At 67.1% G+C, this 112,393-nt stretch carries 106 protein-coding genes and 2 riboswitches (2 of these 108 only partly in view); of the genes, 54 read left to right on the top strand and 52 right to left on the bottom strand.

The genetic code is table 11. The features are described 5' to 3' along the window. Positions 1 to 1,052 carry the 5' portion of a CAP domain-containing protein gene (locus EYS21_RS18050; protein ID WP_131134609.1) on the bottom strand. It extends 658 nt beyond the left edge of the window, so the window shows 1,052 of its 1,710 coding nt (coding positions 1-1,052); the start codon lies at positions 1,050 to 1,052; its stop codon lies off the left edge, out of view. A 112-nt stretch (positions 1,053 to 1,164) separates the two neighbouring features. Between EYS21_RS18050 and dcd the strand changes: the two genes are divergently transcribed. Both dcd and EYS21_RS18040 read left to right on the top strand, forming a co-directional pair. Beyond that, entirely contained in the window at positions 1,165 to 1,740 is a 576-nt protein-coding gene (gene dcd, locus EYS21_RS18045; protein WP_131134608.1) for a dCTP deaminase, read from the top strand. Between the two features lie 390 nt (positions 1,741 to 2,130). After that, complete coding sequence (locus tag EYS21_RS18040) at positions 2,131 to 2,829, top strand: very short patch repair endonuclease (RefSeq protein WP_242633487.1); 699 nt, start codon at positions 2,131 to 2,133, stop codon at positions 2,827 to 2,829. A gap of 96 nt (positions 2,830 to 2,925) precedes the next feature. On the opposite strand, the gene EYS21_RS18035 is transcribed toward EYS21_RS18040, so the two are convergent. The 3 genes from EYS21_RS18035 to EYS21_RS18025 all read right to left on the bottom strand — a co-directional run bounded on the left by EYS21_RS18035 (position 2,926) and on the right by EYS21_RS18025 (position 6,102). Next, a complete protein-coding gene (locus tag EYS21_RS18035; RefSeq protein WP_131134606.1) occupies positions 2,926 to 4,107 on the bottom strand; it encodes a cation:proton antiporter in 1,182 nt (393 codons plus the stop codon). 5 nt (positions 4,108 to 4,112) lie between these two features. Further along, positions 4,113 to 4,595 (bottom strand): TrkA C-terminal domain-containing protein, encoded by a 483-nt coding sequence (locus EYS21_RS18030; protein WP_131134605.1) that lies wholly within the window; start codon positions 4,593 to 4,595, stop codon positions 4,113 to 4,115. Positions 4,596 to 4,698: 103 nt separating this feature from the next. Continuing rightward, complete coding sequence (locus EYS21_RS18025) at positions 4,699 to 6,102, bottom strand: MFS transporter (RefSeq protein ID WP_131134604.1); 1,404 nt, start codon at positions 6,100 to 6,102, stop codon at positions 4,699 to 4,701. A 193-nt stretch (positions 6,103 to 6,295) separates the two neighbouring features. Between EYS21_RS18025 and EYS21_RS18020 the strand changes: the two genes are divergently transcribed. The 6 genes from EYS21_RS18020 to mnhG are packed head-to-tail and all read left to right on the top strand — an operon-like array spanning position 6,296 to position 12,727. Then, entirely contained in the window at positions 6,296 to 9,301 is a 3,006-nt protein-coding gene (locus EYS21_RS18020; RefSeq protein WP_131134603.1) for a Na+/H+ antiporter subunit A, read from the top strand. Then, positions 9,298 to 9,909, top strand: a complete 612-nt coding sequence (locus EYS21_RS18015) for a Na(+)/H(+) antiporter subunit C (protein ID WP_131134602.1) — start codon at positions 9,298 to 9,300, stop codon at positions 9,907 to 9,909. Before EYS21_RS18020 ends, EYS21_RS18015 begins: the two co-directional genes overlap by 4 nt. Beyond that, positions 9,906 to 11,510: a Na+/H+ antiporter subunit D gene (locus tag EYS21_RS18010; RefSeq protein ID WP_131134601.1), complete on the top strand. Its 1,605-nt coding sequence runs from the start codon at positions 9,906 to 9,908 to the stop codon at positions 11,508 to 11,510. Before EYS21_RS18015 ends, EYS21_RS18010 begins: the two co-directional genes overlap by 4 nt. Beyond that, positions 11,507 to 12,052, top strand: a complete 546-nt coding sequence (locus EYS21_RS18005; protein ID WP_131134600.1) for a Na+/H+ antiporter subunit E — start codon at positions 11,507 to 11,509, stop codon at positions 12,050 to 12,052. Before EYS21_RS18010 ends, EYS21_RS18005 begins: the two co-directional genes overlap by 4 nt. Beyond that, positions 12,049 to 12,327 carry a monovalent cation/H+ antiporter complex subunit F gene (locus EYS21_RS18000; protein ID WP_131134599.1) on the top strand — a complete coding sequence of 93 codons (279 nt, stop codon included), beginning with the start codon at positions 12,049 to 12,051 and terminating at the stop codon, positions 12,325 to 12,327. Before EYS21_RS18005 ends, EYS21_RS18000 begins: the two co-directional genes overlap by 4 nt. Next, positions 12,317 to 12,727, top strand: a complete 411-nt coding sequence (gene mnhG, locus EYS21_RS17995; RefSeq protein ID WP_131134598.1) for a monovalent cation/H(+) antiporter subunit G — start codon at positions 12,317 to 12,319, stop codon at positions 12,725 to 12,727. The genes EYS21_RS18000 and mnhG overlap by 11 nt, the downstream gene beginning before the upstream one ends. 25 nt (positions 12,728 to 12,752) lie before the next feature. On the opposite strand, the gene EYS21_RS17990 is transcribed toward mnhG, so the two are convergent. The 3 genes from EYS21_RS17990 to EYS21_RS17980 all read right to left on the bottom strand — a co-directional run bounded on the left by EYS21_RS17990 (position 12,753) and on the right by EYS21_RS17980 (position 15,988). Then, the gene (locus EYS21_RS17990) at positions 12,753 to 13,016 is read right to left on the bottom strand and encodes a DUF4235 domain-containing protein (RefSeq protein WP_131134597.1); all 264 of its coding nucleotides are present in this window, start codon (positions 13,014 to 13,016) and stop codon (positions 12,753 to 12,755) included. 119 nt (positions 13,017 to 13,135) lie between these two features. After that, on the bottom strand, positions 13,136 to 15,298 hold the full coding sequence (locus EYS21_RS17985; protein WP_131134596.1) for a hypothetical protein: 2,163 nt from the start codon (positions 15,296 to 15,298) through the stop codon (positions 13,136 to 13,138). Positions 15,299 to 15,445: 147 nt separating this feature from the next. After that, the gene (locus tag EYS21_RS17980; RefSeq protein ID WP_131134595.1) at positions 15,446 to 15,988 is read right to left on the bottom strand and encodes a heme-degrading domain-containing protein; all 543 of its coding nucleotides are present in this window, start codon (positions 15,986 to 15,988) and stop codon (positions 15,446 to 15,448) included. Between the two features lie 57 nt (positions 15,989 to 16,045). Next, a riboswitch (TPP riboswitch) is annotated at positions 16,046 to 16,188 on the top strand. 64 nt (positions 16,189 to 16,252) lie between these two features. Between EYS21_RS17980 and EYS21_RS17975 the strand changes: the two genes are divergently transcribed. The 4 genes from EYS21_RS17975 (at position 16,253) to EYS21_RS17960 (ending at position 20,633) form a co-directional block, all read left to right on the top strand. After that, positions 16,253 to 16,873, top strand: coding sequence for an ECF transporter S component (locus EYS21_RS17975; RefSeq protein WP_131134594.1), 621 nt, complete (start codon positions 16,253 to 16,255; stop codon positions 16,871 to 16,873). Beyond that, on the top strand, positions 16,873 to 18,417 hold the full coding sequence (locus EYS21_RS17970) for an ABC transporter ATP-binding protein (protein ID WP_131134593.1): 1,545 nt from the start codon (positions 16,873 to 16,875) through the stop codon (positions 18,415 to 18,417). Before EYS21_RS17975 ends, EYS21_RS17970 begins: the two co-directional genes overlap by 1 nt. Further along, on the top strand, positions 18,414 to 19,208 hold the full coding sequence (locus tag EYS21_RS17965) for an energy-coupling factor transporter transmembrane component T (RefSeq protein ID WP_131134592.1): 795 nt from the start codon (positions 18,414 to 18,416) through the stop codon (positions 19,206 to 19,208). Before EYS21_RS17970 ends, EYS21_RS17965 begins: the two co-directional genes overlap by 4 nt. Before the next feature lie 126 nt (positions 19,209 to 19,334). Beyond that, entirely contained in the window at positions 19,335 to 20,633 is a 1,299-nt protein-coding gene (locus tag EYS21_RS17960) for a sugar ABC transporter substrate-binding protein (protein WP_131134591.1), read from the top strand. Between the two features lie 52 nt (positions 20,634 to 20,685). Here EYS21_RS17960 and EYS21_RS17955 read toward each other — a convergent pair whose 3' ends face one another. Next, positions 20,686 to 21,510, bottom strand: coding sequence for a hypothetical protein (locus EYS21_RS17955; RefSeq protein WP_242633486.1), 825 nt, complete (start codon positions 21,508 to 21,510; stop codon positions 20,686 to 20,688). 180 nt (positions 21,511 to 21,690) lie between these two features. Between EYS21_RS17955 and EYS21_RS17950 the strand changes: the two genes are divergently transcribed. Together EYS21_RS17950 and EYS21_RS17945 are read left to right on the top strand one after the other, a co-directional pair. Then, positions 21,691 to 23,214: a UDP-N-acetylglucosamine 1-carboxyvinyltransferase gene (locus EYS21_RS17950; RefSeq protein WP_131134590.1), complete on the top strand. Its 1,524-nt coding sequence runs from the start codon at positions 21,691 to 21,693 to the stop codon at positions 23,212 to 23,214. A gap of 152 nt (positions 23,215 to 23,366) precedes the next feature. Beyond that, positions 23,367 to 24,593, top strand: a complete 1,227-nt coding sequence (locus EYS21_RS17945; RefSeq protein ID WP_131134589.1) for a glutamate--cysteine ligase — start codon at positions 23,367 to 23,369, stop codon at positions 24,591 to 24,593. An 85-nt stretch (positions 24,594 to 24,678) separates the two neighbouring features. Here the strand turns inward: EYS21_RS17945 and EYS21_RS17940 are convergent, their stop codons facing one another. Together EYS21_RS17940 and EYS21_RS17935 are read right to left on the bottom strand one after the other, a co-directional pair. Beyond that, positions 24,679 to 25,350 carry a hypothetical protein gene (locus tag EYS21_RS17940; protein ID WP_242633485.1) on the bottom strand — a complete coding sequence of 224 codons (672 nt, stop codon included), beginning with the start codon at positions 25,348 to 25,350 and terminating at the stop codon, positions 24,679 to 24,681. Positions 25,351 to 25,463: 113 nt separating this feature from the next. Next, positions 25,464 to 26,087 (bottom strand): LysE/ArgO family amino acid transporter, encoded by a 624-nt coding sequence (locus EYS21_RS17935; protein WP_131134588.1) that lies wholly within the window; start codon positions 26,085 to 26,087, stop codon positions 25,464 to 25,466. Between the two features lie 69 nt (positions 26,088 to 26,156). Here EYS21_RS17935 and EYS21_RS17930 point away from each other — a divergent pair, with 69 nt between their 5' ends. Further along, positions 26,157 to 27,059 (top strand): LysR family transcriptional regulator ArgP, encoded by a 903-nt coding sequence (locus EYS21_RS17930; RefSeq protein ID WP_131134587.1) that lies wholly within the window; start codon positions 26,157 to 26,159, stop codon positions 27,057 to 27,059. Positions 27,060 to 27,125: 66 nt separating this feature from the next. Then, on the top strand, positions 27,126 to 27,467 hold the full coding sequence (locus EYS21_RS17925) for a DUF1905 domain-containing protein (RefSeq protein ID WP_131134586.1): 342 nt from the start codon (positions 27,126 to 27,128) through the stop codon (positions 27,465 to 27,467). Here the strand turns inward: EYS21_RS17925 and EYS21_RS17920 are convergent. The 4 genes from EYS21_RS17920 to EYS21_RS17905 form a co-directional block, all read right to left on the bottom strand. Further along, positions 27,379 to 27,900, bottom strand: a complete 522-nt coding sequence (locus EYS21_RS17920) for an isoprenylcysteine carboxylmethyltransferase family protein (RefSeq protein ID WP_131134585.1) — start codon at positions 27,898 to 27,900, stop codon at positions 27,379 to 27,381. The genes EYS21_RS17925 and EYS21_RS17920 overlap by 89 nt on opposite strands. A gap of 86 nt (positions 27,901 to 27,986) precedes the next feature. Then, positions 27,987 to 29,195, bottom strand: coding sequence for an O-succinylhomoserine sulfhydrylase (locus EYS21_RS17915; RefSeq protein WP_131134584.1), 1,209 nt, complete (start codon positions 29,193 to 29,195; stop codon positions 27,987 to 27,989). Beyond that, the gene (locus EYS21_RS17910) at positions 29,196 to 29,606 is read right to left on the bottom strand and encodes a rhodanese-like domain-containing protein (RefSeq protein WP_131134583.1); all 411 of its coding nucleotides are present in this window, start codon (positions 29,604 to 29,606) and stop codon (positions 29,196 to 29,198) included. Then, positions 29,603 to 29,860 (bottom strand): DUF1737 domain-containing protein, encoded by a 258-nt coding sequence (locus EYS21_RS17905; protein ID WP_131134582.1) that lies wholly within the window; start codon positions 29,858 to 29,860, stop codon positions 29,603 to 29,605. The genes EYS21_RS17910 and EYS21_RS17905 overlap by 4 nt, the downstream gene beginning before the upstream one ends. 13 nt (positions 29,861 to 29,873) lie before the next feature. Beyond that, positions 29,874 to 29,989, bottom strand: a riboswitch (SAM riboswitch). 106 nt (positions 29,990 to 30,095) lie between these two features. On the opposite strand from EYS21_RS17905, the gene EYS21_RS17900 reads away from it, so the two are divergent. Together EYS21_RS17900 and opgC are read left to right on the top strand one after the other, a co-directional pair. Further along, on the top strand, positions 30,096 to 30,599 hold the full coding sequence (locus EYS21_RS17900) for a hypothetical protein (protein ID WP_242633484.1): 504 nt from the start codon (positions 30,096 to 30,098) through the stop codon (positions 30,597 to 30,599). Between the two features lie 126 nt (positions 30,600 to 30,725). Further along, the gene (gene opgC / locus EYS21_RS17895) at positions 30,726 to 33,197 is read left to right on the top strand and encodes an OpgC domain-containing protein (RefSeq protein WP_131134581.1); all 2,472 of its coding nucleotides are present in this window, start codon (positions 30,726 to 30,728) and stop codon (positions 33,195 to 33,197) included. A gap of 53 nt (positions 33,198 to 33,250) precedes the next feature. Here the strand turns inward: opgC and EYS21_RS17890 are convergent, their stop codons facing one another. Continuing rightward, entirely contained in the window at positions 33,251 to 34,477 is a 1,227-nt protein-coding gene (locus EYS21_RS17890; protein ID WP_131134580.1) for an acetyl-CoA C-acyltransferase, read from the bottom strand. 247 nt (positions 34,478 to 34,724) lie between these two features. On the opposite strand from EYS21_RS17890, the gene EYS21_RS17885 reads away from it, so the two are divergent. Continuing rightward, positions 34,725 to 36,329: a flavin monoamine oxidase family protein gene (locus EYS21_RS17885; RefSeq protein ID WP_131134579.1), complete on the top strand. Its 1,605-nt coding sequence runs from the start codon at positions 34,725 to 34,727 to the stop codon at positions 36,327 to 36,329. Then, on the top strand, positions 36,326 to 37,051 hold the full coding sequence (locus tag EYS21_RS17880; protein WP_242633483.1) for a Rid family hydrolase: 726 nt from the start codon (positions 36,326 to 36,328) through the stop codon (positions 37,049 to 37,051). Before EYS21_RS17885 ends, EYS21_RS17880 begins: the two co-directional genes overlap by 4 nt. 161 nt (positions 37,052 to 37,212) lie before the next feature. Here the strand turns inward: EYS21_RS17880 and EYS21_RS17875 are convergent, their stop codons facing one another. Continuing rightward, positions 37,213 to 37,461: a hypothetical protein gene (locus tag EYS21_RS17875; protein ID WP_131134578.1), complete on the bottom strand. Its 249-nt coding sequence runs from the start codon at positions 37,459 to 37,461 to the stop codon at positions 37,213 to 37,215. 5 nt (positions 37,462 to 37,466) lie between these two features. Continuing rightward, a complete protein-coding gene (locus tag EYS21_RS17870) occupies positions 37,467 to 37,721 on the bottom strand; it encodes a hypothetical protein (protein WP_131134577.1) in 255 nt (84 codons plus the stop codon). 320 nt (positions 37,722 to 38,041) lie between these two features. Between EYS21_RS17870 and EYS21_RS17865 the strand changes: the two genes are divergently transcribed. Further along, a complete protein-coding gene (locus EYS21_RS17865; RefSeq protein WP_131134576.1) occupies positions 38,042 to 38,719 on the top strand; it encodes a TetR/AcrR family transcriptional regulator C-terminal domain-containing protein in 678 nt (225 codons plus the stop codon). A 41-nt stretch (positions 38,720 to 38,760) separates the two neighbouring features. On the opposite strand, the gene EYS21_RS17860 is transcribed toward EYS21_RS17865, so the two are convergent. Then, positions 38,761 to 39,225 (bottom strand): pyridoxamine 5'-phosphate oxidase family protein, encoded by a 465-nt coding sequence (locus tag EYS21_RS17860; protein WP_131134575.1) that lies wholly within the window; start codon positions 39,223 to 39,225, stop codon positions 38,761 to 38,763. A 178-nt stretch (positions 39,226 to 39,403) separates the two neighbouring features. Here EYS21_RS17860 and EYS21_RS17855 point away from each other — a divergent pair, with 178 nt between their 5' ends. Then, positions 39,404 to 40,981, top strand: coding sequence for a glycoside hydrolase family 43 protein (locus EYS21_RS17855; RefSeq protein ID WP_131134574.1), 1,578 nt, complete (start codon positions 39,404 to 39,406; stop codon positions 40,979 to 40,981). Between the two features lie 44 nt (positions 40,982 to 41,025). On the opposite strand, the gene EYS21_RS17850 is transcribed toward EYS21_RS17855, so the two are convergent. Continuing rightward, positions 41,026 to 42,066 (bottom strand): NAD(P)-dependent alcohol dehydrogenase, encoded by a 1,041-nt coding sequence (locus EYS21_RS17850; RefSeq protein ID WP_131134573.1) that lies wholly within the window; start codon positions 42,064 to 42,066, stop codon positions 41,026 to 41,028. 197 nt (positions 42,067 to 42,263) lie between these two features. Here EYS21_RS17850 and EYS21_RS23785 point away from each other — a divergent pair, with 197 nt between their 5' ends. Beyond that, positions 42,264 to 42,485, top strand: a complete 222-nt coding sequence (locus EYS21_RS23785; protein ID WP_242633482.1) for a hypothetical protein — start codon at positions 42,264 to 42,266, stop codon at positions 42,483 to 42,485. Between the two features lie 227 nt (positions 42,486 to 42,712). On the opposite strand, the gene EYS21_RS17840 is transcribed toward EYS21_RS23785, so the two are convergent. Beyond that, positions 42,713 to 43,645 carry an aminodeoxychorismate lyase gene (locus EYS21_RS17840; RefSeq protein ID WP_131134572.1) on the bottom strand — a complete coding sequence of 311 codons (933 nt, stop codon included), beginning with the start codon at positions 43,643 to 43,645 and terminating at the stop codon, positions 42,713 to 42,715. Positions 43,646 to 43,743: 98 nt separating this feature from the next. Here EYS21_RS17840 and cls point away from each other — a divergent pair, with 98 nt between their 5' ends. After that, on the top strand, positions 43,744 to 45,216 hold the full coding sequence (gene cls, locus EYS21_RS17835) for a cardiolipin synthase (RefSeq protein ID WP_131134639.1): 1,473 nt from the start codon (positions 43,744 to 43,746) through the stop codon (positions 45,214 to 45,216). 3 nt (positions 45,217 to 45,219) lie between these two features. Here cls and EYS21_RS17830 read toward each other — a convergent pair whose 3' ends face one another. The 7 genes from EYS21_RS17830 to EYS21_RS17800 all read right to left on the bottom strand — a co-directional run bounded on the left by EYS21_RS17830 (position 45,220) and on the right by EYS21_RS17800 (position 50,892). Continuing rightward, positions 45,220 to 47,373: a chorismate-binding protein gene (locus EYS21_RS17830; protein ID WP_131134571.1), complete on the bottom strand. Its 2,154-nt coding sequence runs from the start codon at positions 47,371 to 47,373 to the stop codon at positions 45,220 to 45,222. Then, entirely contained in the window at positions 47,370 to 47,930 is a 561-nt protein-coding gene (locus EYS21_RS17825; protein ID WP_131134570.1) for a low molecular weight protein-tyrosine-phosphatase, read from the bottom strand. Before EYS21_RS17825 ends, EYS21_RS17830 begins: the two co-directional genes overlap by 4 nt. A gap of 136 nt (positions 47,931 to 48,066) precedes the next feature. Next, positions 48,067 to 48,690, bottom strand: a complete 624-nt coding sequence (locus EYS21_RS17820) for a LysE family transporter (RefSeq protein ID WP_131134569.1) — start codon at positions 48,688 to 48,690, stop codon at positions 48,067 to 48,069. Positions 48,691 to 48,710: 20 nt separating this feature from the next. Then, positions 48,711 to 49,103 (bottom strand): type II toxin-antitoxin system VapC family toxin, encoded by a 393-nt coding sequence (locus EYS21_RS17815; RefSeq protein WP_131134568.1) that lies wholly within the window; start codon positions 49,101 to 49,103, stop codon positions 48,711 to 48,713. Continuing rightward, entirely contained in the window at positions 49,100 to 49,399 is a 300-nt protein-coding gene (locus EYS21_RS17810; protein WP_347559572.1) for a type II toxin-antitoxin system prevent-host-death family antitoxin, read from the bottom strand. Before EYS21_RS17810 ends, EYS21_RS17815 begins: the two co-directional genes overlap by 4 nt. Before the next feature lie 100 nt (positions 49,400 to 49,499). After that, entirely contained in the window at positions 49,500 to 50,318 is an 819-nt protein-coding gene (locus EYS21_RS17805) for a methyltransferase domain-containing protein (protein WP_131134567.1), read from the bottom strand. A gap of 58 nt (positions 50,319 to 50,376) precedes the next feature. After that, the gene (locus tag EYS21_RS17800) at positions 50,377 to 50,892 is read right to left on the bottom strand and encodes a MarR family transcriptional regulator (protein ID WP_131134566.1); all 516 of its coding nucleotides are present in this window, start codon (positions 50,890 to 50,892) and stop codon (positions 50,377 to 50,379) included. Positions 50,893 to 51,060: 168 nt separating this feature from the next. On the opposite strand from EYS21_RS17800, the gene EYS21_RS17795 reads away from it, so the two are divergent. Further along, complete coding sequence (locus EYS21_RS17795) at positions 51,061 to 53,265, top strand: efflux RND transporter permease subunit (RefSeq protein WP_131134565.1); 2,205 nt, start codon at positions 51,061 to 51,063, stop codon at positions 53,263 to 53,265. Between the two features lie 25 nt (positions 53,266 to 53,290). On the opposite strand, the gene EYS21_RS17790 is transcribed toward EYS21_RS17795, so the two are convergent. Next, positions 53,291 to 54,220: an NAD-dependent epimerase/dehydratase family protein gene (locus EYS21_RS17790; protein WP_131134564.1), complete on the bottom strand. Its 930-nt coding sequence runs from the start codon at positions 54,218 to 54,220 to the stop codon at positions 53,291 to 53,293. Between the two features lie 126 nt (positions 54,221 to 54,346). Between EYS21_RS17790 and EYS21_RS17785 the strand changes: the two genes are divergently transcribed. From EYS21_RS17785 to EYS21_RS17755, 7 genes are all read left to right on the top strand, one after another. Next, positions 54,347 to 55,075 (top strand): TetR/AcrR family transcriptional regulator, encoded by a 729-nt coding sequence (locus EYS21_RS17785; protein WP_131134563.1) that lies wholly within the window; start codon positions 54,347 to 54,349, stop codon positions 55,073 to 55,075. 194 nt (positions 55,076 to 55,269) lie between these two features. Continuing rightward, positions 55,270 to 55,503, top strand: coding sequence for a hypothetical protein (locus EYS21_RS17780; RefSeq protein WP_131134562.1), 234 nt, complete (start codon positions 55,270 to 55,272; stop codon positions 55,501 to 55,503). A gap of 257 nt (positions 55,504 to 55,760) precedes the next feature. Further along, positions 55,761 to 57,632, top strand: coding sequence for a molecular chaperone DnaK (gene dnaK, locus EYS21_RS17775; protein WP_131134561.1), 1,872 nt, complete (start codon positions 55,761 to 55,763; stop codon positions 57,630 to 57,632). 2 nt (positions 57,633 to 57,634) lie between these two features. Then, positions 57,635 to 58,324, top strand: a complete 690-nt coding sequence (locus tag EYS21_RS17770) for a nucleotide exchange factor GrpE (protein WP_131134560.1) — start codon at positions 57,635 to 57,637, stop codon at positions 58,322 to 58,324. A gap of 328 nt (positions 58,325 to 58,652) precedes the next feature. Then, positions 58,653 to 59,627 carry a DnaJ C-terminal domain-containing protein gene (locus EYS21_RS17765; protein WP_207307806.1) on the top strand — a complete coding sequence of 325 codons (975 nt, stop codon included), beginning with the start codon at positions 58,653 to 58,655 and terminating at the stop codon, positions 59,625 to 59,627. 15 nt (positions 59,628 to 59,642) lie between these two features. Then, positions 59,643 to 60,068 carry a helix-turn-helix transcriptional regulator gene (locus EYS21_RS17760; RefSeq protein ID WP_131134559.1) on the top strand — a complete coding sequence of 142 codons (426 nt, stop codon included), beginning with the start codon at positions 59,643 to 59,645 and terminating at the stop codon, positions 60,066 to 60,068. A gap of 146 nt (positions 60,069 to 60,214) precedes the next feature. Then, positions 60,215 to 60,586 carry a hypothetical protein gene (locus EYS21_RS17755; RefSeq protein WP_131134636.1) on the top strand — a complete coding sequence of 124 codons (372 nt, stop codon included), beginning with the start codon at positions 60,215 to 60,217 and terminating at the stop codon, positions 60,584 to 60,586. On the opposite strand, the gene EYS21_RS17750 is transcribed toward EYS21_RS17755, so the two are convergent. The 7 genes from EYS21_RS17750 to EYS21_RS17720 are packed head-to-tail and all read right to left on the bottom strand — an operon-like array spanning position 60,583 to position 68,577. Then, the gene (locus tag EYS21_RS17750) at positions 60,583 to 62,085 is read right to left on the bottom strand and encodes an NAD-dependent succinate-semialdehyde dehydrogenase (protein WP_131134558.1); all 1,503 of its coding nucleotides are present in this window, start codon (positions 62,083 to 62,085) and stop codon (positions 60,583 to 60,585) included. The genes EYS21_RS17755 and EYS21_RS17750 overlap by 4 nt on opposite strands. A gap of 23 nt (positions 62,086 to 62,108) precedes the next feature. Further along, the gene (locus EYS21_RS17745) at positions 62,109 to 62,930 is read right to left on the bottom strand and encodes an HpcH/HpaI aldolase/citrate lyase family protein (RefSeq protein WP_165478349.1); all 822 of its coding nucleotides are present in this window, start codon (positions 62,928 to 62,930) and stop codon (positions 62,109 to 62,111) included. Further along, positions 62,915 to 63,700, bottom strand: a complete 786-nt coding sequence (hpaH, locus tag EYS21_RS17740) for a 2-oxo-hept-4-ene-1,7-dioate hydratase (protein WP_131134557.1) — start codon at positions 63,698 to 63,700, stop codon at positions 62,915 to 62,917. Before hpaH ends, EYS21_RS17745 begins: the two co-directional genes overlap by 16 nt. A 2-nt stretch (positions 63,701 to 63,702) precedes the next feature. Further along, complete coding sequence (gene hpaD / locus EYS21_RS17735; RefSeq protein WP_131134556.1) at positions 63,703 to 64,785, bottom strand: 3,4-dihydroxyphenylacetate 2,3-dioxygenase; 1,083 nt, start codon at positions 64,783 to 64,785, stop codon at positions 63,703 to 63,705. Positions 64,786 to 64,823: 38 nt separating this feature from the next. Beyond that, positions 64,824 to 66,338 (bottom strand): 5-carboxymethyl-2-hydroxymuconate semialdehyde dehydrogenase, encoded by a 1,515-nt coding sequence (gene hpaE / locus EYS21_RS17730; RefSeq protein ID WP_131134555.1) that lies wholly within the window; start codon positions 66,336 to 66,338, stop codon positions 64,824 to 64,826. Between the two features lie 57 nt (positions 66,339 to 66,395). Next, complete coding sequence (locus EYS21_RS17725; RefSeq protein ID WP_131134554.1) at positions 66,396 to 67,097, bottom strand: GntR family transcriptional regulator; 702 nt, start codon at positions 67,095 to 67,097, stop codon at positions 66,396 to 66,398. Beyond that, a complete protein-coding gene (locus tag EYS21_RS17720) occupies positions 67,090 to 68,577 on the bottom strand; it encodes a fumarylacetoacetate hydrolase family protein (RefSeq protein WP_131134553.1) in 1,488 nt (495 codons plus the stop codon). Before EYS21_RS17720 ends, EYS21_RS17725 begins: the two co-directional genes overlap by 8 nt. Before the next feature lie 223 nt (positions 68,578 to 68,800). On the opposite strand from EYS21_RS17720, the gene EYS21_RS17715 reads away from it, so the two are divergent. Beyond that, positions 68,801 to 70,717, top strand: coding sequence for an FAD-binding monooxygenase (locus EYS21_RS17715; RefSeq protein WP_131134552.1), 1,917 nt, complete (start codon positions 68,801 to 68,803; stop codon positions 70,715 to 70,717). Here EYS21_RS17715 and EYS21_RS17710 read toward each other — a convergent pair. The 5 genes from EYS21_RS17710 to EYS21_RS17690 form a co-directional block, all read right to left on the bottom strand. Then, positions 70,699 to 71,556, bottom strand: a complete 858-nt coding sequence (locus tag EYS21_RS17710) for a prephenate dehydratase (protein ID WP_131134551.1) — start codon at positions 71,554 to 71,556, stop codon at positions 70,699 to 70,701. The genes EYS21_RS17715 and EYS21_RS17710 overlap by 19 nt on opposite strands. Positions 71,557 to 71,646: 90 nt before the next feature. Next, positions 71,647 to 73,557, bottom strand: coding sequence for an alpha-amylase family glycosyl hydrolase (locus EYS21_RS17705; protein WP_131134550.1), 1,911 nt, complete (start codon positions 73,555 to 73,557; stop codon positions 71,647 to 71,649). A gap of 93 nt (positions 73,558 to 73,650) precedes the next feature. After that, positions 73,651 to 74,370: a GntR family transcriptional regulator gene (locus EYS21_RS17700; protein ID WP_131134549.1), complete on the bottom strand. Its 720-nt coding sequence runs from the start codon at positions 74,368 to 74,370 to the stop codon at positions 73,651 to 73,653. 5 nt (positions 74,371 to 74,375) lie between these two features. After that, a complete protein-coding gene (locus tag EYS21_RS17695; protein ID WP_242633481.1) occupies positions 74,376 to 74,918 on the bottom strand; it encodes a PTS glucose transporter subunit IIA in 543 nt (180 codons plus the stop codon). After that, positions 74,915 to 75,145 carry a PTS glucose/sucrose transporter subunit IIB gene (locus EYS21_RS17690; protein WP_131134548.1) on the bottom strand — a complete coding sequence of 77 codons (231 nt, stop codon included), beginning with the start codon at positions 75,143 to 75,145 and terminating at the stop codon, positions 74,915 to 74,917. Before EYS21_RS17690 ends, EYS21_RS17695 begins: the two co-directional genes overlap by 4 nt. 187 nt (positions 75,146 to 75,332) lie before the next feature. Between EYS21_RS17690 and EYS21_RS17685 the strand changes: the two genes are divergently transcribed. From EYS21_RS17685 to nagB, 3 genes are read left to right on the top strand one after another with little or no spacing between them, the layout of a single operon-like run. Then, a complete protein-coding gene (locus tag EYS21_RS17685) occupies positions 75,333 to 76,586 on the top strand; it encodes a PTS transporter subunit EIIC (RefSeq protein WP_207307805.1) in 1,254 nt (417 codons plus the stop codon). Then, a complete protein-coding gene (locus tag EYS21_RS17680) occupies positions 76,576 to 77,883 on the top strand; it encodes an amidohydrolase family protein (protein ID WP_207307804.1) in 1,308 nt (435 codons plus the stop codon). Before EYS21_RS17685 ends, EYS21_RS17680 begins: the two co-directional genes overlap by 11 nt. After that, entirely contained in the window at positions 77,864 to 78,682 is an 819-nt protein-coding gene (gene nagB / locus EYS21_RS17675) for a glucosamine-6-phosphate deaminase (RefSeq protein WP_131134547.1), read from the top strand. Before EYS21_RS17680 ends, nagB begins: the two co-directional genes overlap by 20 nt. Positions 78,683 to 78,763: 81 nt before the next feature. On the opposite strand, the gene EYS21_RS17670 is transcribed toward nagB, so the two are convergent. The 3 genes from EYS21_RS17670 to EYS21_RS17660 all read right to left on the bottom strand — a co-directional run bounded on the left by EYS21_RS17670 (position 78,764) and on the right by EYS21_RS17660 (position 81,921). After that, positions 78,764 to 79,687, bottom strand: a complete 924-nt coding sequence (locus EYS21_RS17670) for an AEC family transporter (protein ID WP_131134546.1) — start codon at positions 79,685 to 79,687, stop codon at positions 78,764 to 78,766. A 90-nt stretch (positions 79,688 to 79,777) separates the two neighbouring features. Beyond that, positions 79,778 to 81,187 (bottom strand): aldehyde dehydrogenase family protein, encoded by a 1,410-nt coding sequence (locus EYS21_RS17665; protein ID WP_131134545.1) that lies wholly within the window; start codon positions 81,185 to 81,187, stop codon positions 79,778 to 79,780. A 146-nt stretch (positions 81,188 to 81,333) separates the two neighbouring features. Beyond that, entirely contained in the window at positions 81,334 to 81,921 is a 588-nt protein-coding gene (locus tag EYS21_RS17660; protein ID WP_131134544.1) for a TetR/AcrR family transcriptional regulator, read from the bottom strand. 181 nt (positions 81,922 to 82,102) lie between these two features. On the opposite strand from EYS21_RS17660, the gene EYS21_RS17655 reads away from it, so the two are divergent. The 3 genes from EYS21_RS17655 (at position 82,103) to EYS21_RS17645 (ending at position 85,394) form a co-directional block, all read left to right on the top strand. Continuing rightward, positions 82,103 to 82,447: a cupin domain-containing protein gene (locus EYS21_RS17655; protein ID WP_131134543.1), complete on the top strand. Its 345-nt coding sequence runs from the start codon at positions 82,103 to 82,105 to the stop codon at positions 82,445 to 82,447. 9 nt (positions 82,448 to 82,456) lie between these two features. Then, positions 82,457 to 83,773: an NAD(P)/FAD-dependent oxidoreductase gene (locus EYS21_RS17650; protein ID WP_131134542.1), complete on the top strand. Its 1,317-nt coding sequence runs from the start codon at positions 82,457 to 82,459 to the stop codon at positions 83,771 to 83,773. Positions 83,774 to 83,918: 145 nt separating this feature from the next. Continuing rightward, on the top strand, positions 83,919 to 85,394 hold the full coding sequence (locus EYS21_RS17645) for an APC family permease (protein ID WP_131134541.1): 1,476 nt from the start codon (positions 83,919 to 83,921) through the stop codon (positions 85,392 to 85,394). Positions 85,395 to 85,459: 65 nt separating this feature from the next. Here the strand turns inward: EYS21_RS17645 and EYS21_RS17640 are convergent, their stop codons facing one another. The 3 genes from EYS21_RS17640 to EYS21_RS17630 all read right to left on the bottom strand — a co-directional run bounded on the left by EYS21_RS17640 (position 85,460) and on the right by EYS21_RS17630 (position 88,271). After that, the gene (locus EYS21_RS17640) at positions 85,460 to 86,416 is read right to left on the bottom strand and encodes a helix-turn-helix domain-containing protein (protein WP_131134540.1); all 957 of its coding nucleotides are present in this window, start codon (positions 86,414 to 86,416) and stop codon (positions 85,460 to 85,462) included. A gap of 155 nt (positions 86,417 to 86,571) precedes the next feature. Beyond that, positions 86,572 to 87,669, bottom strand: a complete 1,098-nt coding sequence (locus EYS21_RS17635) for an alanine racemase (RefSeq protein ID WP_131134539.1) — start codon at positions 87,667 to 87,669, stop codon at positions 86,572 to 86,574. Beyond that, positions 87,666 to 88,271 carry a TetR/AcrR family transcriptional regulator gene (locus EYS21_RS17630; RefSeq protein ID WP_131134538.1) on the bottom strand — a complete coding sequence of 202 codons (606 nt, stop codon included), beginning with the start codon at positions 88,269 to 88,271 and terminating at the stop codon, positions 87,666 to 87,668. The genes EYS21_RS17635 and EYS21_RS17630 overlap by 4 nt, the downstream gene beginning before the upstream one ends. A gap of 122 nt (positions 88,272 to 88,393) precedes the next feature. On the opposite strand from EYS21_RS17630, the gene EYS21_RS17625 reads away from it, so the two are divergent. The 8 genes from EYS21_RS17625 to EYS21_RS17590 all read left to right on the top strand — a co-directional run bounded on the left by EYS21_RS17625 (position 88,394) and on the right by EYS21_RS17590 (position 98,081). Then, positions 88,394 to 90,430: a primary-amine oxidase gene (locus EYS21_RS17625; RefSeq protein ID WP_131134537.1), complete on the top strand. Its 2,037-nt coding sequence runs from the start codon at positions 88,394 to 88,396 to the stop codon at positions 90,428 to 90,430. Between the two features lie 9 nt (positions 90,431 to 90,439). Beyond that, positions 90,440 to 90,889, top strand: a complete 450-nt coding sequence (locus EYS21_RS17620; RefSeq protein WP_131134536.1) for a hypothetical protein — start codon at positions 90,440 to 90,442, stop codon at positions 90,887 to 90,889. A gap of 175 nt (positions 90,890 to 91,064) precedes the next feature. Then, entirely contained in the window at positions 91,065 to 92,453 is a 1,389-nt protein-coding gene (gene glnT, locus EYS21_RS17615; protein ID WP_131134535.1) for a type III glutamate--ammonia ligase, read from the top strand. A 41-nt stretch (positions 92,454 to 92,494) separates the two neighbouring features. After that, the gene (locus EYS21_RS17610) at positions 92,495 to 93,403 is read left to right on the top strand and encodes a glutamine amidotransferase (RefSeq protein ID WP_131134534.1); all 909 of its coding nucleotides are present in this window, start codon (positions 92,495 to 92,497) and stop codon (positions 93,401 to 93,403) included. Continuing rightward, positions 93,391 to 94,140, top strand: a complete 750-nt coding sequence (locus tag EYS21_RS17605) for a protein glxC (RefSeq protein ID WP_131134533.1) — start codon at positions 93,391 to 93,393, stop codon at positions 94,138 to 94,140. The genes EYS21_RS17610 and EYS21_RS17605 overlap by 13 nt, the downstream gene beginning before the upstream one ends. A 9-nt stretch (positions 94,141 to 94,149) precedes the next feature. Then, positions 94,150 to 95,526 (top strand): FMN-binding glutamate synthase family protein, encoded by a 1,377-nt coding sequence (locus EYS21_RS17600; protein WP_207307803.1) that lies wholly within the window; start codon positions 94,150 to 94,152, stop codon positions 95,524 to 95,526. Positions 95,527 to 95,546: 20 nt separating this feature from the next. After that, positions 95,547 to 96,704 (top strand): FAD-dependent oxidoreductase, encoded by a 1,158-nt coding sequence (locus EYS21_RS17595; protein WP_131134532.1) that lies wholly within the window; start codon positions 95,547 to 95,549, stop codon positions 96,702 to 96,704. A 96-nt stretch (positions 96,705 to 96,800) separates the two neighbouring features. After that, positions 96,801 to 98,081 carry an allantoate amidohydrolase gene (locus EYS21_RS17590; RefSeq protein ID WP_131134630.1) on the top strand — a complete coding sequence of 427 codons (1,281 nt, stop codon included), beginning with the start codon at positions 96,801 to 96,803 and terminating at the stop codon, positions 98,079 to 98,081. 49 nt (positions 98,082 to 98,130) lie between these two features. Here EYS21_RS17590 and EYS21_RS17585 read toward each other — a convergent pair whose 3' ends face one another. Both EYS21_RS17585 and EYS21_RS17580 read right to left on the bottom strand, forming a co-directional pair. Further along, on the bottom strand, positions 98,131 to 98,370 hold the full coding sequence (locus EYS21_RS17585; RefSeq protein ID WP_165478348.1) for a dihydrofolate reductase family protein: 240 nt from the start codon (positions 98,368 to 98,370) through the stop codon (positions 98,131 to 98,133). A 50-nt stretch (positions 98,371 to 98,420) separates the two neighbouring features. Beyond that, positions 98,421 to 98,681 carry a dihydrofolate reductase family protein gene (locus EYS21_RS17580; RefSeq protein ID WP_131134530.1) on the bottom strand — a complete coding sequence of 87 codons (261 nt, stop codon included), beginning with the start codon at positions 98,679 to 98,681 and terminating at the stop codon, positions 98,421 to 98,423. Positions 98,682 to 98,821: 140 nt separating this feature from the next. Here EYS21_RS17580 and EYS21_RS17575 point away from each other — a divergent pair, with 140 nt between their 5' ends. After that, the gene (locus tag EYS21_RS17575) at positions 98,822 to 99,514 is read left to right on the top strand and encodes an XRE family transcriptional regulator (RefSeq protein ID WP_131134529.1); all 693 of its coding nucleotides are present in this window, start codon (positions 98,822 to 98,824) and stop codon (positions 99,512 to 99,514) included. 299 nt (positions 99,515 to 99,813) lie between these two features. Then, a complete protein-coding gene (locus EYS21_RS17570; protein WP_131134528.1) occupies positions 99,814 to 101,103 on the top strand; it encodes an ammonium transporter in 1,290 nt (429 codons plus the stop codon). Positions 101,104 to 101,368: 265 nt separating this feature from the next. Here the strand turns inward: EYS21_RS17570 and EYS21_RS17565 are convergent, their stop codons facing one another. From EYS21_RS17565 to EYS21_RS17555, 3 genes are all read right to left on the bottom strand, one after another. Beyond that, positions 101,369 to 102,403 carry a glycoside hydrolase gene (locus EYS21_RS17565; protein ID WP_242633480.1) on the bottom strand — a complete coding sequence of 345 codons (1,035 nt, stop codon included), beginning with the start codon at positions 102,401 to 102,403 and terminating at the stop codon, positions 101,369 to 101,371. Positions 102,404 to 102,552: 149 nt separating this feature from the next. After that, entirely contained in the window at positions 102,553 to 104,121 is a 1,569-nt protein-coding gene (locus EYS21_RS17560; protein WP_131134527.1) for an HNH endonuclease signature motif containing protein, read from the bottom strand. A gap of 197 nt (positions 104,122 to 104,318) precedes the next feature. Then, positions 104,319 to 107,810, bottom strand: a complete 3,492-nt coding sequence (locus EYS21_RS17555; RefSeq protein WP_131134526.1) for a DEAD/DEAH box helicase — start codon at positions 107,808 to 107,810, stop codon at positions 104,319 to 104,321. A 190-nt stretch (positions 107,811 to 108,000) separates the two neighbouring features. On the opposite strand from EYS21_RS17555, the gene EYS21_RS17550 reads away from it, so the two are divergent. The 4 genes from EYS21_RS17550 to EYS21_RS17535 all read left to right on the top strand — a co-directional run bounded on the left by EYS21_RS17550 (position 108,001) and on the right by EYS21_RS17535 (position 111,382). After that, the gene (locus EYS21_RS17550; protein ID WP_131134525.1) at positions 108,001 to 108,855 is read left to right on the top strand and encodes a hypothetical protein; all 855 of its coding nucleotides are present in this window, start codon (positions 108,001 to 108,003) and stop codon (positions 108,853 to 108,855) included. A 320-nt stretch (positions 108,856 to 109,175) separates the two neighbouring features. Beyond that, positions 109,176 to 109,820, top strand: a complete 645-nt coding sequence (locus EYS21_RS17545; protein ID WP_131134524.1) for a protein tyrosine phosphatase — start codon at positions 109,176 to 109,178, stop codon at positions 109,818 to 109,820. Between the two features lie 178 nt (positions 109,821 to 109,998). Beyond that, a complete protein-coding gene (locus EYS21_RS17540; RefSeq protein WP_131134523.1) occupies positions 109,999 to 110,580 on the top strand; it encodes a sigma-70 family RNA polymerase sigma factor in 582 nt (193 codons plus the stop codon). Beyond that, positions 110,573 to 111,382: a hypothetical protein gene (locus EYS21_RS17535; protein ID WP_131134522.1), complete on the top strand. Its 810-nt coding sequence runs from the start codon at positions 110,573 to 110,575 to the stop codon at positions 111,380 to 111,382. Before EYS21_RS17540 ends, EYS21_RS17535 begins: the two co-directional genes overlap by 8 nt. A 25-nt stretch (positions 111,383 to 111,407) precedes the next feature. Here the strand turns inward: EYS21_RS17535 and EYS21_RS17530 are convergent, their stop codons facing one another. Then, on the bottom strand, positions 111,408 to 111,926 hold the full coding sequence (locus EYS21_RS17530; RefSeq protein WP_131134521.1) for a hypothetical protein: 519 nt from the start codon (positions 111,924 to 111,926) through the stop codon (positions 111,408 to 111,410). Between the two features lie 223 nt (positions 111,927 to 112,149). Here EYS21_RS17530 and EYS21_RS17525 point away from each other — a divergent pair, with 223 nt between their 5' ends. Beyond that, positions 112,150 to 112,393, top strand: the beginning of a protein-coding gene (locus EYS21_RS17525) for a sigma-70 family RNA polymerase sigma factor (protein ID WP_131134520.1). The gene runs 257 nt beyond the window's last position; 244 of the gene's 501 nt are visible here — the first part of the coding sequence; it begins with the start codon at positions 112,150 to 112,152; the stop codon falls past the right edge of the window.

Genomic DNA, 112,393 nt, shown 5'->3' with positions numbered 1-112,393 from the left:
TTGCCGGTGGAGGGGCGGTTGATCAGTTGGCCGGACGCGTTGATGGTGACGAGATCGGCCGGGCCGGTGATGGCTGCGTTGGCCAGGTCCAGGGTGGGTGGCATGTGCTTGCCGGAGGCATCGCAGGCGCTTGGCGTCGGCGGAGGCAGTTCCGGGCTTCCGCCCGGGGCGGTGGTGGTTCCCGCCGGCAGCGTGGTGTAGCCGAAGAAGTTGACGACGCCCCAGAGGGTGTAGCGGTTGGGGGTGGTCTGCCAGTTGCCGTCGGTGTACGTGATGCCGGCACCCATCACGTTGAAGCGCGGATCGAGGAGCATGGCGTTGTGGCCCGGTGAGGTCTTCCACCACTCCACCAGTTGCGCTGCATCCCTGTCCCAGCGGACCGCGATGACCTCCCCGGCGCCGTTGTTGGGGTTCAGCGCACGCGGATCGGTCCAGAAGCTCGCGCGGTGTTCGATGACCTCCCGCGTGGCGATGTTGTTGGACCACTCCTGGGCCATGCCGGCCACGGTGGCGTGGTACTTCACCGCGGCCAGGCCTTTGGATGCCCGGTATTCATTGATCCGGTTGAAGACCGTCAGGATGGCGGCCGTGTTGCTGTCCGGCACCAGGGCCTCCGTCGCCGGAGCTGCTGTTGTCGACTCGCTGTAAGGCGTGGCCGTGGGCTGGGCCAGTTCGGCGTCCGGAGCCCATAACGGCGGAATGGAACCGGGCTCGGGTGCTACGGGCTCCGAAGGGAGCGACTCAGCCGTCGCCGGAGCGGTCAGCGTCTCTGCCGTGGTTGCGGATGAGCCCGCTTCGCGTACGGGGGAAGCGGGGCGTATGCCCGGTTCCACGGCTGGGGCGAGCCCCGCACCGGTGCCGCTGTCCGGCAAGGCCGCTCCGCCGTCGTCCGCCCATAACGCCGGCCCCAGGGTCACCGCCCGGGGGTCCGTGGCGCTCACCGCCTGGCCGGGAGGCTGTTGGGTGGAATCCGCCGGGTTTCCGGCGCCGGGGGACGCCAGCGCCACGACGCAGAACAGGGCAACAATCGCAGGCGATGCAAATTTTCTCAAGACAATCCCCAGCTCATTCGGACCAACCGGGAGACCATCCGGCGGCTGTCATTCTGAGGCAACATTAGACCCGGCGCACGGTGGTAACAATGGATGCGGTATTTTGGGAGGCGTGCTGATCTCTGACCGCGATATTCGTGCCGAAATAGACTCCCAACGGATTGTCCTTGAACCGTACGATTCCGCGATGGTCCAGCCGTCCTCGGTGGACGTACGGATCGACCGCTTCTTCCGGCTGTTCGACAACCACAAATACGCGCACATCGACCCCGCGGAAGAGCAGCCCGAGCTGACCCGCCTGGTGGAAGTGGAGACCGGGGAACCTTTCATCCTGCACCCCGGCGAGTTTGTGCTCGGCTCCACGTATGAGGCCGTCACCCTGCCTGATGACATCGCTGCGCGCCTCGAAGGAAAGTCGTCCCTGGGCCGGCTGGGCCTGCTGACGCACTCCACTGCCGGGTTCATCGACCCCGGGTTCTCCGGCCACGTGACGCTGGAGCTGTCCAACATGGCCACGCTGCCCATCAAGCTGTGGCCAGGCATGAAGATCGGCCAGCTGTGCTTCTTCCGGCTGACCTCCGCCGCCGAGCATCCCTACGGCTCCGGCGAATACGGCAACCGCTACCAGGGCCAGCGCGGCCCCACCGCCAGCCGCAGCCACCTGAACTTCCACCGCACCGAGATTTAGGTCCCCGCCGCCGAGGAGTGAGATCTCGGCGGTATCGCCCCGGCTTAGCGCCGAGAGCTCACCCCTCGGCGCCCCGGGTTGGCCGCACTCTTCCTCCCCATTGTGGAAAACCGGCCTGGCCTGTTCCGGTTGTGCCAACAATTGCCTATGCGGCGGCCATCACAACTTCCAGCGCACCTTTCCGGACGTTCCTTCACCCTGGAACAACAGCGCGACGCCGGCATGCCGGCGGAACGTGCATGGCGCCGGGACCTACGGGTCGCCAGCCGCGGCGTGCGCGTTCCCTGGGGTGAAGCGCAGCCACTCCACCACACCTGTGCGTTACTCACGTGTCTGACGCCCGGGTCCGTATGCTGCCTTGGGACGGCCGCGATGCTCTGGGGCTGCCCAATGCCCCTGGTCGTGCAGAACGACCTCCGCATCCATCTGGCAAAGATGGCCGGTGGAACCCGCCCGGTGCGCAAGGGAGTTGCCGGGCACAAACTGATGCTTAGGCCCACTGACGTCGGAAAGCTCGACGGCGTTCCGGTCACCACGCCATCGCGGACGTGGCTGGACCTGGCGTCGGTATTGGGTCTTGAAGACCTCGTGGTCGCGGCCGACCACTTCATCTGCAGCCAGTCACGCAGCTTCGGACCCAGGAAGGAAGCCCTTTGCTCCCTTGCCGAGCTCCACGATCAGGTCCTTGCCAACCCGGGAGCCCGGGGCATCCGCACGGCCCGGCGTGCGTTGGAGCTCTGCCGGGTGGGGTCGGACTCCGCGCCGGAGACCCGGCTCCGGCTCGCCCTTGGACGGCTGGGTCTGCCTGAGCCTGTCCTCTGTTACGTGGTGCTGGACCCCACGGGCGGGGAATTGGCATGGCCCGATATCGCCTTCCCGGACTTCAGAGTGGCGGTCAATTACGACGGGCGCCACCATCTCCAGGAGCGGCAGCGCGAGTCCGACATCCGCCGTGATGAGTCCCTTGCCGCCGTCGGCTGGATTTCCGTGACCATCACGGCCGGCCACGTCCGCACGTGGGGGCACGACGGCTGCGCTCACAGGGTCTTGGACGCGCTTGTCAGGGCGGGATTGCGGATCGAGGGGTGAGCTCTCGGCGGATAGCCCTTGCCATAGCGCCGAGATCTCACCCCTCGGCGCAAGTGGGGGTAGCCGGGGCGCAGGTTGGCGGGTGCGCGGCGCGGCCTAAGCCTGCGCGGGCACCCCGGCCGGGCGGCTGAAAGCCTTCAGTGCCGGTTCGACGTACCGGGCGGCGAGCGGTCCCATGATGGCCATGAGCAGCACATAGGCGGTGGCCAGCGCGGCGAGTTCGTCCGGGACCACGCCCGAGGCAACCGCCAGGCCGGCGATGACGATGGAGAATTCGCCGCGGGCAATCAGCGCCGCACCTGCACGGAAACGTCCGGGACGGGCGATGCCGGCCCGTTTGGCGGCCCAGATGCCCGTGATCATCTTGGTGGCGGCGGTGATGACGGCCAGGACCAGGGCCCAGCCCAGCACCGGGGGAATGGACGTCGGGTCAGTGTTCAGCCCGAAAGCCACAAAGAAGATGGCCGCGAACAGGTCGCGCAGCGGCTCAAGGATGCGGGTGGCGTTATGGGCCGTGGCGCCAGAAATGGCGATGCCAAGCATAAACGCCCCCACCGCCGCTGACACCTGCATCGCCGAAGCCACGCCGGCCACCAGCAACGCCGCGCCCAGCAGGTTCAGCAGGAACACTTCCGAGTTTTCGCTGTGGACGGCCTGGGACACGCGGTGGCCGTGCCGCAGCGCCACCATCAGGACCACGGTGACCACTGCCAGGGAAATGCCTACCGTGGTCAGCCCGCCCAGGAAACTCACGCCGGCGAGGGTGGCGGTGAGGATGGGCAGGTAGACGGCCATCGCCAGGTCCTCGAACACCAGGATGGACAGCACCACCGGCGTTTCGCGGTTACCGATCCGCCCCAGGTCCGTGATCACCTTCGCGGCGATGCCGGAGGACGAGATGTACGTGACGCCGCCCATCACCATCGCGCCCACCATGCCCCAGCCCAGCAGCAGCGCCAGTGCGGCGCCGGGCACGAAGTTCAGCACAAGATCAAGAACACCGGCCTGCCAGGACCTGCGCAGACCGGTGAAAAGCTCGGCAGCCGTATATTCCAATCCGAGCATAAGCAGCAGCAGGATGACACCGATCTCACCCGAGAGGTGGGCGAATTCCTGCATGCCTTCAAGCTTGACCACCCCGCCCGCGCCGAAGGCGAGACCGCCCACAAGGTACAGCGGGATGGGGGACATTCCGATCCGTCCGGCCAGCCTGGCCAGCAGGCCAAGGCAGAACACAACGGCCCCCAGTTCGATGAGGGTCAGGGCCAGCGGGTCCATGTCGGCTATCCGTTGCGGAGGATATCGGCCGCGTTGTCGAGGCCTTCTTGCGTACCGACGGCAATGAGCAGATCACCTGAGTGGAGTACGACGTCGGGACCCGGCGACGGGAGCACCTCGCCTTCCCGCATGATCGCCACGATGGAGACACCGCAACGGGTGCGGATGCACGCCTTGCCCATCGGCTGGTTCTGGAACGGGGAATCCGGAGCGATGGAGAATTGCCGGGTCACGATGCCGGGGATTTCCTTGTGCTCTTCCGTCAGCTTCATGGCCAGGTGCTGTCCGCCCAGGAGGTTGCCCAGGGTGGCGGCTTCATCCCCGGTCAGGGGAATGGATGCCTGGCACGTGTCGGGATCATCCCAGGTGGAGACGATCAGCTCCGTCTGGCCTTCCCGCAGCTCCACAACGCCGATGCGGCGTCCTGAAGCGGTCATAAAATCCTTCCGCCGGCCGAGGCCGGGGAGGTCCGTCTCATCCACGTTCATAGCTCCAGCCTAATCCGCGCGCGGCGGTTTGGGGCGTCCGCCGCACAAGACGCGGACGCGGGGCCCCAAGTGTACGTTCGCGCTGGTTGGAGGGTGCTTCGGCTTAGGTGGCGGGGACGACGGCGATGGGGGCCTTGTCCGGCGACTTCACCGGCAGGAGCACCAGCAGGCCGGCGAGCAGCACCACCATAATGCCCAGGATGCCCCAGCGCTGCGCCTCACCCTGTGCCACGAGGGGCGTGGCCAGCGCGATGCAGAGCGTGAACAGCGACGGCGCCAGGAAGCTGACGGCACGGCCGGTGGTGGCGTACAGGCCAAAGAGCTCGCCGGACTCGCCATGCGGAGCAAGCCGCGCCAGGTACGCCCGGGAGGAGGACTGCGCCGGGCCGACGAACAGGCACAGGAACAGCCCGAAGACCCAGAAAGTGGTGCTGCCGGCCCAGTGTGTGCCAAAGAAGACGTAGTCGCCGTTGCCCAGCACCAGGATGGCCGTTCCGGCGATCAGCAGGCCCACCAGCGAACCGATGATCACGGCCTTGGGCCCCACCCGGTCGTCCAGGAAGCCGCCGATCACGGCGCCCACGGCCGCCACCACGTTGCCGAAGATGGCAAAGAAGATGACCTGTGGCAGCGCAAAGCCGAAGGTGCCGGCCGCGATAATACCGCCGAAGGTAAAGACGGCAGCCAGGCCGTCACGGAAGACGGCGCTGGCCAGCAGGAAGTAGATGGTGTGCGGGCTGGTGGCGTAGATGGCCTTGATCCGGCGGATCAGCAGGCCGTAAGAGGCCAGGAAGCCCAAAGGCCTGGCCTGCCTGGGCCGCGGAAGTTCCGGGACCGCGAACAGGACCGGCAGCGCGAAGATGAAGAACCACAGGGCCGAGAACACGGCCACCAGGCGGATGTTGAGGCTGTCCTCCTTGGACGCGCCGAACCAGTCGAAGCTCGGCTGCACGAACAGCTGCAGGACAACCAGGAGTGCCACGATGCCGCCCAGGTACCCCATGGCCCAGCCGAAGCCGCTGACCTTGCCGATGTTCGCCGGCGTGGAGATCTGCGCCAGCATGGCGTTGTAGTTGACGCCGGCGAACTCGAAGAACACGTTGCCCAGCGCAATCAGGGACACACCCAGCAGCAGGAACTCCGGCCGCGGGAATACAAAGAAGCACAGTGCGGTCAGGATGGCGACGGCGGCCGTGTTGACTCCCAGCCACAGCTTGCGCCGCCCGCCCGCGTCCGACCGCTGTCCGGTCACGGGGGCCAGCAGGGCGATGGCCAAACCGGCTATGGCCAGTGCACCGCCCAGGACCGCCGAGGCCTGGTCCTCGCCGCCGAAGGCGTTGGAGGTCAGGTACACGGTGAACACGAACGTGGTCATCACCGCATTAAAGGCGGCCGATCCCCAGTCCCAGGAGGCCCAGGCCAGGACGCGGCCCTTGCTGGTGGCGTGGCTTCCGGCTTCGAGTTCCGACGACGGCTGCATGGCCTCGGGAGCGCTGGCGGTGTTCATAGGCTGAATGGTATCCGCCCGTGGCGAACAACCGGCGGACGATACCCCGGACACCCGCCGAACCTGGTCCGCCTCCCGCCCGGCGCGGCAGGAGAGCCTGTTGCACCTTGATAAACTGTGGGCACTGAAATCTTACGAATGACCGCCTGCTCTTACTTTTGACAATCGAATCCCTGACGTTGCGGAGATACCAGTGATCACAGTTCTTGCCGTGCACTTTACGGTGGCTGCTGTGGCGCCGTTTCTGTTCAGGGCCTGGGGGCGGAACGCGTTCTACGCGCTGGCTGCTGTCCCCGCGGTTTCGTTCCTCTGGCTGGTCCTGCAGTACGGAGCGGTCTATTCGGACTCCGGCTTTGTCTCCGAGGTGTTCCCCTGGATTCCCGGGCTCAAGCTGGAGTTCGCCTTCCGGCTGGATGCCCTTGCCTGGGTGATGTCGCTCCTGGTGCTGGGAGTCGGCGCGCTCGTGCTGGTCTACTGCGCCCGGTATTTCAAGAAAAAGGACCAGGACCTCGGCGGCTTCGGCGCGCAGCTCCTGGCGTTCGCCGGGGCCATGTTCGGCCTGGTGGTGGCGGACGACCTTCTCCTGCTTTTCATCTTCTGGGAACTCACCACCATCCTGTCCTACCTGCTGATCGGCTTCGCCCGCACCCGCCTCGCGGCCCGCCGCTCCGCGCTGCAGGCGCTGATGGTCACCACCGCCGGCGGACTGGCCATGCTGGTGGGCCTCATCATGCTCGGCTACAGCGCCGGGACGTACCGGATCTCGGCGATCCTGGCACAGGCTCCCGAGCTGGTAGCCGGGCCCGCCGGCGCAACGGTGGCCGCCGCCGTCGTCCTCATCCTGGTGGGTGCGATCACCAAATCCGCGCTGGTCCCCTTCCACTTCTGGCTCCCCGGGGCCATGGCGGCACCCACCCCGGTCAGCGCCTACCTGCACGCCGCAGCGATGGTGAAGGCCGGCATCTACCTGGTGGCACGGCTGGCGCCGGGCTTCGCTGAGACCACGTACTGGCAGCCCGTTGTGCTGGGGCTCGGGCTGGCCACCATGCTGGTGGGCGGGTACCGGGCGCTCCGCCAGACCGACATCAAGCTGATCCTCGCCTACGGCACCGTCAGCCAGTTGGGCTTCCTCACCATGGTGGTGGGCCTGGGCACCCCGGACGCCGCGCTCGCCGGACTCGCGATGCTCCTGGCGCACGGCCTGTTCAAGGCAACGCTGTTCCTGGTGGTGGGCATCATCGACCACCAGTCCGGGACCCGCGACGTCCGGAAGCTGTCCGGCGTGTTCACGTCGTCCCGCGCCCTGGGAATCGTCGCCGGCATCGGCGCCGCGTCCATGGCCGGCGTCCCGCTGCTGGCAGGTTTCGTGGCCAAGGAATCGGTGCTCGAAGCCTTCGTCCACCACGCGCAGAGCGGTCCGTGGGGCATGCTGGTGCTCGCAGGCATAGTCCTGGGCTCCATCCTGACGTTCGCATACAGCGCCCGCTTTATGTGGGGCGCCTTCGCCTCCAAACCGGGAGTCGACCGGACCCCGTTCAAGGCGGTCAGGCCGTCCTTCCTCGCCGCCCCCGCCCTCCTCAGCCTCCTCACCATCGTGTACGGGCTGTGGCCGGCACCCGTGGATGAATGGATCCAGCCGTACGCCGCGCTGTTCGCCTCCACCGCGCCCGACGCCGGAACACCGGCCGAGCAGGCCGGGCACCTCGCGCTGTGGCACGGTTTCACCCCGGCCCTGGGCCTGACGGCGCTGACGTTTGCCCTGGGCCTGGCGATGTACTTCGGCCGCACCCTCGTGGCGCGGGCGCAGGACCGGGTGCCGGCCTGGATCGACGCGGACCGGGCCTACCAGCACACCATCGGGGCGCTGGATGACACCGCCGTCTGGATCACCGGCCGCACCCAGCGTGGTTCGTTGTACTTCTATCTGGCAGTCATCCTGTCCGTTGCCTGCGTCCTTCCGCTCTCCACCATGCTGGTGTTCAACAAGCCGCTCCCGGACAACCTGTATTTCATCGACCCCAATTCGCCGCTGCAGCTGGTGGCGGCCGCGGGCATCGTGATCGGCGCCCTCGCCGCCGTCAAGGCCAACAAGCGGTTCCTCGCCGTGCTGATGGTGTCCGTCACGGGTTACGGCATCGCCCTGATGTTCGCCCTGCAGGGCGCCCCGGACCTGGCCCTGACCCAGATGCTGGTGGAAACCATCATCCTGGTGGCCTTTGTCCTGGCCATGCGCAGCCTGCCCGCCGAACTCCGGGACCGCACCGGCGGCAAGTACCGGGTGGTGCGCGTCATCATCGGGCTGGGCTTCGGCGTCACCATGATCTTCGCCGCCATCTATGCCATGGGTTCCCGGATTGCCACGCCCGTCTCCCTCGAGTTCCCGCGCCTCGCCTACGAGGGCGGCGGCGGCCTGAACATCGTCAACGTGACCCTCGTGGACATCCGCGTCTGGGACACGTTTGGTGAAATCTCGGTGCTGGCGCTGGCCGCCACCGGTGTTGCCAGCCTGATCTTCGTCCGCAGCCGCGGCGACCGCATCCAGATGTCCTCCGACGTTGCCGAGGGCACCGTGGGCCGGCACACCGGCGTCGACCCGGGGTCCCGCGACGCCGCCGCCCTGGCCATCAGCCGGAAGTTCGCCGCGTCCACCCGCGACGCCTGGATTGTGGCCGGCCGGACCCTGGCCCCCGAGCGGCGCTCCATCATTTTCGAAGTGGTCACCCGTCTGATCTTCCACTCCATGATCATTTTCTCCCTGTACCTGCTGCTGGCGGGGCACAACCTGCCCGGCGGCGGTTTCGCCGGCGGACTCACGGCCGGCCTGGCGCTGACCATCCGCTACCTCGCCGGCGGCCGCTTTGAACTGCGGGAGGCCACCCCCATCAGCGCCGGAACCCTCCTGGGCATCGGACTCGCGACGGCGGCGGCGTCCGGGGTTGTGCCGCTCCTGCTGGGCGGCCAGGTCTTCCAGACGGCCATCATCGAACTGTGGCTGCCGGTCTTCGGCGACATCAAGTTCGTCACGTCCACCATCTTCGACATCGGCGTCTACATCGTGGTGGTGGGCCTGGTGCTGGACGTCCTGCGCAGCCTGGGCGCCGAGATCGACGAGAACTTCGAAGCGCAGGCCACGGCTCCTGCCGAGGAACAGGAACCCCAGGGTGTCCCTGCCGAAACCACAGCAAAGGGCCAAGCATGAGCGTCAACCTGACCCTCCTGGCCGTGATGGGGGCCCTCTACGCGTGCGGAATCTACCTGATCCTGGAACGCAGCCTCACCCGGGTGCTGCTGGGCCTGATGCTCCTCGCCAACGCCACCAACCTGCTGATCCTCGCCACGGGCGGGTACGCCGGGCTGGCGCCGTTCTACGCCAAGGACACACCCGCCCAGGACTACAACGATCCCCTTCCGCAGGCGCTGATCCTCACCTCGATCGTCATCTCCTTCGCGGTGACGGCCTTTATGCTCGGCATCATCTACCGGACCTGGGTCCTGGCCAAACAGGATGAGATCCAGGACGACCTCGAAGACCTCCGCGTCGCCGAGACGCCCAGCTTCGACGCCGAGGACGACGCCGAAATCCCCATGGAGACCTCCGAGTTTCCGCTGACCATGCTCGGCAGCGACGGGCGCTCCGTGTCCGACCACGGCACGGCGTCAGACCACACCCCGGCCGGAGGCGGCGAGGAAACCGCCGGAGGAACCGTCCAGGCCGGCGACACGAAGATCGCCGCCGAGGACGCCGCCGCCGAAGAGCAGCCCGGCTCACAAAACGTCACCCCAGGCCCAGAAGGAGGTGTGAAGTGAACATCGCAAGCTTTGCCCCGCTCGCCGTCGTACTTCCCATCCTGGGCGCCGCCCTGACCTTTGTGCTGATCCGGCACTCGAGGGCGCAGCGCACGGTCAGCATCGCGCTGCTCTCCCTCACCCTGGCGCTCGAATGCCTGCTCCTGGCGTCCGTCTGGGAGGGCGGGACCGCCGCGGTGAACATCGGCGGCTGGCTGCCGCCCTGGGGAATCGTAATGGTGGTGGACCAGTTCTCCTCCCTGATGCTGGTGGTGTCCTCCGCGGTCAGCCTCGCGGTGCTGGTGTACGCCACCGGGCAGGGCATGGCCGACGGCGACCAGGACGCCCCGGTGTCGATCTTCCACCCGACGTACCTGATCCTGGTGGCGGGTGTGTCCAACGCCTTCCTCTCCGGGGACCTCTTCAACCTGTATGTGGGCTTCGAGATCCTGCTGACGGCAAGCTACGTCCTGATGACCCTGGGCGGCACGGGCCCCCGGATCCGCGCCGGCGTCACCTACGTGGTGGTCTCCGTCGTCTCCTCGGTGCTGTTCCTCATCTCCATCGCCATGGTCTACGGCGCCACCGGAACGGTGAACATGGCAGACCTCGCTCTCAAGCTCGCGGACCTGGACCCGGGCACCAAGACCCTCCTGCACGTCATGCTGCTGGTGGCGTTCGGCATCAAGGCCGCCGTGTTCCCGCTGTCCTTCTGGCTCCCTGACTCCTACCCCACGGCGCCCGCGCCGGTCACAGCGGTGTTCGCCGGCCTGCTTACCAAAGTGGGCGTCTACGCGATGGTCCGCACCGAGACGCTCCTGTTCCCCGGGGACTCCCTCAACACGCCCCTCATGGTGGCGGCACTGCTCACCATGCTGGTGGGAATCCTTGGCGCCCTTGCCCAGAACGACATCAAACGTCTCCTCTCCTTCACCCTCGTCAGCCACATCGGCTACATGGTGTTCGGCCTGGCCATGTCCTCGGTGGCCGGACTGGGCGCGGCCGTGTTCTACGTGGCCCACCACATCACCATCCAGACCAGCCTCTTCCTGGTCACCGGGCTCATCGAACGCCGCGGCGGCAGCTCGTCCGTGGACCGGCTGGCCGGCCTGGCGAAACTCTCGCCCCTGCTGGCGCTGCTGTTCTTCATCCCGGCCATGAACCTGGCGGGAATCCCGCCGTTCTCCGGGTTCCTCGGGAAGGTGGGCCTCATGCAGGCAGGCATCGAGCTCGGCACGCCACTGGCCTACGGGCTGGTGATCGGCGGCGTGCTCACCAGCCTGCTCACCCTGCTGGCCGTCGCCAGGGTCTGGAACCGCGCGTTCTGGCGCAAACCCTCCGACGCCGAACATCCCGACCCCGTGCTCCTTGCCCCGCGCGAGACCTCCGACACCGGCCGCCGCGGCGGACGCAACAACGTCACGCTGCTGCCGCGGACCATGGTGGGCTCCACCCTCGGCCTGGTCCTGCTGGGCGTATCACTCACGGTCTTCGCCGGCCCGCTGTTCAAGGTTTCTGACCAGGCCGCCCGGGACATGCTGGACCGGTCCTCCTACATCCAGGCGGTCCTGGGCGAAGAAACGGCCGTGCCCCTGATCCTGACGTCCGGAGGAGGCAAATGAGCCGCCGGCGCATCTCCCTTCGCCAGGAGCTGCCCCTCCTGGTCTGGCTGGTCATCGTCTGGGCTGCGCTGTGGCAGGACTTCAGCCCGGGCAACCTCCTGTTCGGCGCCATCCTGGCCGTAGCGGTGGCCCGGATGTTCTACCTTCCGCCCGTGGACCTGAGCGGCCGCTTCAACATCCTCCACGCCGTGCCCTTCGCGCTTTCCTTCATGGGCAAGGTGGTGGCCGCGAGTTTCCAGGTCATGTACCTGGCGGCCGTCCGCGGACCCACGGTGACCAACGCCGTCGTCGCCGTTCCGTTGCGGAGCCACGAGGACCTGATGGTGACCGCCACCGGGCACGTCATCTCCCTGATCCCCGGATCCCTGGTGGTGGAGGTGGACCGCTCAACGTCCACCCTCTACCTCCATGGGCTCAACCTCAGCACCCCCGAGGATGTGGAGAAGCTCCGCCGGGAAGTCAGGGACATCGAGGCCGGGCTGATCCGCATCATGGGCACCCGGCAGGAACTGGACGCAATCAGGCAGGAGGCCGCGGCATGATGCAGATTGTCCTGGCTGTCACGGCAGTCATTCTTTCGCTCGCCGCGGCGGGAGCCATCATCAGGATCGCGCGGGGTCCCTCGCTGCTGGACCGGGTGCTGGCCTCGGACGTGCTGCTGGCCATCCTCGGCGCGGCCCTGTGCATCGACATGGCCGTGAACAGGCACCTGAACAACCTCATGCTGCTGGTGGCGCTGTCCATCATCGGCTTTATCGGATCGGTGACCGTGGCCCGCTTTGTGGCCGACCGGCGGGAGCAGCCCCATGAATCCTGAGCCCACCGCCGTGGACACCGTCATCGACGCCGTATCCGCCGTCTTTATGGTCGTGGGGGCCCTGATGTCGCTGGCCGCCGCCGTGGGCCTGCTGCGGTTCCCGGACCTCCTGAGCAGGATGCACGCCGCCACCAAGCCGCAGGTCCTGGGACTGTTCCTGCTGCTGGCCTCCATCGGCCTGCAGATGCGGACGTGGTGGGTGTGGCCGGTGCTGCTGGTCGCCTGGATCTTCCAGCTGCTCACCGTGCCCGTGTCCGCGCATATGGTGGGCCGGGCCGGCTACCGCACCAAGCACCTGCACCGTGAGCTGCTCAGCTCCGATGAGCTGGAGGCCGTGGTGCAGAAAGCCGCCGCCAAAGCTTCCCGGGAGGATGCTTCCGACGGCGGCCGGCCGGACTGACTGCAGCCCGGCAATTCCTTGCGGTCTAGACGATGTCCTGGCTCTTCGCGAACCGGGTGATGGCACGCTGGGTGCCCCGGTTGGCGAGGACCTGGATGATTGCACTCACCGAAGCGGAGATCAGCGCGAACGTCAGCGCGGAACGCAGCGTTGTGGGAACGTCGTCGTGCCCGCCCTTCGGCGGTTTGTTGCCGGTGGTCTTTTCCCAGATCGCGTCTACGGCCTTGGTGCCGGCGAATCCGGCCAGCAGGCTGATGCCCGTGCCCAGCAGCTTGATGAATAAGTTCATTCCCGTGCCTCCTTGCGTCTCAAATTCAGGACTTCCCCTAGCCTAGCGCCATCAGCCGGGCCGGCCGACAGCACCAGGGCTGCCCTGCGGACAAGCCACGCCCACCCCGCGGCGGCAGCCTATGGCGCCTGTACCAGGCCCTCCCACGCAACCGTCCAGCCGGCCGGGAAGCCGGGGGCGTGCCGGTCCGGCCCGCCGTCCCAGCCCGCCGCCATCAGGGCGACGACGGCCAGCAGCCCACCGTTTCCCGGCAGGTAGAGGGGGAGGGAATCCGTCTGCCGGTTGTGTCCGTTGGGCAGGGCGGCGTTCTTCCCGGCACGTTGCAGGAGGGCGTCGACGGCGGTCTCCGGGTCTTCGAGCCGGGCGGCGGTCATGGCCATCACCGGGTAGTCCCAGCCCCAGGTGCTGTCCCAGTCCCAGTCGGCGAGGACATCGGCGAGCGTGGCGCGCATGGTCTCCGGGTCGATGAGATCTGTCTGCGGCAGCACCCCCAGCGCACACAGCATGGAGGGGTGGTCCGTGCGGATGGTGAAGGGCTCGACGTCGATCGCCGCGTAGACGCCGTTGACGGTCCGCGGGCGGACCATGCCGTCCGCAACGGCCTTCCAGTCCGCCCGCAGCTCCAGGCCCAGGCGTTCGCGCCAGCTGTTGGCGGTGCGGAGGGCCCACTGCCAGTACGCGAGTTCGAAGGTGGGGTTGGTGACCGTGCCGCGGACGGACTCATAACTTTCCTGCGCGGGGATCAGGGGCGGCCCGAGCTCGAATCCGCGGGCGGTGGGGTGCGCGAAGCTGGCCATGAACGTGGCAGTCTCGAAGACGATCTCCGCGAATTCCTCCAGCAGTTCCCGGGACGGTTCGGCCCGGTAGGCAACCTCGGCCAAGTGGATCGGGTGCGGCTGCTGCCAGATCAGGAAGGTGCCGATCGGGCTGGGGCTCTCGCGCCCGTCCGGGCCTACCTGCTTTGGCCAGCGGACGCCGTCGAACCCCTGCGCCTTGGCCGTCTGCCGCGCCGCTTCCAGGATGGTCCCGTACCAGCGGAGGCTGGGAAGCAGCAGTTCCGTGCGGTTCCAGTGCGCAAAGTGCGCGGCGTGCCACCAGTGCATCTCCAGGTGGAAACGGCCGCGCCAGGAATTGCAGACCAGCCCTGTTTCCTGCGGTGGCAGCGAGCCGGCGCAGTTGATCGCCGTGAGGTACTGGGAGAGGACAATCCTGCGCTCGAGTTCCGCCGCGCGGGGGTCCGGTGTGCCGTGGAGTTCGACGGCGCCGCCGGACTGCCAGAATTCCGGCCAGTGGGCGCGGGAGGCCTCGATGACGGCGGTTCCGGTGGCCGGCTCGGGGAGCCCGCCGGCGCCGCGCAGGACGCAGTCGCCCTGGCCGGTGCTGGTGAACTGGACCGCCAGGTCCAGGAGGTCCTGTCCGCCTGCTGGTTGAAGCACCAGTTCGTGCGGGCCGGACTGGTGCAGGCGGAGGTCCTGCCCGGACACCGTGACCTGGTACCCGGATCCGTCCAGGCCGCGGTCCACGGTCCACTGCTGTTGGCCATCCCCGGTCCTGGCGGGTCCCGCCAGGCTGGTGGTGTGGGCCTCGGGCCGGTTCCAGTCTGCGGCGTCGTGCCACGCCTCGGAACCGTAAGGAAAAGCGAAGGTGACCACCAGGCCGTCCTGAAGGGCCGGGGATTCCACGATGAGGCCCACCTGGTCACGGTCCGGATGGCAGGCGGTGGTGACCCTGACCGGATGGCTCCGGAGGCTGAACGTGCTGGTGACTGTCCCGGTCCAGAGGTCGAGGGTCTGGACGGGGTCGACGACGTCTGCCGGCGCGAGCGGCCGCGCCCCGCCCGCCGTCTGGTCCGCATCCGCGTCCGCCCACGCGAACCCGATCCGGCCCAGGTCCAGGCGGTGCGGGTTGGCCCGGAGCCAGGTTTCAGCGCGGGAGGACTCGGTTTCACGCCCGTCCACGATGTCGCCCACCATGTCGACGTAGGGGACCGGGCCGCGGGGAGAGTCGTAGAGGACCGTGGACCCGGCCAGGCTGTACTGCTCCGCCGCGGGAATGGAGTGCCAGCCCCATTGGGACTGCGTGCCGAGCAGCGTCCCGGGCGGAAGTTCGCTGCGCGCTCCCACGGGGTACTCGGCCGGGAGGGTCTGCAGCCCCGTGAGGTCCACCGTGAAGCTGAACTCGCCGTTTCCCACGGACACGGGGCTGCGCGGATCAAGGCTTCGCTGCTCCACGTTGTGGCGGCGGACGAGTGCTTCGCGGTCGATGGTGTGCTGGCTGTGCATGGGCACGCCCTCCTGAGGCTGTCGGCTCTGACTGCTGCTTCCACAAGTGTGTTCCTCAGGCGAGAAAACGCTTTCCGAAGCGGTTCAATCCTTGTGGCATCCGGAGCAGGTGTCAACCTCCGTGGTCAGGAAGTTAGGCCTGGCGGCTCACTCCGCGCGCATGGAACCCAGGATTTCATGCAGCGCCTCCACCACGAGGTCGTGGTCCTGCTGCTGCGGCAGTCCCGAGACGGTGACGGTGGCCACAGCGCCCACGCCGGCCACATAAACCGGGAACGAGCCGCCGTGCGGGGCGTAGGTGGTTTCGTCGAACCAGCCGTGGTCCTCGATCCGGCCGCCATGCAGCCGGCCGCGGAGGCCCACCAGCAGCGACGGCACCTCATACCTGGCCGCGGTCCGCTGCTTGGCCCGGATCCAGCGCTCGTTATCCGGGGTCGCGCCGTCCAGGGCGACATGGAAAAGCACCTGGTCGCCCTTGGTGATGTCGATCGCGATGGGAAGCCGGCGCGTCTTTCCCAGCTCCACCAGCAGCAGCCCCAGATTGAGGGAATCGTCCTTCGTGAAATGCGGGAACTGCAGCTCGGTGATCTCCGCTTCGATCCGGGCGATCAGGGCCTCGAGCAGGCCTGCCGGCTGGGGCACGGTCGAATCGGGATTGAAGGCAGTCACAGTCGGGATATTGGCAGTCATGGCCCACAATCTACCGCCCCTGCGGTGTAAACTGGACCACGCCCAACAGGGCAGATTATTCAACGACAGGGGAGCGCCGCCGTCGGGCATCACTGGCATTGCCAGGGAACCGCAGGTGGGCGCTGAGAGTGCGGGACAGCCGCAGACCCTCGAACCTGATCCGGCTAGTACCGGCGCAAGGGAGTCGAGTTCTCGAAGTGTGCGGCAGCCGGCGTCCAGCCGATCGCCGGGGCACTTTCCCCTCCTGTTCCTCAGGAGGATCACATGAGCACTGCAGCAATCAAAAAGACCGGCAACACCTGGCGCATCGTGGACATCGTGGTGGCCGCCCTCATCGCCATCGCCGGCGGCGTGATCTTCTGGGCCTGGTCCCAGGGCGCCGCCGCCGTTTCGCCGCCCATGAACGCCGTCTACCCGCCGCTGACCGGCCTCATCGCCGGCGGCTGGATGATCCCGGCCGTGCTGGGCATGCTTGTCATCCGCAAGCCGGGCGCCGCCCTCTTCTGCGAAACGGTGGCCGCCATGGGTGAACTGATCATGGGCTCGCCGTACGGCGCGTCCGTGCTGTTCTCCGGCTTCGTCCAGGGCCTCGGAGCCGAAATCATCTTCGCGGTCTTCGTCTACAAGAAGTTCAACCTGCCCGTGTCGCTGCTGGCCGGCGCCGCTGCCGGACTCTTCTGCGGCCTGAACGACTCCTTCGCCCCCTGGGGCTGGAACATCGCCTACGCCGGCGGTGACAAGCTCGCGTACATCGTGTTCACCGCCATCTCCGGTGCGGTCATCGCCGGAGCCCTGTCCTGGGTCGCCACCCGCGGCCTGGCCAGGACCGGCGTGCTGAGTTCCTTCGCGTCCCGCAAGGCAGCGACGGAGCCCGTCTTCTCCTGATGCCCGCAGCTCACGACCGCCCCGCCTCCGCTGCGGTGCGGCCCGCCGCCGTCACGGCCCGCGGCTGGGGCTGGCGGCATGCCGGCCGGTCCCGGCCCGCGGTCCGCGCCCTCGACCTGGACATCCGGCCCGGGGAGCGCGTGCTCCTGCTTGGCCCGTCAGGCGCCGGCAAGTCCACGCTGCTGCACGCCCTCGCCGGGGTGCTGGGGGACGTGAACGACGACGGCGAGGCCGGCGATTCGGACGAGTCCGGTTCGCTGCTGATCGACGGCGCGTCCCCGCGTGAACGGCGCGGCCGCGCCGGCCTGATGCAGCAGGACCCCGAAACACAGGTGGTCCTCTCCCGGGTGGGCGACGACGTCGCCTTCGGTGCCGAGAACCTCGCCGTGCCCCGCGACGAAATCTGGACGCGCGTGCACGAGGCGCTTGACGACGTCGGACTCGCCCACCTGCCGCTGGACCACCCGACGTCGGCCCTTTCCGGCGGGCAGAAGCAGCGCCTGGCGCTGGCGGGGATCCTGGCGATGCGGCCGGGCCTGATCCTGCTGGACGAGCCCACCGCCAACCTGGACCCCATCGGCGTCCTCGAAGTCCGGGACGCGGTGGGCCGCTGCCTGGACAAGACCGGGGCCACGCTTGTGGTGGTGGAGCACCGGGTGTCCGTCTGGAAGGACCTGGTGGACAGGATCGTGGTGCTGCAGCCCGGCTCCGCGGCCGATCCCGCGGTGCTGCTCGACGGGCCGCCGGACCAGGTCCTGGCCGAGGCCCGCGCCATGCTGATCGCCGCCGGCGTGTGGGTGCCGGGCTTTGTCCCCGCCACCCGCAACCGGACGTCCAGCGGCACCGGCGACCTCCTCCTGGCCGCCGAGGACCTGGCCGTTTCGCGCGAACGGCCTCGCCGCCGGCGCTTCAAAACCGTCCCGCCGGTGCCCGTCCAGCAGGACATTTCGGCGCAGGTCCGGGCCGGGCAGGCCCTCACCGTCACCGGCCCCAACGGCGCCGGCAAGTCCACGTTTGCGCTGACCCTCGCCGGCCTGCTGGCGCCGGTCGAGGGAAATGTTTCGGCCACCGTGGATCTGAGCCGGGGGGCCGGCATCGACCCCTGCAAGTGGAAGGCCGAGCAGCTGATCGCCCGGATTGGAACCGTCTTCCAGGAACCGGAGCACCAGTTTGTCACGGGCAACGTCCTTGACGAGCTGATGTTCGGGCCGCGCCATGTGGGCCACGGTGAGGAACGCGTGGACGAACTCCTCGAGCGGCTCCGGCTGACCGAGCTCGTGGACGCCAACCCGTACACACTCTCCGGCGGTGAGAAGCGGCGGCTGTCCGTGGCCACCGTTCTCGCCGCGCATCCGCAGGTGCTGGTCCTGGACGAGCCGACCTTCGGCCAGGACGCCAACACCTGGGCCGAGCTGGCCTCCTTCCTTTCCGAACTGCTCGACGCCGGCACCGCCGTGGTGTCCGTGACGCACGACGCCGAATTCAGCGCGGTCCTGGGTGGCGCCGAGCTCCGGCTCGGCACCACCGAGGCGGTGGCCCCATGAGGCAGGAACTCACCCTCGCGGGAAACAGGGCCCTGCTCACCCGGGCCAATCCGCTGAGCAAGTTCGCCGCCGTCGTTTTTATGACCGTAGTGCTGGCGCTCTCCATCGACTGGGTGTCCGCTTCTGTAGCGCTAGTCTGCGAACTGCTGCTGTTCCCGCTGGCCGGACTGACCCTGACACTGCTGTGGCAGCGCGGCTGGCCGCTGATCCTCGCCGCCGCAGTGGGCGGCTGGAGCACCTCCATCCTGGCGCCGGACAGCGGAAAGACCCTGCTCGACGTCGGGATCTGGTCCATGAGCGAAGGCTCGCTGGAGCTGGGGCTGGGCTTTATGCTGCGCGGCCTGGCGATCGCGCTGCCGGCCGTCCTGCTCATGAGCTGCACGGATCCCACGGACCTCGCAGACGCGCTGGCGCAGAAGGCGCGGCTGTCGCACCGGTTTGTGCTGGGCACGCTCGCGGCCATGCGGCTCGTTGGCCTGATGGCCGAGGAATGGCAGACCATCGGAATGGCACGCCGCGCCCGCGGCGTGGGTTCGCGCGGCAATCCGCTGCAGCGGCTCAAGGCCACGCTGGGCCAGAGCTTCGGGCTCCTGGTCCAGGCCATCCGCCGGGCGTCGCGGCTGGCGGTCACCATGGAGGCGCGAGGTTTCGGCGGCGGGGACCGGACCTGGGCGCGTGAATCCACCTACAGCCGGCTCGACGTGTGGGTCCTGGCCGGCGGGGCGCTGATGGCCGCCGCCGCGGTGGCCGCGGCGATGTGGGCCGGGACCTGGAGTTTCGTCGGCGGCTAGTCCTGCGGTCAGGCGTCCGTGCGCCGGAACCTCTGCTGCGGAACCTCTGCACAGCAACCATTGATCTTCCTGAAACATCTTGATAGTTTCGGGAAATCGGTTTCTAAGCAGAAGGTCGTGTACCCAATGGCGCGTAGCAACATCCGCAGAGCCCGCAAATCCTTAGCTGTTCTGACGGCGGTGGCCCTCTTTGGCCTCACGGCCTGCTCCAACGCCGCCCCGAACCAGGCAGAGTCCGGCCCCGTCGAAATCCGGTTCTCGTGGTGGGGCAACGCCACCCGGGCAGAGTTGACCAACAAAGCCATCAAGGCCTTCGAAGCTGAAAATCCCACCATCAAGGTCAAGCCGGAGTACGGGGATATCGGCGGCTACTTCGACAAGCTCGCCACCCAGGTGGCGGCCAATGACGCGCCGGATGTCATCACCATGGGCGGCGCCTACCCGGCCGAATACGCCAACCGTGGGGCGCTGTTGGACCTCGCCAAGGTTGACGGCCCGCTGGATCTGTCCGGCTTCGATGAAGGTGCCCTGCAGAACGGACAGGTGGACGGCAGGCAATACGGCGTCTCCACCGGCGCCAACGCGCTCTCCATCGTGGCGAACCCGGCCGTGTTCCGGGCCGCCGGGGTGCCGGTGCCGGATGACAGCACCTGGACGTGGGAAGACTTTACCCGGGTCGCCGCGGACGTGACCGCCAAGAGCCCCCAGGGCACCTACGGCACCGCGACCGTCCTGACCCACGACTCCCTGGACGCCTTCGCACGCCAGCGCGGCGAATCCCTCTACACCAAGGACGGCCAGCTGGGGCTGGAGCAGGACACAGTGCGTGACTACTTTGACTACTCCCTGGACCTGAGTGCTACGCGTGCGGCGCCGAGCGCCTCGGAAACCGTGGAAAAGCTCAATGTCAGCACCGAACAGACCCTCATGGGCATGGGACAGGCCGCCATGATGCTGACCTGGAGCAACTCGCTGACGGCACTCAGCAAGGCATCCGGCGCCGAACTCCAGCTCCTCAGGCTGCCGGGCGAGTCTCCCACGCCCGGAATCTGGCTGCAGTCCTCGCAGTTCTACACGATTTCCGCCCGCAGCAAGCACACCGAAGCCGCCGCCAAACTGGTCAGCTTCCTGGTCAACAATGAAGAAGCCGCCAAGGTGGTCCAGAGCGACCGCGGCGTGCCCAGCAACCCGGAGATGCGGGCGGCCATCCAGGATCTCCTGACGCCGCAGGGCAAGGCGGAAGCCGCCTACGTTGACGAGATCGGGAAGCTGAAATTTGCGCCCACCTTCATTGGCCCCACCGGCTCGACGGCGGTCGCGGAGATCACCGCCCGGATCAACACCGAGGTGCTCTTTAAGCGGCTGACGCCGGAGAAGGCCGCCGAACAGTGGATCAGCGAGAGCAAGGCTGCCATCGGCAAGTAAGGCGCCCGTGTGTTTCCGGGTGGCTCAGCGTGGTTCCGGGCGATTCAGGCGTTTAGATGCAGGAGTAGTCGTAGTCGAATCCCCTGGACACGACCTGCGTCAGCGTGACCTTGCCGCCGGCGGTGAGCGGGGCATTGGAACACATGGCCTTCGCCCCTGTTGCGGTGCGGGCGCCTGCAAGCCAGCTGGGCAGCGTGTACAGGTTGCTCGTGCTGCTGACAGTGCCCACGATCTGTCCCCACTGGTATCCGGTGGAATAGATGCCGACGCCGGCCTCGATGCTGTGGAAGAACTCGGTCATGCCTTCAAGGACCGCACGGTTGGCGGTCTTGTCAGTGACGGACCAGGAGTTGCCGGTTTCCACGTCCAGCCACCAGAGATAGCCGGCGGGGTCGCGGACTCCGCGGATGTTGGCGTCATCGTAGGCCTTGGCGTAGCCGTACATGTACGAGCACGCGGCGCCCACATCGCCCGCTGTGCACGGCCCGTAGGGATTGTGGACAGCAGTCCCGGCCGGATATTTGTCGTTGGTGGGCCACCACGAGCCGGCCGTCCCCGGATTGGCGGTATTGACGTACAACGCGACCTGTGGCTGGCCGGTGAGCCCTGCCGTGGTCGCGGCCCATGCCAGCTGTTCCTTCAGGCACGGGTTGGTGGTGTTGGCCAGGCCGTTGTTGACGCCCACAATGCCGAACGCCGCGCCTTTGGGAAGTGCCCTGTTGCACTGCGGCCAGGACACGTCGTTTCCCAACAGCAACGGGGCACCGTCTCCTGGCGAGGGTGCTGCGGCGGCCGGCGGTGCGAACACCAGGGCGAGGACCGTCAGCCACAGCGCGCAGGCGGCCGCGAGCCCCGTTCGCGTCGCGGCCTTGTGCATGGGTGACCTCTCTGGCAGCCCGGCGGGCCGCTCTTTCAGTGTCCTCCGCGTCCTTGGCGCGGGTCAAGGAAACCGGCCAAGGGCGTGGGCATATCGCATGAAGTGGGTAATGTGTGAGATTCGGCGCGTTGCGCGTCCTGAAATGCCCACAAAATAACTCATGCGTGATATTTTTTTGGTATGACTCAGGAAACCGCCGAACATGTTGCCGCCACACTCCGGGATGCCCGCAGCCAGAAGGGCTGGACCCAGGGGCAGCTGGCCGCCGAGCTCGGAACCAGCCAGAGCGCCGTCGCACGGATGGAACAGGGGAAGCAGAACCTGAGCCTGAAAATGATCCAGCGGCTGGAAACGATTTTCGGACACAGCATCGTCAAGGTGGGCACATCCCAGATGACCCATCTGCGGGTCGAGGGCGGGCGCACGCTGTCCGGGGCGGTGGATGTGAACAGCAGTAAGAACGCCGGCGTCGCGCTGCTCTGCGCCAGCCTGATCAACCGCGGCACCACAGTCCTGCGCCGGCTGGCACGGATCGAGGAAGTCAACCGGATCGTGGAGGTGCTGACCAGCATCGGCGTCGAATGCACCTGGCTCAATGACACCGACCTCCAGCTCCGCCGGCCGGCAGTCCTGGACCTGGATGCCATGGATGTGGAGGCCGCCCGCCGCACGCGCAGCGTCATCATGCTCCTTGGCCCGCTCCTGGACGAGTCCGCCGAATACCGGCTCCCGTATGCGGGCGGCTGCGACCTGGGCACCCGCACGGTGGAGCCGCACATGCAGGCACTGCGCCAGTTCGGACTCTCGGTGGAGGCGACCGCCGGTTTCTACGCCGTGCAGGCGCCACTGGCGGACGACCTCGACCGCTCCTTCGTCCTGACCGAACGCGGCGACACCGTCACCGAGAACGCCATCATGGCAGCCGCCCACCGCCGCGGCACAACGATCATCCGCAACGCGAGCCCCAACTACATGGTCCAGGACCTCTGCTTCTACCTGGAGATGCTCGGGGTGAAGATCGACGGCGTGGGCACCACCACGCTGAAGATCACCGGGCAGCCGCTCATCGACGTCGACATTGAGTATTTCCCGTCCGAGGACCCCATCGAGGCGATGAGCCTGATTACGGCCGGCATCGTCACGAACTCTGAGGTGACCATCCGCCGGGTCCCCATCGAGTTCATGGAAATTGAGCTGGCGACGCTGGAGCAGATGGGCCAGCAGCTGGAGGTTTCCGGGGAGTACATGGCGCGCAACGGCCGCACCCGGCTGGTGGATGTGACCACCAAGCCGTCCGAGTTGCGGGCGCCGGAGGACAAGATCCACCCGATGCCGTTCCCGGGCCTGAACATCGACAACCTGCCGTTCTTCGCGGTGATCGCGGCCAACGCCGACGGCCAGACCATGATCCACGACTGGGTCTACGAGAACCGGGCCATCTACCTGACGGAGCTGAACAGGCTGGGCGCGCAGGTGCAGCTGCTGGACCCGCACCGGATCTACGTCAAGGGCCCCACCAAGTGGCGTGCGGCCGAGGTGGGCTGCCCGCCGGCCCTCCGCCCGGCCGCCTGCCTGCTGCTGGCCATGCTCGCGGCCCGCGGTGTCTCGGAGCTGCGGAACATCTACGTGATCGAGCGCGGCTACGAGGACCTGGCCGAGCGGCTGAACACCATCGGCGCGAAGATCGAGTACTTCCAGGACTAGCGCGAACGTACATTTGCGGCCCCGCCGCCCGGCGCGAACTGGCAGATGATGACCCTTCCACACGGATTTAAGGGTGATATCTGCCGGTTCGCGCTTCGTCATGATCGGCAGTAACCCGGCCAACCCGGCGGGCGTTGAAGCACAATATAAGCATGCGAACATTCGGCGTCGAGGAAGAGCTCCTGATCGTTGATCCGGAAACCGGGGCTCCCCTTGCCCTGGCGGACGCCCTGCTGTCCGGCCGGCGGCTCGCCGCCGATGACGCCCCGGAGGATCCGCATGCGCCGGACACCAAAAACAAGACCGCGTACGACGACGAGATGGGCTTGAGTGCCGAGCTGAAGCTTGAGCAGATCGAGACGCAGACCCGTCCCTGCCTTGAATACTCAGAGCTGCTGCCGCAGATCCGTGCCGGGCGGCTGCTCGCCGACCAGGCAGCGCTTAAGAACGGCGCCAGGGTAGCCGCCCTGGCAACCTCACCGCTCGGTTCCACGACGCACACCACCCCGGATCCCCGCTACGCGCGGATGCTGGAGCGGTTCGGCCTGACGGCGCAGGAGCAGCTGACGTGCGGTTTCCACGTCCACACCTACATCGAGTCGAAGGATGAGGGCGTGGCCGTGCTGGACCGGATCCGCGACAAGCTCGCCGTCCTCACCGCCCTGAGCGCCAACTCGCCGTTCTGGAACGGCATGCCCACGGGATTCGAGAGTTACCGCACGCAGGCCTGGAACCGCTGGCCCACGTCCGGCCCGTCCGGCATTTACGGCACCTATTCTGCCTACCGGCGCGTGGTGACGCGCCTGCTGGACAGCGGCGTGATGCTCGACGAGGGCATGCTCTACTTCGATGCCAGGCTGTCACGGAACCACCCCACCGTTGAGGTCCGGGTGGCCGATGTCTGCCTGCGCGCGGAGGACGCCGCCCTGATCGCGGTCCTGGTGCGGGCGATGGTCGAATCGGCCAGCCGGGAATGGCGCGACGGCGTGGACCCCGCCCCGGTGCCGACAGTCCTGCTCCGGATGGCCGCGTGGCAGGCGAGCAGCAGCGGCCTGAGCGGTGAACTGCTGGATTTCGGCACCTTCCGGCCCGCGCCGGCGGTGGATGTGGCGCGTTCCCTGGTGGATTACCTGGCTCCGGTCCTCGCCGAACAGGACGAACTGGCACTGGCCCGGCAGGGCGTTGAGGACATCATTGCCCGCGGCACCGGCTCGGTGGAGCAGCGCCGGGTCCGGGACTCGACCATGGAAAAATCAGCGCCCGACGACGGCGGGCTGGGGGCCGTTGTGTCCCACGCGGTGGGCGTCACGATGCGCGGAACCTCCGGGCTGCCTGAGGTTGATGAGGCCCCCGAACTGCTGCGGGTGCGCCAGTCCTAAGTCCGCTTGCCGGCCTAAGTTCCTCCCGCCGCAAAACCCTGCGCGAACTGGCAGATAATGCCCTGTTTTTCGCGTTTTGGGGGCATTATCTGCCTGTTCGCGCCAAGGGGAGGGCAACCAGGAGGGCGTCGGTGTCCAGCCCGGCGTCGGTGGGAACGACCGGTTCTTCGTAGCGCATCAGCTGGGCACCCACTGCGCCCTCCACAAGGTAGAAGACGAACGGCGGGATGTCCTTCGCCCCTGCCAGGATGGCGCCGAAAGCGGTGGCGCCCGTAACTGCCGTGATGCCGGTCCACGGCTTCAGCGGCAGCAGCAGGAGGCCGGCCCCAAGAGCCGCAAGGGCGCCGACGTGCAGTCCCGAATACGTCAGGAACGGCCAGTTGGCGCCCCGCCGGCAGGCGAACCTCTCCAGGTCCGAGGCGCGGTTCGCGAGGGAAACGACGAACAGCGGTGCGCCTGCAACCAGGGCTGCTGCCGCGCCACTGGCCATGGTTTTCGCGGGGCCGGGCCTGAGGGCCTGCGCGAACCGGACGAATCCGACCGGAACGGCCGCGGTGCCGGCCGCCGCCAGGAACTGGCCTGCGATCCAGGGCCCGCGGCTGCGCTGGAGCATCGCCAGCCTGGTGGCCGGGTCCTTGGTGGCATGCACCATCCCCACAAAGGAAATCCCCACACCCCAGCAGGTACTCGCCGCAACGATGACCGCTCCGGCGTTCCGATACGGCCTCTTCCGTTGCATCGCCTGTTGTCCCTGCATGGCTGGCTCCCTGTCCGGCGGATGCGGTGGCCCAGCACCATCGCGGTGGTGACCATGAAGTTACGCCGCAGTGCCGCCACGGTCAACGGGCAGTAGACCGCCACGTTCCGGCCTCAGGCACCCACCGCCAGCCGCAGTCCCAGCGCCAGCATCACGACGGCGATCAGGCCGTCGAGGAGACGCCAGGACGAGGGCCGCGCGAAGAACGGACGCAGGATCCGTGCGCCGAACCCGAGCGCACTGAACCATACGATGCTGGAGGCCATGGCCCCGCCCCCGAACCACCACCGCAGGTCCTGCGCCTGCTGGTTGGCCAACGAACCGAGCAGCAGGACGGTGTCCAGATAGACGTGCGGGTTGAGCCAGGTCAGGGCAAGCATCGTGGAAACCGCTGCCCCCGCACGGAGGGCTTTCTGGTGTCCCGAGGCCGTTAGCGCCCCCGGGTGGATGGCCCGCCGGGCCGCCATAACGCCATAACCCACCAGGAACGCCGCGCCGGCGTAGCGGGCCACCTCCACCACCACCGGGTTCGCCTCAATCAGTGCCCCGATTCCGGCGATGCCGGCGGCGATCAGAAGCCCATCGGAGACGCTGCAGACCAGCACGACGGCGGCCACATGCTCGCCGCGGATGCCCTGCCGGAGCACAAAGGCGTTCTGGCTGCCGATGGCCACGATGAGCGCCAGCCCCGTGCCGAAGCCGAGCAGGGTGGGGGCGAGGAAGTGCGTCAGATCCATATCCTCCAACGTAGGGCGGACCGTAGGATTACTCCAGCTAATTATTCTTACGACTATTAAGGAAAGCTAATGAAGACCTTCCAGTTTGAGCAGCTGCGGACGTTCGCTGCGGTCGTGGATGAAGGCACGTTCGAGGCGGCGGCCCGGAGCCTCATCGTCACGCCGTCGGCCGTGTCCCAGCGGTTGAAGGCAATGGAGGATGCCGCCGGACTGATCCTGCTGCAGCGCACCAACCCCGTCCGTCCTACCCCTGCCGGGGAAGCGGTCCTGCGGTTCGCGCGGCAGGTCCGGCAGCTGGAGTGGGATGCTCTGCGGGAGCTCGGCGACGGCGGGGACGGGCCAACTGCTCCGATTCCCCTGGTGGTGAACGCAGACTCACTGTCCACGTGGTTCCTGCCGGCGCTGGAAAGCCTTCCCCCGGACGCGGGCGCCTGGTTTGAACTGCGCATTGAGGATGAACAGCATTCCGCGCAGCTCCTGCGCAGCGGAACCGTGATGGCCGCCGTGACCGCAAACCCTGAGCCGGTCCAGGGCTGCAGCGTGGAATCACTGGGTGCCCTGAGGTACTACGCCGTGGCCAGCCCCGGCTACGTCCGCCACTGGTGGCCGGACGGGCCGGACCTCACTGCCGGCAGCCGTGCCCCCGTCATGAATTTTGACCGCAAGGATGAGCTGCAGGGCGGATTTTTCCGCAAGCTGACCGGGGCGGAACTGACCGCTCCGCGGAACTACGTCCCGTCGTCGGCCGAGTTCGCCCAGGCCATCCGTCTGGGACTCGGGTGGGGACTGTTGCCGGAGCAGCAGTGCCTGGCCGACATCCGGAACGGGGCGCTCGTTGGGCTGGCACCGGCCGATCCTGTGGACGTGTCGCTGTTCTGGCAACGGTGGAAGATTGATTCCCCGGTGCTCAACCAGCTCTCCGCCGCGGTCCGGCAGACGGCGTCCCGTCAGCTTCGCCAGCCTGGATCCTGACGTGCCGCGCCTGACCCGGCCACGGCGGGGGATGCGCCGGGAAAGGCGCCATGCCATACTCAGGCCGTGACGTCGTCGTACTCGTTCCGCGCCGAATTGTGGCTCTATCCCGAAGAAGCGGGCTGGCACTTCCTGACCCTCCCGGCGGATGTGGCCGACGATCTCCGCGAGGAAACAGCAGCGTTCCGGAAGGGCTTCGGCTCGATCAAAGTCACCGCCGAAATCGCCGGCCACATGTGGCAGACGTCGGTCTTCCCGGACAGCAAGAGCGGTTCCTACCTGCTGCCCGTCAAGAAGGCCGTCAGGACCGCGGCCCGCATCAGCGCCGGGGACGAAGTGGCAGTGCGGCTGGAAATCCAGCACGAAGATGCGGCACATACCGGGGCACGGACTGACGGTACCGGCTGAACGCCGCCGGGAAGGTAGCCTCCAGCAGAGCCTCCTCCCGGAGTACTTCACGGTGCACCTCCGCGGACACGACCGGAAGGGCCGCCGTCGTCCAGGCATCATTCCGCAGCAGCCCCACGCCAAGGTGAACCAGTGCCCAGCCCACGTACATGGGGTTCCGGGAGAGGCCATAGGGGCCCGAGGTCACCAGGGCATCGGGAGTGGCCAGGCGCGTGTCCCGGGCGGCGAGCCATGCCCACGTGATGAGGGTCCCCCCGGCAGCCAGCGATGCTCCTCCGGCCAGGCGCAGAAGAACCGACGGCGGCCCGGACGCTTTTACGAGCCGGCGTGGGACAACCCGCTGCAGGACCAAGCCCGCGGCGATTCCCGCCAGGTTCTGCTCCGGCAACGGGATGTTGGAAAGCAGCCTGCCCCAGTCCCGGCGTGATGTCATAGAGTCACCGCCCAGCCCACGCGCGAACGTGCAGATAATCCCCTCAAAACGCGAGTTATAGGTCATTATCTGCCAGTTCGCGCCAATCAGATCTGCTTGAGTGCCTGCTCCAGGTCGCCGATGAGGTCGTCCGCGTCCTCCAGGCCCACGGACAGCCGCACCACGCCGTCGCTGAGCCCGATGGCGGCGCGGCCTTCGGGACCCATGGCGCGGTGCGTGGTGGTGGCCGGGTGGGTGATGAGGGACTTGGCGTCGCCCAGGTTGTTGGAGATGTCGATGATCCGCAGCGCGTCCAGCAGCGCAAAGGCGGCGTCCTTGCCGGAGCGCCCGGCCGTCGTCGCAAGCTCCAGCGTGAGGACGGTGCCGCCGGCCTTCATCTGCTTGGCGGCGAGCTCGTACTGCGGGTGCGATTTCAGCAGCGGGTACTTGACCCAGCTGACGGCAGGCTGCTGTTCGAGCCATTCGGCCAGCCGCAGCGCGGTGGCGGAAGAGTGGTTGACGCGCAGCGCCATGGTTTCCAGGCCCTTGGTGAGCACCCAGGCGTTGAAGGCGGACAGCGAAGGGCCTGTGTGGCGCATCAGCTGCTTGACCGGGCCGTCGATGAATTCCTTGGTGCCCAGGATGGCCCCGCCCATGACCCGGCCCTGGCCGTCGATGTGCTTGGTGCCGGAGTAGACAATGACGTCCGCGCCGAGCTGCCCGCAGCGCTGCAGCAGGGGAGTGGCAAAGACATTGTCGACGACGACGGTGGCCCCGGCGGCGTGCGCCAGTTCGCTGACCGCGGCGATGTCCACGATTTCCTGCATCGGGTTGGACGGCGACTCGAAGAACACCGCGGTGGTGGGCTCCGACAGGGCGGCGCGCCACTGCTCCAGGTCAGTTCCGTCGACGAAAACCGTCTCCACGCCCCAGCGCGGCAGGATCTCGTTCAGGATCACAAAGCAGGAACCGAACAGCGAACGGGCGGCAACCACACGGTCGCCGGCGGCGAGCAGGGCGCCGAGGGCGGTGAACACGGCGGACATGCCGGACGCCGTCGCGAAGCATGCCTCGGTTCCCTCGAGCAGGCGGAGGCGTTCCTGGAACGTGGCCACGGACGGGTTGCCGTACCGGGAGTAGACGAAGCGTTCGTCCTCGCCGGTGAAGGCGCGCTCGGCGGCGGCAGCGGATTCGTAGACGAACCCGGAGTTCAGGAACACCGGCTCGGTGGTCTCCTGGAAGTTGGTGCGGTCCAGCCCGCCGCGGACTGCCTGGGTGTCAGGGCTCCAGCCGGCGGCATCTTCGTTAAAAGTCACTTAGTTCTTTCCCAGGTTGGTTGGCAGGCCGCGGTTCTTCCAGCCGTTGACGGTGCGCTCGCCGTAGCGGTCCGGCTCGCCTTCGAAGCCCTCCAGGACGTTGTAGGAGGTGAAGCCGGCCTGCGTGGCAGCATTGGCGGCGGCGATGGAACGCTGGCCGGATCGGCAGATGAACAGCAGTTCGGCGCCATTGTCCTCCGGTGCCTGCTGCGTGAGGTCCGTGATGAAATCCGGGTTGGGAATGCCGCCGGGGAACGTCCACTGGATGAACAGGGGATCGTTCTCAGTGGCCTTGGTGTCCGGGATGCCGATGTGCGCCCACTCACCCTCGGTGCGGACATCCACCAGGATGGCGCCCTGCTCCAGCTTGGCCCAGGCTTCCTGCGGGGTCAGGTCTCCGGCGTAGCTCACGCGTGGCCCTCGCCGTCGAACTCAAGGTCTTCCACTGCTGTGGCGACGGCGGCGTCCGCCGTGGCGATGGCCGCAGGGAGGATCAGTGCCTGCGCCACAATCACGCCCGTGCCGTTGAACGTGGCGGCGGGGCTGCCGTGCAGCACGTAGCCCTCGGCAAGGGCGGTGGAAATCCGCTCACAGAAATTGCGGTCGTCCGGGCCTGTAATAAGCCGGTACGACAGTCTTTCCTCAGGGGCAGGTGCGTCAGACACGACGGATCTCCTTCTCTCACGCTTGCAGCTCGAATCGGTCGATATGCCGAGTATTCACCTGAGGCACCCCGCCGCGAAAGGGAGGGTTGCCGACCGGCCAGTCAGGGCTTGGCGCCGGTTCTCATTACTCCCCAAAAACGTAACACTTGGCCCGCCTGGCCGCACCGCCGCCGTCGTCATGTTCCGTAACCAACACGTGCTTCCACCGCCGGCAACCGGACGGGACAATCAATCCATGGGGAACTCAGGGCGGGAACCGGCCGCATTTGCGGGTCTGAGGGCAGCCGTGGCAATCCTCGCGGTGGCCGCCGTGGCCCTGGGTCTGGGCGGTTGCCGGGACGTCTTCGCGCCGTCGCCGTGCATGCCGCCCGCGTACACCGCGACCCCCTCGGAAGTGGAACCCGGCGACCAGGTCACGGTCAGCGCCCCGGACGCCACCTGCGGTGCCCGGTACGGCCGGGACGCGCAGGTGCAGGTGACAGTCCGGGATGCGGCACGGGCGGTGCTGCTGGAGGAGCTCGCTCCCATGACTGACGACGGCGGCTTCACTTTTGTGTTCACCGTCCCGCCTGCGACGGCTCCGGGAGAGGCCGCCGTGATGGCGTATCCGTACAACCTGGACTGGTGTGACGACACCGGAGTCAACAACCGGGCCGGCGCCGGCCCCCAGACCCTTGTCCTGGTCTCGTGTGCCGAGCGGTCGGTGCCGCTGGTGATCGTGGCCGGTGCGGGGACCTGATAGCGGGCTGAACAGGGGGAATGTCAGGACGGGGTATCCCGGATGGGAGGCGGAGACCGTAGAGTTTGGCACGGGTGCCGGGCACCACCACTAAAGCGCAGCCGTCCTGGGGGGGTCAACACCAGCATGCCAATAGCCGCCGAATCCCAGCCTTCGACGAAACGAGCGGCTGCGGCCCGTCTTCGTCCGTTGGCGGCAGCGCTCCTGGCGGCCCTGCTCGTGCTGCTCATCCTGATCCCGGCAGGCTCCGCAGTTGCCGCCGAGCCTGTTCCCGACAAGGGCAAGCCCTTGCTGGGTGCCGTCCTGGAATGGGGCGAGGACTCCGGGCAGGGCTTCGCTGAACGGCTGGGAGCCTCACCCGCGCTGCTGGGACACGACATTTCGCTCCCCAGCAGGTCCGGCGAGGACCAGGACATCAGGGAGTTCCTGGGGCAGGCGGCAGGGCTGGGTTCCCATGCCATGCTCACGGTGCGCCCCACCGTGCCGCTGGAACAGGTGGACGCTGACGGCGCCGCAGCGTTCGCAGCCCGGGTCCAGGATTTGGCGGCAGGGTTCCAGGGTGCGCTGCTGATCCGGTTCGCCCCGGACATGAACTCAAGCTGGCTGGACTGGGGGCAGCAGCCAGCCCCCTATCAAGCCGCGTTCCGGAACGTCGCCGCAGCGTTCAAAGCAGCTGACGACGCCGGCACGGTGATGGTGTGGCAGCCGTACCTCGGGCGGGACTACCCTTTTGAACGCCACCGGAGTGCCCCGGCTCCGGGATCCGAGGGCTTCGCCGCCCTGGACACGAACGGTGACGGAACCTGGAACGGCTCAGATGCCGCCTACGCGCCCTATTACCCCGGCGACGACGCCGTGGAATGGGTGGGGCTCACCGCCTACCACGATGACACCGGCGGCAAATCGGCGGTCAACACGCTTCCCGTGGCCGGTGAGCTGGCCACCATGCTCACGCAGTCCGGCAGCGAGGATTTCTACGCCTCCTATGTCGTTGGCCGGAACAAGCCCATGGTCCTGCAGACCTCGGCCTTCTACAGCCCGGCCTCCGGTGGCGCTGCGAACCGGGACATCAAGACTTCCTGGTGGGAGCAGGTCCTCCAAGCAAGCACATCCATGCGTTTTGACCGGATCGCCGCCGTCGTGTGGGACGAACGGACCAGCACGCGGGACACCGGTGTGGCCAGCATCGACTGGCGGCTGACCGGCGACGCCGGGACAGCTGAGGCCGCGCGCGCGGCGCTGGCGCAATCCGGCCTGGCCACCGGGCCGGTGACGGCCGTCAGCGGGGGCCAGTTGGCCACCCGGGCCAACTCCCTGGCCGGAGCCGCTGCGTGGACTGTGGCCGCCGCCATGGCCATCCTCCTGGTGGCGCTGTGGCAACTCCCGCGGCGGGTGGGCGCGGTGGCCTCCTGGGGATACGGCGAACCGACCAAGCGCGACTCACGCATCGACTTCCTGCGGGGCCTCGCCATCGTGTTTGTGGTGGTCAACCATCTCGGCATGACCTCCCTGTTCCAGCTGCTCACCCAGGAGGCCGTCGGGTTTGTCTCCGGGGCGGAGCTGTTTGTCCTGTTCTCCGGCCTGGTGGTCGGCATGGTCTACGGCCCCCGGGTCAAGGACGATTTCGGCAAGGTGGTGGACCTGACAACCCGGCGGGCGGGCAAACTCTATCTGACGGCCCTGGTGGTGCTGGTAGGTGTTTTCCTCCTGTCACTGCTGCCGTTTTTCCAGACCGACGCCCTGACCACCTACGTGGACCAGGGGACGGGCGGCGCCGGGCACAACGCCGTGGGCCGGACCTATGACCTGTACGCCGGAATGGAGACGCTGCTGCAGTTCCCGGTTCCCGCCCAGGTCCTTCCCGCCATCGTGCTGCTGCAGTTTGGCCCGTGGCAGTTCAACGTCATGGGCCTCTACGTGGTCCTGCTGCTGGCCAGCCCGCTGATCCTCGCAGCTCTCAACCGGGGCAAGGCCGTATGGGTGCTGGCGGCCACGCTCGGCGTCTACGCCGTGGGCGCGGCCACCCGGTTCCGGCTGCTGCCGTCCCAGTTCGAGGACTCCTTCCCGCTGCTGGTGTGGCAGGTTCTTTTTGTCATCGGCCTGGTGGCAGGCTTCCACCGCCACCGGATCGCCGCGTGGCTGTCCGCGCACGCCTGGGTGGTGGCAGCCTGCACGGTGCTGGCTGTGGCGTTGACCTTCCTGTCCTGGTGCAACCCCTACCTGGCCAACGGGTTTGACCTGCGCCTGGCCGTCATCCCGGACACCGCGTACCGGGCCATGTACGACACCTTCTTTGGCCGGACCTACCTGGACCCGGGCCGCCTGCTCAATGTGCTGGTGCTGGTGGTCACCGCGTACGCCTTCCTCAGTGCCTACTGGAAGCCGGTGGAGCGGGCCCTGGGCTGGTTCCTCATCCCCCTGGGGCAGGCCACGCTGTACGTCTTTATCCTGCACGTGGTGCTGATCGCCGTCATCGCGAACATTCCGCTGCTGCGGCAGGGCGACATCCTCATCAACACGGCAGCCTACGCTGGGGTCCTGGGGGTCCTGTGGCTGATGGTGAAAAAGCGCATCCTGTTCGGGATCATCCCCACCTGAGCCGCGCGATTTAAGCCCGGGCATGCCACCCGGGCAGTAGCCGTAAGGCGGCCTCATGCCCTGAGGATCAGCGCTTCGCCCTGGCCGCCGCCACCGCACAGCGCGACGACGCCGGTGCCGCCGCCGCGCCGTTTCAGGGCCAAGGCCTGGTGCAGCACCAGCCGCGCGCCGGAGGCCCCCACCGGGTGGCCCAGTGCGATGGCCCCGCCCTCGGCATTGATCTTCTCGGCCGAAATGCCGAGGTCCCGGGCAGACTGGACGATCACCGAGGCGAAGGCCTCATTGATTTCCACGAGGTCCAGGTCCGCCACGGAAATCCCTTCCGCACGGAGGGCTTTTTCGATGGCGCGGGACGGCTGGGAATGCAGCGAACCGTCCGGCCCGGCCGTCTGGCCGTGGCTGCAGATCTCGGCAATCCAGCTCAGCCCTGCCCGCTCGGCGGCTGCCTTGCTGGCCACCACGACGGCGGCTGCGCCGTCGGAGAGGGGGGAAGCGGAACCCGCGGTGATGGTGGCTGAGTCCGCCGTGGAGAAGGCGGGCTTGAGCGCCGCCAGTGCCTCCGCCGTCGTACCCGGCCTGATCCCCTCATCAGCATCCACAGTCAGTGCCGGGCCGCGGCGCTGGGGAACCTCAAGGGGCGCGATCTCCTCAGCCAGCAGCCCAGCGTCCCGGGCTGCTTCGGCGCGCTGGTGCGACCGGGCAGCCACCTGGTCCTGTTCCGCCCGGCTGATGCCGCGCTCCGCGTTGCCCGCATCCGTGGCGGCGCCCATCAGGACCCCGGACACGGGATCCTGCAGCCCGTCATGGTTCAGCGAATCCAGCAGGGGTGCATCGCCGATGGCCACGCCGGAACGCAGCCGCGGCAGCAAGTGCGGGGCGTTGGTCATGGATTCCTGGCCGGCGGCCACGATGAAGTCCGCTTCACCGGCACGGATCATCCGGGCCGCGTCGATCACGGCGGTCAGCCCGGAGAGGCAGAGCTTGTTGATGGTGACGGTGGGGACATCCCAGCCGATGCCCGCTGCGAGGCTGGCCTGCCGCGCCGGTCCCTGGCCGGCTCCTGCCTGGATGACCTGCCCCACGATCACGGCCTGCACCTGCGCCGGTGCCACACCGCTGCGTTCCAGCGCTTGGCGGATTGCGTGGGCACCCAGTTCACTGCTGGTCAGGGAGGCGAGGCTGCCGCGGAACCGGCCGAACGGCGTGCGGGCCCCGCCGAGGATGACGGCGGTGCGGTCCCCGCTGGCCGGGGAAGTGTTGACCGTGGCGTCGTTGCCCATGATGCTGCCTTTCGGTGGTGGCGGCGGTGCCCGGACCCCTTGGGGGCACGTCCGGTTGCCGTTTCTTCCAGCATGCCATGGGCGCCGGCGGCGTGGAACGGGACGCGGGGTTCGCGTTTACCCAGCGTAAAGGCTGTTTACTTTACCGAAATATGAGCGCTACGGCCACGAAATTGTCACGCCATTTGACGAAACATTCACTCAATACGCTCCCTTTCGTAACGTCCGACAGAAAAGGGAAAACAACATGGCAAGTGCGACTCGCAGGAATTTCCTCCGCTACGTGGGCATGGTGGGTGGCGCCGGTGTGATGTACCAGACCATGGAGGCCATGGGCCTTGCGCCGGATTCGGCGACGCCGGCGTTCGCCGCTCCGCGGGCAGGCGACCTGAACGGGGCGGGGAAGTCGGTGGTGGTACTGGGTGGAGGCATCGCCGGGCTCACCACCGCCTATGAATTGGGCAAGGCGGGCTACAAAGTGACCATCCTGGAAGCCCGGATGAGGCCGGGCGGGCGCAACTGGACGGTCCGCGGCGGTACGGAGGAGACGGACCTCAACGGAATCACGCAGCGGGCGACGTTCACGAAGGACCAGTACATGAATGCCGGGCCGGGCCGGATTCCGCAGCACCACATCACCCTGGACTACTGCAAGGAGCTCGGCGTCGCCATCGAGCCCTTCACGAACCAGAACGCCGACGGCTACCTGTTCCGCGAAGGCAGCACCAAGCTGTCCAACACTCCGATCCGGCACCGTGCGGCCAAGGCGGACGTCTACGGGTATGTCTCCGAACTGCTGGCGAAGGCCACCGACCAGGGTTCCCTGGACAGCTACCTGAGCCCCGCGGACAAGGAAAACCTCATCTCCTTCCTGGGCAATTTCGGCGCCATCGGTGCCAAGGTCCCGGGTGACGCCGCTGCCAGTTTCAAATACTCGGGCAGCGGCAGGAAAGGCTACTCCGTCGCGCCGGGCGCCGGCCTGGAGGCGGGCACACCGTTGGCGCCTGACGCCCTGTCCGACGTGTTCGCCAGCGGCGTGGGCAACTACTTCTCGTTCGAATTCGGCTGGGACCAGGCCATGATGATGTTCCAGCCAGTGGGCGGGATGGACCGGATCCCTTATGCCTTCGAAGCCGCCATCGGGAAGGACAAGATTGTCTACGGCGCCAAGGTTCAGTCGCTGAACAACACCGCCGCGGGCGTTTCGGTGGATTACACCAACCCGGGCGGCCAGACCAAGACCCTGCAGGCCGATTTCGCGGTCTGCACGCTGCCGCCGCACCTTGCCGCCAAGATCCCGGGCAACCTGCCCGCCGATGTTATCGACGCCCTGAAGTTCGCCACCCCCAGCGACGCAGGCAAGATCGGCATCGAGTACTCGCGCCGGTGGTGGGAAGAGGACCACCGCATCTATGGCGGCATCACCAACACCAACATCGACCTGGGCAACATGTGGTACCCGTCCACCGGTTTCCACGGCCAGCGCGGCACCATGGTTGGCTACTACAACACCGGCGCCAGTGCCCGCATCTACCAGGCACTGCCGCCCGAAAAACGGCTCAGCCGCGCCCTCGACCAGGGCGCACGGATCCATGGTGACGTATACCGGAAGGACGTTGCGGCGTCGTTCTCCGTTGACTGGAAAAGCACGGCGTTCTCGGAAGGCGCGTGGGTTGGCTGGCCATCCCAGACCGACGCCAAATACGCCAAGCTGCTGGAACCCACCGGCAACATCTACTTCGCCGGTGACCACCTGAGCCACGCCATCGCCTGGCAGCACGGGGCCATGACCTCCGCCCGCGCGGCCGTCACCGCCCTGCACACCCGGGTGGCAGCGGCGGTGGCCGGTTGAGCCAGCTGCAGGAACACCACACCAGCAATTCCCCGAGTCCCGGAAAGAAGCCGATGATCCGCCGCACTTCCCTGATCGCCGCCGGCGTAGCCGGCCTTTGCCTCACTGCCACCGCCGCTTTTGCCGGGCCGGCAGTCTTCCAGGACCTCACCTCGCCCAAACCGGGAACCACCGTCTCCAACCTCCCGGCCGGCCAGGACAACCCGATGATCGCTTCAGGGGTGGCCATTGGGGCCAACACGGCCATCTACAAGACCAGCGGCCTCGGTCCCTCGGCCTTGAACACCGCAGCGCCCGCGGGCAGCGAGCAGCGGTACATCGACACGGCCGTTTTTCCGGGCGGGGTGCTGCCCGCGGGCGTGACCGTGACGGAGGCGCAGGGCATCAATGCCCTGCGCCGCATTGGTGAGAACCTCGCCCAGGCGGGGCTGGATTACGACGACGTCATCACCATGCGCGTCTTCCTCCAGAATGCTGCGGGTGCTGAGAAGGCCGACTTTGACGGCTGGAACCGCGCGTACCGGCAGTACTTCGCTAATACCAGCCTTGCCGACGGCGCGCCGGTCCAGGTCTCGCTGGGCACGGCCCCGGCTGCCGATCCGTTTGTGGTGAACCCGGCCAGGCCGTCGCGGTTCGCGCTGGAGATCGAGAACCTGCCGGTGAACGGCTGGCTGGTTGAAGTGGAGGTTGACGCGGCGTATCCCGCCGCCTCAGGGAAATAGCCCGCGTCAATAATTTCGGGGATGGAACGCAGAAGGGCCGGGGTGACCCCGGCCCTTCTTGTGCGTCAGCCAGCCGGTTGCCTGCGCCCGCTTACTCGGGACCGCGGGATGCCGGCGGGATGGATGCTGTTAAGCCGCGGCGGCGACTGTGGTGCGCGTGTTCATGAAGCAGCCAGGTGTGGCGCCCTTGCCAGCACGGCGGCTATGAGTTCCGAGGTGGTTGCCAGGACGCGGGAGCCCCGGCACTGCGAACAGCTGACGGCCGCAGCCAGGGTATTCCTGCGCGCATCCAGGACCACCACTGAGTCCACCGCCAGGTACGAATCGGTGTCACAGGCGGCGCACCACGGACGTCCTCCCCGCGGCTGAAGCGAGTCGCGGGGCAGGTAGGTGCAGGATGGTTTCTCCATCCGGCTCAGACCAGGCCGGGGTAGCTGGTCAGGATGTAGTCGGTAGCTGCCGGGCCCTTCATGCGCAGTCCATTGTGGTCGGGGTCGAGCCGGCGTGCCATGGCAGCCCAAAAGGTGGTTTCGGCGCGGGGCGCCCGCTGGTTGATGAAGCACCAGCTTGTGTAAAGGCCGTACAGGGGATCGCGGGCGAGCGCGAAATCAGAATCGCGGTCGCAGGTAGTGGCTTCGTGGAGGAATGTGTCGAACTGCGAATGTGCCATGGTTGGCTTCTCTTTCGCTGGGTGCATTCGGTGCCGCCGTTCGGCTACAGCAGCGCAGGCCTCAACGCCGTGCACTCGGGCGTTCAGGGGTTTTTCGTGCCTGGATGAGGGGCCGGGCAGGCTGAGAGGGTGGCTTGGCTGGCTTGTCTGGCCGGCAACACGGTCCCTTGTCTGAAACCCGTGGCAAACACTTGCTCTACGATGTAGACTTTACGCGTAGACTACGGATTAGGCAAGCGTCTTGATTTTCCGTCACCAGGCGGGGGCCCGACCACATAGGACGGAATGCCACGTCCGCCCGAAGAACTCGGAGATATGAAATGGCCAGCCAAAAACCACGGCTCACCAGGGAGCTGGTGCTGTCAGCAGCGCTGGAACTCGTGGATGACGAAGGCCTCGACGCGCTCACCATGCGCAGGCTGGGGCAGGTGCTTGAACGTGATCCGATGAGCCTCTACCGCTACGCCGAGAACCGTGCCGCACTGCTGGACGGGGTATCGGAACTGGTGCTCAATGAGCTGGCCATCTTCCCGAGCGATCCCGACTGGAAGGCCCAGCTCCGCCGCATCGCCCACGACCTGCGGCTACTGGCGCTCCGCCACCCCAACGTCATTCCCTTGCTGGTGACAAGGCCGCTGTCCACGCCACTGGGCATGCGGCCGCTGGGTACCGTGCGGCCCCTGGAACAGATCCTGGCGCTGCTCATTGACGCCGGCTTCGCCCCCACGGATGCCTTGCACGTGTACCGGGCTTACTACGGCTTCCTTTACGGCCACATCCTCAACGAGCTCCAGGAATACATTGTGGACCCGGAGGAAAACGAAGCCCTGCTGCGGCTTGGGCTGCACCGGCTGCCGGCCAAGGACTTCCCCCGGCTCCGGGCACTGGCGCCGGTACTGGCTGATTACGACGGCGAGGCGGAACTCGACCAGGGAATCACCATCCTGCTGTCCGGGCTTGAGGCACACCTGTACCGGGGGGTCCCCGCAACACCCTGACGGATGGCACGGCCGGCCACGCTTGCTGGCCCGCCCTGGGGCTACTCGAAAGAAGCGCGACGGCGGTCGGACAACCTCGTGTTCCAGACGTCCGGTTTGTTGACCTTGAAACGGCGCCCGGTCAGGGCCTGCGGGGTGAGCCGGACGTAGTGGTTTTTGGCGCCTGGGTGCCACGGCTCCAGGTTGAGGGCGTCCACAGTGGCCTTTTCCTGCGGGTCCTCGATCACGTCGATGTCGCCGCGGACCACCACGCTCCAGGCGGTTTCGGTATGCGGGTCATAGCCGTCAACTTCCAGGGCCGCCGGCTTCTCCGTCAGCGCGGCCCAGAGCTTGGTGACTCCGGCGGTGCGGAACACGAGGCTGCGGCGGTCAAGCACAAAATTCACGGGGAAGATCTCCGGATGGTCATCCACGATGACGGCGATCCGCCCCAGCGTTTCGTCAGCCAGCAACTCCCAGCACTCATCGAACGTCAGTTTGTCGTCAGGCACTTCAGTGGAGGTCATGAACCACACCTTACGGCTCTGCCCGCCGCACCAACAGAGTGATGGCGAGTGGGTTCCGCGCTCAAGCCACCTCTTCCAGTCAATGAAAAGACCGGTTCCCCGGAGGTGCGGTGGTCCCTAGGTTGGAATCTCCCGGCCTGGTGGCTCACCATAGGCCCCGATCCAGGGTGGACAGCGCATGACCGACGACGTTTTTGAGGACGCACTTTTGGCTTCTCCTCCCGCATCCGGCAAATCCGCTTCATTCCCTGCTTCGACCGCACCCGTCATCCCCGGTTTCTTTCCGGATCCGACCATCTGCCGCGCCGGTGACGACTACTACCTGGCGACCTCCAGCTTTGAGTACTTCCCCGGGGCTCCGGTGTTCCACAGCCGCGACCTTGTCACGTGGGAGCAGGTGGGAAACATCCTGACCCGGCGCTCCCAGTTCGCAGCCGGCGACAGGCGGCCCTCCGGCGGGATCTTCGGCTCCACGCTCCGGTACCACAACGGCACCTTCTGGTTCGTGACCACCAACATGAGCGAGTTCGGCGGCGGCCACCTGCTGCTGACGGCAGAGAACCCGGCCGGTCCGTGGAGCGATCCGGTACAGATTCCCGGAACGCTCGGCATCGACCCTGACCTTGCCTGGGACGCCGATGGAAACTGCTACCTGACCTGGGTGGGTTTCGGCCCGGCCGACAACGCATCCGGCATTGTCCAGGCCCGGCTGGATCCGCAGGCCGGCAAGCTGCTCGAACCGCCCCGGAAGGTGTGGCAGGGGACCGGGCTGGCGTTCCCCGAGGGGCCCCACCTGTACCGCGTCGGGGACTGGTGGTACCTGCTGCTGGCCGAGGGCGGCACCGAGCGTGGCCACGCGGTGTCGGTGAGCCGGAGCACCACTCCGGAGGGGCCGTTCGAGCCACACCCGCAGAATCCCATCTTCAGCCACCGGAGCACTGCTGCCGTGGCCCAGAACACCGGCCACGCTGATTTGGTGCAGGCAGCGTCGGGAGAATGGGCTGCGGTCTACCTGGGCGTGCGCCCCCGCGGCTCAGTCCCCGGCTACCACGTGCTGGGCAGGGAGACTTTCCTGGCGGGCATCCGGTGGGACCAGGGCTGGCCGGCGTTCGAGGAGGACCACTACCAGGTGCCCCGCGTGGATACGGCGTTCACCGACGATTTCCGCTCAGGGGAGCTGCACCTGCGCTGGATCGCGCCCGGGGAGGACCCGGCGTCGTTCACTTCACTGGAAGCCGAAGGCCTGCTGATCAGCGGAAGCGGCAATGGGGACCTTGCGCCACTGTTGGCCACGCGCGTCCGGGACGAGGCATGGACCGCGAGCGCCACGGTCCGTCCCCGGGGCGGCGCCACAGCCAGGTTCGAGCTGCGGGTCGATGCCTCGCACCGGTACGGCGTGGAAACGGACGGGCGCACTGTCCGCGCCGTTGCCCGGATCGGGCCGCTCCAGCAGGAGCTGGGTTCGGCCGCCTGCGGGCATGTCGACGGCGGGGCGTCGGCTGAGTGCCAGGTGCAGCTTGTGATCGTCAGCGGTGCAGCGCCCAATGCCGGGCTGCCCGGTAAGAATTACGGCCCGGACGAGGTCTCGCTGGGCTTCCAGCAGGACGGCCAGCTGACCGTCCTGGCCACGCTGGACGGCCGCTATCTGTCCACCGAAGTGGCCGGAGGGTTCACCGGCCGGGTCATGGGACTGTCCGTCCGGAATGGCAGCGCCGTCCTGGAGCGCTTCGACTACCGGGCCGGGGAACCCGCGTAACGCCCGCAGGTTCCCCGGCCACGCCCGAACTTTGCGCCTGATATTTACAGCGTGGAGGCGTCGATCACGAACCGGTAGCGAACGTCAGAGGCCAGGACACGCTCGTAGGCGTCGTTGATCTTGCTCGCCGGGATGACCTCGATTTCGGCGCCCAGGTTGTGCTCGGCGCAGAAATCGAGCATTTCCTGGGTCTCGCGGATGCCGCCGATCGCGGAGCCCGCGAAGGACCGGCGCCCCATGATCAGCGAGAAGACGTTGACCGGGAGCGGCTCGGCCGGGGCACCAACGTTCACCAGCGCGCCGTCGAGGGTCAGCAGCTGCAGGTAGGCGCTGATATCGATCGCTGCGCTGACCGTGTTGATGATCAGGTCGAAGGAGCCGGCCAGGTCCGGGAACGTGGTCTCGTCGCTGGTGGCGTAGAAGTGGTCCGCGCCCAGCTTCAGCCCGTCTTCCTGCTTTTTCAGGGACTGTGAGAGCACGGTGACCTCGGCGCCCATGGCGTGCGCGAGCTTGACGGCCATGTGGCCCAGGCCGCCAAGTCCGACGACGGCAACCTTCTTCCCGGGACCCGCACCCCAGTGCCGCAGCGGGGAGTACGTGGTGATTCCCGCGCACAGCAGGGGAGCGGCGACGTCGAGTTCGATGCCCTCGGGAATGGTGACGACGAAGTCTTCGGTCACCACGACGTGGGTGGAGTATCCGCCCTGCGTGATGGTGCCGTCGCGGTCCACGGCGCCGTATGTGCCGGTCATACCGTTGAGGCAGTACTGCTCCTCACCCTTTTTGCAGTTGACGCATTCGCGGCAGGAATTGACCATGCAGCCGACGCCCACGCGGTCGCCGACGGCGTGCCTGGTGACGGCGGAACCGATCTCGGTGACGATGCCGGCGATTTCGTGGCCGGGGGCGAGCGGGTACTGCTGGGGCCCCCAGTCGCCGCGGACGGTGTGGATGTCCGAGTGGCAGATGCCGGCGAACCTGATCTCGATCAGGACGTCATGCGCGCCGACGTCGCGGCGTTCGACGGTGGTGGGGATGAGGTCGCCCGTTGCGGACGGGGCGGCGTAGGCATTGGCGGTAAGCATGGTTCTCCGTAAGTTGGGTAGGGGATCGGTTGGTTGGGTGGAAGATGTGGGAGCGGTATTGCTACTTATCCAGCAAACCCCCTACTGTATCCGCGCGGAAGGCCCTGCTGGTACAGGTACTGACAGACCCTCCCACGGGAACGCAGGGCGCCCTAGCGTTGAAGGGCCACGGTCCACAGCCACGATCAAGGAGAATTTTGGAAATCCAGCCAAAAACCCCCAGCAACAAGAGGCCCGCCGAAATGTTCACCGGTGATGTCTGGTTCGACGTCATCGCCCGGGGCGAAGAGCCCTCGCAGCTGCGCGTGAACATGGTCCGGTTCGGCCCCGGCGCCCACACCGCCTGGCACACCCACGCCAACGGACAGACCCTGCACGTGACCGAGGGCCTGGGCCTGGTCCAGTCCCGCGGCGGCTAGGTCATCGAAGTCCGGCCCGGCGACACGATCTACACACCCCCGGGGGAGTGGCACTGGCACGGCGCGGCACCGGAGCACTTTATGAGCCACCTCGCCATGTGGGAGGCGCTGGGCGAGGGGCAGGATGGCCCGGAAACCCAGTGGGGCAGCCACGTCACCGGGCAGGAGTACCCCGGAACGCCCTAACCCGGAACGTACTGGCGCCGGGTATAGCCTGGAAAGCAGCCCTACTTAATCCCGGCGAAAAGCTCGTTCAGTTCGGCGGTCAGCTGCTTCTGGATGGCAGGCGTGCCGATTTCCTTGCCGTCGATGTGGTTCACGGGCGCGAGCAGCCGGATGCTGGAAATGAGCCAGACGGCGTCTGCGTCCAGGAGGTCCTGCGGTTCCAGCGGGCCGTAGCCGAGTTCCCAGCCTGCTGCCTTCGCGGCAGTGAAAAGCGCCCCCTGGGACGTCCCGGGAAGGATGCCGCTGTCCAGTTGCGGCGTGATGAGCCGCTTGACCTGGCGCGCGCCGTCGTCGGACGTTTCCAGGTGCGCCAGCAGCACAGTGGACGTTGGACCCTCCAGGACCCGGCCGTCCGAGGACGTGAAGATGACGTCGTCAGCACCCTGTTTGTGCGCGTGCCGCAGCGCGGCCATGTTGACCGCATAGGACAGGGTCTTCGCGCCCATCAGCAGCCACGGGGCGCGCTCGGCCACGTCACTGTCGTAGCCGCGGTCCAGGAGGATAACGTCGATGCCGGTTTCGCGCTGGCGGCGGGCAACCGCGCCGACGGGAGAGACCTGGACCCAGCAGGTGGGGGATGAGGCGCCCTCCACCCCGCGGGTGACCACGAGCTTGACCACCAGCTCGTCCTCCGAGGGGGCGGGCGCGGGATGCTGCGCCCGGTGGTCCGCCACACCTGTTTCGATGGCTGCACGCCACTGGTCCTGGTTCGGAATCACCAGGTCCAGCGCCTCCGCGGAACCCTCCAGCCGGTCCAGGTGCGCCTGGAGCTTCCGTACTTTTCCGCCCACTGCCAGCATGGTCTCGAACACGCCGTCACCACGGGTGGCCCCCTGATCGGTGACCATCAGCTGGGGCTGCGAGGCATCAGCGAGGCGGCCGGCCGGGAACGCGGGGTCCAGGAAAACGAGCACCACGGAAGCAGGAGAAGTCATGGCTCCAGCTTAGTCCGGCCGCCCGCGGCTAAGCTGTGGTCAACGCCTTGGCCGGAAACCGTCCGGAGGGCGCACACAGTCCGGGGGTTTTCGAAGTGTTGTGGCCGTTTTCGCTAGCCGGTACGGTGCCGGGCTGGGTGACCCTGCTGCTGGCCGCCGCCGACCTCGTGATCCGGGTGGCAGCCCTGGGCATCATCCCCGGCAACCGGCGCCCCACCACCGCCATGGCCTGGCTGCTGGTCATCTTCTTTGTCCCGTTCGTGGGCCTGGTTTTGTTCCTGCTGTTCGGCAACTTCAAGCTTTCCAGCCGCCGCCGCCAGCAGCAGGAGACCGTCAATGCCCGGGTGCGGTCCGGCATCTCGGCGCTCGCCGACGTCGAAAGCGAATACAAGGGACCGGAATGGGTCACCTCCGCCGGTGAACTTAACCGCAGGCTGGGCTCCCTCCCCATGGTGGACGGCAACTCTGTGGACCTGATTCCCGGCTATCCGGACTCGATGCTCGCCATGACCGAGGCTGTGCGCAAGGCGAAAACGTTCGTCAACGCCGAGTTCTACATCATGAGCACGGATCACATCACCAACGACCTGCTCACCGCGCTGGAAGAGGCTGCAGAGCGGGGCGTGGAAGTCCGGGTGCTGTTCGACCACATCGGCACCCTGCGGGTCAAGGGCTACCGCAACCTGCTCAAGCGGCTGAGATCGGGCAAGATCCAGTGGAAGCGCATGCTGCCGCTGCTTCCCATCCACGGCCAGTGGCGCCGCCCGGACCTGCGCAACCACCGCAAGATCATGGTGATCGACGGCGAACTCGCCTTCACCGGATCACAGAACCTGATCGAGCCCTCCTACAACAACCCCAAGCACCGCAAGGCCGGCCGCGAATGGGTGGAGCTCATGGCCTGCCTGCGCGGTCCCATCGTCACCACGCTCAACGTCGTTTTCGCCACTGACTGGCTCAGCGAGACCGACGAGTCCCTGGAACACCAGCTGCAGCTGCCGGCCAATCCCTCCCCTGGTAGGGTCACCGCCCAGGTGGTTCCCAGCGGCCCGGGGTTCATCACCGAAAACAACCTGCGGCTCTTCACCACCCTGATCTACTCCGCCCAGCACCGGATCTCCATCTGCAGCCCCTACTTTGTGCCGGACGATTCGCTGCTTTATGCCATCACCACGGCCGCGCAGCGCGGCGTGGACGTGGAACTGTTCGTCTCCGAGAAGGGCGACCAGTTCCTGGTGCACCACGCACAGCAGTCCTACTACGAGGCGCTGCTGGAGGCCGGGGTGAAGATCTACCTCTACAGGGCCCCGTTTGTGCTCCATGCCAAGCACTTCACCATTGACGACGAAGTGGCCGTCCTGGGCTCAAGCAACATGGACATGCGCTCCTTCTCGCTGAACATGGAGGTGTCCGTGATGCTCCTGGGCGCGGATATTGTCAATGACATGCGTGCGGTGGAGAACACGTACCGGGACATTTCCCACGAGCTCAAGCTGGAGGACTGGCTGAACCGGCCGCTCGCAGCCCGCTACATCGACAACGTCGCCAGGCTGACCGCGACGGTCCAGTAGGCCCTAGCCTTCGGGGAACTCCGAACCCAGGGTGGACAGTACGCCGAAGGCCTTGACCCGGATTTCCTCGTATTCCTCGTCCGGAAAAGAGTCCGAGGTGATGGCGCCGCCGATGCCGAGCGTCAGTTCCGCCGTGGGCCCGCTGCCGTCCCCGTCCGCGGTGCCGCTCCCGTCACCGGTGCCGGAACCGGTGTTGATCACCAGGGTGCGGATAGCCACGGCCAGGTCAGTTGCGCCATTGAGCGAGAAGTAGCCGATCGCCCCGGAGTAGAGGCCGCGGGGCCCCTGCTCCAGCCGGTCCAGGATGGCCATGGTGCTGATCTTGGGGGCGCCGGTCATGGAGCCCGCCGGGAAGCACGCCGCCACGGCCTCGGCCCGCGGCGAGCCGGGAAGGAGTTTCGCGTCGATGGTGCTGACCATCTGGTGCACCGTGGCGTAGCTTTCGATTGCGCACAGCCTGCTGACCGTGACGGATCCGGGTTCCGCGAAGTGGCTGAGGTCGTTGCGCAGCAGGTCCACGATCATGATGTTCTCGGCCCGGTCCTTCAGCGAGCTTTCCAGGTCGCGGCGCAGCTGGGCGTCCAGTGCCGGATCTGAGGCCCGGCGGCGGGTGCCCTTGATCGGCTCGGCGCGCATGCCGCCGTCGGAGGCTATTTTGAGGAACCGTTCCGGCGACGTACTGGCCACTGTCAACCCGCCGAACCGCAGGTAGCTGGCGAACGGCGCCGGATTCCTCCGGCGCAAGGCCAGATACGTGCTCCACGGCGCCGCCTCCGCCGCGGGCACGCGCGCCGAAAGCATGGTGGTGAGGCAGACCTCGTAAGAGTTTCCGTCGCCGATTTCGTGCTGGGCGGCCAGGATCTTGTGCTTGTACTCCGGCTCGTTATCGCGGCTGCTGAACACCGGCGGACGTACGACGGCGGTGCTGCCGCCGGCCGGGTCCGCCGTCCCGCCAAAGTGCTGGGCCGCTGCCGGTGCTGGTGCGTCGGGGGCTGTTGCTTCCGCAGTTGCGGCCGCGGCCAGTACGGTGCTCCGTGCCGCTTCCAGCCAGCCGTCCGTGTCCGGTGCCTCCAGGGCGAGCAGCCAGGCGGCGCCCTCGGCGTGGTCCAGGACCACGGCCCGGCCAGCGAAGATCAGGGCAGCATCCGGGGTTGTTGCGGCGACATCCGTGCCGCCGGTTTCGCGCTTGAGCTCATAACCCAGGCACCCCAGCCAGCCAAGGGCGAAGTCGCAGGGATAACCCTCCGGAGTGCGGACCGCCCGGCGCCCCCAGACCGTGTCCAGCCAGCGGAAGAAAGGACCCGGCACCCGGGCGGTGGCGCAGCCGGCGGCGATTTGGCTCTCGCCTGACCGGTGCGTGACTGTCTGGCCGAACACGCCGCCGTCGTCCGCCAGGATGCTGAAGCGGCTGCGCTCGGCGGCGGGGGACTTTTCAATCGGCTGCGTGGTGGGGGCGTTGGAGGAGTCCAGCCAGACGGCATTGGCCGAGCCGCCGTACAGCCCGGCGAAGAGTTCGGCCGCGTCCGGGCGGCACTCCATCCGTTCCGCACGGAGCCGGAGGCCACGGCGGGCGGACAGCTCAGGGACCAGGGCAGGTGCCAGCGAGGGCAGGTAGGTCAGGAGCTGCAGGACATCGGCGGGGGCCGCGCCGTCCGCCTGGTTCAGCACGCGGATGTCCGCGTGGCCCGGGACGTCGTCGCCGGCGAGCCAGGCGTCCTCCTGGGCCGCCCACTGGTCCCAGAACGGCTCGTAGGTTCCGCCGTCACGGTCCAGCGCCCGCGTCCGGCGGACGTCGTCCGGCGAGTCGGCCCAGATCACTGCGCTGAGCAGGGGCCGGGCTCCGGCTGCTGCGGCGCCCACTCCCTCGATGATCACGATCTCGGCGGGCAGCGTGACCCGGGTGTCGCCGTCGTAATGTTTTTCCCAGTCCCAGCTGGTCCAGGTGGCGCGTTCGCCATGGCTCAGGGGCGTCAGGACGGTGGAGACATATCGCTCGATGCCGGCGGCGAGGCCGTTCCAGCCGGGGTAGATGTCCTCGAGGTGGAAGAGCGCCACCTTGTGGTGGTTCCGCAGCCGGGCGGCAAGTTCGATGGCAAGAGTGGTTTTCCCTGCGCCGGATCGCCCGTCGATGGCGATGATCACAGGTGCGGGGGTCATGAAATAGAGCGTACCTGCTGATGCTCGTGCGGCCGGTGCCAACCGTCATTGCCGACGACGGACCGGACGTGCTCAATGATCCCCGGCAGGGCCGCGTGGATCTGGTGCCACACGGCATCGAAGTCAGCCTGGCCGCCGTACCAGGGGTCCTCGATGCCCTGGTCCAGCAGGTCCTTGCGTGCCAATGCCGGGTCGAAGCTGCGCAGCATGCGGACTTTGTCCATGGCTTCCTGGTCCGGAGCGTATTCGCGCAGCCACGCGTAGTGGTCGACATCCAGGGCGAGGATCAGGTCCCGCTCACGGAACCAGCCGGCCTGCCATTCGCGGGCGATGTGCCGGTCCGAAGTGAGTTGCGTGGCCGCGAGCCGGCGGGCCGCCCTCGGGTCGATGGGACGTCCGGCCTCGTAGCCCGTGGTCCCGGCGGAGTCGACCGCTACGGTGGCGCCGAGCCCCTCCGCTTCCAGTGCCGCGGCCAGCATTAGCTCGGCCATGGGTGACCGGCAGATGTTTCCGGTGCAGACGGCAATGATCCGGTATGGGCTCGACGATGAGTTCATGGTGCTAAGCATGCTTGATACCGCCGCTCTTGGCTAGCGGGTTTGCGGGATGTTTCACCGATTCGTAAAGAGAATTGCATAACCCGTCACATTACGGTTGCAGCTGTTCATTTTGGGCCGTTGGAGCGGTCCTGGGTCAGTGGATCATGGCGAGGAGAATGCCGACCGCCACGAACAGGACACCGAAGATCCGGTTGAGGATCTGCTGCCCGCGGGCGGTGTGCGTGAACCGCTGGAACGACTTGGCGGCAGTGGCGAAAAAGAACCACATGACCAGGATGTCGATGGCGACCACCGTGGCCGTCAGTACCAGATACTGCGGGAACAGCGGCTGCTCGGGCCGGATGAACTGCGGCATGAATGCGAGGAAAAAGACGATGGCCTTGGGGTTCAGCAGGTTGACCCACAGGCCGCGCCGGAACATGGACCAAGCGGGCTCGTTCCGAAGTGACTCGGTTGTTTCCTGGTCGGGTTGCGGCTTGGCCAGGAACTGGCGGATGCCCAGGTACACCAGGTAGGCGGCTCCGGCGTAACGGATCACGTTGAAGGCGACCGGGGAACTGGCCACCAGCACGCCCACCCCGAGGGCAACAACCATCACGTGGATGACCAGGGCTGCCTGCTGGCCCAGGATCCCCCAGATTGACCGGCGGAATCCGGACGTCAGGGAGTTGCTCATGGTGTTGATCGCACCGGCCCCCGGAGTGAAGCTGACCAAGACGCCGGCGCCAGCGAGGGCGAGCCAAAGGGAGAATTGCACCTGCCAAGTTTAGTGCCTGTTCACCACAGGGTGGGCACGGGTTCAAAGGCCTGGAGATCCTCATCAGCCGTCACCAGGGTGAGTCCCTCCACCATGGCCTGGGCCGCGAGGATCCGGTCGAAAGGGTCCCTGTGATCCCAGTCGAGCTGTCCTGCAGCCAGCGTATGCGGGGCGGAGACGGGGAGTTCGGATGCAAGCAGATGGGCCACTTGCCGCGCGAAGCTGGTCACTATTGCTGCGCCTGACGGCAACTTGCCTTGGCGGTGCTTGTACGAGAGCTCGTAGGCCGTTACGGGTGACACGTAGACCTGGTTTTCCAGCTTGACGATCGCATTCCTGGCCTTGGTGGAGAGCCGCTTTGGTTCGGAGATTGCCCAGATGAAGACATGAGTGTCCAGCAGCAGGCGTGTCACTCTTCGGTCCCCATCTCCTCGTCAGTCCAAGGCTCGTAGAACTCGTCGGGGATGTGGAGCGGGCCAAGGAAACCCAGCTCGCGTTTGTGTGGGGGCTCAATTTTCACCAGCCGGGCCACTGGCCGGCCGGCCTTGGCGATGACCACGTCCTCGCCTCGTTCAACGAGGTTCAGGAGTTCGGAGAGCCGGGTTTTTGCTTCCTGGACGTTGTACTGCCCCATGTTGACCAAGTCTAGTTGGTCAACCTCTGCGGTGTAAGGCTCCGCCCAATATTCGTTCTCGCCGTAATTGTTCATGGCTCGACGCTATTCGGGCTCCGCGGCGGGCACACCGGCTGAACCTCCCCATGTGGAAAAGCCCGGACAGGTCAAGCAGCGGGCACAGGAGGTGGGCAGCTCAGGCCCGGGCGATAACCTCACCGTTCGGGATCAGGAACCAGCCATCGTCGGTGGATCCCCAGCGATGCCAGCCCGCGGAGATCCGCGCGAGGTCCGCCGCATTGGCGAAGCCGTACTCCAACGCCTGCTCCGCGAAGGCGGAATGCAGCACCCGCTCTCCCCAGACACGGGCCTGCCAGCGGCGCTGCTGCCCGGTGGCGTAGAGCCAGTTGCTGCTGGTGGGGGCGACGTCGGTGAAACCGGCAGACTGTGCCCACGACACCAGCCGGCGGCCGGCGTCGGGCTCTGCCCCGTTGCGGCGGGCGATCCGCTGGTAGAGCTCCATCCACTCGTCCAGTTCCGGGAAGGCGGGATACCAGCTCATGCCGTGGAAGTCGGCGTCGCGCACGGCCACAATGCCGCCCGGTTTTGCCACCCGCCGCATCTCCCGGAGCGCCTCCACCGGGTCGGTGAGATGCTGCAGCACCTGGTGGGCGTGGACGACGTCGAACGTTTCGTCCTCGAAATCAAGGTCATAGATGTTCCCGGCCAGGAACTCCGCATTGTCCACACCGCGTTCGGCAGCGAGCGCCGAGGCCTGGGCGATGATGTCCGGCGACCGGTCCAGGCCGGTGACCTTACCCGGCGCCACGAGCCCCGCGAAATCGCAGGTGATGCTCCCGGGCCCGCAGCCGACGTCGAGCACTGAGGTTCCGGGCGTGAGGTGCGGGAGTACGAAGGCCGCCGAATTCTCAGCGGTCCTGGAGGCATGGGCGCGGACCACCGACTCGTGGTGGCCGTGGGTGTACACATCGTCTCCGGGCTGCTCCGCACTCATAACCAAACGCTACCGCCGAGGTGCCTCGAATGGGAGGAACCGCCGTCGCGCGTTCAGCCTAGGTTGCCGGCGCCGGGGAGGCGGGGCCGCCGTCGGACGCTTCCTGGCGCGCCGCGATGGTGGCCTCCACCATGGCGGTCATAAAGCGGGTCACCAGCTCCAGTTCCTCGGGGGCGAACCCGGCCATCGCCGTGCCCATGTGGCGCGAGAGCGGCATGAACATGGCCCCGCCGTCCTGGAACGCCTTGGGCGTCATGCGGAGCTGGACCTGCCGGCGGTCCGAGCCAAGCCGCTCGCGGACCACATGCCCGGACTGGTCCAGCCGGTCGATCAGGGCGGTGGTGGCGGGCGAGCTGAGGTGGAGCTCCTTGCGCAGGATGCCGGGCGTGACCACGGTGCCCTTGGCGGTGTGGCGCATGATGACGGCGAGTGCGTTGAGGTCCGTCCGGTGCATGTCGTTCCGGCCGCCCGCGGTATCGACGTAGCGGTTGGCTTCAAGCGTGAAGTCCTGGAGCAGGCGGACCAGGGATTGCGGCGCGGAGTTGGCGGGACGCTGGAACGCTTCCTCTGTCATGTTCCGCCTCCTCCCTTCGCTTGCCTGGTGCCCTGACGGATATTACTCCAGCAATGCCGGCCGGGCGGACTCTCCGCAACTGCCATCGCCTAACTACTTATCTCCATGATGGAGATACTCTATGATGGAATCAATTGTACCGCTGCCGTCCCGAACCCAGAAGGAATCATGAAATCCAGTCCCCAACACAGCGCAAGGGTCCCGTTCTGGCTGCGCTGGCTCATTCCCGTACTGCTGGTGCTCACGTGGCTGGCCATCGCCGGAGTGGGCGGGCCAACCTTCGGCCGGCTCGATGAGGTCTCCTCGAATGACCAGGCTTCCTTCCTCCCGGCCGGCGCCGAGGCCACCGCCGCGCAGGACTGGCAGGCGAAGTTCCGCGACTCGGACGAGATCCCGGCCGTCATCGTTATTGAGAGCGGGGCGGCCATCAGCCCGGCGGATCTCGGCGAGCTGGCTTCCCTGAAAACCGGCTTGGAGGGGCTGGAACTGGGCAGCGCCGTGATCGGCCCCATCCCGTCCGAAGACGGCAAGGCCGTGCAGTTCATCGCCCCGATCGGGTCTTCCGGGGAAACCAAGGAATCGGTCCAGGAGCTTCGTGACTTCCTGGCTGAGGCCGCGCCTGAAGGCATGCAGACCTTCGTGACGGGGCCCGCCGGGCTGACGGCCGACCTGGTCAGCGCCTTCGCGGGCATAGACGGCATCCTGCTGCTCGTGGCCCTCGGAGCTGTCTTTGTCATCCTCCTGGTCGTCTACCGTTCACTCCTCCTGCCCATCGCCGTCCTGCTGACCTCGGTCTTCGCCCTGTGTGCGGCCATCCTGCTGGTGTTCGGCATGGCCAAGCTCGGCTGGATCCAGCTCAACGGCCAAAGCCAGGGCATCCTGTCCATCCTGGTGATCGGCGCAGCCACGGATTACGCACTGCTCTACGTGGCGCGGTTCCGTGAGGCCCTGGCCCACACCACCAACCGGACAGCCGCCGTATTGACCGCCTGGAAGGCCTCGTTCGAACCGATCCTGGCCTCCGGCGCCACCGTCATCATCGCCCTGTTGTGCCTGCTCTTCTCCGACCTGAATTCGAACAAGGCTCTGGGTCCGGTAGCCGCCGCCGGCATCCTCTGCTCGCTCTTCGCTGCCCTGACACTGCTGCCTGCCCTGATGGCGCTCCTGGGCCGGGCCGCGTTCTGGCCGTTCCGCCCCAAACTCGTTCCGGCAGGGGAGCGGGAGCCTGAACTGGTCACCGGCCTCGAAGGGCAGAAGGGCATCTGGCGGGCCACGGGTTCGCTGGTGTCGCGCCGCCCGCGCACGGTCTGGGTCGCGTCGGTCCTCCTGCTGCTGGCGGCTTCGGCCGGGGTGCTGCAGCTGAAGGCCAACGGTGTGCCGCAGACCGACGTCATCCTCGCCGCGTCCAACGCCGTGGACGGCCAGGACGCGCTGGCGCGCCACTTCGACGCCGGCAGCGGCAGCCCCGCCGTCGTGGTTGCGGACGAAACCAAGGCCGACGAGGTGCTGGCCAAGGTGAAGGCGGCCGACGGCGTAGGGGACGCCTACCTCCTGGCTGCAGGCAGTGTGCCCATCACCGGGGCGCCCGGGACTCCCAGCGCGCCGGACGTCCGTGACGGGAAAGTGCTGATCAACGCCACGCTCAACTTTGCCGCCGATTCCATTGAGGCGGAGGACGCCGTGAAGGTCCTGCGTGAGGACGTAATAACCGTCGACGCCGGAGCGCTCGTGGGCGGCGTGACGGCCACGGCCCTGGACACCAACACCACAGCCCAGCGCGACCTGGTGATTATCATCCCCATCGTGCTGGTGGTCATCCTGTTCATCCTGATGCTGCTGCTTCGCTCCGTGGTGGCGCCGGTCCTGCTGGTGCTCTCGGTGGTCCTGTCCTACGGAGCGGCCATGGGCATCTCCGCCCTGGTGTTCAACAACCTCTTCGGATTCCCCGGCGCTGACGCCACCGTTCCGCTGTTCGGCTTTGTGTTCCTGGTGGCCCTGGGCGTGGACTACAACATCTTCCTGATGAGCCGGGTGCGCGAGGAATCCCTCAAGCACGGGACCAGGCCGGGCATCCTGCGAGGCCTCGGCGTGACCGGCGGAGTGATCACCTCGGCCGGTGTGGTGCTCGCCGCCACGTTCGCGGCCCTGGGGGTCATTCCCATCATGTTCCTGGTGCAGCTGGCGTTCATTGTGGCCTTCGGCGTGCTGCTGGACACCGTGCTGGTGCGCTCGCTGCTGGTCCCCGCGCTGGCATACGACATCGGCCCGCGCATCTGGTGGCCGTCGAAGCTGGGGCGCCCGGAGCTGGACGCGGCCGTCGTGCAGGACACCGGCGCCTTGGAGGCCGAGCCGGAGGGCGCCGGCCGCCGCTAGGTTCGGTGTGTTGGCGTCACGCGCCTCAGTCCTGCGCGCGCCACCAGGCCACCGTGGCTGCAGCCGCCTCCGGCAGGGGTGTGGGGCGCAGGCCGAGGGCTTCCTGGCTGGCGGTCGAGTCCATCACAAAAGGCTCCGCGAACTGGTAGAGCATTTCAGCCAGTTCGCGGATGTCTTTCGAGAACACCCCGAGCGCGCTGAGTGCCCAGCCCGGTATGCCAGCCAGCTTCGGCGCGGCCACCCCGCCGGCGTCGGTGAAGGCTGTGCCCAGCTGCCGCTGCGTGACTGCCGGGCCGGTGGGGGCGTGCCACACCTTGTTCCACAGCGAGGGCGTCTGTGCGGCATGGATCATGGCCGTGGCCAGGTCCGGTACATAGGTGAACGAATGCGGCTGGCCGGCACTCCCGATGACCCACACTTTCTTGCCGGCCAGCACGGCGGGGACCATGCGCTCGCCGGCGTGGGAGATCCTGACCCGCGGCCCAAAAAAGTCGCCGGCCACCACGCTGACGGTGTCCGTCGCTGAGGCGTTCCTCGCCTCCAGCAGTGTGGTCCGCACGCCCCGCTTGCCTCCCGTGGCATTCCGCGGTCCAGCCTCGGTCATGGGGCGCCCCGGCTCGCTGTAAGAGTAGAGGCTTTCGGGAAAAACGACGACGGCGCCCGCCCCGCCGGCCGCGGCCAGCACCTTTTGATCGGCGGCGGGCAGTTCGGCCTGCCACGCGTCCGCAGTGTAGGAAGAGCCGTGGATGCAGTGGAAGACGGCGGTGGCACCCGAGAAGGCGTCCCGCAGCTGGGCAGCATCCTGCACGTCCGCCTTCACGCGCTCCACCAGGGGATGATCGGGGCCGCTGCCGGACCGGGTGAGGATCCGGACATTCTTTCCCTGCTCGGCGAGCTGCTCCGCAACCGTCCAGCCCACGGGGCCGGCTCCGGTAACAACGTGGATATCGTTCATGATTTCTCCTCAAGGATCTCTATCTGAGAGCGCTGCTCTCCCCTAAGCGTGCGCCGGGCTGCAGGTCATGTCAAGAGCAGTGCTCTCAATTGTTGACAGTGCTCTGCTTTATGCGATGCTGGAGCCATGAGTGACGCAGCCACGGAAGTGGAAACCGCCCGTCGGACGCCCCGGGAACGGGCCCGGGCCCAGACCATCGCCGACATCGTCCGGCTGGGCAGGGACCACCTGGCCACGCACGGCGCGGCGGCCTTGTCCCTCCGGGCTGTCGCCAGGGACCTGGGTGTGGTCTCCTCGGCCGTATACCGCTACGTGGCCAACCGCGACGAACTCCTCACCCTCCTGCTCGTCGATGCCTACGACGAACTCGGCGACGCCGTCGACACGGCGGTAAACGGGGTGCCAGCGGGGGACCACGCCGGCCGGTTCAAGGCGCTCGGGAGGGCCGTTCGGGAATGGGCTATGCGCGAGCCGGCACGCTACGGGCTGCTGTTCGGCAGCCCGGTGCCCGGCTACCAGGCGCCCGTGGGGCGGACCACCATGCCGGGCACGCGCGTGGTGTTCCGCCTAATCGGTATTTTTGATGCCGCCCACCGCGACGGTGCGCTGCTGCCGGCGGCGGGTGCCGCCGTCGTGCCTTCCTTGTCCGCAGACTTTGAAGCAATCCGTACCGAACTTGGGCTTGCCGTGCCCCACGAGATCCTGGCGAACGGCGCGCTCGTGTGGACGTCGATATTCGGTGCCGTCAGCTTCGAAGTCTTCGGCCAGTACGGCCCGGATACCTTCAGCGCACGCGACGAACTCTTTGAGCACCACCTCACCGCGTTTGCGGGGCTGATGGGGCTCAAAGGCTGACGGGCGTCACGCTGAGCACACATTGGGAGGTGCCGAGGCGGGTGTCCCCGGATTTCCGGGCCTCAGTCGCCGCGCGGGCGCCAAAAGCATGCCCGCCGTGACGCCGCCGGACGCCCCTGTATTGCCTGCTCTCCGCTGAGTAGACTCCACATGCGCCCGAACGGACGCGGGAGCCTCAAAGGAGAGATGCCGCCATGACCGAAAACCGTGAATCCGCAGCCGAGGGGCAGCCGCGCAAGGGCAGCTCAGCCCCTGGTCTGGAAGGCGAAGGCGGGCAGTACGCCGAAGGGGACTATGGCGACGTCGGCAGCGTGGAAACCGCCGCTGATCAGCCCGCGGACGGGGAGTACCCCGACGGCGATTACGGCGACGCGGGCACCTCCGGAAGTGCACGCGAGGTTGAGGTGGACGAGGACCGGAACTCGTAGCCGGGGCTCCCGAGCGGCTCTCAACCGGTCCCCACGCCCCGTTCACGCACAGCGAAACGCGCTGGCGCGCCCCATCTGAACAACCGAAAACCCCGGAAATCCGCGGGATCCGCCGACTTCGCCGCGGTCAAAAATCCAGAGTTGAGCGCACTTGACTCAACTTTGGATTGACATCTTTCATGCCCCGGGTAAAGTTGAGTGCAGAACGCTCAATGAGTGGGCGCCAGCAAGTTTCCAAGGAAAGAAGGAAGCAACACATGTCACGTGCAGTAGGTATCGACCTCGGAACCACCAACTCCGTCGTCTCCGTTCTCGAAGGTGGCGAGCCCACCGTTATTGCCAACGCCGAGGGTGGCCGCACCACGCCGTCGGTCGTTGCATTCTCCAAGTCCGGCGAAGTCCTGGTCGGCGAGATCGCCAAGCGCCAGGCCGTCAACAACATTGACCGCACCATCGCCTCCGTCAAGCGCCACATGGGCACTGACTGGAACGTCGCCATTGACGATAAGAAGTACACCCCGCAGGAAATCTCCGCGCGTATCCTCATGAAGCTGAAGAACGACGCCGAGGCCTACCTGGGTGAAAAGGTCACCGACGCCGTGGTCACCGTTCCCGCGTACTTCAACGACGCCGAACGCCAGGCCACCAAGGAGGCCGGCGAAATCGCGGGCCTGAACGTCCTGCGCATCGTCAACGAGCCCACCGCCGCAGCACTCGCCTACGGCCTGGACAAGGGCAAGGAAGACGAACTCATCCTCGTCTTCGACCTCGGCGGCGGCACGTTCGACGTCTCCCTGCTCGAAGTTGGCAAGGACGAAGACAACTTCTCCACCATCCAGGTCCGCTCCACCGCCGGTGACAACCGCCTCGGCGGCGACGACTGGGACCAGCGCGTTGTGGACTACCTGCTGAACCAGCTCAAGGTCAAGGGCATCGACCTCTCCAAGGACAAGATCGCCCTGCAGCGCCTCCGCGAAGCTGCCGAGCAGGCCAAGAAGGAACTCTCCTCCTCCACCAGCACCAACGTCTCCCTCCAGTACCTGTCCGTCACCCCCGACGGCCCGGTGCACCTGGACGAGCAGCTGACCCGCGCCAAGTTCCAGGACCTCACCAAGGACCTGCTGGAGCGGACCAAGAAGCCGTTCCACGATGTCATCAAGGAAGCGGGCATCAAGCTCTCCGACATCAACCACATCGTCCTCGTTGGCGGCTCCACCCGCATGCCCGCCGTCTACGACCTGGTCAAGGAACTCGCCGGCGGCAAGGAGCCGAACAAGGGCGTTAACCCGGATGAGGTTGTGGCCGTTGGCGCAGCACTCCAGGCAGGCGTGCTGAAGGGCGAGCGCAAGGACGTCCTCCTGATCGACGTCACCCCGCTGTCCCTCGGCATCGAAACCAAGGGTGGCGTCATGACGCACCTGATCGAGCGCAACACCGCCATCCCCACCAAGCGGTCCGAGACCTTCACCACTGCGGACGACAACCAGCCGTCCGTGGCCATCCAGGTCTTCCAGGGCGAGCGCGAGTTCACCCGCGACAACAAGCCGCTGGGCACGTTTGAGCTGACCGGCATCGCTCCGGCCCCGCGCGGCGTCCCGCAGGTTGAGGTCACGTTCGACATCGACGCCAACGGCATCGTCCACGTCTCCGCGAAGGACAAGGGCACCGGCAAGGAACAGTCCATGACCATCACGGGCGGCTCCAGCCTCTCCAAGGAAGACATCGACCGCATGGTCAAGGACGCCGAGGAGCACGCAGCCGAGGACAAGGCACGCCGCGAGGCAACCGATACCCGCAACACGGCCGAGCAGCTCGCCTACTCCGTGGACAAGCTGATCGCCGACAACGCCGACAAGCTGCCTGAAGAGGTCAAGACCGAGGTCCAGGCCGACGTCGACGCCCTCAAGAAGGCCCTCGAAGGCACGGACGACGCCGCCGTGAAGACCGCGTACGAGAAGCTGCAGGCTTCCCAGTCGAAGCTCGGCGAGGCCATCTACGCCCAGGCCGGTTCACCGGACGGCGCAACCGGTGCTGCAGGTGCCGAAGGCGCAGCTCCCGCAGGTGACAAGGCTGCCGACGAGGACATCGTCGACGCCGAAATCATCGACGAAGACGAAGCGAAGAAGTAGCCATGCCGCACCACGGTAACGAGGAAGAGCACAACTCTTCATCCGGCCACGGGGACCAAAACGGCAGCGGCCACCAGGAGCCGGTCATCCGGGACAACCGCAAGGTTGACCCGGTGACCGGGCAGGCACGGCACCCGGAAGGCGAGTCGGCTGCCAAGGCTGATGCGCCGGCCGCCAAGCCCGCCGACACCGACGGTGACGCGCTGGCCCAGGCCGAGGAAATCCTCAACGGCATCGAGGTGCCGGCCGAGGAATCCGTGGCCCAGGGCGCAGGACATGCCGAGGCGGCCGAGCTGAAGAACGACCTGCTCCGCCTCCAGGCCGAATACGTCAACTACCGCAAACGCGTTGAACGCGACCGTGCCGTGGCAGGGGAGATGGCCGTCATCGGCGTCCTGAATTCGCTGCTTCCGGTACTGGACGACGTCGACGCTGCCCGCCAGCACGGTGACCTGACCGACGGCCCCTTCGCCGCGATCGCCACCAAGCTGGAAAACGCGCTGAAGACGTACGGCCTGGTCCGCATCGATGAGACCGGCGTGGAGTTCGATCCCACGATCCACGAGGCCCTCATCCAGCAGCCCGGCGAGGACATCGAAGTTGACACCGTCAGCCAGGTGCTCCGCTCCGGCTACAAGTCAGGCGAACGCGTCCTCCGCGCAGCGCAAGTGATTGTGGCCGTCCCGGCCTGACGTCTCACCTCGGCCTCACCTCGGCGCCGGACGGATAAGGGGGCCCCGCCCCTTCGCGTGGAGGCAAAGTCCTCACGGACTTTGCCTCCACGCTCCGGCAGGCCCGATGCCACTCCCGGGCCCCCTCATCCGTCCGGCGCCTAAGCGGCAATCTCGCCTAAGGTGAGGTGAACGCAAGCTCGGAGCGGTACATGGGCCCCGGGAGTGGCATCGGGCCTACCGAAGCTGGGTGGCTAAGGATCGCAGATCTTAGCCACCCAGCGTAGGGGCGGGGGCCCATGTACCGCGGAGAGCAGTTTGAATAACAGAACTTTGAAAGGAAACGCCATTGGCTAGCCAGGATTGGGTGGACAAGGACTTTTACGCGATCCTTGGTATCGCCAAGGACGCTTCCGACGCCGACATCAAGAAGGCTTACCGGAAACTTGCCCGCCTGCACCACCCGGACACCAACTCGGGGGACGCTGCGTCGGAGAAGAAGTTCAAGGACATCTCCGAGGCCTATTCCGTGCTGTCGGACCCGGACGAACGCCAGCAGTACGACGCCATCCGGGCCATGGGCGGCGGGGCGCGCTTTGCCCCCGGCGGTGCCGGAGGCGGCAATGGCGGCTTCGAGGACATGTTCGGCGGCCTGTTCACCGGCGGCGCGGGGCGTCAGCCCGGCGGGTTCAACACGTCCGGTGGCATTCCGCCCGAGTTCGCTGACCTGTTCGGCGGCGGAGGGTTCGGCGGCCCGACGGGCTTCCAGCGCCCGCCGACGAAGGGCGCGGACCGCACGGCGACCACCAGTATTTCCTTCGCCGGGTCCATCCGCGGCACCACCATCGGCCTGCGCGAACCCAGCGGCGACGTCATCGACGTCCGCGTTCCCGCCGGCATCAAGGACGGCCAGAAAGTGCGCGTCCGCGGGAAGGGCCAGCCCGGACCGGCAGGCAACGGCGACCTCATGGTGGCCGTCACGGTCAAGGCCCACGACTTTTACACGCGCGACGGCGACAACCTCCGCATCCATGTACCGGTCACCTTCCCGGAAGCTGCCTTGGGCGCCGACATCCAGGTGCCCACCATCGACGGCGAGACGGTTAAGGTCCGCGTACCTGCCGGCACGCCGTCCGGCCGCACGCTCCGGGTTAAGGGCCACGGTGTGAAGACCTCCAAGGTCACCGGCGATCTCCTGGTGACCATCGACGTCGCGGTTCCGAAGAACCTGAACAAGGAAGCCGAAGCTGCCGTTAAGGCCTTTGCCGAAGCCACGGCCGACGCCGATGTCCGTGAAGGCCTGGCCGCCAAGGCCCGGCTCTAAGCAACGGAGCAGACCGTGGACATCAGCGCTGACCAGCCGATCTTTGTGATCTCGGTGGCGGCCGAACTGGCGGACATGCACCCCCAGACGCTCCGGCAGTACGACCGGCTGGGCATCGTTTCGCCGAGCCGGGCCCCCGGCAAGTCCCGCCGCTACTCGCAGCGGGACATCAACATGCTGCGCGAAGTCCAGCGGCTGTCGCACGAAGGCGTCTCGCTCGAAGGCATCAAGCGGATCCTCGAACTCGAAAACCAGGTGGCCGCGCTGCAGCGCAGGGTGACAGAACTGACCGAGGAGCTGGGTCGCCGTCGTGATCCCCTCGACTCGCGGATCTTTGCAGCCGGTGCCGCCGGCGACGTGGTGAGCCTGGCCCGCGGCCAGCGCCCCCGTGCGCGGTCCCAGGCCGTGGTGGTCTGGCGGCCCCGCGCTCTGGGCGAGTAGTTTGTCGAACCCCCGGCAGCAATTCGAGTACCCACTACTCGTGACGGGCCGGGCGCCGCTGGCTTGAATGGAACATGCAGCTGAGTCTCACAGCGCAGGTTTCAAGCCTTTGGGGGTGCATTCGAGTGTTTGGTTCATCATTCATCATGTTCGCCGGTTCAGTACCGGGGCAGATCCTGCTTGCCATCGGTCAGGTGGTGGTGGTGGTCTGCGTCTGTTTCGACATGGTCCGCGTTCTGTCCGTACCGAGGTCGCACCGCCGGTATGTGGCTTCCACTGTCTTCCGGACACTGGCCATCCCGTCGATTGTGTCCACGGGGTTGAGCGTCCTGATCGGCGCTGTCACCTGGTCCTGGATGGATGTGGTGATGTCCATGTTCGTAATGGTGGCGATCATTTTCCGGCTCCACCACGACACCGACGAGGACAACTGGTGGAAGGGCAAGGGCAAGAAGCTCGCCCGCTGGGCCCGCCGCCAGTTCAGCTCCCGGACGGCGGCGGCGCCGGCGATGGGCTAGCTGTTGTAGGGGTCGTTGATGCCGATGTATTGGGTGGTGGTGTATTCGGCGATGCCTTCGGAGCCGCCTTCGCGGCCGAGACCGGATTGTTTGACGCCGCCGAAGGGTGCTGCGGCGTTGGAGATGACGCCGGCGTTGAAGCCCACCATGCCGAACTCGATCTGTTCGGCCACCCGCAGCAGCCGGTTGAAGTCGCGGCTGTAGACGTAGGAGGCCAGGCCGTATTCGCTGGAGTTGGCGAGCCGGATGGCGTCCTCCTCGGTGCTGAAGGTGGTGACCGGTGCGACGGGGCCGAAGATTTCCTGGCCAAGGATGGCGGCGTTGTTGGGGACGTTGGCGAGGACGGTGGGCGGGTAGAAGTAGCCGGGTCCGTCGGCTGGTTGGCCGCCGGTGAGGGCTACTGCTCCGGCGTCGACGGCGGCACTCACCAGGGCGTGCACGTCATCCCGCGCGCCGGCGTCGATGAGCGGGCCCACCTGGGTGCCCGACTCGGTGCCGCGGCCGGTGGTGAGGGCGCCCATGGCGGCGGCGAACTTTTCGGTGAACTCTGCGGCGACGGATTCCTGGACGAGGAAGCGGTTGGCGGCGGTGCAGGCCTCGCCCATGTTCCGCATCTTCGCAGCCATGGCCCCTTCGACGGCTTTGTCCAGGTCGGCGTCCTCGAACACGATGAACGGGGCGTTCCCGCCGAGTTCCATGGACGTGCGGAGCACGTTCTGCGCGGCGTCGGCCATGAGCCGTTTGCCCACCGGGGTGGAGCCGGTGAAGGAGACCTTCCGCAGCCGGGGGTCGGCGAGCAGTGGCCCGGAGATGCCGGACGCGCTGGAGGAGGAGACCACGTTCAGCACTCCGGCGGGCAGGCCAGCGTCGAGCATGGTCTGCGCGAAGTACTGGGCCGTCAACGGGGTGAGCTTCGCGGGCTTGAGGACCATGGTGCAGCCGGCAGCGATGGCCGGTGCTACCTTGCGGGTGGCCATCGCCAGCGGGAAGTTCCAGGGTGTGATCAGCAGGCACGGGCCGACGGGTTTGTGCTGGACGAGGATCTTGTTTTTGCCCTCCGGGGTGGTGAGGTAGCGGCCGTAGTCCCGGACCGTTTCTTCGGAGAACCAGCGCAGGAACTCCGCTCCGTAGGTGACTTCGCCGCGGGCTTCGGCCAGGGGCTTGCCCATTTCCAGGGTCATGAGCAGGGCGAAGTCCTCGGCCCGTTCGGTGACCAGATCAAAGGCGCGGCGCAGGATCTCGGCGCGTTCCCGCGGGGCCGTCCTTGCCCAGGACGCCTGGACCTTGTCCGCCGCGTCCAGCGCGGCAAGCGCGTCGTCGCTGGTGGCAGAGGCGAGCTTAGCGAGTACCTCGCCGGTGGCGGGGTCATGGACGTCGAAAGTGCCGCCGTCGGACGCGTCCACCCACTGTCCGTTGATGAGCAGGCCGGTGGGCACGGAAGCCAGGAGGGCAGCTTCCTGCTCCGGCGAAATGGCAGGGGAGATCGCAGAAAGTGTCATCAAAGAAGTCCTTAGGAAATGGGTCAGTAGCTGGCGGGGGTTTCGGCAGGCTCAGCCACCGGGCCGCGGGGTATGAACTCGGCGGCGAGGGCTTCGGAGCCGCGGGCCAGGATGGCGACGTCGGCGCCCACCAGGACAAACGAGGCGCCGGAGGCCATGTAGCCGCGGGCGGTGGCCGGGTTGAAGGCGTTGACGCCGGCCGGTTTCCCGGCTGCCTTGGCCGCGGCGAGGCAGTGTTCGACGGCGGCACGGACGTCAGGGTGTTCCTGCTGTCCCAGCACGCCCATGGAGGCGGCGAGGTCGGACGGGCCGAGGAAGATGGCGTCCACGCCCTCCACGGCCAGGATCGCTTCCACGGCTTCGACAGCCGCGGCGGATTCGATCTGCACGGTGACGCTGACGGTTTCGGACGCCCTGGCCAGGTAGTCCGGGATCCGGTTCCAGCGGGCGGCCCGGGCCAGGGCGGAGCCCACGCCCCTGACGCCCTGGGGCGGGTAGCGTGTTGCAGCAACCGCGGCTTCGGCATCGGCCACGGAGTTGACCATGGGGATGAGCAGGTTCTGCACGCCAAGGTCCAGGTACTGCTTGATCAGGACGGTGTCGTTGACCGGCGGCCGGACCATCACCTGCACCGGATAACCGTGGATGGCCTGTAGCTGGGCGAGGATGGATTCGAGGCCGTTGGGGCTGTGCTCGGCATCGACCAGGAGCCAGTCCAGCCCGGCCCCGGCGCACAGTTCGGCGATCAGCGGGCTTCCGGAGCACACCCACATCCCTGCGAGGGGCCGGGTTGAACCCGCCAGTGCGTCGCGGAAGGTGGCGTCAGGTTCTACTCGAAGCGGCATGTGATGCTCCCCAATGGTCCGTAGTCAGCGTGGACGGTATCGCCTTTGTACACCCACAGCGGGCGGGTGAACGAGCCGGCGAGGATGATGTCGCCGGCTTTCATGCCGTCCCCGTGAGCGGCGATCTTGTTGGCCAGCCAGTGCACGCCGTTGGCGGGGTGGTCCAGAACGCCGGCCGCCACGCCGGTTTCCTCCACTGTCTGGTTTTTGTACAGGATGGCGGAGACCCAGCGGAGGTCCACGGCGTCGGGTTTTACCGGGTTGCCGCCAATCACCATCGCGCCCATCGCGGCGTTGTCCGCGATAGTATCCACGATGGTCCGGCCCTCCATCTCGATCCTGGAATCCAGGATCTCGAGGGCCGGAACCACATAGTCAGTGGCGTTCAGGACGTCGAAGATGGTGCAGCCCGGGCCTTTGAGCGCGTCCTTCAGGACAAACGCGAGCTCCACCTCCACCCGCGGATGGGTGTACTTGTCCCAGGCCACCGAGCAGCCGGTTTCGAGGACCATGTCATCGAAGATGGCGCCGTAGTCCGGCTCAGTGATGCCGGTGGCGGCCTGCATGGCCCTGGACGTGAGGCCGATCTTGCGCCCGACGAGCGTCCGCCCGGCCTCCTCGTTCCGGGCCCGCCACAGCCTTTGCACGGCGTAGGAGTCCTCCACCGTCATCTCCGGGTAGCGTGTGGTGAGCCGCGGCACCGGAGTCCGGGAACGCCCGGCCTCCAGCAGTTCGTCGGCGATGGCCTCGATCGTCTTCACGTCCAGCATGGCTAGACCTGCGCCCCGAGCTTGAAGCCTTCGACCGCGCCGTCAGTACCTTCCTTGCGGGTGTAGGAGAACCCGTCCGCGCCCACGGTGACGGCCATTTCGCTCTTCTCCTCGCGTTCGATGACGGGCTGGGGGTTGCCGTCGAGGTCCAGGACCAGGGAGGCTTCGGTGTACCAGGACGGGACCACGGGGTTGCCCCACCAGTCGCGGCGCTGGTTGTCGTGGACGTCCCAGGTGATGACGGGGTTGTCGGGGTCGCCGGTGTAGTAGTCCTGGGTGTAGATCTCGATGCGGTGGCCGTCCGGGTCCAGGATGTAGAGGTAGAAGGCGTTGGAGACGCCGTGCCGGCCGGGGCCGCGTTCGATCCGGTCGCTGATGCGCAGGGCGCCCATCTTGTCGCAGATCTGGATGATGTTGTGCTTCTCGTGCGTGGCGAACGCGACGTGGTGCATGCGCGGGCCGTTGCCGCCGGTCAGGGCGGTGTCGTGGACGGTCTGCTTGCGGTGCATCCACGCGGCGTACGTGACGCCGTCGGAATCCTGGATGTCCTCGGAGACGCGGAAGCCGAGGTCCTCGAGGTATTTGCGGCCGCGGGGCACGTCCGGGGTGACCTGGTTGAAGTGGTCCAGGCGGACCAGTTCACCGGCGGAGTAGAGGTCGTAGCGCTGGGTGAGGCGCTCCACGTGTTCCACGTCGTAGAAGAACTCGTACGGGAAGCCCAGCGGGTCCTCGACGCGGACGGAGTCGCCGATGCCCTTGGTGAAGCCTTCCTTGCGGCGTTCAACCCGGCAGCCCAGTTCCTTGTAGTAGGCCTCGGCGGCGTCCACTTCGGCGGGGGATTTCACCCGGTATGCGAAGGCGGCGACGGCGGCAATCGGCCCCTTGCGGAGCACCAGGTTGTGGTGGATGAACTCCTCGAGGGAGCGGAGGTAGATGTTGTTCTCGTCTTCCTCGGTGACGTGCAGGCCCAGGAGGTCCACGTAGAACGCGCGGGACTTGGCGAGGTCGGTGACCACGATCTCCATGTAGGCGCAGCGGACAATGTCCGGTGCCGGGACGGTGGGGGTGGGGACGAAGTTTGTCATCGGATTCTCTCTTCTTTGAAAGGGGTCTTGAAGCGCTGTCAGGCGCCGAATTTGGGGGTGTGGACGGCACCGAGGCTGATGTGGACGGCCTGCTGGTCGGTGTAGAAATCGATGGAGCGGTAGCCGCCCTCGTGGCCCAGGCCCGACGCTTTGACGCCGCCGAACGGGGTGCGGAGGTCGCGGACGTTGTGGCTGTTGAGCCACACCATGCCGGCTTCCACGTTCTGCGAGAAGTTGTGGGCACGGGTCAGGTTCTGGGTCCAGATGTAGGCCGCCAGCCCGTACTTGGTGTTGTTCGCGAGGGCGAGGGCCTCGTCGTCGTTCTCGAAAGGCGTGATCGCGACGACCGGACCGAAGATTTCCTCCTGGAAGATCCGGGCATCAGGCGCGACGTCGGCGAACACCGTGGGTGCGATGTAGTTGCCTTCCGGGAGGTGCTCGGGGCGGCCGCCGCCGGCGAGGAGCCTGCCTTCGGATTTGCCGATTTCCACGTAGGAAGCCACCTTGTCGTAGTGCTCCGGGTGGACCAGGGCGCCCACCTGGGTCTTGGGGTCGTGCGGGTCCCCGACCACGATGTTCTTGGCCCGGGCGGCGTACTTTTCGCAGAATTCGTCGTAGATCGCGCGTTCGACAAGGATGCGGGAGCCGGCGGTGCAGCGTTCGCCGTTGAGGGAGAAGACCCCGAACAGGGCGGAGTCGATCGCGGCGTCCAGGTCGGCGTCGGCGAACACGACGCAGGGTGACTTGCCGCCGAGCTCCATGGACAGGCCCTTGAGGTTGGCCGCGGCGTTGCGGAAGATCGTCTGGCCGGTGGTGGTCTCGCCGGTGAAGGAGATCAGCGGCACGTCGGGGTGCTTGACCAAGGCGTCGCCTGCTTCCTCGCCGAGGCCGTTGACCAGGTTGAACACGCCGTCGGGGAGGCCGGCGTCCTTGAAGATCTGCGCCCAGAGTGATGCGGAGAGCGGGGTGAACTCGGCGGGTTTGAGGACCACGGTGTTGCCGGTGGCCAGGGCCGGGGCGAGCTTCCAGGACTCCAGCATGAACGGGGTGTTCCACGGCGTGATCAGGCCCGCGACGCCGATCGGCTTGCGGTTCACGTAGTTGATCTGGGCGCCGGGGACCTTCATGGCGTCGTCGAACTGGGCGACGATCAGGTCCGCGAAGAAGCGGAAGTTCTCGGCGGCGCGCAGGGCCTGGCCCTTGGCCTGGGTAATGGGCAGGCCGGTGTCGAAGGTTTCCAGTTCGGCGAGCCGGGCTTCCTGGGCCTCGACGGCGTCGGCGATCCTGTTCAGGATCCGGGCGCGTTCGCGCGGCTTCATCTTCGGCCACGGGCCGTTGGTGAACGCCTCGCGGGCGGCGGCGACGGCGAGGTCGATGTCCTCTTTCTGGCCGGCCGCGGCGGTGGCGTAGTTGGTGTTGGAGACCGGGTCCAGGACATCGAAGGTTTTCCCGCCCACGGAGTCAACGAACTGGCCGTTGATGTAGTGCTGGATGTGGGTGGGCAGGTCCTGCGGCACATAATGTGTGGCGGTGTCTGCTGCAGTGAACGTCATTGTTGTTTCCTAACTGGTGATGCAACGCGGGGTCACTTTCGGCCCAATAGGGGCCCTTTATTGGGCGTTTAGTGACCCCGCGTTGCCTGGTGAAGGGGTGGCGGGGGCGAGGGCGAGGTAGGCGTCCAGGGTGGCGGAGCGGTGGAGCCGGGCTGCTTTTTCGATGGTGTCGGCATCGGCGCCGGTTTCGATGAGCTTCAGGAGGGCTTCGTGTTCGTCCACGGAGTCGTGTGCACGGCCGGGAACAAAGCGGAACGTCGAGGACCGCAGCGAGGCGAGCCGGTTCCAGCCGCGGTGGACCAGGTCAAGGATGTGCGGGTTGGGGCAGTGCTCGAACAGGACGCTGTGGAAGTCCTGGTTGAGCCGGGTGAAGCGGATGGGGTCAAAGTGCTGGAGGCAGTCGCGCATTTCCTCGTTCACGGCACGCGCCCTGGCAATGTCCGCTTCCCCGATCAGCGGAGCGGACAGGGCAGTAGCGGCGCCCTCCACGATGCTCAGGGTCTGCATGGTGTAGAGGTACTCGGTGGGGTCGATCCCGGACACCGTGGCACCGACGTTCCGCTCGAACTTCACCAGCCCCTCAGCCTCGAGCCGGCGGATGGCTTCGCGGACCGGGACCACGCTGAAGCCGAGGTCCTTGGCCAGGCCGGCCAGGACCAGCCGGTATCCCGGCGAAAAAGTCCCGTCCACGATCTTGGCCTTCACGGCGGCATAGGCCTGCTCGGACTTACTGCCGGCAGCAATCGCAGTTTCAGTCATGTGCCGTCCCTGCTTCCCATTCGTCGTACTTCTTGCGCCAGGCGGCATTCAGCGGGTAGAGCCCGTCCACGCTGTGGCCCTGCTCCACCATTTCGGCGATGAACGTTTCCTCGCGTTCCTGCGCGATGGAGTCGTCAGCGACCTCCTCGGCGAGGGCCGGCGGGATCACCAGGATGCCGTCGGAGTCCGCCACGATGATGTCGCCGGGCTGGACGGTGGTGCCGCCGCAGGCGATGGTGATGTCGGTGTCCCACGGGATGTGCCGGCGTCCCAGGACGGCAGGGTGCGGATTGGCGTAGTACGTGGGCATGTCCATTGCGGCCACGGCGGAGAAGTCGCGGACGCCGCCGTCGGTGATGATGGCCGCAGCTCCGCGGACCTGGGCGCGCAGGGCCAGGATGTCGCCGATGGTGCCGGTGCCCTTCTCACCGCGGGCCTCCATGACCAGGATCTCGCCCGGGTTTACGGAGTCGATGGCCTTCTTCTGGGCGTTGAAGCCGCCGCCGTGGGTCTTGAACAGGTCCTCGCGGTTGGGCACGTAACGCAGGGTGCGGGCCAGGCCCACGATCCGCTTCTCCGGCCGGGTGGAGGTGAGTCCGTCGATGCTGACGTTGTTCAGGCCGCGCTTGCGCAGCTGGGAGGAGAGGGTGGCGGTGCAGACGCTCTCCAGCTTCGCCTTCAGCTCGGGAGTCAGGACAGGCCCGACGGCGGCGCTTTCGTCGGGTGCCAAACCCGCCGCTTCCCGCGAACCGTACGCCTCCTCCCGCTGCACGTCATCGGTCCTGGGCAGGGCACCAAAGTCCGCGAACGCCGTCGTGCCTTCCTCCACTCTGGTGGCGAGCCGGCCGGTGGTGACCTCACCCGCACTGACTTCAACTTCGACGACGTCGCCCGGCTTGGCAACGGAGGCGCCGGCGGGGGTGCCGGTCAGGATGATGTCGCCTTCTTCGAGGGTGAGCAGCTGGGACAGGTCGGCGACGAGCCGGGCAAACGGGAAGAGCAGGTCTTCGGTGGTGTCGTCCTGGACCAGTTCGCCGTTGTGCCAGGTGCGGACGCGGAGTCCGGCGGGGTCCACGGCGTCTGCCGCGATCAGTCCCGGGCCGACGGGGGTGAAGCCGTCGCCGCCCTTTGACCGGAGGTTGGAGCCTTTGTCTGCGTAGCGGAGGTCGTAGACACCGAGGTCGTTGCTGGCGGTGACCCATTCGACGTGGCTCCAGGCGTCCTCAAGTCCGACACGGCGGGCGGGCTTGCCGATGACCAGGGCGATTTCGCCTTCGTAGCCGAGGAGTTCGCAGCCGGCCGGGCGCTCCACTACGGACGGCGCCCCCACCGAACCGGTAGCCAGCGAGGATGCCGGCTTCAGGAAGTAGGAGGGCTGTTCCGGTGTGCGGCCGCGCTGGGCGGCCCTGCTGGGGTAGTTGATATGCACCGCGATGACCTTGCGGGCCGCGGCCAGGATGTGGTCGGTGACCTGTTCCAAGAGTTACTCCTCATCGAGTACGAAATCGTATACGAATCACTATGGACCCGGACTGCCGGATCCGTCAACACCTTTCCGGCTGAACAATTAGCACTTGTCGTGCGCCTCAAACCTGGCGTAGAGTTCTGGATCACAGAACAAGTTTTCTATTATCGAACGTAAAATTCTATTATCGAACACCGATTTGGCGATACCCAGCCACACAACGAAGTGAGGACATCCCGTGCAGTTCCACCACCACGGCTACGTATCCGGTGACCCCCGGGTCCAGCCGGCCGCCGGCGTCGGCATCGACCGGCCCGCTGGGCTTCCCGACGAAATCGACGTGCTCATTGTCGGCTCCGGGCCTGCAGGCATGCTCGCCGCCGCGCAGCTTTCCCAGTTCCCCGGCGTCACCACCCGCATCGTTGAGCGCCGCGGCGGCAGGCTCGCCATCGGCCAGGCCGACGGCATCCAGGCCCGCAGCGTCGAGACCTTCCAGGCCTTCGGCTTCGCCGAGCGCATCATCGCCGAGGCGTACCGGATCACCGAAATGGCGTTCTGGAAGCCGGACCCGGCGGACCACTCCCGCATCGTCCGTGCCGCCCGCGCGGTCGACGACGAAACGGGCATCAGCGAATTCCCGCACCTGATCGTCAACCAGGCCCGCGTGCTGGACTACTTCGCCGAGTTCATGGCGAATTCCCCAACCCGCATGGCCCCCGACTACGGCTACGAGTTCAGCGGCCTCAAGGTCACCGGCGAGGGCGACTACCCCGTCACCGTGACGCTCCTCCACACCGCCGGCCCGAACGAGGGCCAGGAGCGCGTCGTCCGCGCCAAGTATGTCGTTGGCGCAGACGGAGCACGCAGCAAGGTCCGCGAGTCGATCGGCTGCCACCTGGCCGGCGACCAGGCCAACCACGCCTGGGGTGTGATGGACGTCCTCGCCGTCACCGATTTCCCGGACATCCGCACCAAGTGCGCCATCCAGTCCGGCGCCGGCGGCAGCATCCTGCTGATCCCTCGCGAAGGCGGCCACCTCTTTCGCATGTACGTGGACCTCGGCGAGGTTGACCCGAACAGCCATGGCGCCGTCCGCAACACCACCATCGAGCAGATCATCGCCAAGGCGAACGCGATCCTGCACCCGTACACACTGGACGTCCGCAACGTCGCATGGCACAGCGTTTACGAGGTAGGCCACCGCCTGACTGACAGGTTCGACGACGTCCTTCCGGAGGAGCGCGGCACGCGCACGCCGCGCGTGTTCATCACGGGCGACGCCTGCCACACGCACAGTGCCAAGGCCGGCCAGGGCATGAATGTATCCATGCAGGACGGCTTTAATATCGGCTGGAAACTCGGGCACGTCCTCGAGGGCCGCAGCCCGAAAAGCCTGCTGGCCACGTACTCGGCCGAGCGCCAGGTGGTGGCAAAGAACCTCATCGACTTCGACAAAGAGTGGTCCACCCTGATGGCCAAGAAGCCTGAAGAATTCGAAGACCCCACGGAGCTGGAGAACTTCTACGTCAGCACGGCAGAGTTCCCTGCCGGGTTCATGACCCAGTACGCGCCCTCCATGGTGGTCGCCGAGCCGAAGCACCAGGAACTCGCCACCGGCTTCCCCGTCGGCAAGCGCTTCAAGTCCGCACCCGTCACCAGGGTCTGCGACACCAACCCGATGCACCTGGGCCACCACGCCACAGCGGACGGCCGGTGGCGCATCTACGTCTTCGCCGACGCGGCAGCGCCCGGCACGAAAGAGGCGGGCGCCGCATCGGCGACCGCGGACTTCGCCGAGTGGATCGCGAACGCGCCGGACTCACCGCTGGCCGCAACGCCGTCGGGCGCCGACCGTGACGCGTGGTTCGACGTGAAAGTGATCTACCAGCAGGCCCATACGGACATCGACATCAACGCTGTCCCGGCCGTGTTCAAGCCGACGGTGGGCCCGTTCCGGCTCACCTACCTTGAGAAGGTCTTCGGCACCGACCCCAAAGCCGACATTTTCGAACAGCGCGGCCTGGACCGCGGCGGCGTTGTGGTGGTGGTCCGGCCGGACCAGTACGTGGCCAACGTCCTGCCGCTGACGGCGACGGCGGAACTTGCGGAGTTCTTCGCGCCGCTGCTGAAGCGGCGTCAGACGGCTGCGGCCTGAACCGCCCGGTACTCCGCGGCCGCGTACACGCCAAGGATCCGTACCTCGGTGGTGAAGAAGCCCAGCTCCTCGAGGGCCAGTTTCAGCGGCAGGTCCTCGGGGTGGCCTTCGACGTCGGCCATGAACATGGTGGCGGCGAATTCGTTGCCCACCATGTAGCTTTCCAGCCTGGTCATGTTCACGGCGTTGGTGGCGAAGCCGCCCAGCGCCTTGTAGAGCGCTGACGGGACGTTCCGGACGCGGAACACAAAGCTGGTAACTGCCGGTCCGGGGAGGGTTTCCCGGGCCGGCAGTTCCTTTTCGCGGGCCAGGATCACAAACCGGGTGGTGTTGGAGGGGTCGTCCTCCACCCGGGAGGCGAGCACCTCCAACCCGTACAGCTCCGCCGCAAGCGGGGGAGCGAGGGAGAGCTTCGTGGGGTCGTTCCACTCGTGCACTTCCCGGGCTGAACCGGCGGTGTCGCCGGCAATGACCGGACGCAGGCCGGCCTCGCGGATGAGGCGGCGGCACTGGCCCAGGGCGTGGATGTGGCTGTGGACCTCCGTGGCCGCCTCGATGGTGCTGCCGGGGATCCCCATCAGGTCGAAGTGGATCGGCAGGAAGTATTCGCCCACGATCTGCAGTCCGGAGTGCGGCAGCAGGGTGTGGATGTCCGCCACGCGGCCGGCAATCGAGTTTTCGATCGGGATCATGGCAAGGTCCGCATCGCCGCTGGACACCACTTCAAAGACGTCCTCGAAGCTGGCGCACGGAACGCTTTCCAGCTCGGGGAACATCTGCTTGCACGCGATATTGGAGTTGGCGCCGGGCTCACCCTGGTACGCAATCTTCTGGGCCATGATCCGTATGGTGTCACGCCCCGCGCCCAGCCTCCCAACTGGGTCGCGCCAACTGTCGTTTTGAGGCCTCAAAACGACAGTTAGCGCTACTTACTTGGGGGTGACGCGGAGCCAGACATATTCGTGCGGGGCCAGGGTGATGCCGTCCGCGAGGCTGTGCGCTGTATCCGTGAGAAGTTCGACGGCGGCAGCGGAGAACCCGGAGAACGTCACCGCCGGAAGCTGCTGCGGGCCGTCGCTGAAGTTGGCGAGGACGAGGACTGTGCGCCCGTAGCCGGGGCGCTGGTAGCCCAGGACTCCCGGGGCGTTGGTGTGGAAATCGATGAGGCGCGTGCCCGCCAGTTCCGGCGCTTCGGCGCGCACGGAAATCATCCGCCGGAGGCCGGCAAAGATGGCCCCTTCAGGAGTGGCGGGGTCGTTGCGGCGGGCGTACTGCTCCGCCGGATAGTGCGGTCGGTGCACCCAGCGGCTGTCCGACTCGTGGCCGTCCTCCATGGCGTACTGGTAGTCGTTCAGCTGCCCCACCTCGTCACCGAGGTACAGGAGCGGGACGCCCCCGGTGCTGAACGCGACCGAGTGGGCCAGCAGGATCCTGCCCACGGCCTGGTCCGGATCGTCCTCCAGCCCGCAGAGGGATGCCGTGGTCCCGGAGATGCGGCAGTCGCCGGTGCGCGGGTTGTCCTGGAACGGGACGCCCTGGGCAAAGCTGCCGGGGTGCCGGTTGACGTAGAAGGCGTTGAGGAACCGGCGGTGTTCAAAGCCGTTGATCCCCAGCTCTGCCGCGTCCTCGTCGGCGAACGTCCAGCCGATGTCGTCATGGCTGCGGACATAGTTCACCCAGGACGTGCCGTCGGCGATGTTGTGCCGCCGCTCCAGCGCCTGTGACAGCAGGGAAACGTTGCGGGTGGCCAGCGATTCCCAGATCAGCGCCATCTGCAGCGGGTTGTAGGAGAGCTGGCACTCGGCCGGATCGATGTAGAGCGCCACCTCGTCCGGGTGCACGATCGCCTCGGACTTGAACAGCAACGATGGCGCCGCGAGCCGGCACACGGAATTGAAGGCACGCAGCAGGAAGTGGGCTTCGGGGAGGTTTTCGCACGGTGTGCCCAGCTGTTTCCAGATGAAGGCCACCGCGTCCATGCGGAGGATGTCCACGCCCTGGTTGGCCAGGAACAGCATTTCGCCGGCCATGGCACGGAACACCGCCGGATTGGCGTAGTTGAGGTCCCATTGGTAGGTGTGGAACGTGGCCCATACCCACCGCCCGTCCGGTAGGGGGACAAAGGAGCCGGGGTGGTCGTCGGGAAAGATCTCGCGGACTGTCTGCTCGAAGGCGTCGGGCATGGTCCGGTCCGGATAGATCCAGAAGTAGTCGCTGTACTCGGGGTCTCCTTCTGCTGCCCTGCGGGCCCAGTGGTGCTCGTTGGAGGTGTGGTTGAAGATGAAGTCCACCACCAGGGAGATGCCGTTTTCGCGGAGCTCGGACGACAGGGCCCGCAGCTGTTCCATGGTTCCCAGCTTCGGGTTGACTTCCCGGTAGCTGGAGACGGCGTACCCGCCGTCGGAGAACGGTTCGGGGGCCAGGAACAGCGGCATCAGGTGCAGATAGGTGAGTCCCAGCTCCTTGAAGTACGGAATCCGGTCGCGGACGCCGTCGAGGCTGGCGGCGTACCTGTCCACGTAGCAGACACCGCCGAGCATCCGGTTGGACTGGAACCAGCTGCTGTCGCCCTCACGCTCGGCGTCCAGCGCCTTGAGGCCCGCCGGACGTTCCTGCCAGGAGCGGGCACACTGCAGGACCAGGGCGCCCAGCTGGTCCTGCCAGTCCGCGCGGGACCCGTACAGGGAACGGAACAGTCCGCACAGGTCGGGGAAGTGAACGTCCAGCCTTCGAACAAATTCCGGCCAGTCCGGATCCGCGCGCTGGATGCCGTCGTCGGCCTCCAGCACGCTCAGAACATGCTGCCTGGCAGCCTCATCCACATCGACGGTTTCACGCATGGAGCCAACCTATCAGCGGCAGCTGCCGCGGTCCCGGAACCAGCCCAAACCGGCCAAAACCGCCCCAATCGGCCGGGTCGCGTGACCCGCGCGTCAGCCCAGCGCCAGCCGCATGGACACCTGGTACCGGTCCGAACGGTACGTCGAGACCGCGTACTCGATGGGGGTTCCCGGTTCCTCGGTCCCGGTGAAGGACCGGCGCTTGAAGAGCAGGACGGGGGCGCCTGGTTCGATGTCCAGCAGCGCGGCCGTATCCTCCGACGCTGCGGCGGCCTCCACCGTCTGCTCCGCCTGCTGGACCGGGAACCCGGAAGCTCCCAACGCCCGGTAGAGGGAGCCTGTCAGGTCCGAGGAGAGCAGGTCAGGCAGCAGGCGCGGCGGCAGCCAGGACTCGTCCACGCTGACCGGCGCGCCGTTGGCCAGGCGGAGCCGCCGGACCAGGTAGGCAGGCTCGTCCGGAGCCAGCCCCAGGTGCTCGGCGGCAGCCGCCGGTGGCACGGCAGTGGATACGTTGATGACCCGGGTGCTGGGCTCAAAACCGGCCTGCCGCATGTCCTCGTTGAACGAGGCCAGATGCAGGGTGGACCGGACCAGCCCGTGCGACACGAAGGTGCCTTTGCCCTTGATGCGGACCAGTGCGCCGTCCTGGACCAGGTCCGAGATGGCGCGGCGGACCGTGATCCGCGAGACCCCGAACTGTTCCTCCAGTTGGCGCTCACCCAGCAGGGCATCGCCGGGCCGCAACGTGCTGGACACCAGGTCCTGGAGTTGCCTTCTGACCCAGACGTGTTTCAGTTCCCCTGCCGTATCCATGTGTCCTATTTTCCGGGAAGATCGAACAGGTGCGCGCCTGCTTCCACGCGCCCGCCGGCGAGCGGAGCTTCAATGGCGTCCGCCGCGGTGTCCAGGACCACCACGGGGCTGCACATGCTGAGGTTCCTCGAGCGGACCAGGGTGACGTCCACGGTGATCATGGGATCGCCGGCGCGGACCTGGTCGCCCTTCTGCGCGATCACGGTGAAGCCCTCACCCTTCAGGCCCACGGTGTCGATTCCGACGTGGACCAGGACGGCAGGCCCGGACGCATGCTGGACGATGTAGGCGTGCGGCATCACCTTAACCACCTTGCCGTCCAGCGGCGCGACGGCGGTGACCACACCGGCGTCGTCGTCCGGGATCACGGCGGCGCCGCCGCCTACCAGCCCCTTGGCGAACACCGGATCCGGCACCTCGCCCAGCGGAATGAGCCGGCCGGGCAGCGGCGAGGCGACGCCGATGGCCAGGGCCGGCGCTTCGGAGCCCAACTCGGAGGCCGTCTCGGGGGTGCTCACGTCAGGACTGCGTACTTCAGCCGTGCTCACATCAGGTCCTGGATGTCTTCGGCGAGGCTCTCGGCTTCCGGGCCAACAACAACCTGGACCACCGTGCCGGACATCATGACGCCGTGGGCGCCGGCAGCCTTCAGGGCGGCCTCGTCCACACGGGATGCGTCCACCACTTCAGTGCGCAGGCGCGTGATGCAGCCTTCGATCTCTTCGACGTTCCCGGCGCCGCCAAGGGCGGCGAGGATGATTTCTGCTTTGGACATGTCCACTCCCGGTGTTGGTATGCGGTGAAAGGCGGCGGTTCCTGAAGTCCAATTTGGAGCTTGAGGTTGACAACTGAGGCCGGTGCCCTTCACAGTGATGGTTGTCACTGGTTATAACCAGTTAGCTAGACTCTACTGAAACAAGCATCCCCGCACAAGCACCACCTCCTTCGAGACGAGGAACATCATGACCACGGAAAATCCCACAGCGGCCGCCCCCGCACCGGGCAAGGCCAAGGGCAACGGCAAGGCACTGCAGAACATGCAGCGCTTCGGCCGCAGCCTCATGCTCCCCATCGCGGCCCTCCCCGCTGCCGCACTTCTGCTCCGCCTGGGCCAGGACGACCTGCTGGGCAGGTTCGAATCCCTGACCACTGTTGCCCAGGTCATCGGCGCCGCCGGCGGTGCCCTGTTCGAGAACCTGCCGCTGCTCTTCGCCGTCGGCATTTCCTTCGGCTTCGCCAAGAAGGGCGACGGCTCCACGGCCCTCGCCGCCGTCGTCGGATACCTGGTCCTGACCAACGTCTTCAAGGTGATGGCGCCGCTGGTACTGGGCGCCGCTCCGGAGGGTGGCAAGGATCCGGTCATCAACTACGGCGTGCTGGCCGGTATCGTGATGGGCCTGACGACGGCGTTGCTCTGGCAGCGCTTCCACCGCACCACCCTGCCGGACTGGCTCGGGTTCTTCGCCGGCCGCCGGCTGGTGCCCATCCTGACGTCCTTCGCCGCGATTGTGATCGGCGTGCTCCTGGCCCTGATCTACCCGTACTTCAACACGGGCCTGACGGCCGTGGGCAACGCCGTGGCGGACAACACCGTGGTGGGCAGCGGCGTGTACGGCACCCTGAACCGGCTGCTGATTCCGCTGGGGCTGCACCACATCCTGAACTCCGTGGTGTGGTTCATTCTCGGTGACTACAACGGCGCCCACGGCGACCTGAACCGGTTCTTCGCCGGCGACCCCACCGCCGGCGTCTTTATGACCGGCTTCTTCCCCATCATGATGTTCGCCCTGCCCGCCGCCGCCCTGGCCATCTGGCAGGAAGCCAAGCCGTCGCAGCGGAAGATCGTGGGCGGCGTGATGCTCTCCACCGGCCTCACCGCGTTCCTCACCGGCATCACCGAACCGCTCGAATTCTCCTTTATGTTCGTGGCCTGGCCGCTGTACGTTGTGCACGCCTTCCTGACCGGAACGTCCATGATGCTGGTCAACTTCCTGGGCATCCATCACGGGTTCGGGTTCTCCGCCGGGGCCATCGACTACGTCCTGAACTTCGGCATCGCACAGAACCCGCTCTGGCTGATCCCCATCGGGCTGGTCTACGCCGCCATCTACTACGTGGTGTTCCGCTTTGTGATCCGCCGCTGGAACCTGCGCACCATGGGCCGCGAGGATGAAACCGACGAGAACGGCTCCATGGCCAAAGCCGATGCAAGCTGACCGGCCGGTGGACGTCGTAAACGAAGGCGCCGGCGGCGTGGTGGGGCTGCGGGGCCGCCTCGTCACCGGCGTCCCCGGCGATCCGGTGATCGACGACGGCACCGTGATGATGGCCGGCGGAACCATCCAGTGGTGCGGACCGACGTCGGACCTGCCGGAAACTTTCGACGCCGGGGTCCGGCAGGTGCCGCTCATCCTGCCCGGGCTGGTGGACGTGCACTGCCACGGCGCCGGAGGGGACACCTTCTCCGCGGACGCCGAGGGGGCCCGCCTGGCCGCCGCCCACCATGCCGCGGAAGGCTCGACGTCGGTCCTCGCCTCGCTCGTGTCGGCGCCGTCGCACGTGCTGCTGGAGCAGATCGCGGTGCTGCGGGAGCTGGTGGCGGACGGCACCCTGGCGGGCCTGCACCTGGAGGGGCCGTTCATCACCAAAAGCATGTGCGGTGCGCAGGACCCTGCCGCGATTATCGACGGCGATCCGGCGCTCCTTAAGCAGTGGTTGGAGACAGGACGCGGGACGGTGCGGTCACTGACCCTGGCGCCTGAGACCCCTCATTTTGCGGAGTTGGTGGCACTCTGCCGGGACTACGGCGTGGTGCCTTCGCTGGGCCACACCAATGCCACGGCGGCGCAGACCCGGGAAGTCCTGGCTGGCCTGCCTGGCGGGGCGGGCGCCGGTGCGGGTGACGCGGGCCCGTGGTCGGCCACGCACCTGTTCAACCGGATGCCTGCGTTGGGCCACCGGGCTGCGGGGCCGGTCGCGGTGATGCTGCAGGCCGCCGAGGAGTCACCCGGGCACATGGTGCTTGAGCTGATTGCCGACGGCGTGCACCTGGACCCGGAAATCGTCCGGATGGTCTTCAACCTCGTGGGGCCCCGCTCCATTGCGCTCATCACGGATGCGATGGCGGCGGCGGGTATGTCCGACGGGCACTACACGCTCGGCAGCCTGGACGTGCTGGTGCACGACCGGGTGGCGCGGCTGGCCCCGGCAACCGGAGCGGCCCACGCAGCGGAGGAGCCCGGCGCGATCGCTGGAGCCACGAGCTTCCTGCTGGAAAACGTGCGCCGCTGCGTCGAATGGGGGATCCCTCTCGCCGACGCTGTTACGGCGGCCTCGTCCACCCCGGCCCGGCTGATGGGGCTCGATAGCGGCCCTGCCAGGGTCGGCGCCATCGCCGCGGGTTACCGCGCGGACGTGCTGGTGGCCACCGAAGAACTTGAACTCGTGCAGGCCTACCGTGCCGGCACACCACAAACGCAGGAAAGGAATGACCGTGCAGATAGTTCTGTGTGAGTCCGTCGACCATGTAGGAGCCCGGGCGGCGGACATCATCGAGGCCAGGGTCCGGCAGGGGCCGGCGGTCCTGGGCCTGGCCACCGGCGGGTCGCCGAGTTCCACCTACCAGGAGCTCATCCGGCGGCACCGCGAGGAGCAGCTCAGCTTCGGCCAGGTCACCGGCTTTACGTTGGACGAATACGCGGGGCTGCCGAAGGAACACGAACAGTCGTACTACTCCACCATCCGGCGCGAGTTCGTCGACCATGTGGACCTGCCCCTGGAGCGGCTCTTCACCCCGCAGGGGGACGCCGCCGACCTGGTTGCCGAAGCAGAGCGCTACGACGCAGCGATCGCGACAGCCGGTGGAGTGGACATCCAGATCCTGGGCATCGGGGCCAACGGGCACATCGGGTTCAACGAGCCGACGTCGTCCCTTGCTTCGCGGACCAGGGTGAAGACCCTCGCGGGGGCGACGCGCACGGACAACGCCCGGTTCTTCCCTGACGGCGATGTCCCTAGGCTCTGCCTGACCCAGGGGCTGGGGACCATCCGCGAGGCGAAACTGGCAGTGCTGGTGGCCATGGGCGAGAACAAGGCGGCCGCCGTCCAGGCAATGGTGGAGGGTCCGGTCAGCGCCAACTGCCCGGCGTCCGTCCTGCAGCTTCACCGCCGGGCCGTGATCCTGCTGGATCCCGCGGCAGCGTCCAGGCTGTCCATGCTGGAGTACTACCGGGAGGCCCAGGAGTTCAACGACCAGCTCGGCCAGACCCCCACGAGGCCGTGGCTGCAGGAGCCGGCGCTCCAGCAGGGCTGAGCCCCTGTCCGGGCGTTCGGACGCAGGCGACCACCGCGGCGGGCCGGGGCATGACGTGCCCCGGCCCGCCGTCGTCGGGATTCAGCCCAGAAGCCAGGCCGCTCCCAGGAGCAGTGGGACGGCCAGTGCCGACGTGATGACGGCCGTTGACTGCGCGAGGTTTTGGCCCACGCCGTAACGGACCGCGTAGAGGACCACGTTCTGGCCGGTGGGAAGGATTGCGCACGCCGTGACAACGAACGTGCTGAAGTCGTCGAGGTGGAAGACAAATACGGCGAGGATCCAGGCCAGGGCGGGCTGGACGCCCGATTTCAGGATGACTGCCAGGAGTGTAGGGGCGCGGTCGCCTATTCCCTGGCGCGGTGAGAGGCCGTGGAGTGACATGCCAAAAATGATCAGCATCAGCGGGACGGTCAGCTGGGCCACGAGGGTCAGGGGATCCAAAGCCAGTGCGGGCAGTTTGATTTCGGCGGCGCTGACGATGATCCCGAGAATCGCCGCCACCGTTACGGGATTGCGGAAGGGTGTGGCGAGGATGCGCCACACGGACGCCTTTTTCCCTGCCGGGTCCGTGAGATCCAGGATGGTGAGCGCCACCGGGGTCAGGATGGCCAGCTGGAACAACATGATCGGCGTGACGAAAGTGGCGCTGCCGAGAACGTAGAGCGCCAGCGGAACGCCGAGGTTGGTGGAATTAACGATTCCCGTGGCCAGCGCTCCGATGGTGGTCCGCCGGACGCCCCACCGGCAGATTGACCCGGTGATGGCGAACAGGGCCATAACGGACACGGCGGTGATCAGTGCTATCAGCCCTGTCTGGCTGAGGACTTCGGAGATGTGGCGGGTCGCGATGATGGAGAACATCAGGCTCGGCAGCCCGACCATGAAGGTGAGCGTGGAGAGCACTTTGGTCCCGTGTGGTCCCAGTGCGTTGGTCCTCGCCAGGAGATAGCCGATGAGCAGGACCACGCCCACCACAAAGAATCCCTTTAAGACTCCGTCCAAAGCCGCTGTCCTCTCGTGGCGCTGCGTTCCCCGCGCAAGTCTTCCATGCGCGGGGAACCGTCGAGGATTGTTGCTTGGACGGGTGGTGAGCTAGCCGTTGATGGCTTGCGGGACGCCGAGGGCCTTCAGGCCTTCGACGCCGAACTCCAGGCCGTAGCCGGACTGCTTGGCTCCGCCGAAGGGGACTCGGGGGTCCACGGCGCCGTGCTTGTTGATCCAGACAGTGCCGGCTTCGAGGCGGGCGGCGACTTTGCGGGCTTCGGCGACGTTCGGGGACCAGACGGAGGCGCCGAGTCCGACGTCGAGCGCGTTCGCCATGCTGATGGCCTCGTCCACGGTGCTGTAGCGGATGATCGGCAGGGCGGGGCCGAACTGCTCCTCGGTGACCAGCGGGTTGTTGTTGTCGATGTCGGCCACGAGGGTCGCGGGGTAGAAGTGGCCGGGCTGGCCGGTGTCCGGGTCGCCGCCGAGGAGGATCCGGGCGCCGGAATCTCGGGCAGCGTCCACGAGGGAAGCGACGATGTCGTACTGTGCCCGGTTTTGCAGCGGACCGAGGACGTTGTTTTCGTCCAGGCCCACGCCCATCGGCATCGCCGCGGCGACCTTGGTGAGTTCCTCGCAGACGGCGTCGTAGATGTCGTCGTGGACGTAGAGGCGCTTGAGCGCGGCGCAGGTCTGGCCGGTGTTGATGAAGGCGCCCCAGAACAGGCCTTCGGCGATCGCGACAGGGTCGGCGTCGGGCAGGACGATGCCGGCGTCGTTGCCCCCGAGCTCCAGGGTGAGCCGCTTGATGGTGTCCGCCGAGGATTTGATGATGGCTTTGCCCGTGGCGGTGGAGCCGGTGAACATGACCTTGCCGATGGCGGGGTGTTCGGCGAGGCGTGCACCTACGTCGCGGCGGCCGGAAACGACGGTCAGGAGGCCTTCGGGGAGTTCCTCGTTGAGGACCTTGACAAGGGCAAGGACGGACAGCGGAGTGTATTCGGAGGGTTTGACGACGACGGCGTTGCCCATCCGGAGGGCCGGGGCGATCTGCCAGACGGTGATCATCATGGGCCAGTTCCACGGGCCAATGGCACCGACGACGCCGATGGGCCGGTAGTGCAGTTCGGCGTAGGTTTCGCCGTCGTCCACCACCGTTTCAGGTTCCAGCGGGGTGGCGGCGGTGGCCCGCAGCCAGGCAGCGCAGGCGCCCACCTCGAAGCGGGCGTTCGGGCCGTTGAGGGGTTTGCCCTGCTCGCGGGAGAGCAGCCGGGCGAGTTCCTCGGCGGAGCGTTCGACGGCGTCGGCTGCCTTGAGGAGCGCGGCGGACCGGGCGTCGTGGCCGAGGGCTGCCCAGGCCGGCTGCGCTGCCACGGCCGCCTTGACCGCCTGTTCGAGGTCTTCGATGGTGTGGACCGGGGCGTGGCCGACGACGGTGCCGGTGGCGGGGTCAAGGATGGTCCGGGTGTCGCCCGAGTCCGGGGTGATCGAGGCCAGCAGGGCGTCGTACGTTTCCATGGGTTACTCCACTTCGAGTAGGCAGTGCGCACCGGCCGGCGCGGCCTGGGGCTATGCCTCGAGTCTGCCCCGCCGCGTCCGGGGCGTCTTGTGTATCCGCGAACGGCGGTTGACCTGAGGCGAACAGTTGCGCCGGCAGGACCCTGTCAGGGGTGCGGACCGGTCCGCAGGAGCAGCACTTCGTGGACTTCCTCAAGGGACGCCGCAATGACGGCACGGTCCACTCCCGCCAGGTACTGGAGCACTAGGCCGTCAAGCGCCGCAAACAGCGTGCGGGCCACCACCTGCACGTTTTCGGTCACCCCGGAGGCCCGGAGTCCGTCGGCCAGGGCGTTCACATAGTTCTCATAGAGGCCCGTGACCGCTTCCGTCAGCTCGGGCCGCCGACGGGACTCGAGGATCATCTCGTATTGGAAGACCTGCAGTTCCGGCTCGGCCAGCAGCAGCTCCAGGAGTGACGCTGTGAAGGAATGACCCACGGCTGCCGCTTCCCGCAGATGGGAAGCGCTGATGGACTGGGCGGCCGCCCAGTCCAGGGCCGCAGCGATCAGTGCATCGCGGGAGCCGAAGTGGTGGGCCACCAGCGTGTTGTTTACGCCCGCGGCTTCCGCCACCGAGCGGTACGTCAGCCCTCGCAGCCCTTTGGCCGCCACCACGCCAATTGCGGCACGGAGCAGGGCTTCCTTGCCGGTCCCGTACTTGGACGGTGCGGCGGGAGCGGCTGACGTTTTCATATGCCGAGTCTAGCCAGTGCTTCCAGTTTCCTGGCAGCGCCTATTGACTTAAACTAAGCAATTGCTTAGATTCGTTTCCGGTAGTGATGCAGGTCACTGATTGCCGGTCCCGTGCCACTGCCTCATCTCAAAACTCCCACCGCCCGGCTCAGCCGCCGGCGCCCTCACCCCTGGAGCCAACGTGTCAGAAACCGCTGCTTTCACCACTTCCTCTGCCCTGGACCCGAACAAGAATGAACCTTTCGAACTCGGCCAGGTCCAATGGATCCGCCGCTTTGGCGAGGGCGGCCGTCCCGCCCTCGCCTGCGGATACTGGCACGTCACACCGGTGGAGGCGCCCGAGCCGTTCGACCTGCTGATTGACGCCGACGAGACGATTTCCATCGTCGAAGGGCATCTCCGCATCGAGGTGGAGGGCGGGGATACCTACGACCTCACTGCCGGGGGCGCAGCATCCTTCAACAAGGGCGCCCGCACCAGGTGGGAAGTCCTGGCGCCCACCGTCGAATTCTTTGTGTACTCCTAGGGGACAGCGATGGACGACGAACTGTACGACGTTGTGGTGGTCGGGGCCGGCTTTGCGGGACTCACCGCCGCCCGCGAGCTCAGCAGGCAGGGCCTGTCCGTCCGTATCGTGGAAGCCAGGGACCGCATCGGCGGACGCACGTGGCTGGACCACCGGCTTGGGCGCGACCTGGAAATCGGCGGCACCTGGGTGCACTGGACCCAGCCCTATGTCTGGGCCGAGCTGAAGCGCTACGGCCTGGACACCACACCGAGCCCCGAGCCGGAGCGCGCGTTCTGGTGGGCGGACGGCCGCCGCCACGAGGGCGGGCCGGATGAGTTGCTCGGGCTTATTGGCGGGGCCAACGGGCAGTTTGTCCAGGACGCCCGGAAGTATTTCCCGGCGCCTTTCAGCCCCCTGTCCCGCGAAGACTTCAAGGCAATCGACGACGTGTCCGTCCAGGACCGGATCCGCGAGCAGTTCCCTGCCGGCGCGCAGCGCGAGATCCTGGAATCCTTTTGGGCGCTGAACTTCAACGGTCCACTGGAGAATGCGGCGCTGACCCAGGCCCTCCGCTGGGTTGCCCTGACCAATGGCGACTGGGCCGTGAACTTCGAGGCCTGCGCCACCTACAAAATCGTGGGCGGCACGGCAGCCCTGGCGGCGGCGATCCTCACTGACTCAGGGGTCGGCGTCGAACATGGTTTCACGGTGCACCGCGTCCACGACGACGGCGCCTCGGTGAGCGTCCACAGCACCGGCGGGCGGAGCATCCGGGCGCGGACAGCCATTGTCACCGTGCCCCTGCATGCGATGCACGCGGTGAGCTTCGAGCCGCCCCTGTCCGCCGCCAAGAACGAAGGACTCAGCGGCGGCCAGGTGTCCAGGGGAGCCAAAGTCTGGATCAGGCTCAAGGGAGACGTCCCACCGTTCGTTGCCCTTGGCGGCGCCGACTGGCCGCTGAATTTCTTCCAGGCGGAATACGGGATCGACGGCGACACCATCGTCGTGGGATTCGGTCCGGACGCCGCAAACATCGACCTGGGGGACGCGGCTGCCGTCCAGGAGCAACTTGTGCGCCTTGTCCCGGACGCAGAAGTGGTGGGCGTCGCCGGCCACAACTGGGTGGACGATCCGCTGTCGGGTGAAACCTGGCCCATGCACGCCACCGGATTTCTGTCCCGGCATCTGCACGCCATGCAGGAGGCTCACGGCGCCGTGCTCTTCGCCGGATCAGACATCGCCAACGGCTGGGGCGGCTTCATTGACGGCGCCATCGAGAGCGGCATGGAGGCAGCCCTCAGTGCCGCCGCAATCCTGCGGGAACGTGACCCCCGGGCGGCGTAGCCCTTGCGTCACTGCACTCACGCACAACAACTGATCGCTCCAGGACAAGGCGAAGGCCGTGTCCGCTGCCATGCTGGATTCATCGGCGCCTGCCCTCCCGCGCAGCGCCCCCTCCCCAACGCTCATGACCGTTAAGAAGGATCCAATGAGTATTTCGAATTCCGAGTCCCGGACCACTGAAGCTGCTCCGCGCACGGAGCACTCCACCGCCCTCCGCGCCGGCAGCATCGGCGTGATGGGCATCCTGTTCTTTGTCCTGTCCGCCCAGGCGCCCCTCACCGGGATCGTCGGCGCTTCGCCCCTCGCGGCCGCACTCGGCAACGGCGCCGGTGCCCCGGGCGCGTACCTGATTGTCGGCATTGTCATTGTGATCTTCGCGGTGGGATTTGTTGCGATGAGCCGGAAGATCCAGGCCAATGGCGCTTTCTACGCCTATGTCACCGCCGCCTTCGGCCGCAGGGTCGGGGCCGGCGCGGCCTGGCTGGCGCTGCTGGCGTACAGCACCGTGCAGGCCGCCATGTACGGGCTGTACGGTGCAGCCTTCTCAGGCCTGCTGGCCTCGATCGGTGTCAGTATTCCCTGGTGGCTGCTTGCCCTCGTGACGATGGCCGGCGTCCAGGTGCTTGGTTCCCTGAACATCGAACTGGGCGCCCGGGTCCTGGCCCTGCTGGTGGGGCTGGAAGTCGCCGTCCTGCTGATGTTCGGCTTCACCGTCCTGTTCCGCGGCGGCGGTCCCGAAGGACTCAGCCTGGCCACGTCCTTCTCGCCCGAAGCCATCGCTTCCGGCGCCCCGGGTGTGGCCATCATGTTCGCGGTGGCCTCCATGTTCGGGTTCGAGTCCACGGCCATCTATTCCGCCGAGGCGAAGGACGCCCACAAGACGGTGGCCCGGGCAACGTATTTGTCCGTCGGCGTTATTGCCGTCTTTTTCTCCTTCATCTCCTGGATGCTGGTCAGCTACTACGGTCCGTCGCAGGTGATCGACGCCGCCGGCGCGGCACTGGAATCCGGTGACTCCACCGCCTTTGTGCTCACGCCGATGGTGGAACTGTTCGGGCCGTGGGCAGGAATCACCACCGGCATCCTGTTGGTCACGTCCCTGCTCGCCGGGATCATCGCCTTCCACAACGGCATCAACCGCTACCTCCATTCGCTGGCACTCCGCGGTTCCCTGCCTGCCGTCGTTGCCCGGACCAACCGGCACCGCGCACCCGCTGCGGCCGCCTGGATCCAGACCGCCACCGCCGTCGTACTGGTAGTCCCCTTCGCAGTGCTGGCGCTGGACCCGGTCCTGACCCTCTTCTCGTGGTTCAGCGGGCTCGCCGTCGCGGCACTCCTGGTGCTGTACATGCTCTGCTCCATCGCCGTCGTCGGCTTCTTCCGCCGGGAACGGGTCACCGGGCAGCTCTGGCAGACCCTCCTCGCGCCGGCGCTCGCCTCCGTCCTGCTGGCCTGGGTCCTGTACCTGGTGGTCAGCAACTTCACGTCGCTGATCGGAGGCAGCGCTGAGACCGCAGTTGCCCTGCTCGTGGCGGTGCCATTGGTGTTCGCTGCCGGTGTGCTGGTGGAGGGCCAGGTGGAGCGCCGACAGAAGACCGCAGCCCTCGGGCACATCAGCTAGCCCGCACAACACTGTGGCCCGGCACGGAATTCCGTGCCGGGCCATAGTTGTATGCCTGCCTGTCGTCAGGCGCCGCGGCGCCAGTCGCTGGGGGAGACGCCGAACGCGTCGCGGAAGGTGCGGCTGAAGTGCGCTGCGTCGAGGAACCCCCAGCGGGCGGCGACAGCGCCTACGGGCTTGCCGGCATGCAGCGGATCCCGCAGTTCGCGGCGTGCGCCTTCCAGCCGCTGGGACCGGATCCACGTGGCCACCGTGGTGCCCGACTCGTGGAAGACGTTGTGCAGGTGACGCGTTGAGATGAAGTGCGCCGCGGCAATGCTCGCCGGTGACAGGAGGGGATCCGACAGGTTGGCCTCGATGTATTCGCGCACCGACACGGCCAGGAGGGCCTGCGGTTTCATCCGGTCCGGGGCGATGTCCATTTCCGCGTGCAGCAGGGTGGACACCAGGTCCAGGGCGTTCGCTGCCAGCCGTGAGCCGCTGGGGCCGCTCAGGACCTCCAGGTTTTCGGACAGCTGCCGGATGAACTGCCCCACGATCCCGCTCAGGCCCGTGCTGCCGGCCATCCGCACTGCCGCCAGCTGGCCCACGTAATCGGTGGGCAGCGAGAGGGCGTCGCAGGGGAACATCACCACCATGATCCGCGCCGTTTCCTCGAACGCGAGCGTGTAGGGGCGGTTGGTGTCGTAGATGGCCAGGTCGCCGGGCCGCAGCAGGGCCTCGCGGTTGTCCTGGATCAGGAGCCCGGTGCCCTCCAGCTGGAGGTTGAGTTTGAAGTAGCGTTCGCTGGCCTGGGCAATTAGGGCAGGGGTGCGGTGGACCTCGTGGGAGGTGGCGGTGACTTCGACGACGGACATCCGGTCCAGCACCCGCGACCGCAGTTGCCCCCGGAAGCCGTCAACGTCGGCTGTCCGGGCGGCGAGCGGCACGAAGGACTCCGCCACAAGGTGTTTCCAGTGGTCAAACGTCAGCGCAACGCTGGATTTGAGGTTCTGGCTGGCGGGCTGGACTGCAGCTGGCATGGATGGTCCTGACGACGGATGGCCGCATAGCGTGGGTTCCCCGGGGCTGTGTCCTGGAACACAGTCCACTCAGGGTAGCGCCGGATGCCATCTTTTTTCAACAGCTGGCGAAAAAAAGACCTTTGGTTGCGGGGTTGCCGACCGTCTTGGGGCGGTTACTTGTTTTTGCCCCGGGCTGCCACGGCCCAGCGGTCCACGAGCGCGCCGTCGCTGGTCACGGCGACGTCGTCCACCAGGTTGATGGCCAGGCAGACGTGGTTGGGGACCACGCGCAGCCGGTCTCCGATGGACGGCAGGGTTCCGGTGTCTGGCCACTCGACGGTGGCGTGGTGCTCCGAGAGTGCGGTGATCCGTGCGTCCGGGTGGTCGATCAGCCGGCCGAAGCCGCTCGCCCAGGCGGGCCGGTCGCTGCCCAGGATCTTGCTGCCGGCGTCGATGATGAAGCGTGCCGGGGCGTCCGGGGGAGTCTGATGGTGGCTCACCACGGTGGCCGCAACCGTCAGCGCGATGTCCTCCACCGCGCAGCGGCCCAGCTCCAGCTGCTGGGCGTCGCCGAAGACGTACACGCCGGGACGCACTTCGGTGGCCTCGGATCCTTCGGTCAGAAGTGCCGTCGGGGTAGAGCCCCCGCTGCGGCGCGTCGAGTCGAATCCTGCCGCGGCAAGGGATTCGGCGGCCTTCCGCAGCGCCTGCTGCTCCTGCGCGGCGGCCTCTGCCGGCATCCCGGGGGCGTAGCTGTGGCCCGGGAAGGTGAAGACCCCGGCCACTTTCAGCCCGGCGTGTGCAGCCGCTTCGGCAACGGCCGCAGCCGCCTCCGGGCGGACGCCGCTGCGGTGGTGTCCGCTGTCGATTTCGACCAGCACGCTGATGCTCCCGGCCACCTGCCCGAGGCTGGATCCCAGCATGCTGGCCCCGGCCGCGGAGTCCACGCCGACAGCGATTCTTGCCGTTGACGCCAGGCGCTTGAGCCGTTCGGCTTTTTGCGGTGAAATCCAGAGCGGGTAGGCGATGAAGATGTCGCCGATGCCTGACTCGGCGAACACCTCGGCTTCGCCGATGGTTGCCACCGTCAGTCCGGCTGCTCCGGCGGCCATTTGCCGGGCGGCGATCTCGGTGATCTTGTGGGTCTTGGCATGGGGACGGAGGGCGAGGCCCTTCTCCCGGACGGCTGCTGCCATCCGCGAAATGTTCCGTTCGAGGACGTCGACGTCGATCATGATGTCCGGGGTGTCGATCTCGGCGGGGATGGTCATGGCTGCGGTTTTCCGCCGGCCAGCAGGGCGAGGTAGCCCTCAAGCTGGTCAGCCAGGCCGGGGTCGGCGTCGGGGCCGGCGGCCAGCGCTGCCCCGATCTGCGCGCCCAGCAGCATGTTCAGGAGCTGGCTGGCAAGGGTGGCATCGTCGACGGCGGCGCTGACGTCGCCGGCCTCCCGGGCCTCGGCGAGGAATTGCCGGATGGCAGCAAGCCATTCGTCCATGGACTGCCGGTGGATCTCGGCCTTCTGCGGGTCGTTGACCGCCTTCTGCCAGAACGGGATGACGATCCGCGCTTCGTTGATCCGCTCTTCGTCCAGGGGAAGCACCTCCAGGCAGAAGGCGCGCAGTGCCGGCAGCCCGGATTTGCCCTCGGTGACCTTGGCAACGCGCTGGTTCGTCCGGTTGAAGACGTGCCCGAACGCGAACTCCAGCAGGGTGTCCTTGGTGGGGAAGTAGGGCTTGAGGGCCCCGTTGGCGAACCCTGCTTCCAGCGCGATCTCGCGCATCGTGGCGCCCTCGATGCCAAGCCGGGCGATGATCCGCCATGTGGCATCCACCAGTTCCAGGCGCCGCTCGTTATGGTCAACTATCTTTGGCACCGCGGCGACTCCCCGGAAATATTTTCGCTCAAACTCTTGTGAGCCATCTTACGGACGCTTATTCTCTACAACTATAGAAAATAAAAATTCCGACCACCAACGATCCCGGACAAAGGCCATCCATGACGCTTGCAGCAGCTGACACAGTTACCCCGTTCCGCCTGGCATCAGGCGACGAAATCATCGAAGTCCAGGCCATCCTGCGCGCCGCCGGCCTTCTCGGGCCGGAGAAGCGGATCGCCTACCTGGGCCTGCTGGACCCCGCCCGCGGAAGTGCCGGCGTCGAATGTTCCGACGCCGGACGTCGCGCCGTCGGGAACGCCGACGGCGGTGCTGCCGCCGCCGTGGGGGACGCCGCCGTCGTGATTCCCGCCGAGGACCGCAGGTTCCGTATTTTCCTCCACGACATTGCGGGCGGTGCGCCCACGGACGTGGTGGTTTCCGTGACGCGGGGCGAGGTGGTGTCCGCCGTCGAACTGGATACTGCCGTCACGGGTGAGCTTCCCGTCCTCGAGGAGGAATTCGAGGTGGTGGAGTCGCTCCTGGCAACGGATGACCGCTGGCTTAAGGCGCTGGCAGACCGCGGGCTCGACGTCACCACGGTCCGCGTCGCCCCGCTCTCGGCCGGTGTCTTCGAATACCCGGAGGAAAAGGGCCGCCGGATCCTGCGCGGCCTGGCGTTCGTCCAGGACTTCCCGGAGGACAGCGCCTGGGCGCACCCCGTGGACGGCCTTGTGGCCTACGTGGACGTGGTCAGCAAGGAAGTCACCCGGGTCCTGGACCTCGGCGCCATGCCGGTACCCGCCGAACACGGCAACTACACGGACCCCGAACTGACCGGCCCGCTCCGCACCACGCAGAAGCCCATCAGCATCACCCAGCCGGAGGGCCCGAGCTTCACCGTCACCGGCGGCAATCACGTGGAGTGGGAGAAATGGAGCCTCGACGTCGGCTTCGACGTCCGCGAAGGGGTGGTCCTGCACAACATCGCGTTCCGGGACGGTGACCGGCTCAGGCCCATCATCAACCGGGCCTCCATTGCCGAAATGGTGGTGCCGTACGGCGACCCCTCGCCCATCCGGTCCTGGCAGAACTACTTCGACACCGGCGAATACCTCGTGGGCCAGTACGCCAACTCCCTGGAGCTCGGCTGCGACTGCCTCGGCGACATCACCTACCTCAGCCCCGTCATTTCCGACGCCTTCGGCAACCCGCGCGAGATCCGCAACGGCATCTGCATGCACGAGGAGGACTGGGGCATCCTGTCCAAGCACAGCGACCTCTGGACCGGCATCAACTACACCCGCCGCAACCGCCGCCTGGTGATCTCCTTCTTCACCACCATCGGCAACTACGACTACGGCTTCTACTGGTACCTCTACCTGGACGGCACCATCGAATTCGAAGCCAAGGCCACCGGTGTTGTGTTCACCAGCGCCTTCCCGGAGGGCGGCTCGGGCAACATCTCCCAGCTGGCTCCCGGCCTTGGCGCCCCGTTCCACCAGCACCTCTTCAGCGCCCGCCTGGACATGGCCGTCGACGGCTTCACCAACCGTGTCGAAGAGGAGGACGTTGTCCGTCAGCCCATGGGCGAGGGGAATGAACGCGGCAACGCCTTCTCCCGGAAGCGCACGGTGCTCACCCGGGAATCCGAAGCCGTCCGCGAGGCCGACGCCCGGGCCGGCCGGACCTGGATCATCTCCAACCCGGAGTCACGCAACCGCCTGGGTGAGCCGGTCGGCTACAAGCTCCACTCGCAGAACCAGCCCACGCTGCTGGCGGATCCGGATTCCTCCATCGCACGCCGCGCCGCGTTTGCCACCAAGGACGTCTGGGTCACCCGCTACGCCGATGACGAGCGCTACCCCACGGGCGACTTCGTGAACCAGCACCCCGGCGGGGCGGGACTGCCGGCGTACATTGCGCAGGACCGCGAGATCGACGGCCAGGACATCGTGCTCTGGCACACCTTTGGCCTGACGCACTTCCCGCGGGTGGAGGACTGGCCGATCATGCCCGTGGACACGGTGGGCTTCAAACTGCGCCCGGAGGGCTTCTTCGACCGCAGCCCGGTCCTGGACGTGCCCGCCAGCGCCGGCGGATCTAGCGCAGCGGGGGGTTGCCACGGCGACGCCGGCTCCGGCAGCTGCCACGGCTAGGACAATCCCATGACCTTGACGCGACGGGCCCGCCTTGGCGGGCCCGTCCTGCATCCGCGGTTATGCGCCGCGGTGGTGGCAAGTTCCAGTGCCGTGCATGTGTGGCTTGCAGTCCAAAACCACCACGGTGCGTTGCTGGGTGTCCTGATGCTGGCGCTCGCAGCTGTCTGTATGCCGTGCGCCCTGCACATCTGGCGGCACAGCCGGGTGGCTGCCCTGCGCAGGGTCATGGCTTGCGCCGTTTTCATGGCCGCCCTTCACGGCGTGCTGCTGCTCGGCGCAGGTTCCGGCGGCCACGCACATGCCGGTGCGCCGCCGTCGAACGTTGCACTCCAGAACATTGCGGGCACAACTTCCGCCGGCGGACTCCTGCTGGTCATCGCGCTGGAAATCACGACGGCGCTGCTCGCCGCGACGCTCGTGGCCCGCCTCCGTTCCGCCCGCCCCCACCCCAACTAGGTAGCGCTATCTGTCGTTTTGAGCGTCCAAAACGACAGATAGCGCTACCTAGTTGGGCAACCTCCCCGCGAAACATGCATTTAACATTCCTGCACGACGCCGGAAACGGTGATTTGGCTACTCTGGTTCAACAAGGTTTACTAGTAGCTAACACCGACCGGACAGGAACGTTTCGATGACGAGTGTCGCAACCCCTGCTGTATCCGTTTCACCCCTTACCGACAGAATTTCCCTGGCGGACATCGCCCGGGCCCACGACGTCCGCTTTATCCTTGCCACTTTCGTGGACATGACCGGCAAGCCCTGCGCCAAGCTCGTCCCCGTCGAGGCCGCCGACGAGCTCGAAGCCGGGGCCATGGGCTTCGCCGGCTACGCCGCGGGCCTCATCGGCCAGAAGCCGCAGGATGCGGACCTCATCGCCGTCCCCGATCTGGCCTCCTTCACCCCGGTCCCCTTCATCAGGGACGGCCTGGCCATCATCCACTGCGACCCGCACGTCAACGGCCAGCCCTGGCCCTACGCGCCGCGCGTCATCCTGAAAAACACTCTGGCCCGGCTCGCGGACCAGGGCATGCAGGCGAAAATCGGCGCCGAGGTTGAGTACTTCCTGGTCAACAAAAACGACGACGGGACGCTGAGTACAGCCGACGCTCGCGACGATTCACCCCGCCCCTGCTACGACGCCCGCGGCGTCACACGGATGTACGACCACCTCACCTCCATCTCCGAGGCGATGAACGGCCTGGGCTGGGGCAACTACGCCAACGACCACGAGGACGCCGCCGGCCAGTTCGAGCAGAACTTCAACTACGCAGACGCGCTGACCACCGCCGACCGGGTGGTCACGCTCCGCTACATCCTGAACATCCTGGCCGAGCAGCGCGGCATGACCGCCACGTTTATGCCCAAGCCGTTCACCGACCGGACCGGCACCGGCCTGCACTTCCACCTCTCCCTGTGGTCCGGCGCCGAGGCGCTGTTCCCGGGGGATGACAGTGGGGATGACGGCGGAGCGGACGACGGCGGCCGCGGACTTGGGCTGTCAGGGCTCGCTTATTCTTTCATCGCCGGCATCCTGGAGCACGCGCCTGCGTTGCAGGCCTTCCTGGCTCCGACGGTGAATTCGTACAAACGCTCGGGTGCCACCACGAGTTCATCCGGCGCCACCTGGTCGCCGCGGAAGGCGTCCTTCGGCGGGAACGACCGCACCCACATGATCCGCGTCCCGGACAACAAACGGATCGAACTGCGCTCAGGCGACGGCTCGGCCAACCCCTACCTGGCCATCGCCACGGCCATCTCGGCCGGGCTGGACGGCGTGGAAAAGGCCGCCGATCCCGGGCAGCCGTCCGGCCCAGGCGAATCCAGGCCCGATGCCCACCTGCTGCCGGCCACGCTGCTGCACGCCGTGGAAGCCCTGCGCCGCGACCCGGTGATCCTGGCCAGCCTCAGCGGCGACGCGGAAATCGGCAAGTACTACGCGGACGCCAAGGAAGAGGAATTCCTGAGCTGGCACAACCAGGTCAGCGACTGGGAAATCCGCACCTACCTGACATCAATCTGAGAACGCCGATCTGAGAACCCCTAGCAAGTAAAGGACACACCATGTGTGGAATTGCCGCGCTGCAGCTGCGCAACCCCCTGCTGCACCCCCAAATGGGCAGCCTCCTGTCCTCCATGATGTGCCAGATCGTGGACCGCGGCCCGGACTCCGCCGGCCTGGCCGTCTACAACACCCCCGGCCTGGTCTCGGAAGGAACCTCTACGCTGAGCCTGCTTGGCAAGGACCAGGGCCTGCCCGTGGCTGAGATTCAGCTCGCCATCGCCGGGATGCTCCCGTCCGACGCCGCCGCGGTGGTGCGGGTGGTGGGGGACACCACCCTGGTGAGCGCCGCCGTCGGCACCGATCTCCTGGTGAAAGTGGTCAGCGAAACCCTCCCCGCAGCCACCATCATCGGCCGCGGTGAGCACGTGGCAGTGATGAAGAGCGTTGGCCACCCGATGGAGATCGCCGCCGAGCACGGGCTGGAGGCCATGGCCGGAAGCCAGGGCCTGTCCCACACCCGGATGGCCACCGAGTCCGCGGTGACCGCGGGCGGTTCGCACCCGTTCTCCGTGGCCGATGACCTGTGCCTGGTGCACAACGGTTCGTTTTCCAACCACGCCACCATCCGGCGGAGCCTCTTGCGCGAAGGCGTGGTGTTCGACTCCGACAACGACACCGAGGTGGGCGCCCGCTACGTCGCCTCCCGCCTGCAGCAGGGCGACACCCTCGAAGAAGCCCTGGTGAACCTGGGCAAGGTTTTCGACGGTTTCTACACCTTGGTGGTCACCACCGCCGACAGCATGGCCGTGGTCCGGGACCCGATCGCGTGCAAGCCCGCCATCATCGCCGAAACGGACGACTACGTGGCCATGGCCTCCGAATACCGCGCCCTGGCAGCCCTGCCCGGCATCGAAAAAGCCCGCATCTTTGAACCGGAACCCGGAAAGGTCTACACATGGTCACTCTGACAGCCCCCGAAACCAGCACCGCATCAGCAGAGGAAGCCGCCGGCACGGAACAGAGTCTTGATTCTTTCAGCGTTGACCTGGCCGGCAGCCCCGTCCGCGACCTCAACCAGGCCCTCCACAACGCGGTTGACGGCCAGTCCTGGACCGTCACCAGCCCGGGCGGCAAGCACAGCCTCGCCGTCGGCATCAACGCTGACGTGACGGTGACCGTCGAAGGCCACGCCGGTTACTACGCCGCCGGGATGCACCAAAAAGGCGACGTGACCATCAACGGCAATGCCGGCGTCGGACTCGCCGAAAACATCATGTCCGGCCGGGTGCACGTAACGGGTGACGCGTCCCAGTCCGCGGCCGCCACCGGCCACGGCGGCCTGGTGGTCATCGACGGGAACGCCGGAGCACGCTGCGGCATCTCGATGAAGGGCGTGGACATCGTAGTGGGCGGCAACATCGGCCACATGTCGGCGTTTATGGCGCAGGCCGGCCGCCTGGTGGTCTGCGGCGACGCCGGCGAGGCCCTGGGCGACTCCATCTACGAGACCCGGCTCTACGTCAAAGGAACCGTGGCGTCGCTCGGCGCTGACTGCATCGAGAAGCCCCTGAAGGCCGAACACCTGGCCGAACTCGGGGACCTGCTGGCCGCCGCCGGCCGCATCGACGACCCCGCCGACTTCAAGCGCTACGGCTCAGCCCGGAACCTTTACCACTTCCACGTCGACAACTCGACGTCGTACTAGGAGCCTCCCATGACCATCACCTCCGAACCTCTCACCACCCAGGGCGCCGCTCCCCGGAACATCGCTGAGCCTGACATCGCCGCGCTCGGCCTGCGCGAGTCCGCCACGTTCGACCGGGCCACCATCGCGGACATCCAGCGTGCCGCCGCCACCGGCGTCTACGACATCCGCGGCTGGGGCGCCAAGCGCCAGCTCCCGCACTTCGACGACCTGCTCTTCCTCGGCGCCTCGATGTCCCGCTACCCGCTGGAGGGCTACCGCGAAAAGTGCGATACCGACGTCGTCCTTGGCGACCGGCACGCCTCGCGGCCGCTGCACCTGCAGACCCCGGTGACCATCGCCGGGATGAGCTTCGGCGCTCTGTCCGCCAACGCGAAAGAGGCGCTGGGCCGCGGCGCCTCCGAGGTGGGGACCTCCACCACCACGGGCGACGGCGGCATGACGCCTGAGGAGCGTGGCCAGTCCAAGCACCTCGTCTACCAGTACCTCCCGTCCCGGTACGGCATGAACCCGGACGACCTGCGTAAGGCCGACGCCATCGAGATCGTGCTCGGCCAGGGCGCCAAGCCCGGCGGCGGCGGCATGCTGCTGGGGCAGAAAATCACCGAACGGGTGGCCGGAATGCGCACCCTGCCGGTCGGGATTGACCAGCGCTCCGCCAGCCGGCACCCGGACTGGACCGGCCCGGACGACCTCGAAATCAAGATCGGCGAACTGCGTGAAATCACCGACTGGAAGACCCCCATCTACGTCAAGATCGGCGCCTCCCGGCCGTACTACGACACCGCCCTCGCCGTGAAGTCGGGCGCGGACGTGGTGGTGGTGGATGGCATGCAGGGCGGCACCGCCGCGACGCAGCAGGTGTTCATCGAAAACGTCGGCATCCCCACCCTCGCCGCCATCCCGCAGGCCGTCCAGGCACTCCAGGAGCTCGGCGTCCACCGCAAGGTCCAGCTCATCGTCTCCGGCGGCATCCGCACCGGCGCCGACGTCGCCAAGGCCATGGCACTCGGAGCGGACGCCGTCGCCATCGGCACCGCGGCGCTGATCGCCCTGGGGGACAACGACCCCCGCTACGCCGCCGAATACGCCGCATTGGGTTCCGCCGCCGGCTTCTACGACGACTTCCAGGACGGCCGCGACCCCGCCGGCATCACCACCCAGGACCCGGAGCTCGCCTCCCGGCTGGACCCCGTAGCCGCCGGCAAGCGCCTCGCCAACTACCTGCGGGTGCTGACCATGGAAGCGCAGACCATCGCCCGGGCCTGCGGAAAATCGCACCTGCACAACCTCGAACCCGAGGACCTCGTGGCGCTGACCATCGAGGCGTCGGCGATGGCCCGCGTCCCGCTGGCGGGCACCAGCTGGATCCCCGGCGTCAAGTAGCGCCGGAACAGGAAGCTGCCATGACTGACTTCTCCGACTACGTGGTGGTAGGCGCCGGCCTGGCCGGCGCCGCCACGGCGTGGCAGCTCGCCGCCCGCGGCCACCAGGTCACCATCCTGGAACGCAACGTCCCGGCCAGCCACGACGCCAGCTCGCACGGGTCCGCGCGGATCTTCCGCTACGCGTACCCGGACCCCTTTTATACGCACGCGGTCCAGGAGTCCAAAGGATTGTGGGATGTCCTGGCGCTGAACAGCGGCTCCGAGCTGATCACTCCTGCGGGGGCAGCTGACTTCGGCTCCGAACGAAATCCGCGGCTGCTCGCCGGAGTGCTGGCAGGGGCGGGGATCGGACACGAGCTGCTGAGCGCGTCCGAGGCCACGGCGCGCTGGCCGCAGATCGCCTTCGACACGGAGGTGCTCTGGCATCCGGACGCGGGAGTGATCGATGCCGAAACAGCCGTCAAGGCCATGGTGGAGCAGGCGGTCAGGCACGGCGCGCGGCTGGTGACGGGATGGCCGCTGCAACGGGTGGACAAGACCTCTGCCGGCTACCGGCTTCGCTCGGCTGCCGGGGAAACGGTCGACGCCGGCAACGTGGTCATCAGCGCGGGCGGCTGGCTGCCCGGGCTGCTGGGGGAGCTGTCCCTTCCGTCGGGCTTCCTTGCCGGGCTCCCGGAAATCACGGTGCGGCAGGAGCAGGCGTTCCACTTCCGCTATAAGGATCCCGACGGCGCCGCTGTTCCAGGCGGTTTCTGGCCGACGTTCATCCATAAACGTGAAGACATCCAGGTCTACGGCCTGCCGGGTGGCCGCGACGCCGGTTTTGCCGGGCAGAAGGTGGCCGAGTACAACGGCGGCCGCTTCCTCCCCAGCGCCGCAGCGCAGACCGGTGAAGTGGACCCCGCCAACCGGAGCCGGGTGGTGGATTACGTCCGCCGCTTCTTGCCGGGCCTGGACCCCGAGCCGTACGCCGAGACCACGTGCTTGTTCACCAATACGCCCAACGAAGACTTCATCATTGACCGCGTGCACAACCTCACCATCCTCTCACCGTGTTCCGGCCACGGCGCGAAGTTCGCACCGCTGATCGGCCGGTGGGCGGCGGACCTGGCCACCGGAGCGGCCAACGTGCCGCTGCGTTACCGGACCGCGACGCATGCGGTCAGCGGCCGCTGACCATATGCCCTTTACTGCATTCATCTCGAGAAACGGACTCCCGTGACTGCCCACACTTCTTCCGCCGTCCTGCCAACCCAGCCGGAGGCACCGCAGCTGGCCGCTGCGCATCCGTCAGTACCGCAGCCGATCCCGGCTGAGCCGCCCGCCGCCACGGTGAGCGGCCTGCTCAGGGACATTGCCGACGTCGGCCGCGACAGGACCCGGGGAGGCTACTCGCGGCCGGTGTTCTCCAGTGCCGAGACGGAGCTGCGGAGCTGGTTCATTGCCGAGGCGAGGCGCCGCGGGCTGGACGTTTACACCGACCAGAACGGCATCATCTGGGCGTGGTGGGATACCGCGACAGGTACGCGGCGGAACGCCGTGGTCACCGGCAGCCATCTCGACTCTGTCCCCGGCGGCGGTGAGTACGACGGGCCGCTGGGAGTCGCCTCGGCGCTGGTCGCCGTCGACCTCCTCAAAGCGCGTGGCCTCCGTCCGCGCCGCCCGCTGGCCATCGCCGTGTTCCCCGAGGAAGAAGGGTCGCGGTTTGGCGTGCCCTGCCTGGGATCCCGCCTGCTGACCGGCGAACTCGACCCGGACAAGGCCCGCCGGCTCAAGGATCCCGACGGGAACACCTACGCGGACGTGGCCGCCGCCAACGGACAGGACCCTCGGCTGATCGGCGCCGACTACAAGGCGCTCCAGCAGCTGGGCGTATTTGTGGAGCTGCACGTGGAGCAGGGGAGGGGCCTGATCGACCTGAACCAACCGGTCGCCATCGGGTCATCGATCCTGGGCCACGGCCGGTGGAAACTGACGCTCACCGGTGAGGGCAACCACGCGGGCACCACGCTCATGAAGGACCGGAAGGACCCCATGATCGCCGCCGCCAAGGTCATGGTGGGCATCCGCGACACAGCGCGGAAGTACCGTGATGCACGGGCCACCGTGGGGCGGATCCATCCCGTCCCCGGCGGAACCAACGTGATCGCCTCCCGCGTGGACCTGTGGATCGACGTGCGGCACCCGGACGATTCCGTCACCGCGGCGCTGGTGGAAGCCATCGGGCTCAACGCCCAGGTCATGGCGGCCGAGGAAGGCTGCACCTCCAGCCTCAGCATGGAGTCCCGCAGCCCGACGGTGCGCTTTGATGCCGGGCTGCGGGACCGGCTGCAGGAGCTGCTGCCGGCCGCGCCTGTGCTGGACACCGGGGCAGGGCACGACGCCGGTGTGCTGGGTTCGCAGATCCCCACGGCAATGCTGTTCATCCGCAACCCCACGGGCGTTTCGCATTCGCCGGACGAGCTGGTGGAGGACTGGGACGCCGAGGCCGGCGCCGTTGCGCTCGCGGACTCACTGGCAGGGCTGCTGGGCGAGGCGCGCGGCATCGGATAGGCGCGGCTTTCTTTCCGCTGGCCTCAGCGGCCGCCTGCCCCCCGCCAGCTCAGTTCCGGACGCGATACGTCATCAGCACGCAGCCGCCGTCGATGGCGCGTGATTCCGTCAGTTCGAGGGCTAACCGGCGTGTCTGGGGCCTGAAGAACGGAACGCCGGAGCCCAGCAAAACCGGGTGAACGTTGAGGCTGACCACATCGATGGCGCCGGCTTCGAAGAGCGACGCCGCGAGCTCACCGCCGCCCATCAGGAAGATTCCCTTTCCGGGCTGCTGCTTCAGCCGGTTCACGAACCCGCCGGCGTCAGAGGAGACAAGCTCGACTCCTTCCGGCGCCTCGGTCAGCGTGCGGGAGAAAGGTAGGTGGCAACAGCCGGAATGCCGCTGCCCTCGTTGCCTGCGGAACCCGGCTCATCGCCAATGTCCTGCCCCGCCGCGAACTCCCAGGTTTTCCGGCCCATCAGGACGGTATCCACGGTGGACCAGTATTGGCCCATGAGTTCTTCCACGTCGGGGCTGAAATAGAGCCAGTCGAAGGAGCCGTCGGTGCCGGCGATGTACCCGTCGACGCTGCACGCGGCGCTGTAGGTCAAGGTACGCATCGAAAGTTCCTTTCACCCCCATGCCCGATAAAAACACTAGGCATTGTGCTGCCCTTTGGCTATGGTTGCGCCGACCCTGCGGCGCGCGGCCGCAGGCAACGCACCGCCGCACCCGGGGAGCTCAACCTAAGATGGCTCCTATGACCAATCACGTCCCGGAGGAAACCGGCGCCGCGACAACCGCCGCCGGAAGCGCCGCCGTCGTCTATCCCGGCACCGATCCGGGCACAGCGGATCCGGGCGCAGGCGCCGCTGCGGACCACGGCGCCGTCTCAGGAAAACTGGAGCAGGTCATCGCCACGCAAGTCCGGCACTACCGCACCGCCAATGGCCTGTCCTCGGCGGAGCTCGCTGCCCGGACGGGCCTGTCCAAGGCCATGATCTCGCGGATCGAAACGGCAACCACCTCCTGCTCGCTGACCACGCTCCAGCGGCTGGCCGACGGCCTCAAGATTCCCGTGACCGCACTCTTCCGCGGCGCCGACACGGACCGGGACGCCACGTTCACCAAAAGCGGCCAGGGCAGCCTGACGGTCCGCAGCGGCACGCAGCACGGCCACGAGTACCGCGTCCTGGGCACGCTCAAGGGCCGGACCGACGCGCTGGAGCCCACGCTTGTCACGCTCACCGACGCCTCAGATGTTTTTCCGCTGTTCCAGCATCCGGGCACGGAGTTCATCTACATGCTGGCGGGGAAGATGGTTTACGGGCACGGCGCCTACGAGTACTCCATGGAAGCTGGCGACTCCCTCCTGCTGGATGGCGAGGGTCCGCACGGGCCGCTGGAGCTGCTGGACCTGCCCATCAAGTTTTTGGCCATCTCCGCCAAGTAACTGGGCTCGCTATCCTGCCCAGGCTGACCCTTCCCGCAAATCCGGCATCAGATCGAGCGTCAGATCCGGCGATTCCCTATCGCCAAAGTGCGCTGGAGAGACGTGTGAAACTGGCGTGCCCGTGACCGAAACGTCGATTTAACCAGCCGGAAACCCACCGCGGAACTGCCGCCATACAGTTGGAACCAGACGGCAATAGCTGCCCTCCGATGAACGTGGTACTGATTCCGCGTCCCTCCTCCGGAGCGGCTCTGACCGGCAATTTCCGTTCTCTCTTCGCATCACGAAAGGGGTTTCCCATGGATTCGGGAAATGTCGCTTGGATTCTGGCCAGCTCTGCGCTGGTCTGTATGATGATCCCCGCCCTGGCCCTGTTTTACGGGGGCATGGTGGGGTCTCGTCGCATTCTCAACATGATGATGATGTGCTTTGGCGGCGCGAGCCTGGTGGCAGTGCTCTGGGCGCTGTTTGGCTACTCGATGGCTTTCGGAAATTCCGTGGGCGGCCTGGGACTCATTGGGGACATTACGGAGTTCCCTGGTATGGGGCAGTTGCTCGCCGCAGATGAGGCAGCGTCCATTCCGGTGATTCTCTTTGCAGCATTCCAACTGTTCTTCGCCTGTGTCACCACGGCCCTGGTTGCGGGAGCGGCAGCCGGACGTATGAAGTTCGGCGCCTGGATGCTGTTTGCCGGAATCTGGGCAACCATCGTCTACTTCCCCATCGCGCACTGGGTGTTCGCCTTCTCTTCGGCCGACGGCAGCGTTACCGGCGGCTGGATCGCGAGCGGCATCAAGGCAATCGACTTCGCCGGTGGAACCGCAGTGCACATGAACGCCGGCGCCGCGGCTCTCGCCCTGGCCCTGGTCCTGGGCAAGAGTTCCGGCTGGCCCAAGATGGAGCACACCAAGCCGCACAGCCGTCCGCTGGTGCTCGTTGGTGCTGGACTGCTCTGGGTGGGCTGGTTCGGCTTCAATGCAGGCTCGGCACTCTCCGCCGGGCAGTCCGCCTCCGTTGTTTTCCTGAACACAGCAGTGGCAGCTTCTGCCGGGCTCCTCGCCTGGGCCCTGGTTGAGCGTCTCCGCCATGGGGCGGCCACCAGCATGGGCGCAGCGTCCGGCCTGATCTCAGCCCTCGTTGCCATCACACCGGCCTGTGGTGCGGTCAGCCCGCTCGGCGCACTGGCCATCGGTGCCATCGCCGGAGCCGTCTGCTCCCTCGCCATCGAACTGAAGTTCCGCCTTGGCTACGACGATTCACTCGACGTCGTCGGCGTCCACCTCGTGGGTGGCATCCTCGGAACCCTGCTGATCGGCCTGTTCGCCACCGATGCAGCTCCGAACGGAGTGAGCGGCCTCTTCTATGGCGGCGGCGTTGACCTGCTCGGGGTCCAGGCTCTGGCCACTGTCACGGTCCTGGTGTACTCGTTCGGGGTCACCTGGATCCTGGCTAAGATTCTCGACCGGATCATTGGCCTGCGCATCAAGCCTGAAGACGAACTCCGCGGCATCGACATCGCAGCCCACTCGGAGCTTGCCTACCTCACCGACGAAGACCCGGTGGAGCTCGGTTCGCCGCAGCGGGCCTGATCTTCAAGGATGGCTCCAGCGGGACCTGATATCCAGCAGGCCCCCAATCCAACAGCCGTGAAATTCCCTGAATGAAGCCCGGGTGGTGCCTTCTGGCACCGTCCGGTGCACGAGTCCGGCGCAGGGCCGAACAGCGGACCGGTGTCAGCATCAGCTGGCTTATAGTTCCGCAGTTCGGCCCTTTGTCGTGCCAGGCGTCGGGCTGGGGCGAGGGCGACGTGCGTGCCAGGGTGACCTACGTGCGCTGGGGCGTGCTGTTTCCGTGTCAGACGTTGGTGCAGACCAGGTTTCCGTCGCGGACTTCCAGTACGGCGGCCCGGACATGGCTGAGATGGGTTTTGGGGTCTGCCGCCATGCCGTCGATGTCAGCGCCGTTCCAGTGCGGATGCGTGAAGTAGACGATCAGGGCGCGCTCTTTGCCATCGACCGATACTTCCAGCGGCACGACGTCCGCGTGCCGGCCAACTACCGGACCGCCGTCGGCCGTTTCAGGAGCTGTCAGGATGAGGCCGTCAAGGTATTCCTGCCGCGTCCAGCCGCCGGCGGCGTCCTCCGACCGGTAGATGGCCTGGCCCCGCCACTCGTCCACGATCATCCAGAACTGGCCTCCAAGTTTGAAGACTTTGGGCCCTTCGTGGGGCCGTCCGGGAATGGTGAGACCTTCAAGAACCCACGACTTTGGATCGGCCGGAGCGTCGCTGACTGCGCCGTAAGTGTTGGATCCGCGGGCCTCGTCCTTGTACCAGAGCCGGTATCGGCCGTCGCGGCACCGGGCCACCGCCGCGTCGATGACGCGCGGGGAGTCCAGGTCGATGGCACCGAGGTACTCCCAGGTGACGAGGTCCCGGCTGGCGAGCTGGACGATGGAGGCGTTGCCGGTCCAGTCGGTCCGGACCCCGCCCAGAACTGTCAGGTACATGATCCACTGGTCGCCGATCCTGACGACGTCGGGCGCCCAGAGCGTGGCGGGCAGTTCAGTTTCCGGCGGGACCAGTCCGTCCAGGGTGCCCTGGTAGGCCCAGGTGAGTCCGCCGTCGGAAGAGCGGGCCACCCCGATGGCCGTGCCGTGTACCCACTCGACCCCGGTCAGACCGGGTTTCGTGGCGCGGCGCTGGGTGTAGAAGAGAACCCACTCGCCGGTCAGGTGGTCCGAAACCAGGATGGGGTCGGTGGGGCCGTCCCAGGCAGGATCCCGGTAGGGGGTTTTGAAGGCGTTTGGGCTGAGCTGGACGACGCCGGATGCTGCCCTTTCACGGGCTGAACCAGGGGCGGAACCCGTGGCAGGGGATTGCGGGTGCATGGGAAATCTCCAGGAGAATGGGGCGTCAGATTTCCGTACAGCATATGCGGGAAAGTGCTTTCCCGCAGCTGGGGTCTTCTGCCACCAACGCGTCTTCTATCTGGGCGTCATCGGCTGGCGGGGCGTCGGGCATGGCCGCACCCAGGATCCTAGCGCTTGAGCTCTTCCAGGATCTTGAGCCCGTCCAGGACTTGCGCCGGCCAGTGGGGTGGTTCCCAGTCGTGGTGTTCGCTTTGGTACCGGCGGCCGGTGGGTGAGGTCCAGCCGGGTGGTTTGTCTGTGCTGGCATCGCTGGGTGTCCAGGCTGTGGTGTGCTTCAAACGGTGGTGTTTGCGGCACGCTGACCCGAGATTGGATATACCGGTGGTGCCGCCGTCGGCCCAGGCGAGGATGTGGTCGGTTTCGTTGTCCAGGGACTGGTTGTTGCAGCCGGGGAACGAACATTTCCCGTCCCGGAGTCTGAGCCATTGCCGCATCGCCGATGGGATCCGGTAGCTGGCCCGTCCGATTTCCAGCGGTGCTCCATCCCGCGGATCAATCAGGACCCGGCGGAATGAGGATGCCCCGTCGGCCACGAGTTTGCGGGCCATGGAGGCGGGGATGGGGCCGTAGCCGTCGAGGTCGGCGGGTTCGTCGGTGAGGCCCATCAGGGCGAAGACCGGTACGGTCACGAGGACCTGCGCCGCCGGGGTGGGCACCGGGCCCGAATCGACCCCGCCAGGGGTCGGAACCAGGCCGGCTACGGCATCATCGATCCCGTCAGTGACCGGAACGCCGCCAGGCACGCCATCATTGCTGGTGCTGGTGCTGGTGCTGGTGCTGGTGCTGCCGGCCGTTGTGTCTGTTTTGCCGGCGGCTGGGTCTGTGCTGCCGTCCACCGGGTTGTTGGTGGTGAAGCTGGCGCTGAGGAGTAGTTTGGCGGCGACGTCTGCCCGGAGCTGGGTGAGTGTCCTGCCCTCGGTGCGGCTTTGGAGGGCCCGGGCGGTGGCGGTGATGCCGTTCCAGATTCCGGCGGCCTGGTCCGCGGGGAGGTAGGCGGAGAGCCAGGCCATGCCGTCGCGGTCCGGGGCGTACTCCAGCCGCCGGTCCAGGAAACTTTTGGCGTGGCGTTTTTCGATGCTGACCGGGTGGTGCCGTTCCCGCCACGTCCGCGCCTTGTGCCGGAACCGCGACGGGACCATGTCTCCGGCCGGGCAGCTTCGGGCGGGGTTGGGTGCTTCCGGGTCCAGGAAATGGGCTTCCAACGCTGCGGCCCCGGCTGGGTCCAGGCTGGCCGCCTCATCGACCATGACCCTCGCATGCTGCCACGACACCAACCCCTGCTCCAAAGCGGCCTGGGTCAGCGGCAGGGTGGTGGTCAGTTCGTGGGATTGGGCCAGCAGGGCGGAAGCCGAGCGTTCGCTGACCGTCAGGGCACACGCGACCTCGGCGACAACGCCCATTTCCCGGGCCATGCGCTGATGCGGCTGCTCATCCGGTGGGGACATGGCCCGGGTTGCCTCGGCGAACCCGGCGGTGAAGCGTACTTTCCTGGCGGCCAGCATGGCCTCCATCCGGGCAGTCTCTTCAAGACCCTCCAGGCACGCATCCGCCCGGTCACGCAGCGGGTCCGGGCCGGTGGACCCGGAGCGGCCCTCGCTGCGTTCCGCCAACACCGCAAGCGCAGCGACGGAAGCCATCATGGCCTCCATTGAATCCACTGCTGCGGCGTTTCCCATACCCCCATCATCCTGCGAGGCACCGACAAAAACACCGAAGCAAATGCCCTATGTGGATAACCTCCAGCCCCTCCCCAATGCCACTTCCTGGAGGGTTTTCGGCTGCCAAGCGGGAGGGCCCCAAGTGTACGTTCGCGCAGCCTTTGTCGCGGCCGGAGGGCCCCAAGTGTACGTTCGCGCTCAGGCGGTGGGCGCGCTTAGTCCTTGAACAGGCCCGCCAGGTCCTCCGCTGTGATCGAACCGCTGGACAGCGCATCGCCTTCCATCACGTCCGCGAACAGCTGCGACTTCCGCGCCTTCAAAGCCATGACCTTTTCCTCGATCGTGTCCTTGGCCACCAGCCGGTACACCATCACGTTCCGGGCCTGCCCGATCCGGTGGGTACGGTCCACGGCCTGCGCTTCCGAAGCGGGGTTCCACCAGGGATCCAGCAGGAACACGTAGTCGGCCTCGGTCAGGTTGAGCCCAAATCCGCCGGCCTTCAGCGAAATCAGGAACACGGGCGCCGTGCCGTTCTTGAATTCATTAACGACGTCGGTACGGTTCCGGGTGCCGCCGTCGAGATAGCAGAACTCGATCTTCTCCTCCACCAGCCGCTCCCGGACCTTGCCCAGGAACCCGGTGAACTGGCTGAAAATCAGCGCCCGGTGGCCCTCGGCAACGAGGTCCTCCAGCTGCTCGAACAGCACATCCAACTTCGAAGACCGGACCCCGGACAGTGACGGATCCACCAGCGAGGCGTCCAGGCTGAGCTGCCGCAGCAGGGTCAGCGACTGGAAGATAGTGAACCGGTTCTTGTTCACGTCCTCGATCAGGCCCAGGATCTTCTGCCGCTCGCGCTGCAGGTGGGTCTGGTAGACCTTCTGGTGCCGCGGGTTCAGCACCACTTCCAGGATCTGTTCCTGCTTGGGCGGCAGGTCCTGGATGACCTGGTCCTTGGTGCGGCGCATCATCAGCGGCCGGACGCGACGGCGGAGCTTGTCCAGCTGCCCCTTGTCGCCGTTCTTTTCCACAGGCTTCTGGTAGTACTCGACGAAACGTTTGGGGCTGGAGAACAGGCCCGGCGCAACGATGGACGTCAGCGCCCAGAATTCCATGAGGTTGTTCTCCAGCGGGGTGCCGGTGATGGCCAGCTTGAAAATCGCGGGCAGTTTCCGGGCGCACTGGTAGGCCTTGGACTGGTGGTTCTTCACGAACTGGGCCTCATCGAGCACCAGCCCCGCCCAGGTCTTGGAAGCGTAGGAGTCGTAATCGATCCGGAACAGGGCGTAGGAGGTGATCACGATGTCCGCGCCACCCAGTTCAACGGCCGCATCCTGGCCGTTCTTCGCGAAGGTTTCACTGACGGTCCGGACCGTCAGACCGGGGGCGAAGCGCGCTGCCTCCGCCGCCCAGTTGCCCACGACACTGGTGGGGGCCACCACCAAAAAGGGAGTGCCGCCGTCGGGCGCGGGGGTTCCGGAGGGCGCCGGAACTCCGGTGCCAACAGAAGAACCGTCAGCGGGCGAGCCGTCCGCAGAGATAGGCCCGAGTTCCTTGGCGGCACACATGAGCGCGAGAGCCTGCACGGTTTTGCCCAGGCCCATGTCGTCCGCGAGGACCCCGCCCAGGCTGTGTTTGTACAGGAAGCTGAGCCAGTTGAAGCCCTCCAGCTGGTACGGCCGCAGCTCGGCATTGAGGGTGGAAGGCAGCGGCAGCCCATCGATCCCGCCTTCGAGCAAGCCGCCCACCGCGGAGCGCCAGGCCGCGGCCTGCTGGTCCACGATGCCCAGGTGCGCGAGTTCGTCCCAGAGCCCGGCCTGGAAGCGGCTGATCTGCAGCGGCGCGTCCTTGTTGTCCTGCAGCGACCGGGCTTCCTCGATCAGGGCGCGCAGCTGGTGCAGCTCCGGAAGGTCCAGCGAGAAGTAGGCGCCGCTGGGCAGCAGCATCTTGGTCTGGCCCGCAGCCAGCGCGGAAAACACGGCCGCGAACGAGACAGGCTGGCCCTCAAGCGAAATCTGGATGCCAAGGTCGAACCAGTCGCGCTGCTCCGTGGCCTTGGTGGAGATGGAAACCACCGGCGCTTCCTCAGCCTCGCGGTAGTCCGCGATGTCGCCGGCGGTGTCCACAGCAACGTCCGGCGCCTGGCGAAGAACCGGCAGCACGTCTTCGGTGAAAGCCAGGGTGTCCAGGCCGCTCAGCTCCACGGACGCGGCAAGGCGGGGTGTGCCCCAGCCCGCGGTGGCGGACTCGCCCAGGGCAGGGACGACGTTCCAGGGCTGGCCGATGCCCTCCAGGATGCGGGCTTCGGCGGTGTCGTCGCGGTAGCCGTGGTCTCCCGGATGACGCCACAGGGGCTGCGCCGTGACCAGGTTCCCGGTCCGGTAATGCCATTCCCAGTGCAGCCGCACCCGGTGGTCCGCGCCGTAATTTGCCAGCAGCGAGAGGGTGGGGACGGCCAGGGCAGGCAGCTCCACGGACTCGTCTTTCGCGGTGACGCGGGCGGCCTGTTTGAGCTTCGGATAGAAACCGGTGAGGAATCGGGTCTCATCCTTGGCCGGGATGTGCAGGGTGCTGCCAGCCGTCACGAACGTCAGCAGTTCCTCGCTGAGCCCGCTTTCCAGCGGCGCAAGCGTGATCACGGAGTCCGTGGCAACCCCGGGCAGCGCTTCCCCGCCCGTGGTCAGGAAGATGCCGTGCGCGGGGCGGCCGATGGTCCCCACCGACGCCGGATCAACCTCTTCGCCCTCAACGGTGATGGTGGGCGCGAGCTCCAGCCCGCCGTCGTCGTCCGTTCTGTCCGGCGCTGAAGAGGCAGCAGAGTCCCCACTCACGGGGGAGCCATAGCGGCTCAGGTTAAGCCCGACGGCGGCGGGAGACTCCGCGAGCCGGACCGGCTCAGTGCCGCGGCTGTGGACCAGGGCGAGGCCGATCTTTTTGGCGTCGGTGAGCAGGCCCCACATGTTTTTCCCGGCAAACGTGTTCAGGCCCAGCCACAGCGCCGAGGAGTTGTGCACCCGGTTGGCGGCGGCGGTGTGCGCGGCCAGGAAGGTCTGCATCCACTCGATGTGCGACTCGTTGCATTCGCGCCGGAAGTTCAGGTAGCTGAGGGTGTTCCAGGAGACGTCGCCGCGGATCCACTTGCCCTTGGTCCCCATGATCACGGGCCGGGCCTTGAGCTGGCGCACGCTGCGCAGCGGGTCGCGGCGGCCTGTGTAGGAGAAGTGCGGGGCGGGCTCCTCAATCTCGAACTGGAGGGCCAGCGGGATGCCGTTGCTGGACTGGGTGATGCCGGGCTGGGAGATGAGCGGGCTCAATGCCTGCTCCCAGTCGGCCAGGTCCAGGCTGGCGGGCTGGCGGGAAAGCCGCGAGACCTCGGCCGGCGCCAGGAGCTGGACACGGATGGCGGGGTTGTCCTCCGCGGCGAAAAGCAGCGCGGCCACATGCTTGCAGTCCTTGCGCACGGGGCAGCTGCACACGCCCACGGTGCAGCTCCAGCCGCCCGTTTTCCGGACCAGCTTGGCCGTGGTGGAGTAGGGAACGTCGGCGCCGCCGCGGACTTTGCCCAGCATCAGCCCGGTGGCGGCGTCGAAGGAAATCCCGGAAACCCGGCTGCCCATGGCATACGCCAGCCCGGCCGCGAGGGAGCGGTCGTTGATGGCGGGTGTCTGTATTGCCAGTGCCGCACTCTCGTCCGGTTGGGATGGCATGGTGCGCGCTACTTTCAGCTGGCCACGGTGGACCCGTGTCCGATCGATGGTTATCTGATCCATCTTAGTTCGCAGAAACGGGCGCCCAAACTTCGCTTGACGTTCACCTGGGCCTCAACCGGACGCGTCCGCGTCCACGTAGCGTGAAAAGTGTTCAGAGCACCACCCGCTTTCAACCGTGAGGATAACCATGACCGCGAGCCAGCAGCCCGTCGTTCTGACCACCGGCAGCATCGAAGCAACCGATGAGGAGGTCGTGGACGCGAACGTCCTGGTGGTTGATGCCATGCACCGGGAACTCCTCCAGACTGACGAAATGTCCCCTGTGGCCATCCGCAGCTACTACGTGGACTTCTACCTCACCCAGTCCCTTGAGGGCGGCTTCGCGCAGTACGTCTTCACGTCTCTTGACCGGGACGAAACGGACACCCTGGTCCGCGAAGGCATGGCCAGCATGGGTGCCACCGCGCACCTGGATCTCTTCAACCGGACCGTCAAGGCGTTCGAAGACCTGTCCGAGGAGGACGCCGAGCGCTACCTCGACGGCGCCCTGGACGACGACGAGGAACCCACCGAAGGCGTGCGTGCCCTTGACGAGCTCGACGGCGAATTCGAGGAGCTGCTGGAGTCGGAGAACATCACCGCCCTGAACGCGGCCTGGCTCCGCGGCCAGGACGGGGTCCTGGTGCTGGACGACGGGGAGCTTTCCGCCCACATCGAGCGGCTCGTTGCCCTCATCCCCAACCTTGCCGAGCGCCAGGCCAAGGCCGACGCCGACGCGCTGGAGGAGGCCCCGGACTTCGAGGTCATCATCCGCGAGCTGTGCAACATTGCCGGCTACGCCCTGCAGAAGATCACCATGGGCGACCCCAACTACCTGCACCAGGGCGAGAAGACCCTGGCCTGGCACTTCACCACCGACCACGGCGACTTCATCATGGTCGAGGACGACGACGAAGCCTTCATGATCGACCCCGCGACCCAGGAAATCGTCGCCGCCGTCGAGTTTGAAGAGGCCGACGACGACGAGATGGTCGACGCCTAGGATTCCCGCCGCGGTCCCGGGCCCGGTCCGCCCGGGCTGCGTTGGTTGGGCCAAGTGTGGGTCCGGGTCCGCCCGGTTCCCCCCGATCGCCGGAAGGGTGCGGTGACGCTGGAAATTTCCCGCGTCACCGCACCTTTCCCGCGAGTTCGACGGCGGGTGCCCGCGCGGAGCGGGCCGGGAACCCGCCGTCGCGGGCCGCGGAGCTTTTTGAAGGAATTTGGGGGCGGCCGTAACTTTTCCGATCCGGCCAGCGATGTAGGGGGTGATGGGTTCCCCACGGAACCGGATCTGATTTGTTCCCTAGGTTTTGGAGTGTCTTTATGTCGCTGTTCACTGTTCTTGCCACCAGCAAAGTCGCCGCCGGAGTCCTGGCCGCAGGCACCCTGGCCGTCGGTGGAACCGGCGTGGCCGCCGCAACCGGCGCCCTGCCCGTAGAAGCACAGCAGACCGCACACGAACTGCTCGGCGCCCCGGCACCGCAGCTGGCCGCCGACGCCGTTGAGTCCGCTGAGGCCAACATTTCCGGCGATGCAGCTGTGACCGGCGAAGCAGCCGTTTCCGGCGACGAGGTTTCCGCTGAGGCGAAGGTCTCCGCCGCAGCCGGCACCGCCGTGGACGCCGCAGGTGCCGCAGCATTCGGCCTCTGCACCGCCTTCACCAACGGTGGACTCAACGAATCCTCCGAAGGCTTCTCCTCGCTGGTCATCGCTGCAGAGGGCGAAACCAACGTTGACGCTTTCTGCGCCGACGTCGTCGCGAAGGGTGCAGCTTCCGCTGACGCCGCCGCTGCCGCTGAAGGCAACGCCGCCGTCAAGGCTGAGCGTCCCGAGCTGCCCGCCGTGCCTGCTGTTCCCGCGGTTCCTGCCGTTCCGGGTGTCGACGGCGAGCCTGCCGTTCCCGCCGTGCCGGCTGTTCCGGCCGTCCCCGGCGACGTTGTGAACGCCCCCGCCGTTTCGGCCCGCTAGGACCCTGTCGGCTAGTCTGGACTGCGGGAACCGCCCTTTCGGGCCGGATTTCCCGCAGTCCGGGACGCCGTATGGGAGGCAGTCCACGGGGCAGCCCAAGCGGGCAAGTCCACACGGCAGTCCACACAGGCAGCGGAACCGTCCGCTCCGGAAACCGGGACGCGGTCCACCGCCCGGGATGGAGGAGCCACTGGTGCTAGACACTTTGGCCGAAGAAGATATCGAGATATTCGCAGACACAGCCGGCGCTGACCCGGCCGTGCTCTTCGGCGCTGTCTACCGCACTTTTTCCGGCGCAGTGCTGGGATACCTCAAGGCCCGTGGGGTGGACGATCCCGAAGCTGTCACCCAGGACGTGTTCCTGGCGTTCTACCCCAAGGTCGGCGAACTGACCGGCGGGCTGCAGGGCGCCAAATCATTGCTCTTTTCGATCGCCCATGCCCGGATGGTGGACCACTACCGGCGCGTTGAACGGCGGCCGGACTTCACTCCGTACGACCCCCTGCAGGACGGACGCAGCACCGCCTCCGCGGAGGACCACGCCCTCGGCCATGCCGGCGGAAGCGCAGCACACTTGCTCGAAGGCCTGGCTGACGACCACCGCGAGGTCCTGGCGCTGCGGATTGTGGCGGATCTTTCCATCGAACAGGTGGCCGGCATCATGGGCAAGTCCCAGGGCGCCATCAAGCAGCTGCAGCGCAGGGCACTGCAAAACCTCAAGGACCAGACTCTTAAAAGAAACCAGGCAGATCATGAGTGACACCGCAGGCTCCCGCACCGACGGGACTGTCGACCAACTGCTCCGCGAGGCAGGACTCGACGACGACGCCGTGCTCCGGCCCGCCCTGGTGGAACTCCGCGGCCTTGCCGCCGGGCAGCCGCAGGCTTCCGCCGCGGTGGCAGCACTCATGGCGCCCCCGGCTGAGCTGGCTGCGCCGGCTGCCCCGACGGCAGCCGCCACCCGCCTGGCGGCAGTCCCCGATGCCACGCCCGGCCGTCACTTCGCCGCAGCCCCCGAGCCGGAAGCAGCCGACCAGCCGGCAACTATGTCTCCCGCAGCCCCTGCCGACGAACTCGCCGCCCGCCGTCGTGCCCGGCGCAGGGTCACGCTCACCACGCTTACCGTCGCAGCCTCGCTCGCGGCAGGGGGAGCGGTTGCCGTTGCCTCAGACCAAGGGATCCGGGATTCCATCGGCCAGCTCCAGCATGCGGTGACGTCGTTCGTGGCCACCGCGGGCGGAGGCCCAGCCCCTGCGCCCGTTGAAACGCCGGCTCCTGCCCCGGTCCAGCCCGGCTTGCCGGCATCGGTGCCGGGAGAGCCAGCCAGTACCTCGCCGGTCACTCCCGCGCCGGAAACGGGGAACAGCCAGGCTCCGAAGCACACGCCCACCCCGACGCATCCCGGGGATCTTCCCCTGCCGGACCTCCCCGTGCCGGCAAACCCCCTGCCCGAAAACGTCACGCCGGGCGCACCTGGAGGACCGCTGAACGGTGAGGGGCAGCCCCCAACCCTGCCCCTGCCTGCCACGGCTCCGGTCCCCGTGCCCAGCGTCCACCCCTAGGGGCTCATGAATACGGAAACCGCCGTCAGTAGCCTGTCGACGCCGTCTTAATCATTTCGCCGGCCGGGCTCGCCAGGTACCAGACGTCGCTCACGCCCTGCCCCAGGATGTCGCCCGGCTTCTTGTCCTGTGCGTAGTAGTACAGCGGCAGCCCGTTCAGGGTCACCTGCTTCGCGCCGTCCGGCGTCGTGATGGTGCCAAGCGTTCCGCTGACCCCTTCCGCTGTCGGCGTTGCCGCCGTGCTGGTGACCGGCGGCCACATGGTGAGGCAGGCACCCGTGCAGGCGCTGGTGCCGGAATCCTTCACGTCCTTGGTGAAGAAGTAGACGCTCATGCCGTTCGCGTCCACCACGATGGTGCCGGCGCTTGAGGATGCTGTCTTGAGGCCGACGGCGGCTGCCGCGGTTGGGCTGGCCGCCGGACTGGACGCTGCCGGGCTCGTGGCGGCGGCTGTGGTGCTGGTGGTTCCCGGGCTGCCCGCGCAGCCTGCCAGGGCGGCCATCAGGGCCATTGCGGCAAGACCGGTGCCTAGATGCTGTTTCATCGAATGCTCCTCGGCTGGGGCCCGGCGTCGGATCACCGGACGCTAACCCGTATGACGCGCCAGGGTGAAGAATGGTTCAAAGGACCGCTGCCCCTTTGGCGTCAGGCCGGCACTTGCCCAGGGGCAGTGAACCATTTGCGGACGGCGGACGTCGTACCAGCAGGAAAGTGCAGGTGGGAGCCTGTACCAAGGAAAACCGGGACCAGGGACAGGAGGCGCCGGCATGCCCCTCGACGAGGACGTGGTTGCCGCCATCTACCGTGAGCACGGTGCCGCCCTGCGCCGGTTTGTCCTCAGTGCCTCCCGCGATCCGCAGCTGGCCGAGGACGTGGTCCAGGAGACTGTGCTCCGCGTCTGGCAGCAGGCTCCTGACATCACCGGAAGCCTGCGCAGCTACCTGTTCCGGACAGCGCGCAACATCATGATCGACAACTACCGCAAGGCTCAGCGCCGGCCGAAGGAAGCCA

It is taken from the genome of Arthrobacter sp. S39 (assembly GCF_004320525.1).
GTDB lineage: Bacteria > Actinomycetota > Actinomycetes > Actinomycetales > Micrococcaceae > Arthrobacter.
This window is presented reverse-complemented; position numbering and strand designations above follow the sequence as displayed.

Coding starts and splice junctions, on each gene's coding strand:
- EYS21_RS17825 (WP_131134570.1), bottom strand. CDS start 47,930: ATGAACTCATCGTCGAGCCCATACCGGATCATTGCCGTCTGCACCGGA.
- EYS21_RS17625 (WP_131134537.1), top strand. CDS start 88,394: ATGACGCTTGCAGCAGCTGACACAGTTACCCCGTTCCGCCTGGCATCA.
- EYS21_RS17750 (WP_131134558.1), bottom strand. CDS start 62,085: ATGACACTTTCTGCGATCTCCCCTGCCATTTCGCCGGAGCAGGAAGCT.
- EYS21_RS17875 (WP_131134578.1), bottom strand. CDS start 37,461: ATGGAGAAACCATCCTGCACCTACCTGCCCCGCGACTCGCTTCAGCCG.
- EYS21_RS17865 (WP_131134576.1), top strand. CDS start 38,042: ATGGCCAGCCAAAAACCACGGCTCACCAGGGAGCTGGTGCTGTCAGCA.
- hpaH (WP_131134557.1), bottom strand. CDS start 63,700: ATGCTGGACGTGAAGACGATCGAGGCCATCGCCGACGAACTGCTGGAG.
- EYS21_RS17945 (WP_131134589.1), top strand. CDS start 23,367: ATGCGAACATTCGGCGTCGAGGAAGAGCTCCTGATCGTTGATCCGGAA.
- EYS21_RS17900 (WP_242633484.1), top strand. CDS start 30,096: ATGGGGAACTCAGGGCGGGAACCGGCCGCATTTGCGGGTCTGAGGGCA.
- EYS21_RS17940 (WP_242633485.1), bottom strand. CDS start 25,350: ATGCAGGGACAACAGGCGATGCAACGGAAGAGGCCGTATCGGAACGCC.
- EYS21_RS17860 (WP_131134575.1), bottom strand. CDS start 39,225: ATGACCTCCACTGAAGTGCCTGACGACAAACTGACGTTCGATGAGTGC.
- EYS21_RS17575 (WP_131134529.1), top strand. CDS start 98,822: ATGACCAATCACGTCCCGGAGGAAACCGGCGCCGCGACAACCGCCGCC.
- EYS21_RS17780 (WP_131134562.1), top strand. CDS start 55,270: ATGACCGAAAACCGTGAATCCGCAGCCGAGGGGCAGCCGCGCAAGGGC.
- EYS21_RS17535 (WP_131134522.1), top strand. CDS start 110,573: ATGAGTGACACCGCAGGCTCCCGCACCGACGGGACTGTCGACCAACTG.
- EYS21_RS17565 (WP_242633480.1), bottom strand. CDS start 102,403: ATGCACCCGCAATCCCCTGCCACGGGTTCCGCCCCTGGTTCAGCCCGT.
- EYS21_RS17850 (WP_131134573.1), bottom strand. CDS start 42,066: ATGCTTACCGCCAATGCCTACGCCGCCCCGTCCGCAACGGGCGACCTC.
- EYS21_RS17800 (WP_131134566.1), bottom strand. CDS start 50,892: ATGACAGAGGAAGCGTTCCAGCGTCCCGCCAACTCCGCGCCGCAATCC.
- EYS21_RS17600 (WP_207307803.1), top strand. CDS start 94,150: ATGACCATCACCTCCGAACCTCTCACCACCCAGGGCGCCGCTCCCCGG.
- EYS21_RS17885 (WP_131134579.1), top strand. CDS start 34,725: ATGGCAAGTGCGACTCGCAGGAATTTCCTCCGCTACGTGGGCATGGTG.
- EYS21_RS17970 (WP_131134593.1), top strand. CDS start 16,873: ATGCCCGCAGCTCACGACCGCCCCGCCTCCGCTGCGGTGCGGCCCGCC.
- EYS21_RS17700 (WP_131134549.1), bottom strand. CDS start 74,370: ATGGATACGGCAGGGGAACTGAAACACGTCTGGGTCAGAAGGCAACTC.
- EYS21_RS17960 (WP_131134591.1), top strand. CDS start 19,335: ATGGCGCGTAGCAACATCCGCAGAGCCCGCAAATCCTTAGCTGTTCTG.
- EYS21_RS17530 (WP_131134521.1), bottom strand. CDS start 111,926: ATGAAACAGCATCTAGGCACCGGTCTTGCCGCAATGGCCCTGATGGCC.
- opgC (WP_131134581.1), top strand. CDS start 30,726: ATGCCAATAGCCGCCGAATCCCAGCCTTCGACGAAACGAGCGGCTGCG.
- EYS21_RS17540 (WP_131134523.1), top strand. CDS start 109,999: ATGGAGGAGCCACTGGTGCTAGACACTTTGGCCGAAGAAGATATCGAG.
- EYS21_RS17920 (WP_131134585.1), bottom strand. CDS start 27,900: ATGACATCACGCCGGGACTGGGGCAGGCTGCTTTCCAACATCCCGTTG.
- EYS21_RS17555 (WP_131134526.1), bottom strand. CDS start 107,810: ATGCCATCCCAACCGGACGAGAGTGCGGCACTGGCAATACAGACACCC.
- EYS21_RS17985 (WP_131134596.1), bottom strand. CDS start 15,298: ATGCACAGCCAGCACACCATCGACCGCGAAGCACTCGTCCGCCGCCAC.
- EYS21_RS17665 (WP_131134545.1), bottom strand. CDS start 81,187: ATGGAAACGTACGACGCCCTGCTGGCCTCGATCACCCCGGACTCGGGC.
- EYS21_RS17745 (WP_165478349.1), bottom strand. CDS start 62,930: ATGCCGCTTCGAGTAGAACCTGACGCCACCTTCCGCGACGCACTGGCG.
- EYS21_RS17680 (WP_207307804.1), top strand. CDS start 76,576: ATGCAAGCTGACCGGCCGGTGGACGTCGTAAACGAAGGCGCCGGCGGC.
- EYS21_RS17790 (WP_131134564.1), bottom strand. CDS start 54,220: ATGAACGATATCCACGTTGTTACCGGAGCCGGCCCCGTGGGCTGGACG.
- EYS21_RS17805 (WP_131134567.1), bottom strand. CDS start 50,318: ATGAGTGCGGAGCAGCCCGGAGACGATGTGTACACCCACGGCCACCAC.
- EYS21_RS17890 (WP_131134580.1), bottom strand. CDS start 34,477: ATGGGCAACGACGCCACGGTCAACACTTCCCCGGCCAGCGGGGACCGC.
- hpaD (WP_131134556.1), bottom strand. CDS start 64,785: ATGACAAACTTCGTCCCCACCCCCACCGTCCCGGCACCGGACATTGTC.
- EYS21_RS17795 (WP_131134565.1), top strand. CDS start 51,061: ATGAAATCCAGTCCCCAACACAGCGCAAGGGTCCCGTTCTGGCTGCGC.
- EYS21_RS17560 (WP_131134527.1), bottom strand. CDS start 104,121: ATGGGAAACGCCGCAGCAGTGGATTCAATGGAGGCCATGATGGCTTCC.
- EYS21_RS17635 (WP_131134539.1), bottom strand. CDS start 87,669: ATGACCATCCCCGCCGAGATCGACACCCCGGACATCATGATCGACGTC.
- EYS21_RS17705 (WP_131134550.1), bottom strand. CDS start 73,557: ATGCGTGAAACCGTCGATGTGGATGAGGCTGCCAGGCAGCATGTTCTG.
- EYS21_RS18000 (WP_131134599.1), top strand. CDS start 12,049: ATGATGCAGATTGTCCTGGCTGTCACGGCAGTCATTCTTTCGCTCGCC.
- EYS21_RS18005 (WP_131134600.1), top strand. CDS start 11,507: ATGAGCCGCCGGCGCATCTCCCTTCGCCAGGAGCTGCCCCTCCTGGTC.
- EYS21_RS17930 (WP_131134587.1), top strand. CDS start 26,157: ATGAAGACCTTCCAGTTTGAGCAGCTGCGGACGTTCGCTGCGGTCGTG.
- EYS21_RS17570 (WP_131134528.1), top strand. CDS start 99,814: ATGGATTCGGGAAATGTCGCTTGGATTCTGGCCAGCTCTGCGCTGGTC.
- EYS21_RS17975 (WP_131134594.1), top strand. CDS start 16,253: ATGAGCACTGCAGCAATCAAAAAGACCGGCAACACCTGGCGCATCGTG.
- dnaK (WP_131134561.1), top strand. CDS start 55,761: ATGTCACGTGCAGTAGGTATCGACCTCGGAACCACCAACTCCGTCGTC.
- EYS21_RS17690 (WP_131134548.1), bottom strand. CDS start 75,145: ATGTCCAAAGCAGAAATCATCCTCGCCGCCCTTGGCGGCGCCGGGAAC.
- EYS21_RS17685 (WP_207307805.1), top strand. CDS start 75,333: ATGACCACGGAAAATCCCACAGCGGCCGCCCCCGCACCGGGCAAGGCC.
- EYS21_RS17605 (WP_131134533.1), top strand. CDS start 93,391: ATGGTCACTCTGACAGCCCCCGAAACCAGCACCGCATCAGCAGAGGAA.
- EYS21_RS17755 (WP_131134636.1), top strand. CDS start 60,215: ATGTTCGCCGGTTCAGTACCGGGGCAGATCCTGCTTGCCATCGGTCAG.
- mnhG (WP_131134598.1), top strand. CDS start 12,317: ATGAATCCTGAGCCCACCGCCGTGGACACCGTCATCGACGCCGTATCC.
- EYS21_RS17620 (WP_131134536.1), top strand. CDS start 90,440: ATGACCTTGACGCGACGGGCCCGCCTTGGCGGGCCCGTCCTGCATCCG.
- EYS21_RS17640 (WP_131134540.1), bottom strand. CDS start 86,416: ATGCCAGCTGCAGTCCAGCCCGCCAGCCAGAACCTCAAATCCAGCGTT.
- EYS21_RS18040 (WP_242633487.1), top strand. CDS start 2,131: ATGCCCCTGGTCGTGCAGAACGACCTCCGCATCCATCTGGCAAAGATG.
- EYS21_RS17810 (WP_347559572.1), bottom strand. CDS start 49,399: ATGAACAATTACGGCGAGAACGAATATTGGGCGGAGCCTTACACCGCA.
- EYS21_RS17955 (WP_242633486.1), bottom strand. CDS start 21,510: ATGCACAAGGCCGCGACGCGAACGGGGCTCGCGGCCGCCTGCGCGCTG.
- EYS21_RS17840 (WP_131134572.1), bottom strand. CDS start 43,645: ATGACTTCTCCTGCTTCCGTGGTGCTCGTTTTCCTGGACCCCGCGTTC.
- EYS21_RS17785 (WP_131134563.1), top strand. CDS start 54,347: ATGAGTGACGCAGCCACGGAAGTGGAAACCGCCCGTCGGACGCCCCGG.
- EYS21_RS17645 (WP_131134541.1), top strand. CDS start 83,919: ATGAGTATTTCGAATTCCGAGTCCCGGACCACTGAAGCTGCTCCGCGC.
- EYS21_RS18015 (WP_131134602.1), top strand. CDS start 9,298: ATGAGCGTCAACCTGACCCTCCTGGCCGTGATGGGGGCCCTCTACGCG.
- EYS21_RS17610 (WP_131134534.1), top strand. CDS start 92,495: ATGTGTGGAATTGCCGCGCTGCAGCTGCGCAACCCCCTGCTGCACCCC.
- EYS21_RS17580 (WP_131134530.1), bottom strand. CDS start 98,681: ATGCGTACCTTGACCTACAGCGCCGCGTGCAGCGTCGACGGGTACATC.
- EYS21_RS18030 (WP_131134605.1), bottom strand. CDS start 4,595: ATGAACGTGGATGAGACGGACCTCCCCGGCCTCGGCCGGCGGAAGGAT.
- EYS21_RS17830 (WP_131134571.1), bottom strand. CDS start 47,373: ATGACCCCCGCACCTGTGATCATCGCCATCGACGGGCGATCCGGCGCA.
- EYS21_RS17965 (WP_131134592.1), top strand. CDS start 18,414: ATGAGGCAGGAACTCACCCTCGCGGGAAACAGGGCCCTGCTCACCCGG.
- hpaE (WP_131134555.1), bottom strand. CDS start 66,338: ATGACGTTCACTGCAGCAGACACCGCCACACATTATGTGCCGCAGGAC.
- EYS21_RS17725 (WP_131134554.1), bottom strand. CDS start 67,097: ATGACTGAAACTGCGATTGCTGCCGGCAGTAAGTCCGAGCAGGCCTAT.
- EYS21_RS18035 (WP_131134606.1), bottom strand. CDS start 4,107: ATGGACCCGCTGGCCCTGACCCTCATCGAACTGGGGGCCGTTGTGTTC.
- EYS21_RS17770 (WP_131134560.1), top strand. CDS start 57,635: ATGCCGCACCACGGTAACGAGGAAGAGCACAACTCTTCATCCGGCCAC.
- EYS21_RS17855 (WP_131134574.1), top strand. CDS start 39,404: ATGACCGACGACGTTTTTGAGGACGCACTTTTGGCTTCTCCTCCCGCA.
- EYS21_RS17595 (WP_131134532.1), top strand. CDS start 95,547: ATGACTGACTTCTCCGACTACGTGGTGGTAGGCGCCGGCCTGGCCGGC.
- glnT (WP_131134535.1), top strand. CDS start 91,065: ATGACGAGTGTCGCAACCCCTGCTGTATCCGTTTCACCCCTTACCGAC.
- EYS21_RS17950 (WP_131134590.1), top strand. CDS start 21,691: ATGACTCAGGAAACCGCCGAACATGTTGCCGCCACACTCCGGGATGCC.
- EYS21_RS17660 (WP_131134544.1), bottom strand. CDS start 81,921: ATGAAAACGTCAGCCGCTCCCGCCGCACCGTCCAAGTACGGGACCGGC.
- EYS21_RS17980 (WP_131134595.1), bottom strand. CDS start 15,988: ATGACTGCCAATATCCCGACTGTGACTGCCTTCAATCCCGATTCGACC.
- EYS21_RS17550 (WP_131134525.1), top strand. CDS start 108,001: ATGACCGCGAGCCAGCAGCCCGTCGTTCTGACCACCGGCAGCATCGAA.
- EYS21_RS18025 (WP_131134604.1), bottom strand. CDS start 6,102: ATGAACACCGCCAGCGCTCCCGAGGCCATGCAGCCGTCGTCGGAACTC.
- EYS21_RS17935 (WP_131134588.1), bottom strand. CDS start 26,087: ATGGATCTGACGCACTTCCTCGCCCCCACCCTGCTCGGCTTCGGCACG.
- EYS21_RS17990 (WP_131134597.1), bottom strand. CDS start 13,016: ATGAACTTATTCATCAAGCTGCTGGGCACGGGCATCAGCCTGCTGGCC.
- EYS21_RS17870 (WP_131134577.1), bottom strand. CDS start 37,721: ATGGCACATTCGCAGTTCGACACATTCCTCCACGAAGCCACTACCTGC.
- EYS21_RS17545 (WP_131134524.1), top strand. CDS start 109,176: ATGTCGCTGTTCACTGTTCTTGCCACCAGCAAAGTCGCCGCCGGAGTC.
- EYS21_RS17650 (WP_131134542.1), top strand. CDS start 82,457: ATGGACGACGAACTGTACGACGTTGTGGTGGTCGGGGCCGGCTTTGCG.
- EYS21_RS17710 (WP_131134551.1), bottom strand. CDS start 71,556: ATGGCCCAGAAGATTGCGTACCAGGGTGAGCCCGGCGCCAACTCCAAT.